Here is an 82,267-nt window from a genome sequence, read left to right as displayed (position 1 = left end):
TCCACAATATAATTCTCAAATGAATAAGCCCACACCTAAAATCTATCGTACAACCAATTGGTCTTCTTATAACAGTGCATTAATAAATCGAGGAAATCTCTCAATTTGGTTTGATCCCAAGACTCAATGGTACGCTCAACCCAAAGGTAAACATGGTCGAAATCAAACTTATTCAGATACAGCCATCCAATGCTGTTTAATGATCAAATCCTTATTTCATCTTTCTTTACGCATGGTCACTGGCTTTGTGCAAAGTCTCATTCATCTTTGTAGATTAGATTGGACAGCACCAGACTATTCCACCATCTGCAGAAGACAAAAGCATATTGATATTGCAATTAACTATCAAAAAAGCAGTAATGGCCTCCAGCTACTCGTCGATTCTACTGGCTTAAAGTTTCTAGGCGAAGGTGAATGGAAGCGTAAGAAACACCAACCTGAATATCGTCGCCAATGGCGTAAACTTCATATTGGTATAGATGCTGAAACCCTTCAAATACGCGCTATTCAACTCACTACAAATAATGTGAGTGATTCACAAGTGCTTGGTGATTTACTCGATCAGATTCCACAAGATGAGCAGATTGACTCTGTCTATACTGATGGGGCTTATGACACCAAGCAATGCCGTCAAGTAATTGCAGACCGACAAGCACATGCGGTGATTCCGCCAAGAAAAAATGCGAAACCTTGGAAAGATACAAAGACCAGCTCGCTAGAGCGAAATGAATTACTTCGAACAGTTAAACGTTTAGGAAGAACAATATGGAAAAATTGGTCAGGCTATCATCGCAGAAGTCTGATAGAAACCAAGATGCATTGCATCAAATTATTAGGCGATAAACTCCGTGCGAGAAACTTTCAAAGCCAAGTCAATGAGATTCATGCACGTGTGGCCGTATTAAATAAATTTACAGATTTAGGTCGACCTCACACCCAAGTTGCCACTTAAATTTAGATAACTTGGAAGAAGTTTAGCTTTTGAATGTTTGTGCAACAAAGCCTTTCCATTCTAAAAGCAAAATGGACGCTGCCATACAAACACATCAGGTAATTTCAGGATAATACAACTACACGCATCACCCGTATCCACTACTCAGTATTCGACTGATATTATTCAGCAGCTTCATTGGTCACACGTAATACTTCTTCCAGTGTGGTTTTCCCCGCCAACACTTTACGTAAACCATCATCACGAATAGAGCCTGAGTATTGTCGTGCATAACTTTCTAATTCATATTCAGCGGCATTGCCATGAACTAAACGGCGCATCTGATCATCCACAGCAACAATTTCATAAATTGCCGTCCTCCCCGTAAAACCCGTATGTGAACAACGTTCACAGCCATTCGGCTGAGGTAACTGAAGTTCTGATTTTGGGTTCAAATGCTGAAACAGTTGTGTTTCAAAAGTATCGGCTTCATGCCAAATGGAACAATGGCTACATAAGGTTCGCACTAAACGCTGTGCAATGACACCAATCAAAGAACTCGACAGTAAAAATGGCTCAATGCCCATGTCTTTTAAACGAGTGACCGCACCAATGGCCGTATTGGTATGCAGTGTAGATAAAACCAAATGCCCTGTGAGCGATGCTTGTACCGCAATTTCAGCCGTTTCCAAGTCACGTATTTCACCCACCATGACTACATCTGGGTCTTGACGCAGCATGGCCTTTAAGGCTCTCGCAAAAGTCATATCGACTTTGGTGTTGACTTGTGTCTGTCCAATCCCTTCCAGTTGATATTCAATCGGGTCTTCTGCGGTCAAAATATTTTTCGAACCATCATTAAGGTCTGAAAGCGCCGCATAAAGCGTTGTGGTTTTTCCCGAACCTGTCGGCCCTGTGACCAAAATAATGCCGTGTGGTCGATGCACCAATTGAGTCAAGCGTTCATAGTCAGGTTTCAATAAGCCCAAATGGGTCATGTTCAAACGACCTGCTTGTTTATCTAATAAACGCATCACCACACGTTCGCCATGTGATGATGGCAAAGTCGAAACACGCACATCGACTTCGCGCCCTGCTAAACGCAGTGAAATACGCCCATCTTGCGGAATCCGTTTTTCTGCAATATCCAATTTTGCCATGACTTTAATACGAGACACCAACAACGGTGCTAGTTCACGGCGTGGCTGCACAATTTCACGTAATTGCCCATCGACACGTAAACGCACCGATAGTTTCTTTTCAAAGGCTTCAATATGAATATCGGATGCGCCAACACGGATGGCTTCAGACAATAACGCATTAATCAAACGAACAATTGGAGCATCATCTTCTTGATCCATCAGATCTTCAGCTTCAGGCACTTGGTCAGCTAAACTGAGTAAATCGGGATGATCTTCTAAACCTGCGGCCACTTGTTGTGATTCGCCACTGTCCCCTGCATAGCTACTGCTTAAAAGCTGGTGAAATTCTTCATCACTACACAGTTGATGTTGTGCTGCCACACCTAAAAAACGACGTGCCTCTTGCAAAGCCAACAACGGCGTACTTTCACGGCGCACAATAAAGGCTTGATCGCCTTCGTAACGCAACAGCACGCCATGACGCTTCGCAAAACTATAGGGAATTTGTAATTGTTTAAGCACTTGCATCTTAAAATTATAATAATGATGAAAAATATTATTTTGAGTGTACTCTAAGCATATGACAGCGTGAAGTCTGTTTTTCACTGATTTGCAATATAAGGAAATGTGCTGTTGCCTAATATGAATGAACTGTTTGAATCGGATAGCCCCAATTTAAAATGGTGGGGGGAATACAACTTTGAGTTGAATCAAGCTCGTGCGTGGCAGTTCGGCTCATTACTTTTTCGCCTCACCCGCGGTCTACAAGAATGGCGTTTAGAGTTTCATCGTCCTCAAGTTCAGTATGACTATGAGCAAAAATGGCATGCGATAGAAGACCCACATTTCGCCTTTCCGCAACCCGTTGAAATTAAACGCTACATGTTTAAAAACACTCACCATACGATTCAACTGATGCCACGTTTGGCCGATCGTTCAGTGGTGATTAAACCTGTCGATCCGATTTATATTCCAGCCGGTCAGCGCGGGACGCTGTATATCAGCACCCCATTATGGATTTCGGGTTTTATTGAAGGTCAGCGCGATCCCCTATTTGATATTCCTGTGATTTTACCCAAAGAAACTTGGTTTGGGCCAAACCACCGTACAGGTGAAATTGCCTACGCTACGGCTGTCGATGGTCGAACTGAATTGCATCAACTCAAACCACGTGCATTTCGTGCAGTGACTCCCATTGAGTTCCACAATACCAGCCATTTACAACTGCGTTTTGACCGCATGAACGTGCCTGTTTCAGCCCTGCCTTTATTTTATAGTGAAAGTACGGATCGACTTTGGACATCACAAATTAAAGTCTTGCATGAAGGTGCCGATCGGCCACCGAGAATCCGTATCGAAAATCGTACGCCTCCGCATGCAGGCAAAGTGATTTATGTGCATCCACCTCGCTCTTCGGCGAGTGCGTTATTTAATATGTTTGATTCATTCTTCTAAGGGGGAAATATGCCAAACTCAAATATTCCCCAAGAAATTACCAGTAGCCTAAAAGGCATTTTTACCAACATCAACACAGAACGATTAACAGAGATCTTAATTGCCTTAGTGCTGTGTTTTGTTGGGTTTCTCTTGGCACGTCTGGTTTCAAATACCTTTATCCGAACCATTGGAACCAAGTTTAACGCCCACCAACGGCTGGTCTGGCGTCGTGGTATTTTTTACTTTATTTTCCTAATTTTTGTGATGGCCAGCCTCAAAGAAGCTGGTTTTAAACTGAGTGTATTTTTAGGCGCCGCAGGTATTTTGACGGTTGCTTTGGGTTTTGCCTCACAAACCTCAGCATCCAACTTAATTAGTGGATTGTTCCTGATTGGTGAAGGTTCTTTTGAAATTGGCGACACCATTTCAATCACCCTTATTCGTGGCAATACCATTGAAGGTGAAGTCATTTCAATTGACCTCCTCTCGGTTAAGTTACTCACTCAGGACAACATTTATGTACGACTGCCGAATGAACAACTGATTCGAGCGCCTGTTCATAACCTCTCTAAGTTCCCAATAAGGCGTATTCCCATCACCCTAGCGATCAACTTTCATGAGAACATCATTAAAGTACGTGAAGTGCTGATTGATGTCGCCAATAAATATCCTTTGGTGCTTGCAGACCCGAAACCTGCCGTCACCGTCACCGCCTTTCGCGAGTCTTCGATTGAATTATTGTTTGCCGTGTGGTGTCAGCAAGAACACTTTTTGCAAGTACGTGATGAAATGCAGGAACGTATTCGCAATGGTTTCTTAGATAACCAAATCGAAATTCCTGTGCCAAAAATGGGTTTTGTCGATCATCCGCTTTCACGTCCATTATCCAATGAAGAAATTGATCAATATGCCAATGCACAAGCCTTGAAACGAGAACCGAATATCAAATAAATTGCCTCAGCTCCTTATGATCCCTGTAGGCATAAGGAGCTGAACTTGTTTAATTGGTCTTTTCATCAAGTTCAGGCATCGGTGCAATATACGCAATCACCAACATCACCAAACCTGCACCTAAAAATGAAATCACGCGGGTGAGTGTCCCTATATGAGATAAGTCAAACAAGACCAATTTCAGTGTCACCAAGACCAAAATACAGCCGCCGAAAATCCACAATGAACGCAAGTTTCGTTTGGTTGCCGTCAGCATGCAAAAGAAGGCCAAACTGACCCAAAGCAAAGTAAAGCTCAGTTGCACCAAGGCGTTTTCCCACATTTCCCAGTCATTATAGGGTGTTAGGAAGTAGACATGCAGCGCACGTAGCACCACATAACTACTGAGCCAGAGTAGACTCGACATCATCAAAATGGCACCCAGGCTTTTCTCCAAACCCGCTTTCATTTGCAAATTCAGCATCCAAATAAAACCGATCAGCATCGCAATACTAACTAAGTCGAATGGATTGAAAATGGGTAACCAGTACCCTGCAAAAGCTTGTTGGCTAAAGATCTGAGAACACACGATCCAAAACAACATGAGCACTAAGGTATTGCGTGCTTGCCAAAACTGTCTCCATCGCGTTTGAGTCGATTGTGTGTAGCACCATGCAGCAAAGGCCAGCGGTAAAATGACCATGCTTAAATACGGCATACTTGGAATGAGGGTTAAGCTGGTCAGCGCTAAACTCAGTAAAGCACCCAAACTCACCCACTCCTGCTCATCCTCTACGCCCTGTAACGGGCGAAGCCACAGCAACGTGAGTAATCCACTCGTTAAAGCAAACAATAGGCGATCTAAACCAGTCGACCACATAATGATGCCATCATGGCTCAAGCCCACCAAGAAAATAAAGGCAACTGCATACAGCGGAATCAGGCCAATCCATTTGGGTAATAGCCATGACCAACTGGCTTTACGGTAGAGCAACCATTCATTCAGTACTGTATATAAAAGCATGATGATCAGCAGCGCCATCGTCACCTGACTTTTACTGTCGATTTCATCCAAAAGTAAAATAAACAACATGCTGGTTGCTGAAAGCAGTTGTAAGCAAAAAAAGGCAATGGTGGCAAAAGACAACTGTTGTCTAAAGCGCTCTACACTGTTGGCAACGGCAACCACAGCAAAATAACTCAGACACAGCGCCCAATAGACTTCCGTTGGAAAACGATTGAGCTCCACCACATAGTACAGGCTTGAGAGCCCTGCCACGGCCAGTAAGCCCATCGCCAAATAACGACTCAGTGCAGAATTTCGATATAAGGCATAGATAAAGATCAGTGCACCCTCAACACTCCACCCCACCACACCCCATTGATCAGGCAGTAAAATAGGGGGAATCAGCGCCAAGAAGACCAAAGTCAAACTGAGATAACTTTGCGCAATCAGATCAACGCTATGGGCTCTTTTTAGCAGTTGATAAAGCATGGCATAGAGCGCTGCAAAGCCTAGACTAAAGCCTGCCTGCCAAGTCGTTTCCTCAAAATACATCACATACAAAAAAGCAAAAGCAACAATGGGGGCAGCAAAAATCAAAGCCACATCCAAGATCGGTTTCAACTTAAACTGCGTTAAATCCTCACGCGCCAAAAGTTGGCTATAACGAAAACTCAACCAAATAAAGACCGCACTATGTGCCAAAACCAACACGGCCAGCATGTCTCGCTCAGGCGCTTTACCCTGATAAAAGGCATAAGCGCCGCCTACGACCACAGTCATTAAAAAAGCAATTTCGTTGAGGATTTTCCACGGTCTGAACGTGCTTAAAACCGCGACTGCAATATTGATGACCAAATAATAGGCTACCAACTCTATCGCAGTAGCATTCCGTACAGGCAAAGTAAAAGGCGCCAAATAAGCAATGATCATCGCCATCAACGCCAGCTCAATCGACTGTTGTTTTAAACTGAGCCAAAGTGTAACCGCCATCACCATCACGAAGCACAGGCTTGCAATCGCTAAACTTGCAATCACACCGTTGTAGTAAGCAAAAAACAAAGTCAAAAATAAGCCTGACAGTCCAAGCGCTTCCAAAGCCAAAGCAAAACTGCGGTTTTTGTGCCGAAGCACATAACCAAAGATCACAACGCCCACACTTACCGCAGCAACGAGGCTCAGCTTAACAGCGAGACTCAACTGCCAATGTTCGGTGGCAAAGCGTAATAATAAAATAAGCCCAATCAGTAGTATCACAATCGCAACTTTTAAGACAGGATTGCCCTGCCAAAGCCAGCGTTTCACTTGCTCACTGAGACTTAAATCATCTGTATTGTTTAGAGTAGTGGGTAAAGAGGGAGCGTTTTCAGATTCTGGGAATCGGTCAGATATCACCTGATGTGGCTGTGCTTGCACGGATAACAATAAATATTCTAGGCGACGCAACCAGCGAAAGAAAAAGAACAACCAACCACTGATACCCAATCCAATAAGTCCGCCCCATTGTCCCACCATGCCGATTAAAATAACAAAAGCGGCAAGGTAAAGCGGCACTTTTGACGTTGGCTGAAAAGCAATACCCCGTTGTTCTGCCAACCTCGCACTGGGGTGTTCAATGCTATCGATATAGTGCATGACACTCATGATCAAAGCGATTCCACACAATGCACTCAACAGCGGTACGGCCAGAAACCATGCTGCAATAGCAACAATCGTGAGCCCCATTAACCACATCATGCGAATTTCACGCTGTCCAGTTTGCATCCGTTCTCAATCTCATTTTCTCATCTTCAAATAATACATCAGCTTGTAGTACATCTTTAAGCGCATAACCGTAACCATCTATGCCAATCGGTACATCAATACACTTTGTTCTGCGTCAAAATCACGTACAATAAACGGGTTATTTGGATAAGGAATCTTGCAATGCCACCATTTGTCTTGGTCGATGGCTCATACTTTTTATTTCGTGCTTTTCATGCTTTGCCACCGCTCACCACGTCAACTGGCTTACATACCAATGCAATTCGTGGGGCAATTTCTGCCATCCAAAAACTGATGCGTCGTACCCAGCCAACACATATGGCAGTCATTTTTGATACACCAGAACCAACTTTTCGTCATGTGCTATCGCCGATTTATAAAGGTGACCGCCCAAGTATGCCTGAGGAGTTATCAGAGCAAATTCCGTACTTGCATGCCTTAATTCGTGCTTTGGGTATCCCCTTGTACATGCTCCCAGGTGCCGAAGCAGATGACATCATCGGGACATTGGCCAAACGTGCGGAAGCCGCGGGACAGCAAGTGCTGATTTCCACAGGCGATAAAGACATGGCACAGTTGGTGACCGATAAAGTCACTTTAGAAGACAGCTTTAAAGATAAGCCGATGGATGTAAATGGCGTGTTTGAAAAGTTTGGGGTGTGGCCAAACCAAATTATTGACTATCTGACTTTAATGGGCGATGCCTCTGACGGCATTATGGGTGTTCCGGGTGTCGGGGCTAAAACCGCAGCAAAACTATTAACAGAATATGGCTCGATTGGTGGCATTTTAGAAAATGTCGATAAAATTAAAGGCAAAGTCGGTCAAAACATCAAAGAACATGCCGATGGAATTGCTCTAGATCACCAATTGGCAAGTATTGTCTGTGACTTAGAGACAGGATTGACCTTTGACGATCTTAAACTCCAAGATCCGAATACCGAAGCCTTGCGTTCACTGTATACCGAGCTTGAATTCCGCCAGCAGTTACAATCGCTCGATCATCCAAACAATCCGAATAGCGCAACCTACAAACAAGCGACGCAACACATTGCCAAATCAGCGCAGTCTGAAACTGTCATCAATACAGAAGATCAGGCCGTTCAAAGCAGTGTCGATGACCAACTGGGTCAAGCGAATTACCATACTGTGCTCAGTGCAGAACAGTGGACTCAATTATTCAAACGTTTAAATACAGAAAAACGCTTTGCCTTTGATACCGAAACCACCAGTTTAGACTATCGCGTAGCGCAAATTGTTGGTTTCTCGGTCGCGTTCGATGCGCAAGATGCGTATTACGTTCCACTTGCGCATGATTATGAAAATGCACCTGCGCAGTTAGATCGTGAACAGATCTTGGCGCAAATTAAACCTATTTTAGAAGATGGGTCGGTTCAGAAAATCGGTCATCATTTGAAATACGATGCACATGTCTTAGAAAATCATGGCATTGAGCTAAAAGGCTGGTATTTCGATACCATGTTGGCATCTTATGTACTCAATGCTGTGGCGACTCGTCACGGGATGGATGATGTTTCACGCCTCTACCTCAGCCACTTAACCACCACTTTTGAACAGGTGGCGGGTAAAGGCGCAAAACAGAAAACCTTTAACCAAATTGAGATCGAAACCGCCGCACACTATGCGGCTGAAGATGCACACGTGACCTATCGCCTGTTTGAAGTGCTCGATGCCAAACTACAAAAGCATCCCGAACTGGTCAATATTTTGCACAATGTCGAAATGCCAGTTGCCCGCGTCCTGACCATCATGGAAGAAAACGGCATTGAGCTCGACTTAGGCTTCCTTGACCAACTCGGTGTTGAGTTTGCCAATACCATGGCCAATCTTGAAAGCCAAATTACCGAACTGGCAGGACAAAGTTTCAATGTCGGCTCGCCGAAGCAAGTCGGTGAAATTCTGTTTGATAAACTCGGACTTAAGGGCGGCAAAAAAACCGCAACGGGTCAGTACAGTACCTCTGAAAGTGTTTTAGAAAAGATTGACCACCCGATTACCGAGCTGATTTTGGACTATCGTGGATTATCCAAACTAAAAAGCACCTATACCGATGGCTTATTAAAACAAGCCAACAGTGATACCCATCGTGTGCATACCAGTTACCACCAAGCACTGACCGCAACTGGTCGTTTGTCTTCGACCGATCCCAACTTACAGAACATTCCTGTGCGCGAGGAAATTGGACGCCAAATTCGTAAAGCCTTTATTGCACCACAAGGTCGCGTGCTCTTGGCAGCCGATTATTCACAAATTGAACTGCGTTTAATGGCGCATTTCTCACAAGATGAAGCCTTGGTCGATGCTTTTAATCATGGACAAGATGTACACCGTCGTACAGCGGCTGAAGTCTTAGGGGTCGCACTTGAAGATGTCACCTCAGACCAACGTCGTCAGGCCAAAGCCGTCAACTTCGGTCTACTCTACGGCATGTCTGAGTTTGGCTTAACCCGTCAACTCGGTTTTAGCCGTGAAGAATCGCGTGGCTATATTGCAAAATACTTCCAACGTTATCCGGGCGTGCTCGACTATATGGAACGTACCCGCCAAATTGCACGTGAACAAGGTTTTGTCGAAACCATTTTAGGCCGTCGCTTGTATACGCCCGATATTATGGCAAGCAATAAAATGATCAAACAAGCGGCTGAACGTGCCGCAATTAATGCACCGCTGCAAGGTTCTGCTGCGGACATTATTAAAATGGCGATGATTGCTGTTGATCAAATGCTGCCTAAAGATCAAGCCAAAATGCTACTTCAAGTACACGATGAATTAGTCTTTGAAGTCGATGAAAGTATTGCAGATGAACTGGCTTCGAAACTGGCAGACGTGATGCAGTCCGTCTTGCAAATTTCTGTGCCATTGTTGGTTGAAGTCGGCAAAGGTCGAAACTGGGATGAAGCCCACTAAAACATTTGCGCCTTTCTCCTAGGAGAAAGGCTGGTATGGAGGTCATTTGCCTCCTAGAAGAAATATCAACGTCTTCACCTAAAAATTTCAACCACAAAAAAAGGACTCGCAATCGAGTCCTTTTTTTATTCGCTACAATCTTATAAACCAGTGAGCAGAACAATCGCCACTTCATTCATAATCATTTCAGCAATATACAGCGCCAAGAACGCTACGATTGGAGAAAGATCAATCATGCCCATATTGGGCAACAACCGGCGAAACGGTGCCAATAATGGTTCTGCAAGTTCTTGAATCACTTCGATATAAGGCGAGCGTGATTGCGTAAACATCACCACCCAACTTAAAATAATCGTTGCAAAAATCAGGTAACGACAGAAACGAATCAAGTCCTGAATCATGGTCACAAAAGTTAAAATGACCAAATGTACAGGACTATTCGGCATCGCTCCAGAGAGATACATGACGCCAAAAATTTTCAGTAAATACAATAAAACCAAAAGCACTAAAGCCGCTAAGTTAACGCGGCCTTTCGCTACATTTGGAAAAATACGACCAAACATATCCACAATTTTTGTGGCTTTTACGGTCGACATCACCACTGGGTTATAAAAGTTAACCGCTGCCAACTGCATGAGAAAGCGGAAGAACACCAGTAAAATTGCAACGTTAATAATGATGCCAAAAATTAGCGCAGAGTTTGCACCCATACTTGAACTTTCCTAAATAAAACGGTTATTTGCTACTTTCACTCAGCTCTTGAGCAAGTTCCTGACTGCGCTTTTGAGCAGCAGCCAATGCAGCTTGGATATTTTGTGAAATTTGTGCACGATCAAACACTTCAAGTGCCGCTTGGGTTGTGCCATTCGGCGAAGTGACATTTTTACGCAATTCAGCTGGTGTATTTGAGCTCGTGATTGCCATTTGTGCTGCACCCAAAGCAGTTTGCAACGTCAATGCCGTTGCCACTTTTTCATCTAGACCGAGGTTTTTACCTGCACGGATCATGCTTTCCATCATGTAGAAAAAATACGCAGGACCTGAACCAGACACCGCCGTCACAGCATCAATTTGCGCTTCCTCGCCTACCCATAAAGTCAAACCTGTCGCAGCAAGTACTTGACTCGCCAAATCACGGTCTTCTTTATTTACAGCCTCAGTGGCATATAAACCATGCGCACCTGTTTGTACTAAAGCAGGCGTATTTGGCATAACACGAACAATACGATTACTGCCAGCTAATGCAGCAATCGTGGCAATTTCAGCACCCGCAACAATCGAAATAATCAACTTACCGTCAAATAAACCGTTTAATGGCTTTAAAACATTGGCTAAAACTTGAGGTTTAACCGCTAAGACCACGACATCAGCTTCACGAATAGCAGATGCGTTGTCCTCAGTCACCACCAAGTCTTTTTCAGCCAATAAATGACGAACTTGTTCAACAGGATCAGAAACCGTAATGCGAGTTGAAGGTAAACCACGTGAAATCAAGCCACCAATGAGGGCTTGAGCCATGTTACCACCGCCGATAAAACAAATATTACGATTCAACACTGCGCTCATGATTATTTCTCTATCCTGAATTTTTTAACTAAGCGATTAAATTTGGTTGCCATCCACCCGCTTCACAATAAGCCGACTCGACCAACCAAAATCCTTTAGGCGTAAAAACACCAAGCATAACATTATCTATGCTTAATATTTGTATTGTATGACGTTGCCACGGAAAAATTTGTGCGCTCTGAATGGCTTTTTTCAACGGCCAAGCCCCAACACGCCCATACAAATGCAATTTTTCCCCACCTAAGCGCGGTTTTATCTGTAAAGGCTGCTCCAATAATGCAGAAGACAGTCCATATTTTTGTGTTTCAATCCGATATTGCCCTGAAGCCAATGCATAAGCTTGATCTAAACTAAAACGCTGCTCAATTGACTCAATCGTCTGGAATTGTTCCGCCAAATACTCTGCTTTACTGACACGAAAGAGCTGTTGTTGATAGCGCACATAATAATATTGGTTCCAGTGCAATGCGGCTTGGGCATCCACTTTGGATTCAATCACTTCATCAAACAAGCGTTGCACCATATCAAAAGCGGGGCGATATAAATCCTCACCTTTCATCCAAGCGGACAACAACTGTCGCTGTCTCGGTGCAGATAATTGACGAAATGGGGTTAAATTTAAAACCGCAGCATTCCCGCAACTGGCCCAATCTTGTGTCAACACATCAGCCAAAATCGTTTCGGCATCTTGCATCAAATAACTGGTGCGTGCCAAAGCTTGCTGCATTTTCGGAAAGCGTTTTTCTAAGATTGGCCACAATTCAGCTCGGCACCATGCCCGATCATAACTGGTATCAAAATTGGTTTGGTCTTGAATATTTCTTAGCTGCATCTCAGCGGCCCACAGCTCAATTTGCTGTCTGGACAAAGCCAATAGAGGGCGCCAAATTGTAAATTTCTCTCGTATATCGATGCTTTGCATGGCAGCAAGTCCATGAATCCCCGCACCAGAGAGTAATCGGAGTAAAACGGTTTCGGCTTGATCTTGTTGATGATGGGCGAGAACTAAAATTTCATTGGCAAGAAGATGCTTCTGAAAGGCCGCATAACGTGCACTACGCGCTTGGCTTTCTACATTGCCTGTATCAACATCCACCGCTTGAATCACACATGGGACATCCAAGACATAGCATTGTTCTTGAACAAAGCTGCCCCACTGCGGACTGACATCCTGCAATTGATGATCAATATAGATAGCGCGAATGCGCTTGGGAAATAAATGAGACATCAAATGGAGTAGCAGCATGGAATCCATGCCACCACTACATCCGATTAAAAAATGAGGCTGTTCAGGCGTATCCTGAAACTCAGTTAAGACACTAGCCCTAAATTGTCGCTGCCAAACTTCATTAAACGTTGGTAACGTGCTTCGCATCGTTCATTCGCATCCATTGGTTGCAACTCAGCCAATGCATCTTTTAAAACGGTTTTTAAAGCATGCATGACTTGTTCTGGGTTGAGATGAGCGCCTTCACCTTCATCGACCACATATTCAACAATACCAATTTTCTGTAATTTTTCAGCAGTCAAGGCCAAAGCTTCGCTGGCTTGCTCTGCTTTTTCAGCTGTTTTCCATAAAATAGATGCACAGCCTTCAGGCGAAATGACCGAATAAATACTATGGGATAACATCACCACACGGTCAGCCACACCAATACCCAGTGCACCACCTGAACCGCCTTCACCGAGTACGGTTGCAATGACAGGCACTTTCAAGCTTGAAAGTTGTGCCAAAGACGTTGCAATTGCTTCAGCCTGACCACGTTCTTCTGCACCCACACCTGGATATGCACCCATGGTGTCAATAAAGGTAAAGACGGGTAGATTAAAACGTTCAGCCATATCGAGTAAACGTTGTGATTTACGGTAACCTTCTGGGTTACTCATACCAAAGTTATGTTGTAACTTTTCACGCGTACTACGACCACGGTGTTGACCCACAATCATGACTGGCTGACCATCAAAGCGAGCTAATCCACCGATCATTGCACCATCATCACCAAATAAGCGATCACCATGCAAAGCATCAAATTCGGTAAAAATTTCACTCACATAATCTAAAAATTGCGGACGCTCAGGATGACGTGCAATTTGAACCGTCGTCCATGCTTTGGATTGCGCAGCTTTATTCTTCATAGCTCAACCATAAATCCCTAATTGACCAATTTATTCATCGACAAATTGTTCTGATTGGATATCCAGCTCAACATCCCAATGCTTAAATTGCGCTTGCTCATCATGCAAGTCTGCAACCAACAAAGGCCATTGCGCGGCATTACCAGAAACACTCAGCTGCCATTGTTGCGCATTGCCTACTGTTAATTCAATGGCAGGAAGCATCTGATCGCTACGACTATGATTGAGTAAAACAGCAAGGCGAAGTAATAAACACAGATAGACTAATTTGTTGCCGCCAACCTTCATCACATCGACACGCGCGTCACTGCGCAGCTTACGACGGTGATGGGCCACCAAATGCGACAGATGGTTTTGATCGATTTGCGAGAAACCCGCAATGTCAGAATGTTGCAATAAATATGCACCATGACGATGGTAGCCCGCATGACTAATCGCTAAACCAATTTCATGCAGATAAGCTGCACGACGCAGTAAATCACTGTCTTCTGTGGTTAATTTGAGTGAATCCGCCACACCATCAAACAAATGCTGAGCCATGTTCACGACCCGTTCAGCTTGTTTTGGATCGGCGTTATAACGGCCCATTAACGCTTGTACAGAACGATCTCGAATATCCTCATGTTGAAAACGTCCCAGCAAGTCATACATCACTCCTTCGCGTAGGGCACCATCTGAATACACCAGTTTATCCAGTTCAAGTACATCAAAAATGGCATACAAAATAGCGATTCCGGCTGGCAAAACTGCTCGACGGTCTTCTTTTAGGCCATCAAATTCCATCTCAGCGACATGTTTATATTTGAGCAATTTTTCTTTAAGCTTATCTAAACCGTCACGGGTGAGTTCTTCTTTTTCATTACTCCAACCCATATTCACGGTAATTTGACGACACGCTTTGATGGTTCCACTCGAACCGACCACCGTATCCCAACCCGCTTCTTTATAGGTATTAGCAATACCAGAAAGTTCCTTACGTGCTGCAACCACGGCTTTATCAAAACTTTTTTGGTTAATTTCACCATCAACAAAGAAAGCTTTGGTAAATGCTACACAGCCCATTTGTAAAGATTCGGTATGAATGGGCTCAAATTCTTCACCAATAATCAGCTCTGTTGACCCCCCACCGATATCAATCACAAGGCGGCGCCCACTGTTTACCATGGTATGCGATACACCCAAATAAATCAGACGAGCCTCTTCACGACCTGCAATAATTTCGATGTGCTTCGGCAAAATTTCTGCCGCTTTTTGAATAAATTCATGTCCATTTTTGGCTTGGCGTAGCGCATTGGTCGCCACAATTCTTAAACGATTCGGCTGAACCGAACCTAAGCGTCCGACAAAGCGAGATAAACAGGCCAAACCGCGCTGCTGTGCGGCTTCTGTTAAGTTTTTATTTTCATCTAAACCCGCGGCTAACTGTACTTTTTCTGACATTGACGCAACTTTTTTCACTTCGCCATGGTCCACTCGCGCAATCGCTAAGTGGAAGCTGTTCGACCCCATATCGATGGCAGCAAGTAACTCTTCATCAATCAAAAAATCAGACATGATTTAATATAAACCTATACAGAATTGTGCTTAGATTAATTCACCTCCATGCAATTTAAAAGCCATTTGTGGTCAGAAATTGACGAGCTTTTAAAATTTCGGCATATATGACAATTGTGTTACACGATCAGTAACATCGTGAGCTTCAATTAGACAAATTCAAACTAAAGGTTGAAAATTTAGTAATCCATCTACTCAGTGATAGCAGGCTATGACATACTATTAGCCATAAAACTATCCAAAAATTGAAACTGGAGCTATCCATGTCTGGCAATATCGTAAATACAACTGATACAAACTTCGACGCTGATGTACTTCAATCAGACGTTCCTGTGCTTGTTGACTTCTGGGCAGGCTGGTGCGCGCCATGTAAAGCAATTGCACCTGTATTAGAAGTATTGGCGAACGAATACGAAGGTAAAGTGAAAATTGTTAAAGTTGACGTGACTTCTTGCGAAGCAACGGCTGTGAACTATAACATCCGTAACATTCCTGCATTACTCATGTTCAAAAATGGTGAAGTTGTTGCTCAACAAGTGGGCGCTGCACCAAAATCGAAATTGACTGCTTTCATTGAAGAAAACATTTAAGCATCCGTTTAGATTGAAAATGAAATACGCTGTCTAAACAACAGCGTATTTTTTTCGGCTATAAATTGACAAGTCTGACTTTCTCTCTTATATTGCATGATCAAGAGATAAAGGATTATTCAATCCTGTCATTTTCTTAAAAGACACAACACATAAGATCGCCGCTCGGCAATACAAATTGTTTTGACACGTTTCTCTTCAAACAATGAATCAGTCCTCTGAATTGTTATAGTTCAAATACAATTGCGTTACTTCATTGCATGTCTGCGGCTAAATGTTGCTTCCTTTTCATCCTGTAATTTAGAATTTTTGATTCTTATCTGACCTCCTATGAATTTAACCGAACTCAAGAAAAAACCGATTGGCGAACTCATCAAAATTGCTGAATTTATGGGCCTCGAAGGAATGGCTCGTAACCGTAAGCAAGACATTATTTTTGCCATCTTAAAGCGCCATGCGATGAATGGCGAAGAGATCTTTGGTGATGGCGTTTTGGAAATTCTGTCAGATGGCTTCGGCTTCTTACGCTCTGCAGCCGGTTCTTACCTTGCAGGCCCAGATGACATTTATGTTAGCCCATCTCAAATTCGTCGTTTCAATCTACGTACTGGTGACACCATTACGGGAACCATTCGCCCACCCAAAGAAGGCGAACGTTATTTTGCACTGTTAAAAGTGAACCAAATTAACTACGACACGCCAGAAAACTCACGCAACAAAATCTTGTTTGAAAACTTAACACCTCTTTTCCCAACCGAACAATTGGTGATGGAACTTGGTAACGGGACGACAGAAGATTTAACTGCACGTGTAGTTGACTTGGTTGCACCTATCGGTAAAGGCCAACGTTCAATTATCGTAGCACCGCCAAAAGCGGGTAAAACCATGTTGTTACAAAACATCGCTCAGTCGATCGTGCGTAACAACCCTGAGTGTTTCCTGATCGTTCTTCTCATTGACGAACGCCCTGAAGAAGTGACCGAAATGGAACGTACTGTTCGTGGTGAAGTCATTGCGTCAACGTTTGATGAATCTCCTGCTCGTCACGTTCAAGTGGCTGAAATGGTGATTGAAAAAGCAAAACGTTTAGTTGAGCACAAGAAAGACGTTGTGATTCTGCTCGACTCCATTACCCGTTTAGCACGTGCTTATAACACGGTTGTGCCTTCATCTGGTAAGGTTTTAACTGGTGGTGTGGATGCACATGCGCTGGAACGCCCTAAGCGTTTCTTCGGTGCAGCACGTAATATTGAAGAAGGTGGCTCACTAACCATCATTTCTACAGCTCTGATTGAAACAGGCAGTAAAATGGATGAAGTGATCTACGAAGAATTTAAAGGTACTGGTAACCAAGAAATTACACTGGATCGCCGTATTGCAGAAAAACGTGTCTTCCCTGCGATGAATATCAAAAAGTCTGGCACCCGTCGCGAAGAGCGTCTAATGTCTGAAGACAATCTACGTAAGGTTTGGATTTTACGTAAACTACTTCATACCCAAGATGAACTTGCAGCAATGGAGTTCTTACTTGATCGTATGAAAGAAACTAAAACCAACGATGATTTCTTTGATCAAATGAAGCGTAAAGCAACCAGTTGATCCGACCTGCTTCACCTAAAAAGGCTGTCTTAACGACAGCCTTTTTATTTGGTTGACTTAGCTTACACAAAGCAACATTTCATCCGATTCTCTGTAAACTTATTTGCAAGTTTTTGATAAACAAAAATTTGAAATAAAAAACCTTCATCTTTTTAAATGTTTATTCAGCACTTCTCCAATACAAACCTCATCATTGATTGTTATTTTCTGTTAAAAAAGCCCTGTTTTTAGACCTTTTTTATCACTTTTTTCATCCCAGCTAGTAGCAATTCAAAATGCGCAGTGATAGCATATTTGCAGACCAGTTAGGCTGCTCCTGCATTGTTAGTCCCTAGCAAAATTAGGAACAATAAAAGCATACAACAGACTAACGTCGGTTTTTTTTAATCTCATATTTTAGAGAGTGATGCCATGTTATTCAAAAAAATCGCTATTGCTGCTGCAGTTGCTACTACTTTAGCTTTCGTTGGCTGTGCTAAGAAAGAAGAAGCTCCTGCTGCTGAAGCTGCATCTGAAGTTGCTGCTGCATCTGAAGCTGTTGAAGCTGCATCTGAAGTTGCTGTAGATGCTGCTGCTGCTGCTTCTGAAGCTACTGTTGCTGCTTCTGAAGCTACTGCTGCTGCTTCTGAAGTTGTTGAAGCTGCTGCTTCTGAAGCTGCTCACTAATCCTTTAGATTAGTCAGTAAAAAAGAGAGCCCTTGGCTCTCTTTTTTATGCTCAAAATTTAACAAAAAGCGACATTCCATGATTTTGCAAGAATTGAATCAGCCAAACGATCACCCAAAATTCTAAGCAAAAAAAAGCAGATCAATCGATCTGCTCATTTCCCACACGCTGGCGGAATTTCTGCCCTGCGCGGAAGGTCACTACACGGCGTGCAGAAATCGGAATTTCTTCACCCGTTTTCGGGTTACGACCTGGACGTTGGCGTTTATCACGCAACTCAAAGTTACCGAAACCAGAAAGTTTAACTTGCTCACCAGAGATTAGCGCTTGGCTAATCTCGTCAAAGAACAACTCGACCATTTGCTTAGCTTCACGACGGTTTAAACTCGTGAGCTCACTTAGATGGTCAGCCATTTCCGCTTTTGTTAATGCTGTCATGAAGCCCTCAATGTCGCCTGATAAGTGTTTTCCAACACTTGTAAAATATGATCCATACCGGATTTAATTTCAGCATCTTCAAGCGTACGTGATGGGTGTTGCCAAAGAAGTGCAAATGCCAATGAGCGCTTACCGTCTTCAACGCCTTGCCCAGTGTACACATCGAACAACCAAGTCGAGTCCAAAAGCTCACCACCTGTTTTTTCGATAAGTTGCTGAATTTCACTTACATTTATCTTATCACTAATTAAAAGCGCAATATCACGTCTAACCGACGGAAAACGTGATAATTCTGTAAAATTAGATACATAAGTTTGCAAAACAGCCGATTGATCAAGTTCAGCCACCCAAGTCGTGCTCAAATCCAATGCATCTTCTAAAGATGGATGTAATCGACCAAAGTAACCAATAGATTGGCCATCGACTAAAACCTCAGCAGACTGTCCTGGATGCAACCAGCTACGTTCAGAGCGAACATATTCAACCTGCACACGACCTGCTGCCAATACTTCTTCAATTTCACCTTTGAAATCAAAGAAATCCATAGCTTGAGGTTTAGCATGCCAAGTTTCTGACGTTTTTGCACCTGTTGCAATCACTGCAAGGGTAGGAATTTGTTTCAAATCATGAATAGATTCAGCGTCTTGATAGTCAAAACGTAAGCCTAGTTCAAAGAAACGTACACGGCTTTGTTGGCGGTTTACGTTGTATTGCACGCACGGAATCAAACTAGAGAGCAATGTTGAACGCATCACTGCTAAATCGCTTGAAATCGGGTTAGCCAAAGCCAAAGGATTCACAGCCGTATTGAGTTGCTTCTCAAGCTTTAAGTCTGCAAAGCTAAAGCTAATCGCCTCTTGATAACCCAAAGTCACGAGGGTTTGACGAAGCTGAGCCACTTCAAATTGGTCTTGATATTGAGCCAATTTCGCTTCAATTTTTGGCAAACTGATTTGAATATTGTCATAACCATGAATACGTGCGACTTCTTCAATCAGGTCTTGGTAGATTGCCATGTCATAACGGTGTGAAGGTGGTACTACAGACCACTGACCTTCTGCTTTAACCGTCACAGCACAACCTAAACGGGTTAATGCATCCTCAATAAATGCAGCATCTACGCGATAACCAAGCAATTGGTCCACTTGTGCTTGTTCTAGCTCAATCGCTTCACGCTTCGGTAAAACAGCCGCTTGTTCCGCAGTCGTAATCGGACCGAACTCGCCACCCGCCAATTCAGCAATCAATTGTGATGCGCGGTGCATCGCGAGCATTGGGAGTTCAAAATCCACGCCACGCTCATAACGCTGTGATGCATCGGTATGTAAACCAAAGCTACGGGCACGACCTGCAATGGCTAATGGAGCAAAGAATGCAGACTCTAAGAAAATCTCTTGGGTTTCATCGGTAACAGATGAAGACAAGCCACCCATGATGCCTGCAATCGCTAATGCTTTTTCATCATCAGCAATCACCATGACTTTTTCATTGAGCTCAACTTCTTGTTCATTCAGTAGAACCAATTTCTCCGCCGTATTCGCTTGACGAACTTGGACCGAACCTTGAATTTTTGCTGCATCAAAAGCATGGAGCGGTTGACCCAACTCCATCAGTACATAATTGGTAATATCAACCAAAATACTATGCTGGCGAATCCCTGAGCGAACCAAAGCGCGTTCCATCCATTCTGGTGTTGCTGCTTTGGTATTCACGTTTTTAATCACACGACCTAGATAGCGTGGGCAGCCTTCAGTGCTCACCACGACTTTTTTCTCATCAGCAATGGTCGCAGCAACGGCATTAATTTCAGGTGCAGTCACGGTCAGTTGGTTAATCACCCCAATTTCACGGGCAATACCACGAATACTGAAACAGTCACCACGGTTTGGCGTGATGCTGATATCAATGACATGATCATCTAAATTTAAATATTCACGAATATCCACACCTACGGGCGCATCAACGGGTAACTCTAAAAGACCATCAATTTTATCTTCTAGATCAATTTCAGACGCACCACATAGCATACCTTGTGATTCAATGCCACGAAGTTTGCCTTTCTTGATTTTGAAATCGCCTGGAAGCACAGCACCAATGGTCGCCACAGGGGCTTTCATACCGACACGTACGTTTGGCGCACCACAAACAATTTGTAAAGAATCGCCTGAACCAATATTCACCGTGGTCACACGTAAACGGTCTGCATCGGGATGTTGCTCTACAGTCAACACTTCACCAACAACCACGCCAGTGAACGGTTTTGCCGCAGGTGATAGATCATCGACCTCCAAACCTAGCATGGTCAGTTGGTCAGATAAAGTATTGCTATCAACGGCTGGATTCACCCATGTACGCAACCAATTTTCGCTAATTTTCATAAATTCAATGTCCTTAATCTCCCCTAACCCCTCTTTTAAAGAGAGGAAAACACACCACCGTTTTAGGTAGACCAGTCCCCCTTTATAAAGGGGGATTTAGGGGGGATTTCAATAATTCTAAAATAACTGTTTAAACTATTAAGCAAATTGGCGTAAGAAACGCACATCGTTTTGGTAGAACATACGTAAGTCATTGATGCCATAACGAAGCATCGCAAAACGTTCCACACCTAGACCGAAAGCAAAGCCTTTGTATTTTTCAGGATCAATCCCCGCTGCCTGCAAGACATTTGGATGTACCATGCCACAACCAAGCACTTCTAACCATTTACCACGCTCATCCATAATATCCACTTCAGCACTTGGCTCTGTGAATGGGAAATAAGATGGGCGGAAACGCACTTTTAAGTCTTTTTCAAAGAATTCGTTTAATAGATTGACCAATAAACCTTTCAGTTCTGCAAAGCTAGTATTTTCAGCTACATACAAACCTTCAATTTGATGGAACATTGGCGAATGCGTTTGGTCAGAGTCACAGCGGTATACACGGCCCGGGCACACAATACGAATCGGGGGTTGCTGGGCTTCCATGGTACGAATCTGCACACCCGAAGTATGGGTACGTAACAAATGTGTCGCATCGAAATAGAATGTATCGTGCATTGCACGCGCAGGGTGATGCCCTGGAATATTTAAAGCTTCAAAGTTGTGATAGTCATCTTCAACTTCTGGTCCAGTTTCAATCACAAAACCCGCTTTGGTAAAGAACTGACAAATACGCTCTTGCACTTGAGTAACGGGGTGAATACTACCAATCGTTTGACCACGACCCGGTAAAGTAATATCCACCGTTTCACTTGCAAGTTTTTGCGCCAACGCTGCTTGTTGTAATTGTGTTTGGCGTTCAGTTAAAGCACCGGTAATCGCTTCGCGGACTGCATGAATTTGCGCACCAAAATTTTTACGCTCTTCAGGGTCCATTTTACCTAAAGCTTTGGATTGCTCAGCGAGCTGGCTTTTCTTACCCGTAAACTGCACTCGTACTTGATCGAGTGTAGCAAGGTCCTCTGCTGCTGCAATCGCAGCAAGCGCTTCAGTGGTCAGGGCTTCCAGTGACATAGTAACTCTCAAAGCAACAATTTATAAAATTAATAAAACCCCATATTCTATCAGTTTTTAAGCACGTTGATGAAGCTCTACGATCAGGAAAATTTGTTTAGTACATGGTTTTATAAACAGGTTAAGATAGTGTCATCACAGAAGAGAACAACAAACGATGTCGCTTGATCCTATTTGGCAACAACAACTTACTTTAGTTACTTATGGCAATGAATATTTGCGCCACAACCTAAGTTTCCAACGTTGGTTAGAACATGCCATTTTTGACCGACATTGCTTTCAGTTTCGTGATCTGAATAGCCAACATTTACTGGCTCAGCATTTTCAGGTCTGGCTTGAAGCCTTAAAAAAACAAGGGACCAAACAGCTCAGTCTGCATAGCTCAACATTGCTAGCAGATGAAAAGAACCCTAACCCAAATATTGAACTCCTCGCTACACCACATATTATTGTGAGCCATCAAGCACAGCAAAAAACTGCTTGGATTTTTGGTAAAGAACTGGCGGAGTGGTACAGCGCTGAACACGATTTTATAATTCCAAAAACACAACAAAGCTCAATCCGTAGTGAAAATTTATGGCATTTTGAACTGAATCACAAACTCAGCAAACGCATTGAAGCAGACTTACAAACGCCGAAATGGGATGAAATCGAAAACTTTACCGAACAAGAACTGTTTAGTGCGCCATTTGCACAAGGTTTAGTAGAGCCTGAGACGGTAAACTTACCTTACTATGGACAACAAGATGCCTCAGATGAAGCCCATCATCTCGCTCTTTTACCAACAGACTACGCTGCTGATTATGCACACCAAACGCTGTATCGTTTAGATGCACTATCAGCATTGATCCAGACTAAGATTCAACATCCTTACAATGCAGAAGGCCAAGTGCTCACGCCAGATGAGCAATTGAATCTACGTCATTTTGAACAAAAGATTGATGATTTAAGTACCAAGTTCATTGTGAAAGTGGCCAATCACTATCAAACCGCGCAGCTCACACCCAAAGATACGACCACACCACTGGATGCACGTAATCATCCAACACCTAAATTAAGTGCGATAGAGAGCAAGCCTCATGAAATACACCATAAATCGGGGAAAACTGGGGTGTTTGCTTTAATCATAATTACGATTTTGATCTGCGTAGTTGGCTATTATTTTGGCTTATAAGTTATTAGCGAGATATCAAAGCGCTCCTCTCAAAGAGCGCTTTTTTACGGGCTCAACTTCTTCAGGCGGTAATTAGAAGATTGAAGGGCCGGATTTTGATTTGTACCTTATGCTGATTGGCATGTTGATTAATATAATGATTAACCGAAACAACCTCGCCCTCTAGCTCCGCATCAGGTCCATACATAATTTTGACTGACTCACCTTTTCTAGGAATCATTTGTAATTCCACCGTGATACTTCCCTGTCCCATCCCAGTAATTTCTGCAAGCATATCCTACTCCTTTTCTTTTTAATCTTTTTATTTATTAGGCATCGGCCACCTTTGAGATTAAAGCAGATTTATGTAACTAAAACTTAACGGTTCACCTTAATCGCTGAGTAGGCACTGAGCTTTTTAATTTAAACGTTATGCTTTTCAACAGCCAACTGGTCTAAAAAACGACTCACCTGTTTTGGTGTCTTTAAATGAATCCACTGTATATGTTGATATTCAGGCATCTGCATCATTTTTAAGTATTTCTGTCGGTTTTTAGCATGTGTTTTAATCATCCACCAAATAATCGAATCCCGACCAAACATACGCAGCAAGCTTTCCCGATTATTCGAGTTTTCCCATAAATCCTGTTGTGCCCATGCCCGCTGAACCGCACGCTTCACAGAACGGTAAAGGTTGATTGGAAACGGTAAGTCCAACCAAATGACAGTATCGATTTCCGCCCATTTTACAGGAATGGCGCGGGTATAGTTACCATCGATCACATAGCCCTGTGTCGCCTTTTGTACTTCTGACTCAATCTTGGCAAAGAACACCTCATCAGGACATTCTTGCCAGTCATCAAGCCAAAATAGATTATCCAACTCGATATAATGCAAATCTAACTTTTCGGCCAAAGCTCTGGAAAATGTAGATTTGCCTGTAGCAGAAGTTCCTACAACATTGATTCTTTTCATTGTACTGGCCTAACGCTGACGTGGTCTTTCTTATCATACCTAATTATGGTTGTATCACAGTCTCACCTTTGACCCATAAAAAATTTGATTCAAAAAATAATCGACCATAAAAAAGACCGCTAAAAAGCGGTCTTTTTTTAAGTCTTAAAGACTTATGCAGCTAATGCATCTTTAGCTTTAGAAGCTAAAGCAGCAAATGCAACTGCGTCATGCATAGCGATGTCAGCAAGTACGCGACGGTCGATAATCACTTGAGCTTTTTTCAAGCCAGCGATCATACGGCTGTACGATAAACCATTTAGACGAGCACCAGCATTAATACGCGCAATCCATAGAGCACGGAATTGACGTTTTTTCTGACGACGGTCACGGTAAGCGTATTGACCCGCTTTGATTACTGCTTGGAACGCTACGCGATATACGCGTGAACGAGCGCCGTAGTAACCTTTAGCACGAGCAAGAATTTTTTTATGACGGCGATGAGCCTGTACACCACGTTTTACACGAGCCATTTATAATCTCCTTAGATGTATGGGCACATACGACGAACTGAAGCAACGTCACTCACGTGAACCATTACACAGCCGCGTAATTGACGAATACGCTTAGCAGATTTTTTGGTCAAAATGTGGCGTTTGAACGCTTGTTTACGCTTGAAACCGTTAGCAGTAGCTTTAAAACGCTTAGCTGCACCACGGCGAGTTTTCATCTTAGGCATAACAACCTCTTTTGAACACCTGTTCGGAACGTTTGCACCATTGCAAAACGACCTGCAGGTAAGGGAGCGAATATTCTAATCGAACTTTGTCTAAAACAAAAGCAAATAATCAACAATAAAAGCAAGCTTAGTTTATTTCCCGATAAGCTTTAAGCGATGAATTTATAACCGAGGTTTAGTCCAAGTCGTATAATGCCTCATCCATTCCATACTGTACCCTTATGAACGCTACACAGGATGCTTTTGCCGCACTCCGATACCGAGATTTCTCTATTGTTACGCTCAATCAATTTTGCCTGACACTTGCCATTTTGATTCAGGAAATTATTGTGGCGTATTCTTTGTATAAAATCACCAAAGATCCTCTCACTCTAGGCTTGATTGGTCTGGCAGAAGCAATCCCCTTTATTGCGCTCTCCTTATGGGGCGGCTATTTTGCAGATCGCTTTAATAAGCAAACCATCATGAAAATCTGCTTATTCTTTGCCATTCCTCTGCCCTTGGTTTTATGGAGGTTGTTTCATGCTTATGGCTTAAAGCAAATTGAACTCTCCACCCTGTCATGGGGTGTCTATGCCGTGATCTTTGGCCTAGGAACAATTCGAGGTTTCTATAATCCATCCGCAACATCTCTCAAACCCTTTTTAATTCCTCGGGAAATTTATGCCAATGGTGCCACATGGACCACAATTGGTTGGCAAAGCGGGGTGATTATTGGCCCGATGCTCGGTGGATTTATGCTGGCGTTTTTAGGCCGTGAAACCAGTTTCATCAGTGTGACGGTACTGCTCAGCCTATGTTTCTTACTCGTCAACCTTTTAAGCAAACGTACTTTTCCTAAAATAGAAACGGAACGTGTACTACAAAGTTTAGGTGAAGGTTTTCGCTTTATTGCTAAAACTAAAATCGTCCTCTGGGCCATCTCACTCGACTTAGTCTCGGTGCTGTTCGGCGGTGTGATCGCTTTACTCCCGATCTTTGCTGAAGATATTTTGAAAATTGGGCCTGAAGGATTGGGCTATTTACGGGCAGCACCTTCGATTGGTGCACTCATCACCATGATTGCGCTGACACGTTTTCCACCCACCCGACATGCATGGCGCAATATGCTGCTTGCTGTTGCAGGTTTTGGCCTATTCACCTTATTGTTCGCATACTCAAACTATCTCTGGCTATCTTTATTTGCTCTTGCTATGACGGGCGCATGTGACAGTATTTCAGTGGTAATTCGTCAGACTATTTTACAAATTTATCCTCCTGAAAATATGCGAGGCCGTGTTGCAGCTGTAAATGGCATGTTTGTGTCGAGTAGTAATGAACTGGGGGCATTTGAGTCAGGTCTTGCAGCAAAATATTTAGGCCCTGTGATTGCAACGGTTTTTGGCGGCGGCATGACACTCTTGGTGGTCGCACTGAGTTGGGCTAAAACCAAAGACATATTTGGTGTAGACATCACCCAAGCCGAGCAAAAATAGTTTTAATTTAACAATATAACTTGCGAGTCTTTCTAATTCAGGAAATACTCGCAACAATTATTTAAGTCATGCGCACTGGATGCGTTATAAAAGAAATCGATCATATGAAACCACTCTTCTTGCTCGCATTATCGACACTGCCCTTTCATCTCAGTCATGCAGCTCAGCCACCATTAGAACTCACCATTCAAAAAAGTTCAGCTCAATCGGCGCATTTGACCACGCGTATTCAATGGCTAGATTTTCCCAAACCCCAATATAAAAATAGTGATTTAAACCAACAAAACCGTGCAGCAATTATTCGTGTGTATGCAGATGAAACAGGTGAAGTAACCAAAGCGACAGTCCAAGAAACGACTGGACTCAAAGCTTTGGATGAAAAGCTGGTAAATGCCGTGCTTCAAGCCAAAGTAAAACCGTTTATGGAGAACGACACCGCTTTAGCTGTCATTGGTTATCAAGTTTTTAATTTAAACCTAACCCCAGATGATGCCGAAGCATGTAACTATAGCTTTGACTCGAAGAACTGGCGCGCGCAGCAACAGCAGCAAAAAGTGCCTTTTCAATATCAGGTTCAACCTAAGCTTGCGCTAGATTCTACGCAGTTAAATGATCATGACCGTCAAATTAAATTTAGCTTTAAAGCCGATAAACACGGCAACATCAAGAAGCCTAAAATTATCAAAGGTTCAGGCATTTACGCGCTTGATCAACAAGTTTTACAAGCCGTTGCAAACAGCAAAGTCAGTGTTAAACGCACAGCAAGCACACTATGGCTCTATAAAAAATCTAAATTTAAAGATGCGATTGAATTCGATCTAAATGCTTGTCGTTAAAATTTAGCATGACACGAGTTTTCACTCACTCGTGTCATCTCTCTATATAAACTTTAAACCCATTCAGCCAATATAAGCATGTGGCCAGTTGGTCTCTGAAAATAATTAGAACTGACTAAACATCCAATACACAAAAAGATAGCGTCCGATTTTCGCAATACTCACCATCACGACAAAACGAACAAAGTTTTCTTTGAGTAATCCTGCAATGAGGGTAATCGGATCACCAATGATGGGCACCCAACTAAGTAATAAAGACCAAAAACCATATTTTTGATAAATGCCCTGCGCCTGCAACATCTTTTGCTCTGAGACGGGAAACCATTTTTTATTTTTGTATTGCTCAACTTTCAGGCCGAGCCACCAATTCACACAGCTACCTAAAATATTGCCTAGGCTTGCAACAGCTACCAATAACCACACTGGATACTGCGTCTGAGCCAACAATCCCACCAAGACGGCCTCTGACTGCAAGGGTAGCAGTGTCGCCGCCCCAAAGGCAGAAAGGAAAAGCAATCCTAAGGCCCACATCATTTTATGATTTTAAACCCAGCTTTTTCTTGGTTGAGCTGTAAGCAAAACTTGACCAGATCAATGCCAGAATCAACAAAAACCAACGTGACCATGAATATTTATCGGCAATGGGTTCAATTGCAGCTCGAAGTACCACCTGATCTTTGGTATTCAGCAGTTCAATGATTTTTTGAATATGTACCGCTTCAGCTACAAATAGCACCAAACACCCGGCAATTCCCACAATAATACTGAGATAGATTTTAGGATTAGCTTCAATAATACGGGTTAAATTGAGAAAAAACTCTTTTTTCATTACGCTGATGTCCAAACAACCTTTCAACAAAAAAGCCACCCATCGGTGGCTTTAAAGAATGGTTTATACCTTGAAGGCGCTAAGCTTAACACAGTTCAAGTCACCGCTTCTGTAACTAATTAACTTGAAGCGCCAACGCACGCTGAACTGCAGGACGCGCTTGAATACGCTCCATATAAGCCTTCACATTTGGATAGTCATTTATATCAATTTGCTGCCACTCATAACGCAAAATCCATGGAAAAATTGCCATATCCGCTATCGAGTACTCGCCAGCCACATAGTTTTGACCAAAAAGCTGCTTGTCTAGTACAGCATACAAGCGCTTGGTTTCATTGACATAGCGTTCAGTTGCATATGCAATACGTTCGGGAGCAAATTTACTAAAGTGATGGTTCTGTCCAAGCATTGGACCAAAACCACCCATTTGCCACATCAACCACTGCTCAACTTCAACACGAGACTGTTCATCGCTTGGGTAAAACTGTTCTGTTTTACGCCCTAAATACTGCAAAATCGCCCCTGACTCAAACACAGAAATGGCTTCACCTTTAGGACCATCTTGATCCACAATCGCAGGGATTTTATTGTTGGGTGAAATGCGCAGAAAGTCGGGTTGAAACTGATCATTTTCTAAAATATTGATGGGAAAGACCCGATACTCCAAACCCATCTCTTCTAATGCAATGCTAATTTTATGTCCGTTGGGTGTTCCCCAATAGTACAAATCGATCATTCTTATTTCCTGAGTTTATTCACTTATTTTGGATACACGATATCATAATTAAACATGACTATTTTTATGTAATTTTATATATTATTTAGCGCTTATTCGAATAAAAAGATGACTTAACAACATGAATAAAATCATTGATATTCCAAGCCCAATCGATCTTAAAGATCCGCTACATGCGACACAGTGGGCAAAGGAAGCAAACATTAAACGACCGTACCGAATAGAGTTCTTCGAACACTATATTTCTCAAATTTTAAATCATCCAAAGCCAGATGTCCGTATTTTAGAATTAGGCTCAGGCCCTGGTTTCTTTGCATATGAGCTCTTAAGTAGACGAGCTAATATTCATTATACAGCCGTCGATTTTTCAGCGGCTATGCATAACTTAGCCAAACAACGCTTAGCTGCTATTCCCCATACATCTGTAGATTTTATCATCGCTGATTTTAAACAGCAGGATTGGTATACAGTTCTGAATGGTCAACGCTTTGACTATGTCGTGATTCATCAAGCTTTACATGAACTTCGACATAAAGCATATACCTATGATTTTCACAAGAATATTGCACAGAAAGTTATCCAGCCCCATGGCTCTTACTTCATGACCGATCACTTGGCCCAACCTGATGGAAATATGAAGAATCTCGAACTGTATATGACCAAAGATGAACACATGCAAAGCTTAAGTAACGCTAACTTTAGGAATATTCGGATTGGACCTGAGATAGACGGCTTATGCACTTTGCAGGCAACTTTATAAGATCATAATCAAATTGGTTAGTAGCCTTCTCTTCATATTGCAATAAAAAAAGCACTGCATAAGCAGTGCTTTTTTTAAGATCAATGGATCATTACTTTTTCTTTTTAGGACCAAGCAACATACCCATTTGACGACCTTCCATTTTTGGTGATTGCTCAACAACACCAATTTCAGCCACATCTGCTTCAACTTTTTGAAGTTGAGCCAAACCAAGCTGTTGGTGCGCCATTTCACGACCACGGAAACGAAGAGTAATTTTTACTTTGTTGCCTTCTTCAAGGAACTTAGTGATTGCACGTAGTTTTACGTTGTAATCACCAACATCAGTACCCGGGCGGAGTTTGATTTCTTTCACCTGTACTTGATGCTGTTTTTTCTTCGCTTCTTTCTGCTTTTGCTTTAGATCAAACAAATGCTTGTTGAAGTCCATGATTTTACAAACAGGCGGTTCAGCGTTTGCTACGATCTCAACAAGATCAAGCTCAACACTTTCAGCAGCGCGTAATGCTTCTGCCAAGCTAACAATACCTTTTTGCTCACCATTTTCGTCTACAAGACGGACTTCTTTCGCACGAATTTCATCATTCAAAGCAGGACGGTTTGATTTGTTACCGCCCTGTTGATTACGGTCAGGCTGTTTAATCGCTGTTACTCCACAATGTACCGGCCGCGTTCGGCAACGGCTGCTTTTACTAGGTCAACGAAAGCGTCGATTGACATAGTACCCAAATTTGTTCCAGAGCGGGTACGCACGTTCACTGTACCTTCCTCTACCTCACGGTCCCCAAGTACCAGTAAGTAAGGAATACGCTCTAATGTACGTTCACGAATCTTAAAGCCGATTTTCTCATTTCTCAAGTCTGAAATCGCACGGAGACCGTTTTCTTTAAGTTTAGCGACGACTGACTCACATGCTTCCGCTTGTGAATCGGTAATGTTCATCACACATGCTTGAATTGGTGTTAACCAAGGTGGCATAAAGCCCGCATAGTGTTCGATTAGTATACCAATAAAACGTTCAAAACTGCCAAGTATTGCACGGTGCAACATTACAGGTTGATCACGATCATTGTCTTCAGTGACATATGACGCATCTAAACGTTCTGGCAAATTGAAGTCACATTGAATTGTACCACATTGCCATACACGGCCTAAGCAGTCTTTCAGTGAGAATTCAATTTTCGGACCATAGAATGCGCCTTCACCCGGTTGAAGTTCCCACTCCAAACCAGCAGCATCTAAAGCATCTGCTAAAGATTTTTCAGCCATATCCCAAAGTGCATCATCACCCACACGTTTCTCTGGACGTGTAGACAACTTCATTTGCACGTCTTCGAAACCGAAGTCTTTATATACATCTAAAGTCAGTTGAATGAAGTCAGCCACTTCTTGACCAATTTGCTCTTTGGTACAGAAAATGTGTGCATCATCTTGAGTAAAGCCACGAACACGCATAATGCCGTGCAATGAACCCGATGGTTCGTTACGGTGACACGAACCGAACTCAGCCAAACGAATTGGCAAATCACGGTATGATTTTAAACCTTGGTTGAACACTTGTACGTGACAAGGACAGTTCATCGGCTTAATTGCATAGTTACGGCTTTCTGAATGTGTCGTGAACATACCATCTGCATAGTTTGCAGCATGGCCTGATTTTTCCCAAAGCGTGAAATCAACCACTTGCGGGGTACGAATTTCGAGGTAGCCATTGTCTTGCTGAACTTTACGCATGTATTGTTCAAGTACTTGATAAATGGTCCAACCGTTTGGATGCCAGAACACCATACCTGGTGCTTCTTCTTGCATATGGAACAGGTCTAAAGCTTTACCAATTTTACGGTGGTCACGCTTTTCAGCTTCTTCAATACGTTTGATATACGCTGCAAGCTGTTTTTTGTCTGCCCACGCTGTACCATAAATACGTTGTAACTGTTCATTCTTCGCATCGCCACGCCAATAAGCGCCCGACATTTTAGTCAACTTGAATGCTTTTAAAAATTTAGTATTTGGCACGTGTGGACCACGGCACATATCCAAATAATCTTGATGGTAGTACAAGCCCATTTCTGTTTCTTCAGGCATGTCTGCAATCAAGCGTAATTTATAATCTTCACCACGCGCTGTGAATTCTGCAATCACCTCATCACGTGGTGTCATTTTTTTGATGACATCATAGTCTTGATCGATGAGCTTTTTCATGCGCTCTTCAATGGCTACCATGTCTTCTGGCGTAAATGGCTTTGCGCTAAAAATATCGTAATAGAAGCCATCTTCAATGACAGGACCAATCACCATTTTCGCTTCAGGGAACAATTGCTTCACCGCATGTCCCACCAAGTGAGCGCAAGAGTGACGAATGATTTCGACACCTTCTTCGTCTTTAGGCGTAATAATTTGAAGGCTGGCATCCGTGGTAATCAAGTCAGATGCATCGACTAAACGACCATCGACTTTTCCTGCAACTGTATTTTTCGCAAGACCCGGACCGATGCTCAGTGCAACGTCCATCACAGATACAGCTTGATCAAATTGTTTTTGATCGCCATTTGGCAAAGTGATAATTGGCATAAAAAATCCTTAAGGAGTGATGCCCCGTACCATGGAGCATGTCACCGCGAGATTATGATCGAGGTAAAACCTCAAAAGATAAAAACGGTGGATAAATAAAATCAGTCGAATTTTACACGTGTTATCCACAGGATTAAACCTTTTCCCCTAGAAAATTCACGTTTCGGCGCATTTTGAATTCATTTGCCAATCCATCAGCCTCCCTAGAATGAGGGAATTGATGTGCCTCAATCCTCATCGCTACATTTTAGAATGACTTTATCGGTCACTTTTTATTGAACAATGCTGCAACACAAGCATATACATATTGCTCACAAAACAAGCTAGAATCGACCTAAAAGCGCTTATATCGCACAGAATCCATAGATTCAGTTTAGATAAACTAAACAAAAAAGTTCAATAAATTCATCTAAAAAGCGCAACTCGACTAAAGCATAAATGCAAGATGGCTGAAAAATGCATATCTTTTAAGCAATGGAAAAATAATACTGAATTTGGAGTGATAAACATGGTCAGCGCTTATGACGAACTACCAAGAACCCCCGCAAACTTTGTGGCTTTGTCACCGCTGCGTTATTTAGAACGAGCTGCCTATATTTATCCCCATCAAGATGCCATCATTCATGGACACCGTCATATTTCATGGCGTGAAACTTATCAACGTTGTCGCCAATTTGCTTCTCAGCTGCAAAAACTAGGGATCACTAAGAATGATACCGTCTCGGTACTATTGCCCAACATCCCTGCAATGATTGAGGCACATTTTGCAGTACCCATGACAGGTGCGGTACTAAATACGCTGAATACACGCCTAGATGCAAAAACCATTGCGTTCATGTTGGAACATGCCGAAACCAAAGTCCTTTTGGTCGATCCTGAGTTTGCATCGGTTGCACAAGAGGCTTTGGCTTTAGTCAAGCGTGACATTTTTGTGATTGATGTAGATGATGCTGAGTACGAAAACTGTTTTGCAGCTCCGATTGGTCAGATTGAATATGAAGACTGGTTAACCGAAGGCGATGAAAACTTTGAGTGGCATTTACCTCAAGATGAATGGGATGCCATTAGCCTAAATTACACCTCGGGAACGACAGGTAACCCGAAAGGGGTGGTCTATCATCACCGCGGGGCTTATATCAATGCAGCCAGTAACATCATTGCTTGTGGCATGACACCTCGTGCGACCTACTTGTGGACCCTCCCCCTGTTTCACTGTAACGGCTGGTGCTTTGCATGGACTATGGCAGCCAATGGGGGCACCAACATCTGTTTACGTAAAATTGACCCTGAACTCATTTTCAAACTCATCGCTGAACACAAAGTCGATTATTTCTGCGGTGCGCCGATTGTGTTATCAATGCTGATCAATACCCCTGAAGAGCAACGGGCTCACTTTGAACACCGCGTCGAAGTAATGGTGGCAGGTGCTGCGCCTCCTGCTGCAATTATTGAGGGCATGCGTCATATTGGCATCAATGTCACCCATGTCTACGGTCTCACTGAAACCTATGGTCCTTCTGCGCTTTGTGCCTCTCAAGCGGGTTGGTCTGACTTATCAATTCAAGAACAAGCGCAGCTGCACTCACGCCAAGGTGTACCGTACCCACTGCAAGATGGCATGAAAGTCCTTGATCCAGATACCATGCAACCTGTACCGCATGACGGTCAGACCATGGGCGAAATTATGTTCCGTGGCAACATTGTGATGAAAGGTTATCTCAAAAACCCTGAAGCGACCGCAGAAGCCTTTGCAGGTGGTTGGTTTCATACAGGCGATCTTGCAGTCTGCCAACCCGATGGCTATGCCAAAATTACTGACCGCTCTAAAGATGTGATCATTTCTGGCGGTGAGAATATTTCATCACTAGAAGTTGAAGAAATTCTCTATCAACATCCTGCTATTTTAACGGCTGCGGTGGTCGCGAAGCCCGATCCTCGCTGGCAAGAAGTGCCCTGTGCATTTATTGAACTCAAAGCAGGCAAAGAAACCACACCTGAGGAAATCATTGAATTCTGTAAGCAACATCTGGCAGGTTTTAAAGTCCCGAAAGATGTGGTGATTACAGAAATTCCAAAAACGTCGACAGGCAAGTTACAGAAATTTGTCCTACGCGATTGGGCCAAAGAGCGTGCAACGGGCGAGTTTAGCTAAACATTCAGCAGTCTATTCAAGCAAATATTCTCACATAAAAAAGCGACCTTGAAGGTCGCTTTTTTATGTCTAAATGACTTAATTATCTGAAATTAAAGCCACTTGCTGAATGTAGTTAAACAACTTCAAACGCGAAGCTTTAAGTTGTTCTTCATCAGCCTGCTGTTTCATATCACGGTGAATACGCAATACATGCTGACGAATGGTATGACGTTCCGCGGCATTATAGGTTTTGGAAAACTCATTAATGACCACATCACCATCTTTGATCATACGGTCAACCCAACGCTGCAATTGAGCGGTTTTTTTCGCGCCTTGTTGCGGTGTCAAATAAGACAAAATCACCGTTTCATCTTCATTACGCAACAACTTCCCAATGCGTAAAAATTGGCGACGACGAGCTTCATTTGATGTAATCAGTTTCACATCCAAAAGGGCTTCAATCAAACGCTCTTCAACAGGTAAGTTTTGAATTTGTTTAGTGTTCAACTCTGCAAGTTGAGAACCCAAAGATGCCATACGTTGTACGGCTTTTTTCTGTTCAGTTTTACTTGCACGTCCTTCTAAAGATTCAAAGTCTTCTTCAGTAAAACTATGCGGTCGACGTGCCACGATTAATCTGCCTCGTAAAATTTTGCTGCAAATAGTGCCTGAATCTCAGATAAAGCTTGTTCTTCATCTGCGCCTTCAAGCACCAAGCGTAAAGTGGTGCCCTTTCCTGCGCCTAGCATCAGGAGGGACATAATATTTTTGGCATCCACCAATTTGTCTCCTTTTCCAATTTGGATTGAAGAACGGAATTTGGTGGTCACTTCAATGAGCTTGCCAGATGCACGCGCATGTAACCCTAGTTTATTAATTACGTCAACAGTTGTGTCAATCATGCCCAGTGCTTCATTTCTCGATGGAGGACCTGAATAGACCATTTTGCCTCAAGGGCTTTTTTTAGTCTATCCACAATATATACAGAGCGATGCTGCCCACCCGTACAACCAATTGACACGGTCATATAGTGACGATGCCCTTCAGCAAAAGCTGGTAACCATTTATCTAAAAATTTATAAATATCTTGGAACATTTCGTGGGTTTGCTCACTTTGTTCCAAAAATTTTTGCACAGGGGCATCCAGTCCAGAATACTTCCGCAGTTCTAAATCCCAATGAGGATTGGGTAAATGTCGAACATCAAACACATAGTCAGCATCTAACGGAATACCATGTTTAAAGCCGAAAGACTGCAAAATCAAAATCAGGTTATCTGACTGCCCCAACTTTGACAGCAAGGTATGCTTTAAATCGTGCACACTTTTATCGGTGGTATCAATATGCACAGTTGAGCGCAAATTAATCGGCAACAAAAGGGTTTTCTCTTCTTGAATACACTGGTTCAAACTTTGAAAGCGTGTCGCCAACGGATGTGGACGACGTGAAGCACTAAAGCGCGCAATCAACTCTTGGTCACGCGTGGTCAAATAAATAATATCGACCGTACCATGTCTTTGCAATTGTTCAAACACCAAGTCAAACTCTTGCAAATCTGCACGTGTACTGCGTACATCCACACCAAGCGCCAACTGCTCAAGGTTATTTTCCCGATCCAGTTTAGCCACAATCTCTGGGAGTAAGGCCAAAGGCAAATTATCAATACAGTAATAACCGAGGTCTTCCAATACTTGTAATGCAGAGGATTTACCCGAACCAGACTGTCCTGTAACAATTAAAATGCGCTTCATCTTAATCCTTTGAGAGGTGAGCTTGCCTAAATATGTTTCACTTTCAAGTTATCAATTAAACGAGTTGCCCCGAGTTTTGCCGCAACAAAAAGCACCACATCTTGGTCAAACGCATCCAATTTCTGCAATGCAGGTGTGCGTGCTTCCACATAATCCACAACAAAACCAGCCTGTGTCAATGTCGCCTTTATATTTGCTAACACATCAGCTAAATCAGTACCAGTTTGTAGCGACTGTTCTGCAGCTTTTAAACTTTGATAAATGGTCGGTGCTTTTTGACGGTTTTCTTCGCTTAAATAACCATTACGTGAACTTAAAGCCAAACCATCTTCTGCACGTGCAATTGCCACACCCATCACTTCAAGCGGCATATTCAAATCACGAACAAACTGACGAATCACAGCCAACTGTTGATAGTCTTTTTCACCAAAGAAAGCAAAATTAGGTTGCACAATATTGAACAGTTTCGTCACCACAACGGCGACACCATCAAAATGACCTGGGCGTTGTAGACCACACAAATCATTGGTGATATCTGAAACAGTAATATTGGTCAAACGTGGGCTGTTGCCATACATTTGCTCAACCGATGGTGCAAACACGATGTCACAACCAACCTCGGCCAACAAGCGCTGATCTTGTTCCAAGGTGCGTGGGTAACTGTCAAAATCTTCATTGGGTCCAAATTGAATAGGATTCACAAAAATGCTGACTACAACCACATCACAGAGTTTTTTCGCTTCGCGCACAAGGTTCAAATGCCCCTGATGCAAATTCCCCATGGTCGGGACGAAACCAATACTTTTTCGAGCCGTTCGCGCAGGGTTCAATGATGCTGATAGGCCTTGGATCGTGGTTTCAGTTTTCATGTTTTACAGCTCGACTTGGAATGTTTGTTCTTTCGCAGGGAATGAGCTATCAAGCACCGCTGCATGGTATGCCTTGAACGCATCCAAAATCGCCGTTTCCCCTGCTTGTTCTTTCATAAAGTTACGCACAAATTTTGCAACACGACCAAAAGTCAGTCCAAGCATGTCTTGTACCACCAAGACTTGACCATCGGTATCCACACCTGCGCCAATGCCAATGACAGGTACATGTGGGAACAACTCACTAATTTCTTTGCCGAGCTGCGCAGGCACACACTCTAATAACAACACCGCAGCGCCCGCATCAACCACCGCTTGGCAGTCCGCAATCAGTTGGTCTGCTGCTTCACGTGTGCGTGCTTGTAATTTATAGCCACCAAACACATGTACAGACTGTGGGGTTAAACCTAAGTGTACACATACAGGAATACCGTTGCGTGTCAAAACCTGAACCGTTTCAGCCAGCCATGCTCCACCTTCGACTTTGACCATTTGTGCACCCGCTTGCATCACTACTTTTGAGCTCTGCAAAGCATCATTTAAGGTTGCATAGCTCATAAACGGTAAGTCGGTCATGATCAAGGCATGCTGGTTACCACGGCGTACAGCTGCTGTATGGTAGGCCATATCTTCAACCGTAACCGGCAAAGTGGAATCACGACCTTGAATGGCCATACCTAGTGAATCACCAATTAAAATGGTATCAATTTCAGCAAGTTCCATTGCCTTTGCCATACTTGCATCATAGCAAGTCAGGCAGGAAAATTTGCGACCTTCTGCTTTAAATTTTCTTAAGTCATTTAAACTAATCATCAAACTATTCCTTTCAACATCTTTAGCTCGGCTAAATTAAATCTCTGCCCAATTGCCTGCATCCAGTACGCTCAACGTGGGTTGTTGTACAACAGGCAACTGTTTCAACGCAATACCATCAATGTGTAAATTGGGGTCTAAATCCAGCAATGGAATCAACACAAAATCACGCTCCATCACACCGACATGTGGCACGGTTAAGCGTTCATGCTGAATTTTCTCTTCTGCATAGATCAGTAAATCTAAATCTAAAGTGCGCTCACCCCAATGGCGTAAACGCACACGTCCCGACTCTTGCTCAAAACGTTGCAGCTCATCTAGCAAAGCCAACGGTGCCAAGTTTGTGCTGAGTTGCACCACGGCATTTAAATAATTAGGCTGGTCTTGCGGCCCCATCGGTGGGCTTTGATACAGCTTGGAGATCTTTACACCGCCAAGACTAGCCAACTTGTGCACCGCTTCAGTCAAAATCACTTTAGAGTCGCCTAAGTTGCTACCTAGACCAATGTACGTAACGATGCTCATTGTGTCGGTCCAAAAATCACACTGCTTAAATCACGCTGAACACGTTTACGTTTTAAAATTGGGTGATCTGCACCAATCTCGGTCGAGCTATGACCTGCTCCCGTACCAATCTGGGTACGAGCTTCAGCGTGTTGCTTCGGTTTACGTGCACGACGACTACGCGACTCTTGCTCTTGTACCAAAGGCTCAATTTCATGACTTACCGTTTTAGCAATCGCCGCTTCTTCAGCACTTGCTTTACCGCTGCGACGTGATTTTGCACGTTGGCGGTTATATTGGCTGATAGCACGTTCTTTTTCATCGGTGCTCATCAACTGATACGCGTCCCACCATTGTCCCATGCCGAGCGTACCCTCATCACCGGATTTTTCGCGAAGCAACAAGAAGTCAAAGCCTGCACGGAAACGTGCATGGCTAGATAAGGCTTGAATTTGCTGTGCTTTCGGATTAAGTAACCGAGTTTGCATTTCCCACACTTCACGAATGAAGGTTTCGGCAAAGCGCGGAATAATAGTCCGAGTGGCTTGGCGTTTTAATACATCAAGTCCTGCTTGTGCACGCGCTTCAGCTGCAACCACACCTTTACTGCTATAAAACTCACAACGCTCTAAGAACGGTTGCCATAACAATACCGCATAGAAAAATGCAGGGTTGATGGTTTTGCCCACTTGAATACGTTGATCGGTATTTTTAGCAGCACGTTCAATAAATGGAGTGATATTCGGTTTGATATCTGCAAATAACTGCTTCCAAATACCGAAATCGATCAACATTGGCAGCACCCGATTTAAATGCCCCATCGTGAACAGCTTCTGAGATTCATCATATAAACGGTGCGGTGAAACATCGCGTAGCAACTGCGTCATTTCCAAGGTGAAAACATCAAGAATCTGCTGATCAATTGAGAAACCTAATTTTGCAGAAAAACGTAAAGTCCGCAGCATTCGCACAGGATCTTCTTCAAAACGCGTTTGTGCATCGCCCAGTAGACGTAAGGTTTTATTTTTAATGTCATCCACAGCATGACAGAAATCTAAGACAACGCCCTTACGTGGCTGATAGTACATTGCATTAATTGAAAAATCGCGGCGGGCAAAGTCTTGCTCAATGGTGCCCCAATTGTTATCACGCAAAATCATGCCTTGTGCAGAGGTGACTTCTTTCTTCGGCGGTGCACGGAAAGTTGCCACTTCAACCAACTCACGACCTGAATAGACATGAGCCAGCTCAAAACGGCGCCCGATAATACGGCAACGTCGTCCGAAAACTTCTTTTACCTGTGACGGTGTTGCATTGGTCACTGCATCAAAATCTTTGGGATTTAGGCCAAGCATCATGTCGCGGACACCGCCACCGACGATATACGCTTCATAGCCTGCCTTAGTTAATGCATCGATCACATCTAAAATGTAAGAAGGTAATTGAGCGGTTGATAAACCACATTTTGACGCGCGCAAAGTTTGCAAAAGCCGCTGTCTCCTACGCCTAAACGTAAAATTCTAAGATGACGCTAATCATATATCTAACACAATCAAAGGGCAATTTGATTATCGAAAGCAAAGCAGGATTCTGATCAATTCACCAATAAATGACACTGCTTTTTTCACAAGCCTAAACGGGCTTTATTTTTTGCAAAAATCGCTGGTCCAATACCGCGCACCTGTTGTAACTCATCTATGGTCTTAAATGGCCCTTGTTTCTGGCGATAGGCCACGATTGCCTGGGCCTTTTTTAAACCCACACCCTGAAGTTGCTGCAATTGATCAACACTGGCTTGATTTAAACTAATTTTATTTGCGTTCGACACAGGTTGGGCCTGAACAGGCGACACAGCACGTTTCACGCTCTTGGGGGCTTGAGTACGATCATCCCACGCCTGCTGCTCTGCTTTCCAGTTCAGATAGTTCTGATCAAAAGACTGTGCATAACCACTAGGCACCCAAGCCAATAAACTCAGCAATAACAACGCAATGATCAACAAACTTACTTTTATTTTTATCAATTCAAGCCACCATTTTTATTATTTCAGTTGTAATTTGGCTTGCTCCCACAGTTGATCCATTTCTTCTAAAGACATCTGCTCAATCTTTTTTTGTTGTTGCAAAGCCTGATCTTCAATGAAAGCAAAACGAGTGCGAAATTTATGAATCGTACTCAAAAGCGACATTTCGCTTGAGACGCCCAGTTTACGTCCAACATTGATCATTGAAAATAAACAATCGCCAAATTCATCTGCTATTTCATCGGAATTTTGCTGTTGAACCGCATGTTTCAATTCAGCTAATTCTTCTTCAAGCTTGGTATAAGCACCTGCTACATCTGGAAAGTCAAAACCGATCCGTGCTGCATTTTTTTGAATCTGTTCCGCTTGTTGTAAGGCTGGGCCATGCTTGATGCTGTCTAATCGTGACTGTGCCTTACCTTGTTTTTCCTGTTGTTTAATTTGCTTCCAAAGCTCGCCTACATCTTCGGCAGACAAAGCTGAAAACTGCTGTGCTTGAAAAACATGGGGATGACGACGAATCAGTTTTTCTGTGATGGCATGGACCACATCTTGAAAATTAAAAGCCCCTTGCTCGGTATACATCTGTGACTGGAACACCACCTGTAGCAGTAAATCACCCAACTCATCACGCACCTCATCAGCTTTACCTGAACGCACGGCTGCTTCAACTTCATAAGCCTCCTCAATGGCATAGCGGGTTAAACTTTCTGGGGTTTGCTGTTGATCCCATGGACACTTTTCACGTAATTCACGCATCACGTTAAGCAATTGTTCCATGTTTATCTCTCTTCAAAAATCAAATTGATAAAAATTACATTATGACGGCATTCATTTGTTATGCTCAATCCAATCACAACAATAACATCAAGAAAAAGAGCAACAAGGAGCAGTTTCAATGCGCAGTATTTTGATTAGCGGTGCAGCCCAAGGTATTGGTGCGGCCATCGCCCGCTTATTTTATGCACATCACTACAAAGTCGGGATTTATGACATCAATAGCGCTCAAGCCGAACAGCTGGCAGCTAGCCTCGGCCCAAATGCCAAAGCAGGACAGCTCGATGTTTCCAACTATCAAGATTGGCAAACTGCTTTAGCCGAGTTTGTCGCATGGGCGGGCGAGCTCAATGTTTTGGTCAATAATGCAGGAATTCTATTCTCAGGGCCTTTTGAACACACAGAGATCAGCGCACATCACAAAACCATCTCGATCAATGTTAATGGTGTACTGAATGGCTGCCATGCTGCATTGCCCTATCTCAAACAAGCGAATTTTGCCCGCATCATCAACCTTTCATCGGCTTCAGCCATCTATGGTCAAGCTGATTTGGTCTCGTACTCTGCCAGTAAGTTTGCAGTACGCGGTATCACCGAAGGCTTAGATACCGAATGGCAGAAATATGGCATTCGCGTATTAGATGTTATGCCGCTATTTGTACAAACTGCCATGGTGCAAGATATGCAAGCGAAGAGTATTCAAAACATGGGGGTACACTTAACTGCAGAAGATGTAGCGCAACACGTTTTTCAACGTGCTGTTGCAAAAGATACGGCACTCACTGCAACCCATCAAGCCGTGGGTGCCAAAGCCAAGCTTTTATTTCAACTGAGTAAAATCAGTCCCCAATTTCTGAATCGCCTAACCAACTTGTACCTTTCTAAATAAAAAAAGAGCCTGCAATTGCAGGCTTTTTTTTTCAATTCGCTTAGTTACCTTGTACCAAACGACGCGCACTAATAATGCCAGGTTGTTGCTCCAATCGTGCCAACAGTTTTGATAGTTGCGATAAACCTTTAACTTCAATCAACAATTTCATATTGGCAATACCGTCTGCTTCAGAGATGGTGTTGACCTGACGAATATTGATTTGATCGGAGAAAATCACTTGGGTCAAATCTTTGAGCAAACCACGACGATCATAAGCTTCCACCACAATTTGCACACTCTGACCACGTGTTGGCTGCATTTCCCAATCGGCTTCTACTGCACGTTCAGGTTCATTTTGAATCATCCGTAAGTAGTCTGGACATGCCACTTTATGGATGCTCACCCCACGGTTCAAGGTGATATAACCCGCAATTGACTCACCATGTACAGGCTGACAACACTGCGCCACATGCAGCTCAACGTTATCTAAACCATCAATCAGAATGCCATGTGCTGACAAGGTATGACTAGCACGTGGATTCAACGTCGGCTTCAGCACCAGTTCAGGTTCATCCTGATCCAAATGCATATGGCGGTTCACCTGATTGATCAAGGCATGCAGACTAATGTCACCATTGACCAGTGCAATCAGAATATCTTCACCCGCTTTAACATTGAAATGATTGCAGTAATCATTCAAATCAATACTTTTTGGGTGAATTGCTAAACGTGAAAGTTCTTTGTTGAGCAGGTCACGACCCACTTCCAAGTTTTTACTGCGGTCTTGTTGTCTAAACCAATGGCGCAGCTTGTCACGCGCACGTGCCGTCTTGATATAACCTAAAGAGTTCACCAACCAATCACGGTTTGGCTCACGGTCTTTCTTGGTTAAAATCTCAACTTGCTCACCCGTTTTTAAGGTATAAGTCAGCGGAACATAGCGCTGATTCACTCGCGCGGCATAACACTTATTACCGACTTGAGTATGCACATGATAAGCAAAGTCGAGTACGGTCGAACCACGTGGGAGCTCTTTAATATCGCCATCACGGCTAAAGACATAAATCTTTTCAAAGTCTTCAAAATCCTGAATTTGCTCAAAATTTTCAGAGTCTTCATCCGACTTATGTACATTCGCATCATTGCGTTCTTGATAGTGTTCAAGTACTGCACGCAATGAATGTAAACGATGGTTAAAAGAGCGATCGGTATTCTTACCGCCCTCTTTATAGTTAAAGTGCGAACACACCCCGAGCTCTGCTTCTTCATGCATGCTCTTGGTACGAATCTGAACTTCCAGTGATTTGTTTTCCGCAATCACCGCCGTATGCAGTGAGCGGTAACCATTGGCTTTCGGATTGGTAATATAGTCATCAAACTGATGTGGAATATGTCGCCAAATTTGATGCACGATCCCCAATGAGTGATAGCACTCAGGTACAGTTTTAACCAAGACTCGAACGGCACGAATGTCATAGAGCTGATCGAAGCTCAGGTTCTTACTTTTCATTTTTCGATAAATCGAATAAATGTGTTTTACCCTACCGCTAATTTCAGCTTCAATGCCATGCTCATTCAAAGATGCACGCAATGTATCAATCACAAACTGAATATATTGCTCACGCTCCAGTCGCTTTTCATTCAGCAGCGTCGCAATTTCTTTATAGCGATCGGGTGCTAAATAGCGAAAGGCTAAATCTTCCAGCTCCCACTTTAACTGTGCAATCCCTAAACGGTGTGCCAGAGGTGAGTAAATGGTTAAGATTTCTCGTGCTACACGCTCTTGACGTTCTTTAGATGAAGTCGCCAATTCACGCAGTGCATAAGTTCGCTCAGCCAATTTGATCAGTACTACGCGCACATCTTCCGTCACCGAAATCAACATTTTATAAATGCCGTTTAAGTGCTCGCGCTGATTGTTATTAAAGTGATCTTCGAGGCGTTTATTCTGCTCAATGAGGTCAGATAACTTACCCATGGCCAAAGTGCCTTTGACCAGTGCATGCACTTGTTCGCCAAAATGCTCTTGTACTTCCGCCAAAGGAATCACGCCTTCGCGTACACCACGATAGAGCATCGCAGCAGCCAAGGTGTCTTCATCGACATGTAGATGGGCCAGAATATCCGCCATTTCAATACCGGTATAAAAGGTATTGGAACGATGATTAACCGTAGTTTCTAACTCTTTTTGTAAAGTCAAATTGGCAACTTCTTCGAGTTGCTCAAGCTTCGCATCATCTAATATGCTTCGAACACGATCTAACCATTCAGCCAAATCATGTTGAGCTTGTTCGGCATGCTCTACAGTCGCCTCCTGAGACAACTCATTGAGTCGCCCAGGTAGTTGCTCACGTACTGTGACCATACCCTTCTCCTACACTTTTACGCTTCATATTCTTTAATCGTTTATCTCATTATCTTTTTCAAACAATGCTATCGACTCAACGTGACCTGTGTGGGTAAACATGTCCATCACACCGGCTTTGACTAATCGATAACCCTGTTGTACCAACAGCCCCGCATCCCTTGCGAGTGTCGCTGGATTACACGACACGTAAACGATTCTTTTTGCACCAAAGTTAGGCATATAATGCATTATTTCCTCTGCGCCTGCACGTGGAGGATCTATCAATAATGCATCAAATCCTTGATTTGCCCAAGAATGATGCGAGAAATCTTTTGTTAAATCTTGTGAAAAGAACTTCAATTGGCGAAGAGCATTACGTTCCGCATTTTCTGCACCACGTTGAACCATTTCTTCACTGCCTTCTACACCAACCACTTGTCCTGTTGCTCCCACACATCGAGCCAAAGGCAAAGAGAAATTTCCTAGACCACAGAACAAATCGAGAACACGCTCTCCTTGTTTTAAATCTAGCAAGTCACATGCCAATTTCACCATTTGCGGGTTAATGGTTGAGTTTACTTGAGTAAAGTCATGTGGGTTAAATCCAAATTCCACATCAAAATCATTTAAACGATAATGTAAACGCATCTCTGCATGTTCATCATCCATACGCTTTAGACTGTCTGGGCCTGCAGCTTGTAAATACAATTGCCACCCTCTGTCTAACGCAAATTGTTTTAATCGGTTGACATCCTCTGTGTTTAATTTTTCAGTATGTCGCACCGTGAGGGCGATGTCACTATCCCCCATGGCCAATTCTATATGACCAATGGCCGCTTTGGCTGTTAGACTTTGGAGTAACTGCTTCAAGCGTGTGATTGAACCAAACGCTTGATCTAACACCAAACAACGATCAATTGAAGTTAGTTTATTGGTTTGACGCTCTCGAAAACCCACGACCAATTGGTCTTTGTGCGGCAAATAACGCACCCCAATGCGTGCTTTACGGCGGTAGTCTTCACGTAAAGAGCGCAAAGGCGGCAACCACTCTTCAGGTTGAATCCCCGCAAAATGCTGCAAATGCGATTTAAGCACATCTTGCTTTAAACGAATTTGTTCATCGGGATGAATGTGCTGCATATTACAGCCACCACAGCTTTTAAAATGCGGGCACTTCGGCTCAACCCGAAAAGCAGAGGCTTCACTGAGGAGTTGAACAGCATCGGCTTCCTCTAAACGCTTTACCGCATGGGTAATCTGCGCTTTAACCATTTCACCCGGCAACGCATAGCTAATAAAGACTTTTTTACCCTGCTTGTCCGCAGGATGGTCTGGATGCGAACCATAGTGCGCAATGCCGCGTCCTTCATGCGAAAGTGACTCAACCTGAAAAATATAACTGGGCTGTTGAGTTGGACGAGGTTTGGCTCTATGTTTCATGTGTACCTAAAGATGGGAAGGAGAAAAATCGGCAGCGGTAAAAGCCGTCTGCTGTGAGGTCTCACGCCACACCGACAAAAAGTCTTGATGCTGCGGTTGAGCCTGTAAAAACTGGATGGTTTGATCGATAAAATGACGGTGGTCTTGAGCGAGCAATTGCCCTTTGAGCAAGAGCCAACGCAAATACACCAACCATGTATTTAGCACATCACCTTCACAATAACTGGTGAGTTTGAGCCATTCCTGAGCCCGAACATATTCAGGTACATGATAAGCCCCATCGCCTCGTTTACCGGGATACCCCAATAAATGGGCAACATCATCTAGCTTTTGGAAATGACGTCCATTAAACATTGCCATCACATCCATCAGGTCGATGTGACGCTGATGATAACGGTTCTGATAGTTATTATAGCGCTTTTGTGTGTTAATTTCGCCTTGATCGAACAAAGCAGGTGCAGTTAAACCATGATACATAGCTCGAAGCATGATTACTGGCAAGTCAAACTGAGCGCCATTCCAACTCACTAAAGTTGGTAAGCGCTTATCAAATATGGATAAAAACTTACTAAGAATTTCTGCTTCCGAATATTGTTCACGGCTAAAAGAAAAGAGTTTCATCTGGCCTTGGTCGTCTAGCCACAAGCCTGAAATACACACAATTTCATGCAAAGCCAAACGCTGAAAATCCATGCCTGATTCTTGGCGACGCAATTTGGTCAGTGCCGCCTCCAAATCAGCCTCAGGCAAATCTAAACCATATAAATGCGCCCCCGATCTCAAATCAGTCATGGTTTCAATATCAAAGGTGAGAACAGGTAAGCGCATATCTAAGACTCTATTTTTTGTTTTATTCAGGATCAACCACAGAGAAAAGACCCGTCGATAAATAACGGTCACCACGGTCACAAATAATGCACGCAATGACAGCACCGGGGTTTTCTTCAGCAATTTTAATTGATGCCCACACCGCACCACCTGAAGAAGTTCCTGCGCTAATCCCTTCTTTTTGCGCCAATTTACGCATGGTTCTTTCCGCTTCAATTTGCGGAATATCAATAATTTGATCAATCCGACTGCGGTCAAAAATGGTTGGTAAATATTCTTCAGGCCAACGGCGAATCCCAGCGATACTTGAACCATCTGATGGCTGTAGGCCAATAATTTGAATGTCGGGGTTCATCTCTTTGAGATATTTAGAGACTCCCATAATGGTGCCTGTAGTGCCCATTGAGCTCACAAAGTGAGTAATTTTGCCACCCGTTTGCTGCCAAAGTTCAGGCCCAGTCGTTAAATAATGCGCTTCAACATTATCAGGATTACCAAACTGGTTGAGTACATGCCCTTTGCCTTCTTCTTGCATTTGCAAAGCCAAATCACGTGCACCTTCCATGCCCTGTTCTTTGGTCACTTCAATCAGTTCCGCGCCATAAGCACGCATTGCATCTTTACGTTCTTGGCTCATGTTGTTGGGCATAATCAGTTTCATCTGATAGCCACGCATCGCAGCAACCATCGCCAGTGCAATGCCGGTATTTCCACTGGTCGCTTCAATCAAGGTATCGCCCGGCTGGATTTGCCCTCGCTTTTCCGCTTGCATAATCATGTTATACGCGGGACGGTCCTTGACAGAACCTGCAGGGTTGTTGCCTTCTAACTTTGCCAATACTGTTGCTTGAGTTTGACTTGCCAGACGCTGTAAACGCACCAGTGGAGTTTTTCCAACATAGTGATCTAACAAAAATTCGTCTGCTTGAAAATCAGTGGATGTAGTACTCATTCTTTGCACCTTGATCGAGGTGCGCCTATTGTATGGAAAAATGCCTGTCCCTGCACCCATTTAGCGTGCTTTTTCGTGAAAGTGATTAAAGCACCATCGATTTTTTATAAAGCGTGCTACACTTCAAAGCATAGGGAATAAATCACTTGCACCATGTCAAATATCAATAAAAAGTTATTTAATCGTCTGCACTTAAACCATGCTTATGGACAGCTCATTGCACTTATTTTCGTGCCGATTATGATTTTGGCCTGTGTAGGTGCATTACTGGTTATTACCGAAACTTCAAATGCGGCCAAAGCCCAGCAGCGACAAATGGCGATAGCGATTTTAACGCGCTATCAGCTGGATGCAGAAGCGGCGATCAATTTGGTGAATGCCTCCCCTTGGCAGTATGAAAATGCACGTTATTTGATGCAAAAGATGTTAGATGAAAAACATCTGATTCGTGCCGCAATTATTGATGACAAAGGCAATAACAAACTCAGCATTGGCTACCAAGACCAAGCGCCATGGCCCGCGCTGAAAAAAAATACTGATTTTTTTGGCCCGATGAATTTTAAAGGCAATACGGTATATGGTTTGCCCATCAACCAATTTACAGGCACACCTGCGCAGTTGGTGGTTGAATTAGATAACCAGCCCTTACAAATTGCCCGTTATCGCGTGTTGATTGTGTTGATTGCGACGGGTCTGTTGACACTCTTATTGCTTTTACTCTGTTTAAATTTCTACTCGCGTCGCTGGATTGCGCCGATGTATGAAATTCGCATGCAGCTGCAACGTTTAAATGCCGACACTCTTGATCAACACATGCTGATTAACAGTACTGGTGAATTACGCTTACTACAGCGCGATATTGCCAATGTGGTGAAACGCCTGCATTTTAGTTTTTTAGAATTGAAAGAACACACTGAGCAGACGGAAGACGATTTACGTCGAACCCTTGACACTTTAGAAGTGCAAAACATTACCTATCGTCAAGCGCGTGACCAAGCCATTTCAGCCAGTCAGTCCAAGTCAGTGTTCTTGGCCAATATCAGCCATGAACTGCGCACGCCACTGAACAGTATTGATGGTTTTATTCATCTCTTACTGCGTCAAGACAACCTCAACAATGATCAAAATCTGTATTTACAAACCATCCGAAAATCATCTGCACACTTACTGGCACTGATTAACGATGTTTTAGATTTTTCAAAAATTGATGCAGGTAAACTAGAACTCGATACTGCCACTTTTGATCTAGAAGAAGCAATTTTTGATGTTATGGATATGCTATCTCCTCTTGCTGCACAAAAGCATATCGATATGGCCTTTTACTATGCCGACAATGTGCCAAAGCATGTGGTTGGAGATGCCCTACGCTTCAAACAAATTTTAACCAACCTGATTTCCAATGCCATTAAGTTTACTCCTGATGGCGAGATCATCGTCCGCGCAAGAATGGAACAAGATGATATTGGACAGTGCCTATTGCACTTTAGTGTACAAGACAGCGGCATCGGACTCAGTGGAACCGACCGCAAAAAACTGTTTGAGTCTTTCTCGCAAGGTGATGCTTCAGTCACGCGCCAATTTGGCGGTACAGGTCTAGGCCTAGCGATTTCCAAACAGCTGGTGCATTTGATGCAGGGGCAAATTGGATTTGAGGACAACCAAGAACGCGCGCCAACCGAAAAAGGTTCCACTTTCTGGTTTACAGCCATGTTTATGGTCAATGAAGAAGATGAGTACGTTGAGCATCCTCAGTTTAGCGATATGCAAGTGGTCTCGTATTTGGCACATCCTGCAACGGCCAATATTCTGCGTCATTATCTTGAAGACTATGCTGTGGAGCACATCGAATCGAGTTCAATTTTAGACTTGTTCAGTCACCTCAACAGACTGCCTCAAGATGTGGAAAACACATGGTTGATTGTTGACCACAGTGGTGATACCGAAGCCTTATTAAAAGAAATTCGTCAGCGTTATAGCGGTAACCTTGCGGTTTATGGCTACCAGATGTCACTTGATTTGACCACACTAAATGAGTATCGCGCACGACCATTATACCAACCACTCAGTCGGAGTGCTTTGATTCAACTGCTCAGCAATCAACCGCTATTTGAAGAAGACGAAATGGAGTCCTTCAATGGTCAAGGCTTACATATTTTAGCGGTGGATGACCATCTCCCTAACCTGATTGTCCTTGAAGCACTACTAGGCGAATTGAATGTCACGACAACAAAAGCTTTAAGCGGCCAACAAGCCTTAGAGATTTTACAAGAGCGCGCTGAACACGACAGCAAAGCTTTTGATTTGGTATTTATGGATATTCAAATGCCTGTCATGTCGGGGGTCGATACCACACGTGCCATTCGTGCGCTGGAGTCAACCATTGAAAACCATAAGCGTTTGCCCATCATTGCCCTCACCGCACATGCATTGGCCGATGAAAAACAAAAACTACTGCAAGTCGGCATGGATGACTATGTCACCAAACCGATTCAAATTGATCAGATTATCCAAATCCTGACCCATTGGACCACTGATCGTTTCAACAAAGGCTCACCCGTTGAAAAGGCCATCGTGATTGAAGCACTTGATCCGAAGGTACTCGACTGGCAGCAAAGCTTACAGTTAGCCGCCAACAAAGAAGACTTAGCAGTCGACTTACTGCGTATGTTAATGGATAGTTTTGATACTGAGCTGCATGAAATGAAGCAGTTGATTGAAATGGAAGATTTCCCACAATTGGAGCATGTGCTACACCGTCTGTATGGTGCAACACGCTATGTCGGTGTACCCAACTTACAAGAAGCAACAGGGACATTTGAACAGTTTGTTTCAACCTTACGTAAAGAGCGTCGTAAAGCAGATGAACAGTTTGTTCAAGAAACCATCAAGCGTTTCAATGAACTCAAAGTTGTGATTGAACAAGTACAACATGCGGCACAGCAAATTTTAATCAAACATAGCCCATAAAACATTCAAAAGAGCATGGCACCAAAGACAAGTTTCGACGTGACTCTTGGTGTCATTTATCCGCACGAGAGCTATGCTATGCTCCATGCGAGCAAAAAATAAGAGTTCTCATCATGGCTTTACTTCGCATTGAAAACAAAAACGGCATTGCCACAGTTTCACTAAACCGTCCAGACAAACGCAATGCGATGAGTTTCGACCTGTTGCGCCAATTGGTTAAAACTGCTGAAAAAATTAAAAAAGACCGCAGCATTCGCTGTGTCATCCTCACTGGTGAAGCGCAAGTCTTTAGTGCAGGCATTGATCTTGCCGATTTGAACAATCCGAAGAATCGCGCCTATGCCGCATGGGAGCTGATTAAACCGGGACAAAGTCTATTTCAAAAAGCTTTCCTGATTTGGCAAGAACTGCCTGTTCCTGTGATTGCCGCGATTGAAGGGTTTTGCTTTGGCGCTGGTATGCAATTGGCTTTAGCGGCAGACATTCGTGTCGCACACCCTGCAACCCAAATGTCGATTATGGAAAGCCGTTGGGGACTGGTTCCGGATATGGGACTGACGCGTTCTTTGAAAGGTCTAATCGGACTAGATCTTGCCAAAGAATTAACACTTACGGCACGTATTTTCGATGCAACTTATGCCAAAGAAATCGGCTTAGTCACACATCTTGATGAATCACCGCTTGCTAAAGCCCAAGCCATTGCAGAAGAAATGTTACAACGCTCACCAGATGCGCTCATGGCCTCAAAATATGTGCTGGATGCCATGCAGCATGAGCCTAAAAAATCCTTACGTTTGGAAAAAATTTGGCAGCTCAAATTACTGTTAGGTAAAAATAGCCAAATCGCACGTAAAAAAGATAAACAACCCGACGTGCAGTATCTACCACGCCAATATAAATAACAGTATTTAAGCACTGACAATCAAAGAGGGTCCCATGAATTTCGATCGACACACTAAAATTGCATTTCTCGGCATGGGACTCATGGGAAGCCGGATGGCCACCCGCTTACTTCAAGCGGGTTTCGAAGTCGCTGTATGGAACCGTACCCGCAGTGCCTGCGATGCACTCATTGATTTGGGGGCGACAGACTTAGCACTACAGAATATTGCTGAATATCCTATAGTCCTAACATGTTTAGCCGACGACAAAGCTGCACTCAGCGTTTATGAACAAATCGAACCGTTTTTGACGGCGAAGCAAGTAATCATCGACTTTTCCAGTCTTTCGGTGGAGCAAACCCTGAGTCTTGCAGCACGTGCCGAACAAAAACAGGTGCAATGGATCGACTCACCTGTTTCAGGGGGGACTGTCGGTGCGGAACAAGGTACGCTGGTCATCTTTGCTGGTGGCGATGCACAGACGATTCAAGACTTGTCTTTGATTTATAATATCTTGTCGCAACGTGTCACCTGTATGGGCAACACAGGAACAGGACAAGCCACCAAAATTTGTAATCAACTGATTGTGGCAGCCAATAGCACGCTGATTGCAGAAGCGGTTGCTTTAGCATCCAAAGCTGGCGTGGACACTCGCTTACTCGCACCTGCGCTTGCAGGCGGTTTTGCCGATTCGAAACCCTTCCAAATTTTAAGTCCACGTATGGCGACTCATCTGTTTGAGCCCGTACAGTGGAAAGTTCAAACCCTATCCAAAGACTTGAACAACGCCGTGCAGCTTGCTGCGCAGCACCAACTCGACATTCCTGTTGCAGCGCGAGCACTTCAGCAATTGCAAGTACACCAACAACAAGGCTATGCTGAAGCTGATCTTGCCTCAGTCATATTACAAGTAGAACAACAAGCCAAATAAAATCAGGAGAAAATCATGACCAAACTTGCTGTAAATTTATCCATGATTTTTACCGAAGTACCGTTGCTTGAGCGTTTTGCTTTAGCGCAAGCTACTGGCTTCAAGCATGTGGAAATCCAATTTCCCTATGAACTCAGCATTGAACAAATTCAAACTCAGCTTACGCTTTATGACCTAAGTCTCTGCCTCATTAACGTTCCTGCGGGCGACTTAATGACTGGTGGAAATGGGCTCACAGGTGTCCCCGGCAAAGAGTTAGAGTTTCATCACGCTCTTCAGTTAGCAGTACAATATGCCAGCGCACTCAAAGTGCCAAGTGTGAATATCCTTGCGGGTAAACAACCCCTAGATGCCGACCTACTGCCCTGTTTAAATACCTTGTCCAAAAACCTGAAACTGGCCTGCCATATGTTCAGTGAACATGACATTCAGCCTGTCTTTGAAATGATCAACGGCACCGATATGCCGCGCTTCTTAGTGCAAAATATTGCCCAAGCACAGGAAATGTTAGAAGCAGTACAACACCCCGCACTTAAAATGCAATACGACTGCTATCACATGGCCATGATGGGTGAAGATGTGTTGCAAGGGCTACAAGAAAATATTCAAGCTATTGGTCACATCCAATTTGCAGACTGTCCGGGGCGGCATGAACCAGATACTGCACAAATTATGTATGCAAATATTTTTGAATGGCTACAACACAGCAGTTATGACGGTTTTATTGCGGCGGAATATCGACCAAAAACTGTTTCAACTCAGTCCTTTGCATGGAAGGCAAAATACTTTGCTGCGCATCCTCAAAGTTGAACCATTGCGGATTTGAAATTTTCGCCTAAAAACGCTATATTATAAGATGAGTTATTGTCCGGAAAAATTCCCTTTATGAATTTAGAACCATCGCCCAGCGCTTCTAATTCTCACGATTTCGCAATGAATACCCAAGCTGCCGACGTACAAGCTTGCTTAAAAGTTGTACATGAAGCCCTTGAAGATGTAAAAGCAAAAGATATTTTAGCAATTGATGTCAGCCTAATCAGCAACGTCGCTGATGCAATTGTGATTGCAAGCGGTACATCAACGCGTCACATCAAAGCACTTGCTGATAACGTTGCTGAAGAAGCACGTAAAGCAGGTTTTCGCCCTCTCGGTGTCGAAGGCGAACGTGATGCAGAATGGATCTTGATTGATCTTGGCTTTGTTGTTGTGCACGTGATGTTGCCAACAGCGCGTCGTTTCTACGATCTAGAAAGCCTTTGGCGTGCAGCCCCAGAAGAAACTGTAGCCTAATATGAAAAGAGCGACCTGAAGGTCGCTTTTTTTATGTCTAATTTTATTTAAATTAAGCGATGCATATCGACCATTGGGTAGCGCTCTTTCACTTGGCGCTTCACATGGGCATAGAGTTGATCTGCTTTTGCTGGACCATAAAATTCACAATAATTTTCATAAAAAACCGTCAAGACCTGCGCATATTGAGTCATGGGCAAAGCTTCAAGTACTGCTCGATCATCCAAGGCCTGATATCTATCAATCACAATGGATAAAGCATCTAGCTGCGTTTTCACCTCACGCTCAAACTCCTGCACATCAACGGCTTTGACTGCTTGACAGATATTTTGCATAAAAAACGTCAATGCATCGAGTAACACTGCTCCCCCTTGTTCGCTTTTCGATGCTTTTGCAGATGGGTTCAACAACACTTGTTTTTCAACTTGGGCCATCTCTGCCAAGACATTTTTGAGCATGTCTTTTCGGAAGTAACGTAATTCCTCTGTGGTGCAAATTTCACTCAAAAAACGATTCAGGACAAAGGAGGGTTGATCACCATATTTCGCTTCCCAGTGATTTAATACTTGCTCTAAAAGTGTTCCTTGTAAGTACCGACTCAGTCCACGCTCGATCGCTTGGCGTTTTTGTAAAATAGTTAATGTTTCAGTCGACATGAGCTATCCTCTTTCATTAATGACGTTTGGTCATATCATCAGTTTCAAACGTCACATCACGCTGAAACTCGGGATAAGACAGTTCTGCATGTTCGGTATAGTCTAAGCCACGTTGTTCATGTTGTTTACTCACCCGCAAACCACCAAGAACGAGGTCCAAGACTTTAAAGACGATCAATGCCACACCAAAACCCCAAGCAAAGGCCGTTAAAATCCCCAAGCCTTGTACCGCAATGATCCCCGCATTAAACATATTGTTTTCAAAAAACAAACCCGCTGCCAATGTGCCCCATGCCCCACAAAAACCATGCACAGTCACCGCATCGACCACATCATCCAAGCGGAGTTTTTCCATCACCAGCGGTAAAATACTGACCAACACACCTGCAACCGCCCCACTGATGATGGCATACAGTGGACTCATGGTTGCACAGCCCGCCGTAATTGCAACCAGCCCACCCAAGGAGGCATTAATGGTGCCGCGCATTAAAATTGCTTTACCACGTATTAGGGTATAAACCATATAGGCAACTGCCGAAGCACACGCCGCCAAATGTGTATTCAAGGCAATCCGCCCAATACACACATCTGCCTTCACAGTAGAGGCCGCATTAAAACCAAACCATGCCAGCCATAGAACAAAACCGCCTAGCGCCACCAACGGTAAATTATGTCCTGCCAAATAATGGACTTGTCCATTGCGCCCAAACCGCCCTAAACGAGGCCCCAACACAATAATTCCGGCTAAAGCCACCCATCCACCAATCGAATGCACCACCGTTGAACCTGCAAAGTCAATGAAACCCATGGCTTTTAACCAACCTTCACCATCAAATAAGCTCCCCCAAGCCCATGCACCAAAAATCGGGTAGATCAAACCACTGACCACCGCAGCACTCACGATATACGCCACAAAGTGAATCCGCTCAGCCATCGCCCCACTGGCAATCGTCGTGGCGGTGGCCGCAAACATCATTTGAAAGAACAAGAGGTTCCAGTGCCAGTCATCCATGGCATTGGGAGCAAAATGTGAGGTTCCTATCCAGCCACTCGAATTGACACCAAACATCAAACCAAAGCCAATCAACCAAAAGACCAGGCCTCCTAAACAGGCATCCATATAGTTTTTCATGAGTACATTAATGGTGTTTTTAGAGCGCACCGAACCACTTTCAATCAGGGCAAAACCTGCTTGCATGAAAAACACTAAAATGCCACCGAGCACCACCCAGACACTGTCGAGCGAGAGACGAATTTCTTGAATATTTTGAGCCTGTGTTGGCAGGGGCTCTGCAGCAAAACTGGGTAAAGCAATACAGCACACAAAGAAGAGTAAGTATTTTATTTTTTTCATGAATAATCCCCCAAAGATTATTCATCTCAATTGCAAAATCAATGCCAGTGTTTCAACACCTTACAGATATTTAATCATGACCCATGCCCACCAATATAAATGGACAATTCAAACAAGGCGAAAAAGCGATACACCATACAAGAGGTCAAAATGAATTTATCAGCTGATTGATAAAACATAGCTTTTAGTTTTTATAGTACTCATCCACAGCATAATAGTGAACCCTCTCTACCCATCGACCACGATTCAGCGTTCGCTCCGTCACTTTAACCTTTCCCGCTTGAACTGTTGCATCTTCAATAAACTCTTTGACTAAACTCAAGCCGTGTTTAGGAATCACGATATATTCCGAACGAATATGATAACAACACCCACTTTTATTGAAGGTTAAGATTCTTTTCTGTTTTGGATCGACCTCAAACATGCCCAAATTTTCATGAGTTAAGGCCGATAACTCCTGACTCAGCACAAATTTATTTTTAGTCCGATGAAAGACATAAACATCGTAAGTTGGCCCGCCATAAGCACCATAGTTACCATTACGGATGGCGACATCCTCACTGCCGTCAAAATTAAAGTCGGCAAAAATCACGGCACTTTGCTCACCATAAAGCTGCACCACATTGACAGATGGTTTGTCAGTTTCGTCCAGATCCATCGTCAATTCAGCCGAGGAAATACGCTGAAAGCGCTGTACTGTCCCTTTTAGGTAAAGATCAATATTGGCTTGTCCATCGCAGCTCCTGTCCGTACAGCTCGTCGTTATTTTTACATCATAGCGTTTCGATGCATTTTTTATTTCGAAGACTTGAGCCTGAGTAGTTTGACTCAAAACGAACCCACTAAAGATCAGCAACACCTGAAACGAAATCTGATTTATGTTCATCTTGTTTTCTTATTGAAAAGATACACATCATCTTAGCAAAAGCTGCAAACATAAAAAAACCACCCGAAGGTGGTCTCTATACACTCTAGGAGGAGGATTAGTGTCCACCACCATTGATTGCTTTGGTCATATCTTCAACCACTTTCTTCGCATCACCAAAGATCATCATGGTTTTTTCGTTATAGAACAAATCGTTGTCTAGACCTGCATAACCTGTCGCCATAGAGCGTTTGATGACCATAATGGTACGTGCTTTATGTGCTTCAAGAATTGGCATGCCATAGATTGGAGATGTTGGATCGTCTTTCGCCGCAGGGTTGACCACGTCATTCGCACCAATCACAAGCACCACATCTGTTGCAGGGAAGTCTGAGTTAATCTCATCCATCTCTAAGATGTCTTCATACGCCACGTCAGCTTCAGCCAAAAGTACGTTCATGTGACCCGGCATACGACCAGCCACTGGATGAATCGCGAAGCGCACTTTTACACCTTGTTCTTTCAAGATCTCACACAGTTCTTTCACCGCATTTTGTGCACGGCCTTGTGCCATACCATAACCCGGTACGATCACAACGCTGTCTGCATTTGACATCAAGAAGCCTGCGTCATCTGCTGAACCAGAACGATGGTTACGCTGTGCTTGTTCGCCTTTGTCCGCAGAAGCTACCGCAGTTCCACCCATTGCACCACCAAACAAAACGTTGATGATTGAACGGTTCATGGCTTTACACATGATGTAAGACAGAATCGCACCTGAAGAACCCACCAGTGAACCCGCAACGATCAACATATTGTTTTCAAGTGTGAAACCAATACCTGCTGCTGCCCAACCAGAGAAGGAGTTCAATAGCGATACCACCACTGGCATATCACCGCCGCCAACTGGTGCAATCCACACCCAACCGAATGCAAGTGCAAGTACAGTCATGGCCCAGAATGCATTCATGTTGCCTGTCGTGAAGAAGTACACACCACATGCCAACATTGCAAGGAAAATCAGCGCTTGTACAGGTTTAACCCATGCACCAGAAATAGTTTTTGCCCATTTTTTCGCAGCCAATTTACCATAAGCGAATACAGACGCTGTAAAGGTAATCGCACCGACGAAACACCCCACGAACAATTCAAATAAATGAACCTTGCTCATGTGTGCATGTTGTACACCCGCAGCAGTTAATGCAGCTTCATTTTGTGCAAATAATGCAGTCAGTTGGTTGTTATGTAGAATTGCCGCAATCGCAATCAATACCGCAGCCAGACCCACCAAAGAGTGCATCAATGCGACCGTTTCAGGCATCTGCGTCATAGGTACAGTACGTGCGCGGGCAATACCCACAATCGCACCCAGCACCATCGCACCGCCAATCATCCAAATCACAGGATGATCTGCCACAAAGAAGGTGGTCACTACAGCAATCGCCATTGCAATCATGCCGTAACGGTTACCTTGAATAGCCGTCTTCGGGCCAGACAAACCACGTAAAGTTAAGATAAAGAGGACAGCACCAATCAGGTAGAACCAATCCGCATAGTCTCGAATGAATTCCATATATTAGCCCTCTTTTTTCTTTTGCTTTGGCTTGAACATTTCAAGCATACGCGCTGTTACTGCGAAGCCACCGAAAATATTGATACTTGCTAAGAACACCGCAATTGCACCCAAGATGCTCACCACATTCACACTTTGGAATGCAACATTCGCATCAACACCAATTGCAGGAATTCCTACAGTTTGAATCATTGCACCCACCACGATGATCGATGACAACGCATTGGTTACTGCCATAAGTGGTGTATGTAGTGCTGGCGTAACGCCCCACACGACGTAGTAGCCTACAAAGATGGCAAGGACGAAAATTGTAATTGTTTCAACCATGATCTATCTCCTTAACCACGCTTCAGCAGTACTTGACCGCCATGAGTTACTAGAAGGGCTTTTTGAATTTCTTCTTCAGGATTGATGGCAAAGTTTTTCTCTGCATCAAATAAAGTATCTAAGAAGTTCAAGACATTTCGTGCATACAAAGCAGAAGCTTCAGTTGAAACCGTAGACGGAATGTTTGGAATACCTAGAATGGTCACACCGTTGTCAGTCACAACATTTTCACCATTCTTAGAACCTTCAACGTTACCGCCTGTTTCAACCGCCATATCAAGGATGATTGAACCTGGTTTCATTTTGGCAACCGTTTCCGCCTTAATCAGACGTGGCGCATTACGACCTGGTAAAAGTGCAGTAGTAATCACGATGTCAGCATTCGATACAGCTTTATCCACAATAATGGCTTGATCGCGAATATAGTCTTCACCCGGCATCCAACCATAACCATTTTTCGCAGCATCGGCTGCTTTTTGCTGTTCTTCCGCTGACATAGGTACGTCTAACCATTTGCCACCCAAAGATTCCACCTGATCTTTCGCCGTCGGACGTAAATCCGTTGCTTCAACCACAGCACCCAAACGTTTTGCTGTCGCAATCGCTTGTAGACCCGCAACACCGACCCCCATGATCACGACACGTGCAGGTTTTACAGTACCCGCAGCCGTCATCAACATTGGGAACATGCGCTGGTACTCTGCCGCAGCAAGAAGCACTGACTTGTAACCCGACAAATTGGCTTGTGAAGATAATACGTCCATGTTCTGCGCACGAGATAAAGTCCGTGGCAGTAGCTCCAAAGCAAATGCAGACACGTGTTGTGATGCAAATTGATCAAGCTCCGTATTACGGTACGGGTCAAACATGGCAATAACCGATGTATTTGGCGCAAGCTTTTGAATTTCAGCACCCTGAGGGGCACGTACTTTTAAAATCATTTGGCTACCGGTATAGGCATCATCTGTCAGCGTAGCACCGACTTGCTCATAGGCACTGTCGATATAAGCAGCTTTCACACCCGCTCTACGTTCAATCACTACACTATGACCAGCACTGATCAACTTTTTTACCGTTTCTGGCGTTGCGGCTACACGATTTTCACCGACGACAGTTTCGGCTGGAATTCCGATCTGCATGAGCGTCCCTCAAGCTAGTTTTTCTTAAAGTAAACATCACCCATTAGGCAATGTTTTCTCACAGGATGTTCTTATGAATTTTTGGATTCTAATGAAACTTTTTTAAAATACCACCCACTATTTATTTAATAAATACCCATATACTGAACTGGTGATTCATAAAAAATATTGGGTGATATTGCGTTTATTTGCTTTGAATCCGCTTAAAAATTGATTTATTTCTATTCAAATTCTGAACCACAGATCTTTACACACTAAAATCTGCACTTTTTTTGCACAAAACCAAGTCCTTTAATTCCGCAGTATTGATCTTTTTGACCAATCCAAGAATATGAACCACCACATTGACATTAACCCGAACCCGTCATTCATCGAGCTTTACCATCTGCTGTCAAGCAAACTTTGCAGACATTGACTTAAATGACAGTTTTGCCCCATTTGCAAAAGCTTCGAATTGGCCTGTCCCTATTTTTCATCGATCAAGAATGCCAATGCTCAAAATTTAGCTCAACTAAAACGCGTATTTGGAATGGATCATCTAAAAATACAGGGAGGGGTTGATCGCGTTTAACTAGATCTGAAACGAGGAATGACCAACAAAAATGTTTTTTTCATATTTTATCGGATGATAATGGCGCGCATTTACATACTAGCCCCAAGCAGAAATGCACCATAATTGAGCAAAAACACCCTAAATAGATGAATATTTCAGTAATTTGTCCCAAATCTTTGATGTGCATGATGAGTAAAAATGATCGAATGCAACAATTTCATACAAAATAGATGGGTGCGTTCAGAATTTTTTAAAGATTTTTATGATTTTTTGACAGGAAATTCGAAACATCATCATTTTTTGATTGTATTGGACGAAAACACCTTCCTAAGAACAGGTCATGCTATTTTCTGTGTCTTCATCTTCGACTCATTTTTTATGCAGTCTTTTCTCGCTTGTTTTAGGCTTTTGAATCAGCTTCGTATACAATTTCTGAAACGATGCATCTATTTAGCTCAAGCACGATGTAAACGTCATTCTAAAAAATACTCCCTCATCAAAGGCTCATTATGAATACTTCTTTCGACATCAGTCGAGACAAATCTCTGCTCTGGCTGATGGCAATTGTCTGCGGCTTATGTGCAGGGGCAAACTATTATTGCCAGCCTTTGATTTCCTCTATTCAGCAAAGCTTTCAAGCGCCAGAAGAACAAGTGGCTTTGACCGTAACCTTTGCGCAAGTTTCCTATGCTTTGGGTTTACTGTTCATTGTGCCCTTAGGCGACATGTTGAACAAAGCCAAACTGATTCCATTCCTGATGTTTGGCGCATCTGCTGGACTGTTTATCTGTGCGACATCCACCAACTTATCGATGCTCTGGCTAGGCACCATTATTACAGGACTCTTTTCTGTCGCAGCACAAGTGCTGATTCCTCTGGCCACGATGGCAGTCAAACCTGAAAAAACGGGAGAAGTGGTCGGTTTTCTCATGAGTGGCTTATTGGTCGGGATCTTACTGTCGACCAGTGTGGCGGGATTACTCTCAGACTTATGGCACTGGAAAATGATTTATGTGCTGAGTGGCATTGCCATGTTTGCTTTGGCTCTTCTGATGAAAGGAAAACTGCCGCAACTACCAAAACTCAAAATCACCTATTTCGACATTTTTAAGTCCATGGGGAGTCTGCTACAACAAGAGCCTCGTTTGGTGTTTCGCTCAATCACGGGTGGATTTGCTTTTGCTGCCATGAGTATGCTGTTTTCAACCATTGCCTTACTTTTAACCTCTGAGCCATTTCAACTTTCGGATGTTTTAGTCGGCGTAGTGACTTTGGTCGGCGTATTTGGCGCACTCTCCACCCAGTGGATTGGTAAATGGGCTGATCGCGGTTATACCCTACTTTTGACGTGGGTCGGCTGTGGGACGTTAGCCCTCAGTTGGGTGTTCCTATATTTAGGCGGGAGTTCACTCATCAGCTACATCATCGGTTATGCACTGATTAACTTAGGGCTTGCAACCACACACAGTTGTAACCAAAACGTGATTTTCCGTTTACGCCCCGATGCGAAGTCTCGGGTGAACTCCATCTATATGACCTTATATTTTATTGGTGGTGCGTGTGGCTCGGCGCTAGGTGTCTATGCATGGCATCACGGCGGCTGGAGCAGTACGTGTTTGGTCGGTATTACACTGGTGATGATGGCAGGTGTCTTTGCTCTGCTGGATACCCTGTATAGCAAAAAACAGGGTATTGCTTAACCCTCAAAAAGACAGTTTACTCAGTAAACTGTCTTTTTGTTTGGGCACTTCATTTTGAACGCTAACTGACCTGAGCCACGGGGTAAAAGGGTTTACCCAAATCGAGACTATCTGCATTCTCCAAAGCAATGTACAAAAATGCGGGCAGCAAAGCCGATAAAATTTGACAGCCATCTTGTAGCTGCTTGCGGTTCAATGAACTCTTATAGGTTGAACCGCCATGCATCAGCTGATTTCTCAAGGTATATAAACGGTTAAACAGTACCAGTAAAATATCGACCGAATGCTTCTGCTGTAGCGCTTTCGCCACTTTCTTCTTTTCTTGTTCAAGCTGAGCCTTACAGACCTCTAAAGCAATTTTCTTATTTTGATAGTCCCAATACCCTTGATAGGTGTATTGGTTGTCTAAGAGCATACGAATAGGCTGACTAAATTTGTCCCATAAAATGCTATAAATTCTATGATCGACATCATGTTGGCAAATTAAATGTAAGAACTGACGTAAACTCTGTTTGTCCTGACTTTGCCCCAAGTCTTGTGCATATATCGCATTGAAGGAAATCCACAGGCTGATAAATTGTAAATCGGGATCATGATCGAGCAGTAATGCCTGCTTTAACCAACTCAGCCCACGATGTATTCTCAGATTAAACTCATCACTCTGTTGTACTTTTTTAGTTTTAAAAATTTCTTCTAAAAGCAACATCGGCTTTTCCTATACTTTATTCTTCTATGTATTCAACATACTGAATGATTAAGCTAAATTAAATCCTGCTAAGATATAGTGATTGATCAATCCCACAAGTTCAGTATGAATGTTCTTTTGAAAATAGAACTATTCAATTTTTTCCATGCTTTGGTCGCCCTAGAAATCACTCATCAAACGATTCTAGCAAGCACCTAAAACAGCCATTCCAAAGAATGGAAATCCTGCTGTTTTTATTTCCATTCTTTTCTACAGCGATATATAACGCTAAGTTAAATGGCATCAATCAGGAAGCATTGATGCCACTTAAACTAGGATAAAAAGATCATGGAAACATTTAACTCAAAGATGTTTGAAAATAAAATCGCCGTCGTGACAGGTGGCACATCTGGTATTGGTCAAGCCGTTGCAGTCGCATTTGCTGAACGTGGTGCAAAAGTATGGGCGCTTGGCTTACAAGCAGCCAAGGCAGTTTTCCCAACTGGTTTGGATATTGAAGCTGTCGAAATGGATGTCACCGATAAAGCCGCTGTCGATGCTTTTTTCGCAAAAGTAGATCGCATTGATACTTTATTCAACGGCGCAGGTATGGGTTCTGTCTCAGAGCACGAATTAGACACCTATAAAAAAGTGCTAGAAGTTAACCTCACCTCTGTTTTTTATATCAGTGAAGTCGCTGCTAAAGCCTTAGCTAAATCGGACAATCCATCGATCATTAACGTGTCTTCACTGTACGCGCAATTTGGTTCAGGTATTGCACCAGCATACTCTTGTTCTAAAGGTGCCATTGATCAACTTACCTTCTCACATGCACTGAGCATGGCCCAAGCCAAAATTCGCGTAAATGCTGTTGCTCCGGGTTGGATCGATACGCCGCTTATCCAACCATTGAAAGATATGCCTGAAGTATTCAATGGCATTATGCAACGTTCTCCAATGCAGCGTTTAGGTAAGCCTGAAGAAATTGCTAACGTGGTAGTCTTCCTCGCGTCTGATGCAGCAAGCTTTGTAAATGGTGCGATAGTGAAAGTTGATGGTGCCTATTCAATTAACTAATACTTTATTGCTAAGGCTGATAAGGGCTTAAGTCATAAGCCCTTTGCTTTTATAACGCTTAGCTATTGATGCTGAAATTTATCGTTTTCTTCGGATCAATCTTTTATATACTCTTTACGATGAGATAGTTTTTGGTCATCTTCTGGTCATTGACTCAGACGCTGCTCCATTAAAAATACATCCTCATAAGCAATTCAGAGCTTTACGATATTTCGCATAAGTATTCCTGTTAATTACGCCTATTTAAATAATCAAAAGCCGTCAGTTCTATTGCTGTTATATTGAAACGAGAGCAAAGCATAGGAGATGGATTGAAACAGTATGAATACATCCATCAAAACCCGATGTGCGTACACTTCGCCGAGCATATGCTTCACATTGATACGCAAACTGTCGATTCGAGACCCACACACGTCCTACATGCGCCTCAATTTGGTCAAGTACCGACCCTATATTTACCATCTCAAATGCGCATGGAAATTTATTACTTGAAGGCTGTGGTGCTAGGCACACAACATTAAATAAAAAATAGACAGAAATATCTTTAGCATAAATACCGAACCAAGACATCCTTATTTTCTGGCTTTATCTCAACTGAATTTAGAGCAAGGCTTTCTCTCGTTGGATATTCATCCTCAATTCTGAAGTATCCAAAGTTGATTCATATTTCAGCCAGCAACAGAAAGTCTTGAAATGAGCCAATGATCAGCTTGAATTTTAGCTAGATCAACTTCGAACTACTTATTTTAAATATCCAGTTGCTCTTGAGCATGACGAGCCTCATTAAGAAAGCGACCAAACCATTAGACGTTTCACATGATATTCTCTCTTATTCAGATTGTTATGATGCACTAGAGTTTTTTATTTCACGAAGCCGAGGCCAGAGATGACTTCGCCCCGACTTTTTAGTTATTTTGGAGAGCAGAATTTATTCTGCTCTTGTTGTACAAGTTCTTTTTAATGTCGTTGTAAGCGTTTTGCAATATCATGCTTTGATGTTGTTGCCGTATGGAAAAATTGCTTTAACCCCGAACAGAGATAATGCAAACCAACCTCTCCATCTGGAGTTTTTAAGAAGCGGTCTTTCGGGCAATTCCCCCAGCAATATTGTAAATAAGCGCATTTACGGCAATATTCAGGCAAGGTATTTGACTTTGCATAGGCAAATTGCTTTTGACGCTCAGAAAAAACCAAATCACCTTGATGCGTCTCTTGAATATTGCCTAACTTATATTCTGGGTAAACAAAATGATCACAGGAAAATAAGTCACCATTATGTTCAATTGCCAATGCTTTGCCACAAATTTGTCCAGATACACATTTTTGTGAACCATAGCCAAACATCATCGACACCATATTTTCAAATTGATCCACAAAGACTTTGCCATAATCCTTATTCAACCATTCTCCCCAAACACGAGAAAGGAAATAGCCCCAGTCATCTGCTGCAATAGACCAGTCTGTCACGACTGAATCAGGTGTACCCGGTTGGGTCGCAGAGCTTCCCAGCATTGGTAAATCATCAGGATTCCACTGCCCTGGCGCAGTTTGTTGGAATTGCGCACTTTCCATGCCCGGAATGAATTGAATCATTCGTGGTCGAACATGATCTCTCAAGAAGCGATACACATCAATCGGTCTTTTGGCATTATCACGGTTCACAACACACAGGGCATTGAACGGAATTTGGTAATGATGCAAAAGTGCTGCCGCCTGCATGACTTTGGCATGAGTTGGCTTTCCACCTTTGTTATAGCGATGTTTATCGTGAAATTCAGCAGGACCATCAATAGATAATCCGATAAAAAAATGATGGCGTTTAAGAAAGGCGCACCACTCTTCATCCAGTAAAATGCCGTTGGTTTGCAAGTCATTTTCAATACGTTGGTTTGGCTTTTTATATTTTTGTTGTAGCTCAACCACGCGCTCAAAAAACTCCAAGCCCATCAGGGTCGGTTCCCCCCCCTGCCAGCTAAAGATAATTTCATCACCAGTCTGTGCTTCAATATATTGCTTAATATGCAATTCAAGCATCGACGCTTGCATGCGCGGCGTTTTTGGTTGATGTAAAAGGTCTTGTTTATGTAGGTAAAAACAATAACTACAATCCAAATTACACTGTGCCCCAGAAGGTTTAATCATCACATGGTAACGATAGGTTTGCCCCTGAATTTGCATAGTTTTTAATGGTGGGGTTGGATCCTGTGTGGGTATTATGCGCATCTTGTATCGATTCCCCAAGTTGTTATGATCTTATCGGTAAATGGTTATTTTCATCTTCGATACTAAACAATCAAAAAAATGCGAGCAAGGGTTTATTTGTACCAATCTCTGCTATCAATCACTTAATTTATGATAAAAAATATTTATTTTTCAATAACTAAATAAAAATTATTTTGTTTGTTCTTTTTTTCCTCTCCTACGAAAGTTCGCCCAACTGATTAAATAACAAACACATTGATTTTTATTACTTTTTTTTGAATTCTGCACCGCACGTTAACTCCAATAAAATCACCTCACCTTTTTATAGGGCTGTCACCATAATAAAAATAAAACCCACGCCTGAAACCAGACGTGGGTTTTATTTATTAGATTAAAATCTTATTTTAAATCAATGACAACTTGCTCAATTTTACCGTTAAATTTAAAAGGTGGTTTATAGGCAAAACTAACCGGCTGACCCGTGTCTTCGCCAATGCCAAAAGTATCCGTACCAAAACGACCTGAAATTGTTTTCGGTACATTTCCTTCAGCTACTTTTTCGCCATTAACCAGTAAGGTGACTTTGCCACCTTGACCAGGCTCTTTTCCTTCGTAATCAAAGTTCATAGTCACTTTAGATTTACCATTTGGTAATGCTTTGTTGGATTTAATGACGCTATGATTATCAAAATAATTGTAATCAAAAACAGGCTGACCTTGTTCATTCACATACAGCACTACACCCGCTGCAACACCACCAAATGCCATGATTACCCCTTTGGTTTGACTACCTTGAGTTTCCACGTCTGCATTTAAGCTCCAAGAACGGTTTTTAATGGCAGGGGCAGAAGATTCTGCTAAACGTGTAACACCCTCATGGTACACAAAATGAGTGGCATTTGGATCGGCTCCAGGTGGTGTAGGTTTCTTAATCATTAAGCGAGCTGCGCCACGATCATCAAATGGATAAACACTATATTTTTGTGCTTCTTTATCGAAGAGTTTCTTCATCTCTTCAACTTTTTCAGGCATTTTTGCAGCTAAATCCGTTGACTGGGTGAAGTCTTCGTTGAGGTTATACAGCTCCCATTTGTCCTTATCCCAGTTGCCTGGTGCAAGGTCTTGACGCCAAGGTAACGTATGTTGAGCGCTTGCTAACCAACCATCATTATAGATCGCACGGTTACTAAAGACTTCGTAGTACTGCGTGGTTCTTCCTGTTGCATTCACATTGCTAAAACTGGACATAAACGACTTTCCAGCCAGTGGCTTTTGCGCATAACCATCCACTGTTTTTGGCATAGGAATATGACTGGCTTCCAAGATGGTTGGAACGACATCGACTAAATGTAAATATTGGCTTCTAACTTGCTCGTCATGCTTAATTTTGGCAGGCCAGCTAATCACCATTGGGTTTCTGGTTCCACCTAAGTGAGATGCCACTTGTTTTACCCATGGGAATGGCGTGTTACCTGCCCAAGCCCATCCAATAGGATAGTGTGCTTCCGTTTTCACACCCCCAATTTCATCATACATTTTTAATGAATCATCAATCGTGGATGGAATACCACTGAGCGCTTTAATTTCATTGACCGTACCATCGGGTCCACCTTCGGCAGATGCACCATTATCACCAACAATATAAATAATCATGGTGTTATCAGCATCTGGAAGTTTTTTCACTTCATCTAGCAATCGCCCAACTTCCATATCAGTATAAGCAAGATAGCCTGCAAAATTTTCCATTAAACGGGTATAAACTTTTTTCTGTTTATCATTCAGCTTATCCCAAGGTTGCACCCAATCTGGACGTTTTGTCAGCTTCGCATCTTGAGGAATAACGCCTAATTTTTTCTGGTTTGCAAATACGGTTTCACGGTATTTCTCCCATCCCATATCAAATTTGCCTTGGAACTTCTCTCTCCACTCTTTAGGGGGTTGATGTGGTGCATGTGCGGCACCCGGTGCAAAGTACATAAAGAATGGCTTGTTGGGTGCAATCGATTTCGAGTATTGCATGCGTGCAATCGCTCGATCTGTCATATCTTCCAACAGATGATAGCCTTCTTCAGGCGTCTTATTGGGTTCTACAGGTACTGTGTTTTCAAAAATGGTCGGATAAAATTGATTGGTCTCGCCCGAGTTAAAACCATAGAAATAATCAAAACCTGAACCTGTTGGCCAACGATCAAAAGGACCCGCAACCGAAGTTTCCCAATCTGGCGTGTTATGGTTTTTACCAAACCACCACGTATTATAACCATTGCCTTGTAAGACTCGTCCAATGGTTGCTGTATCTCGTTGCATCATTGTGCTGTAGTTTGGAAGTCCCGTCGCCCACTCCATTAAGAAACCATTTCCGGTATCGTGATGATTTCGTCCGGTGAGCAATGCCGCGCGAGAAGGTCCAGAAATAGCAGTGGTATGGAACTCGTTATATTTTAAGCCTTGAGCAGCAAGCTTATCGAGATTTGGAGTTGGTACTAGACCACCAAAAGTAGAAGTTTGACCAAATCCGACATCGTCGAGCAAAATCACCACTACATTTGGCGCACCAGCAGGTGCTTCAGCGTTGTGCTGCCAATCATAGGTTGTATCTTTATATGTTTTCCCAATTTTGCCTTTAAATGTTGAAAGTGGAATCGGTAAAGAGCTTCTATCCACTTTTTCTTCGGCATGTGAAGTGGTAGCAATGAGTGATGGACAGATTAAACTGAGCGCAAGGGCTAAGGGCTAAGGGCTAAGGGCTTTACTACAAATTTCATCGTATGACTCCCAAAATAATGTAATAAAAAATTGTTATACGTCGTTCTAAATTTTCATTGTTAATCACAGCAACTACAGTGCTCAATTATTTGAATTGTAGTCCATTGTGATTATTATTCTGCTCACTAAGCGAACCGCTTAGACGCATATTTATCAAGTCTATTTTCAATAGCATTAAACCAACTCAAAACTGATTTAAACCAGATAATGATTTAATTGTGCTACAAATTATGATTCCTACTAGGGTCTCAGCCATTGTAAGAGATCACCCCATCCATAGCAATTGTATAATTACTAGACAATAGGCTAAAGCGTCCGAAGTCACATAAAGATTACCCTTTATAAAACCCAAGTTGCGATGAGACTATGTTTCACAAGTGAATGGTCGTGGCATATCCATGTCTTCGAGTCACTGCAAATATTGCTCATCTTCATTATTAGGAGTAGATGAAAAATATCAAAAACTTCCTTCAGTGCCACTCAAGTACCTTGATATTTATAGGTAAAATGTATGCCATCTCCCCCTTCCATTCAATCTTGCAACGACAACTGAAAACTGACGCTATATTCGCAGTGGTTCATGTAACTAAAGACCTTTTGGTTATAAGCTTTAATTCCAGATCAGAAGTTCCCTTTACTTGCTCTAGTGTTCAGCAAAATGTACTGACTTTATTTTTATGGTAGTATTGCGCGCGATTGGCCAAGATTGAATTAAGCCTAAAGTAGCAGCGTACTCTCCCATATTCGCATCGAATTTGATTCAGATATTGATCAATAGCAACTCGTTAAAGTCAGTTCAAGCTCTCGCTCTTTCTCCAACGAGCTATCTGATTTCCTGTATGTTGATTGCACTTTTCTAATTCAATTTTTAGCTCCCACAAGACACTTATGTAGTTTCAGAACGGTTAGGACAGCTCTTAACTCGTCCATATGGGTTTACATAATCTTTGACAGATTGCATAGCACAGATTAAAGGTATGATTTTTCATGACGATGAACAAAAATATTGAAAACACTCAATCTCCGAGAATCAGTGTTGCCCCGATGATGGATTGGACCACCAGGGACTATCGTTTTTTTGCCCGTTTATTTAACCCAAATGTGATTCTCTATACCGAAATGGTGACCACAGGTGCCATTTTATTTGGCGATGCCAAACGTCATCTCGACTTTAACCATCAAGAACATCCACTTGTCTTGCAACTGGGTGGCTCGAATCCAAAGGACCTTGCCATTTGTAGCAAAATGGCGCAGGACTGGGGCTATGATGAAATTAATTTAAATGTCGGCTGCCCGAGTGACCGTGTACAGAACAATAAAATTGGCGCATGTTTAATGGCAGAGCCAGACTTGGTCGCAGAATGTATTGCAGCAATGCGTCAAGCAGTCGACATTCCTGTGACCGTGAAACACCGTATTGGCATTGATGACATGCATTCTTATGAAGAAATGCTGCATTTTGTTGATACCGTGGCGAAAACAGGTTGTGATAATTTTATTGTGCATGCCCGTATTGCTTTACTTCAAGGTTTATCGCCGAAAGAGAACCGTGAAGTTCCACCTCTGCGTTATGAAGATGTTTATCGCCTCAAACAAGAACGTCCAGAGCTGCTGATTGAAATTAACGGCGGGATTAAAACCTTTGCCGAAACCGAACAACATTTACAGCATGTGGATGGCGTAATGATTGGTCGTGAAGCCTATCACAACCCGTATTTACTGGCAGAATTAGGACAACTTTGGCAACTGGATGCGCCAGATCGTTTTGAGATTATGGAACAAATGCTGCCTTATATTTCTCAGCGTATGGCTGAAGGTGCACCTTTGTCGATTTTAACCCGTCATATTCTGGGCTTATTTCAAAACTTGCCAGGTGCACGAAAATGGCGTCAAGCTTTAAGTGGTGGCAATGCCAAAACATTTGCTGATGTTGAAAATGCCATTCGAAATATTCAAGAAGCTCTGAAACGTACCGAAGATTATTTACTTGAACATCAAGTTCAGCCTTAAAGAGTTAGAATAAAAAAAGCCCAATTGTAAATTGGGCTTTTTTTATTCTCAATGTTTCGTCTTTAAGACTTACATCACGGAACCAACGGTGGTCGATAAGGCTTTATTTTCAAACTCGCAAGAAGCCGGATCAGGCACATGACCTTTACGCTGTGCAGTCTGATATTCTTTCTGCGCTTTAGCTAAATCTTTTAAGAATTGCTTTTGCGTATGTAGCTGAGCCACGGTCATGGCTGCCATATTTTTGCCTTCAATAATGTCACTTTGCCAATGAACATTACACACCAAACGACTTTCTGCGAAAGCTCGTCCACGCAAGAAAATATGATTAGCACGTTGTGGTGCAATTTCGCTCATGATGAGTGCCCACCCCCAACCAATTGCAGAATGTCCCGAAGGGTAAGAACCGTCGGTCGCTAATTTATCTTTATTTTCAATATAGCTAATGCCGTACTTTTCACGGTCTTCTGCAGAGATTTCACAGATACCCTGACCATTGCTCATAAATGGGCGAGTACGTTGGTATTTATTTTTTGCAGAATACGAGGATAAGCCTAAATCAACCAAAGATAACTCTAACATTTTATAAATGGTTGGCGTTTTTTCTTGACTAATATCGACATTGGCTGCGCAAGAAAAGGCTTTTGCCGCACTTGGAAAATATAAATTACTGTCATAGCCCGCTTGCACCCAACGGTCTGATCGATACAACATTAAGGCATTTTTATTGATAAAATCATCATTGGCTTTGGTTACAGAACCTTCCTCTGGCGGCGGAGGCAAAATTAAAGCACTGTCCACAGTGGTCTGGGTTAAATATCCTTTATGTTGTTCTCTCAACTCTTTTTCATAGGCATTCGGCTCTGCGTGCGTCACTGCTGTTGCCAATGCAAAAAGTATGATCCCAATAGGTTTTATCATTGTCATCTCTACCTCTGTTCTCAGTTTTTTATATCATTCTTTATAGTTTTCAACATGTAGATTCTGATTCGAATCAATTTTTAATCAACATAACATAATTCGGGGGACATGCGAGATGTCCCCCTTAGGACAGCACTTTTTTTATGTAAATTTTTTCGGTGGTAAGCTCAATGACAATTAACGTTTGGCTTGAAGTGCTTCTAATTTTTTCAGAACTTCAGCCACTGCAATCATGGCAAAACTAGAGGTCACCACCACTGCCGAGCCATAGCCGCCACAGCGTAGACCTGCACTTGGGCAAACATCGGCACTGGAGAATGGATTATCAATAGAATAGACACAAGTAATCCCGAATTTTTCTTTTGGTTTTTTACAAATGCCTTTAGAACGCAGTTGCGCACGTAACTTGGCTAACATCGGGTCTTGTTCAGTTTTCGATAAATCTGCGACTCGGATTTTCAATGGGTCGAGCTTACCACCCGCTCCCCCTGAAACAATCAATGGAATCTTATTAAAACGACAGTGCAACATCAGTGCTAATTTAGCTTTGACGTCATCAATACAATCTAAAATTAAATCTGGTCGATGTTCTAAAATTTCTTTGACATTTTCTGGGGTCAAATAGTCATCGATCAAATTGATTTTGATCCGTGGATTGATGGAACGACAACGCTCGGCCATCACTTCAATTTTTTCACAGCCCAATGTCGAAGTCATCGCTGGCAGTTGACGGTTAACATTCGAAGCCGCAATCGAGTCCATATCAACCAGTGTTAATTCGCCAACGCCTGTACGCGCTAAAGCCTCGACTGCCCATGAACCTACACCACCAATTCCAATCACCATCACATGACTTTTTTCATAATATGAAAAGGCCTCGTCTCCATAAATTTTGGCTACACCAGCAAAACGGCGGTCATATTCATCATATTGCAGATCAGTCATGCGTACATCTATATCGGTAAAATCGTGCTCATTTTACCTGAATACGACCTTGGATTGAATGTATCACTACAAACAATAAAGCCCTGCTACTGACAGGACTTTATTCCATTGAGATTAGGCCGCAATTAAATTACGCAGTACATAATGCAAAATGCCGCCAGCTTTAAAGTATTCCACCTCATTCAAGGTATCAATACGGCACAACACTGTAAATTGGTCTTGGTTGCCATCTTCTCGAAGCACCTGAACTTCCAAGTTTTGATGCGGCTGGATATCATCCGATAATCCATGAATCGAAAGCACTTCACGACCTGTCAAATTTAAGGATTGGCGTGTTTGTCCATCGACAAATTGCAATGGCAATACTCCCATACCAACCAGATTCGAACGGTGAATTCGTTCAAAACTTTCGGCAATCACCGCTTTAACCCCCAATAAATTCGTGCCTTTGGCAGCCCAGTCACGTGATGAACCTGTGCCATACTCTTTCCCAGCAATAATGATTAATGGCGTATGCTGCTGCTGATAAAACATAGAGGCATCATAAATCGGCAAGGTTTCTCCTGTTGGAATATAGATCGTGTTCCCACCTTCTTCTCCACCGAGCATTTCATTCTTAATGCGGATATTGGCAAAAGTGCCTCGCATCATCACCTCATGGTTCCCACGTCGAGACCCGTAAGAGTTAAAGTCTTTGGGTTCAACCCCTTGTTCTTGCAAATAGCGTCCTGCGGGGCTGTCTTTCTTGATATTACCCGCTGGGGAAATATGATCGGTGGTGACCGAGTCTCCAAGCACAGCCAAAATACGTGCCTGTTCAATATTGGTAATCGGTTTCGGTGGCTGACCAATCTCTTCAAAAAATGGCGGATGGCGAATATAGGTTGAATTCTCTTGCCAAGCATAGGTCTGACTTTGAGGAATCTGAATCGCCTGCCATGCTGCATCACCATCAAATACTGCGGCATATTCTTTATGGAACATCGCGGTATTTACGCTTTGTAGCGCCTGATCAATTTCCGCCTGACTCGGCCAAATATCTTTCAAATAAACCGCCTGCCCATCTTTGCCGAGACCAATCGGTTGTGTGGTCAGGTCTGTACGGATATTGCCCGTCAAACCATAAGCCACCACTAAAGGCGGTGAAGCCAACCAGTTGGTTTTCACTAGCGGATGCACACGCCCTTCAAAATTACGGTTGCCTGAAAGTACTGAAGCAACATTGAGATCATGGCACTGTATGGCTTCTTCAATCGGTTCAGGCAGTGGTCCAGAGTTGCCGATACACGTAGTACAGCCATAGCCGACCAGGTTATAACCCAATTCATCCAAATACGGTGTTAAACCTGCCGCAGCCAAATAGTCGGTCACTACTTTAGAACCAGGTGCAAGCGAACTTTTCACCCACGGTTTACGCTGTAGGCCTTTTTCAATGGCTTTTTTGGCAAGAAGTCCCGCGGCTAACATCACGCTGGGATTGGAAGTATTGGTACATGAGGTAATGGCTGAAATGACCACATCACCATGGTTCAATGGGTAAGATTTTCCATCAATAGTGCAAAATGGCTCCTCATGCGGTAGATTGGCTTTTTTAGCTTCAACAGCTGTGCCACCGCCTTCATTTTCTAAACGCTCTTTGGCTTCTTTCGCTGGCTTGAGATTTAGTTCCATCAAATCATGAAAAGTTTTAGGTACATCAGCTAGCAAGACACGATCTTGCGGACGTTTAGGGCCTGCCAAACTGGCCTGCACTGTACTCATGTCCAAGCTCAAAGTATCGGTAAAAACGGGTTCATCACCTGCATTTCGCCATAAGCCCTGCGCTTTACTATACGCTTCAACCAAATCAATCCGTTGTTGCTCACGACCAGTCAACGCTAAATAGGCCAAGGTCACATCATCAATCGGGAAGAAACCACAAGTTGCACCATATTCAGGCGCCATATTGGCAATAGTCGCGCGGTCAGCCAAAGGCAAGTCGGCCAAACCATCGCCATAGAATTCAACAAATTTACCAACCACGCCTTTTTGGCGTAGCATTTGTGTGATGGTTAAAACCAAATCTGTTGCGGTAATGCCTTCATTGAGTTTCCCTGTGAGTTTGAAACCGATGACTTCAGGAATCAACATGGATACTGGCTGCCCGAGCATCGCCGCTTCAGCTTCGATCCCGCCAACACCCCAGCCCAGCACGCCTAAGCCATTGATCATGGTGGTATGTGAATCTGTTCCCACCAAGGTATCAGGGAATGCAAAAGTTTGTCCCTCATCCTCTCCTAGCCATACAGCTTGAGCCAGATACTCTAAATTGACTTGGTGGCAAATTCCTGTACCGGGCGGGACAACGCTAAAGTTATTAAAGGCCGATTGTCCCCAGCGTAGGAATTGATAACGCTCACCATTGCGTTGCATTTCAATTTCGACATTTTCAGCAAAGGCATCTTTATCCGCAAAATGATCAACCATCACGGAATGGTCAATCACCAAATCGACAGGGGACAAGGGATTAATCAAATTCGGATCGCCACCCGCTTGTGCCATTGCGGCACGCATGGCAGCCAAGTCAACCACGGCGGGAACCCCAGTAAAATCCTGCATCAGCACACGTGCAGGCCGATATTGAATTTCCTGATCAGAGCTTCTGTTTTTTTGCCAATCGACTAGGGCTTGAATATGCTCTACTTTTACACTTTTTTGATCTTCAAAACGGAGTAAATTTTCGAGTAAGACCTTTAAAGACTTGGGTAATTGATCAATATTACCCAATGTTTGGGCGGCTTGAGGGAGGTTAAAAATTTGATAGAATTTTTCACCCACCGTGAGTGTTTGTAATGCATTGAAACTATTGATTTTGCTATATCTGGCCATTCGGTTGCCCTCCCAGTATTGGCGCATTTATTTATTATGATATTCTTTCTTTAATGTAAGCCTGTTTAGAAAAGAATGTGTTCCCTTTTGGTTATCTTATTTTTATCGAGATTATTGTCTTATTCTTCTAAAATTTTAAATGCAACGCAGCCAATGAGTTCTGCCAGAGTTGAGTTGCTAGCGCCCACTCAGACTGATCCAATGTCTGTGCGAGACTCTCCAAAACATAAGGTAAATTCACCGGTGTATTGCGGGTGCGATGCTCGGTCGATGTTTGACAACACAACGGCGTCATATCTGGACAGTCCGTTTCAATCACCAAATGTTCACTACCAAGTGCTTGCACCACTTGATGCAATTTTTTTGCGTTTGGATTGGTGATTTGCCCTGTCACCCCAATTTTAAAACCGAGTTTGACCAAGGCCTTGGCTTCTTCCACCCCGCCACTAAAGGCATGAGCGATACCACCGAATTTAAATTTTTGGGCTTTTAAAAGGGCAATGCTTTCTGCATGTGCTTTGCGAATATGCAATAACACAGGTTTTTGATATTGCTTAGCAAGTTCCAGTTGTTCAGAAAAATAAGATTGCTGCTTGGCGAAAAGTGCAGGCTGTTTATGCTCTTTTAAAAAGGTGTCTAAACCAATTTCACCCACAGCTACGCAGTCCTGCTGCTGCAGGACCTGCTCTAAACGCTGTAAATGTTCAATCTGATGCTGTTCGATATAAAACGGATGTAAACCTGGGGCAAGATAAGAGCACGGAACATTCTTCCAGCTTTTGAGTTGCTGATGGGTCTGAATCAGTGCATCAAATCGCGATTCAAGAAAACCAATAAGGACCAGTGCCTCTACCCCAACACATTTTGCTTGCTCAGCCAAATGCTGCCGATCAGTATCAAAATCGGCAACATCAAAGTGAGTATGGGTATCAAACAGAGGCAAGCTCATGTTTGATTAGCTCTTGGCTTCTGAAGCAGCCTGTGCGCTCTGTTTGGCTTTGGGTAAATACTCAGGCTTTAAAATTTCCTGGAGTTGATCATAACCTATAGTTAAGCGTGGTAAACCCACCACATAAGGACCAATTTCATACTCGCCATATTGCAAAATTAGACCTTCAGTGCCCAAGTAATAATTGTTACTCAAGCTAAACTTCCACGCTTGCTCATATTCATCGACATTGGTCGCTAACTTAGAGTCGACGACCCAAGTACGAAAGGCTTCATGCGCTACTCTATTTAACGCCGCCTTCTGATTCGGCAACAATAGATCATCCAAACTCACCAGCTTTTGCTGCTTCAAGTCAAAATTATAATAATGCTGTGATGATGAACCATGTGCGCCGCCTAAGTAGCTGCTAGTGTTCAACACCACCGTGGCCAAAGGATCTTTGGCATTTAGAATTTTCGGCTTAATCATCAAACTAATTTGATGATTCGAACTTAAGGCTTTCAACTCTTGGTCTAAACCCAGAAATGCAGCCAAATAAGGTTGAACTTGTTTCTCTAGTTTCAGTTTAGGGGTGAGGACTTGGCCCACTACCGCAGGTTCAGAACTTGCCGCCACAGCACTTGATGCCTCGGTAGCAGAACTGCTATGCATAGGCGAAATATCAATAATCTGCGATAAATCTTTCACAATTTGTTGATCAATAAAATCATCAATAAACGCTTGATTACTTTGCAAACGATCAATGTTTAATTCTGGGCAAGCATTGCCATCACATTCAGGTAATTCGAATTGTAATTTTTCGGTGTCACCGACCAGTTTTAAAGTGGTGTCTACCTCTGAAGCCGCTGTGGTTTGCGTTGCAGGAGTTTGAGGCTCTTTATCTTTTGGTTGGCAGGCTGTCAAACTGATTGCAGCTGCAAGTACGCTGATTGTAAATATTGTTTTGCTTTTTAACATATATAACCTATTACCTTGTGAAGCCAGCTCTTGCTTTGGCCAATGCACTAAAACAACTGGGTATAGACCTCGGCTTTTAATACCTGTTGAGTTTGTGCTTTCGTCAAATAGATATCAAGCTGGGTCCCATCTTTTACAATCTCATGAGTCCGATAATGTAAACCGATGCCCTCTTGGTCAAAAAACCAATCTGCTTGCCCCCAGTACAACTTCGCTGGTGCAGATTTTCGCACTTCAGGTTCTTGTTTCTTCAGCCAGTCTTGATATGCTTTTTGCACCAACACATTCATCGCCAGTTGCTGTTTCGGATGAATTAACTCTAATAATGCCACCGCTTTTTGGTTTTTACGATCTGCAACAAAGAAATAATAACGTTCCTTAACATTTACATTCTCTTGATTGGTATCAACCCCAATTTGCATGAGCACAAACTGATTGCGCTGATACGGTATACGCGTATACATCGCCAAGCTATAAGCCTTGTTACCCTTGAATTCAGCTTGCCATGTATCCGACTTTTTCACATAGGCATTAATAGCTTGCTGTAAGCTCATGTCTTGTTTTAAGCCAATTTGATCTTGAATCACTCGGGCCTGACTTTTGGCAATCCATTGGTTTAACCACGGATCTGCCGTTGTTAAACTTTGCAGATCCAACTCAATACAATTCTTGGTTTCACAAAATGGCTGTGCAATATCAGCCGCTTGTTGCTGAATACTTAAATATGGTAACACTTCAGCCTGCTCTGTTTTAAATACCGAGCTTTTGGCATCTGCGTCTGTTTCAGATTGTTTAGAGGAGTCACATGCCGTCAATAAGACAGTCAAACTCACCAATATTGTATAAATAGCCTGTTTCTGCAACATGCGTCTTCCATGAAATTCATGATTAAAATAAAGTATCTTGCATAATAAAACAGCTTCACGAAGAAGCTGTTTTATTTTTTAACATCCCGATTAGTGTTCGCGGGTATTGCGGAACACGATGTCTGGATAACGCTCTTGCATCAATTGTAAGTTCACACGACTCGGTGCCAAGTAGGTCAAGTGACCACCGCCATCTACCGATAGTTGGTCATGTGCTTTTTTCTTAAATTCATTGAATTTTTTGTCATCATCACATGACACCCAGCGCACAGTGTTAATGCTCACAGGCTCGTAGACGCAGTCGACTTTGTATTCTTCTTTCAAACGGTATGCCACCACTTCAAACTGAAGCACACCTACCGCACCGACAATCAAGTCATTGCTATTTTGCGGCATAAAGACCTGTGTTGCACCTTCTTCTGAAAGTTCTTTTAAGCCTTTTTGTAACTGTTTCGATTTCAATGGATCTTTCAAACGTACACGGCGGAACATTTCAGGGGCGAAGTGCGGGATACCCGTAAATTGTAGTTTTTCACCTGAGGTAAAAGTATCGCCAATTTGAATCGTACCGTGGTTATGTAAACCAATAATGTCGCCCGGCCATGCTTCTTCTAGATGCTGACGATCACCAGCTAAGAAAGTCAAAGCATCACTAATACGCACATCTTTATCTAGACGCACATGCTTCATTTTCAAACCTTTTTCATATTTGCCTGAACAAATACGCATAAAGGCAATACGGTCACGGTGTTTCGGGTCCATATTGGCTTGAATTTTAAAGACAAAGCCAGTAAAACCCTCTTCAGTTGCTTCAACCAAACGATTTTCTGTTGGGTGCGCTTTAGGTTCAGGCGCATAGTTGCTAAATGCATCTAACACATGGTCTACACCAAAGTTACCTAATGCTGTACCAAACAATACAGGCGTTTGACGACCCGCAAGGAACTCTGTGCGGTCTAAAGGCTCATTGGCCATTTGCACCAACTCTAGAGACTCTTCAAATGCCGCCCAAGCCAGCTCACCGACTTTTTCACGTAAGTCTGGATAGTCATAACCATCACGGACTTCGATTTCGGTAATGGTTGAACCAAAACCTGCTTTATACACATAAAACTTTTCTTCGATCAGGTTAAACACCCCAGCGAAGTCACGACCTGTACCAAGCGGCCAAGTGATCGGCACACATTTGATTTTGAGAACGTTTTCAATTTCATCCAACAGCTCTAAAGGCTCACGGATTTCACGGTCCATTTTGTTCACAAACGAAATGATCGGTGTGTCACGCATACGACACACTTCCATCAGTTTCACAGTACGATCTTCGACACCTTTTGCACCATCGATCACCATCAAAGCTGAATCGACCGCCGTTAAGGTACGATACGTATCTTCAGAGAAGTCTTCGTGTCCCGGCGTATCGAGTAGGTTGATCATCTTGTCTTTAAATGGAAACTGCATCACAGAGGTGGTGATCGAAATACCACGTTCTTTTTCCATTTCCATCCAGTCCGAAGTGGCTGCACGGTCCGATTTACGGCTTTTCACCATACCAGCAATCTGAATAGCTTGTCCCCACAACAGCAATTTTTCTGTCATGGTGGTTTTACCAGCATCGGGGTGAGAAATAATCGCAAAAGTCCTACGAGCCGCGACTTCTTTCGCCAATTGATCTTTAAACATAAGAGAAATCTTCAATAGGTACACGGTGTTGTACACAACTTATGGATGTGTATCCAACCCGTAAAGTGATAACTTAAAATTGGCGCAATTGTAGCAGATTTATGAATGAGATTTTATTGATAATTTTCCCTTAACCCATCAGCTTAGTACATCGCATTCGTCGTCAATTCGAATGCTTTTTAGCTCTGGTAGCGGGTAAGAATAGAAAACTAAATGCTATCAGCTATAACTTAGATGTACAGAAACATTGTTTGATCCGATCTGAACTTACACTTAATCACGCTGTACCCAATGACAACTCGAAGCAAAACTTCCGTTACCCATACATCAGGCATTATTTTATCTTGTTTAAGCCTAATCTGAGGTCATTTTATAAACTTCATTCAAACTCTGGATATACGAAACTATATTTCCCTGTTTTTATACGTTCTACTATAGCCAAAGGGGGCATAACCACACCTATTTCTGCTTTACGGTTTTCTCCCTCTAGATTTCCAACATAAGTAAATTAATCGTCATTAATGTGCCATACAAACCAATTGTGAGAAATTTTTATTGGTTCTTCCCCTACCATAACACCATAATCATCTGTGTCTCTGAATAATATTGTAGAAGTTCCACCCACATCAGATATGTTTCCAACTTTCTCCCAAAGATGCATTTTTATGCCAAACTTAGTGACACAATGCGCATAAAAATCGATATCATCATTAACGATATCCGATAACGTAGGAGTTGCATGGATCGGGTACACTTTTTTAAATGCTCTGATCACATCACTATTTAATTGTCTTAAATCAAAAGCAATAAGCTGGAAATATTTTTTTCCCTCATTATCCAATTCTACAGAAAAAACATCACCAATCTTAGTCACGACTCTAACCATAATTATTTAATTCCAAATTGTTCCCAATGTTTTGAACTGATTGAATTGAACGGCTTGGTATACGGACAACAGGACACTAAAACGAATAGATTCTAAAGAATGCATACAAAGCCGATATCACTAGATAGAGGATTTTGCGAACACTGCTTATTTTTTATTAGACTCTCAACTAAATTACATCACCATAAAAGCGATCAGCCATCAGCACAAATTGTAGATATCGCTTAATTGAAATAAGTTGACGATGTGTACTCAAACTCTTCCAAGCGCTTAACATCCATAGGCATACCCAACAAATAGCCTTGTAATTGCTGACAGCCTAACCGTGATAAAATTTCCATTTGCAGAGGACTTTCTACACCTTCTGCTGTCACGACCAAACCCAAGCGAATCGCCAGATGAACAATACTTTCTAAGATCATTTCATCTTTTGAGCCAACGGTCAGCTCATGAATAAAGCCACGATCAATCTTTAGCTCATCCACAGGAAGATTTTTTAAATATAAAAAGCTGGAATGTCCTGTCCCAAAGTCATCAATCGCCAAACGAATCCCCATTTCACGTAAACGCTGTAAGGTACGAATGCTGCCTTCGATATGGTGCATGGCCGTACTTTCAGTGATTTCAATAATTAAATGATTAGGGTTGACTTTATATTTATCAAAAAGATGCTCAAGATTATTAAATAAATGCTTATGCTCAAACTGCACCGCCGATAAATTCACAGCAATTGGATACAGTTCAATTTTCTCTCGTTCCCAGATTTGTAGTTGTTTACATGCTTGCTCCAAAGCCCAATACCCCATTTGGATGATCAGCCCCGTTTTCTCCGCGCCTTTAATAAACATATTGGGGGTCAGCAAGCCTAAAGTCGGATGCTTCCAGCGAATCAGCGCCTCGACTCCACAAATCCGTTGATCTTGGATGGTAAATTTAGGCTGGTAATACAAAACAAACTGTTGCTCTTCTACGGCTTTATATAAGTCATTAATCAGCTTAGTTTGGCTTTTCGCTTCTTGTTGGTCAAAACTGTAGTTAAAAATAGAATAGGTATTTCGTCCCTGATATTTTGAGGTCAGCATCGCTGCATCGGCATTAATCAGTAAATCCTGCAAATTACTACCATGCTCAGGATACATCGCAATACCGATACTGGCCGACACATTGATTTCTTTGCCCGCGATCAAAAAACTATCTTGAATCAACTCAAGTACGTGCTCCGCCATTTGGCACGCTTGCTTAGGAGTTGCCTGTTCCAACACCATCAGGAATTCGTCCCCACCAATTCTGAGAATTTTTTCATTTTTACTTAAGTTACGATGAATCCGAGTGGTCAGTTGAACCAATAATTGATCCCCAACATGATGCCCAAAGACATCATTCACAGCTTTAAAGCGATCTAAATCGATATATAGAAAAGCAATACTTTCATTGCGGAAGCGGTGATCTGTAAACAGAAAATGGGCGTATTCCGCCAAATACAAACGATTTGGCAGCTTGGTCAGATTGTCCTGTACCGCCTGATTTGCCAACTCTTTATTGGCAAGAGAAAGTTGAATATTGCGCTCTTCTAAACGTTGCTCCAGCACCGCAACAACAAAAGCTGCAACCAGAATCAAACTGGTAATAAATATAACAACAAATAAAACGATGCTTTGCCCTGCTTCAAGGGTCATG

General features: G+C 42.9%; 71 protein-coding genes and 1 pseudogene (1 of these 72 running past the window's edge). 22 read left to right on the top strand and 50 right to left on the bottom strand.

Annotation, left to right across the window (positions count from 1 at the left end; all coding sequences use genetic code 11):
- The first annotated feature begins 19 nt into the window (after positions 1 to 19).
- Positions 20 to 952, top strand: coding sequence for an IS5-like element ISAha1 family transposase (locus PTT44_RS03900; RefSeq protein ID WP_195728735.1), 933 nt, complete (start codon positions 20 to 22; stop codon positions 950 to 952).
- A 161-nt stretch (positions 953 to 1,113) separates the two neighbouring features.
- Here the strand turns inward: PTT44_RS03900 and gspE are convergent, their stop codons facing one another.
- The gene (gspE, locus tag PTT44_RS03895) at positions 1,114 to 2,601 is read right to left on the bottom strand and encodes a type II secretion system ATPase GspE (protein WP_168157937.1); all 1,488 of its coding nucleotides are present in this window, start codon (positions 2,599 to 2,601) and stop codon (positions 1,114 to 1,116) included.
- A gap of 114 nt (positions 2,602 to 2,715) precedes the next feature.
- Here gspE and PTT44_RS03890 point away from each other — a divergent pair, with 114 nt between their 5' ends.
- Together PTT44_RS03890 and PTT44_RS03885 are read left to right on the top strand one after the other, a co-directional pair.
- Positions 2,716 to 3,528: a hypothetical protein gene (locus PTT44_RS03890; RefSeq protein WP_017396988.1), complete on the top strand. Its 813-nt coding sequence runs from the start codon at positions 2,716 to 2,718 to the stop codon at positions 3,526 to 3,528.
- 9 nt (positions 3,529 to 3,537) lie between these two features.
- Complete coding sequence (locus PTT44_RS03885; protein WP_004692251.1) at positions 3,538 to 4,461, top strand: mechanosensitive ion channel family protein; 924 nt, start codon at positions 3,538 to 3,540, stop codon at positions 4,459 to 4,461.
- A gap of 49 nt (positions 4,462 to 4,510) precedes the next feature.
- Here PTT44_RS03885 and PTT44_RS03880 read toward each other — a convergent pair whose 3' ends face one another.
- On the bottom strand, positions 4,511 to 7,207 hold the full coding sequence (locus PTT44_RS03880; protein WP_168157938.1) for a DUF2339 domain-containing protein: 2,697 nt from the start codon (positions 7,205 to 7,207) through the stop codon (positions 4,511 to 4,513).
- 162 nt (positions 7,208 to 7,369) lie between these two features.
- Here PTT44_RS03880 and polA point away from each other — a divergent pair, with 162 nt between their 5' ends.
- Positions 7,370 to 10,135 carry a DNA polymerase I gene (gene polA / locus PTT44_RS03875; RefSeq protein WP_168157939.1) on the top strand — a complete coding sequence of 922 codons (2,766 nt, stop codon included), beginning with the start codon at positions 7,370 to 7,372 and terminating at the stop codon, positions 10,133 to 10,135.
- A gap of 140 nt (positions 10,136 to 10,275) precedes the next feature.
- Here the strand turns inward: polA and PTT44_RS03870 are convergent, their stop codons facing one another.
- Genes PTT44_RS03870 through ppx form a run of 5 tightly spaced genes read right to left on the bottom strand, consistent with a single transcriptional unit; the run spans position 10,276 to position 15,391 of the window.
- Entirely contained in the window at positions 10,276 to 10,845 is a 570-nt protein-coding gene (locus tag PTT44_RS03870) for a YggT family protein (RefSeq protein WP_004979206.1), read from the bottom strand.
- 25 nt (positions 10,846 to 10,870) lie between these two features.
- A complete protein-coding gene (gene proC, locus PTT44_RS03865) occupies positions 10,871 to 11,701 on the bottom strand; it encodes a pyrroline-5-carboxylate reductase (RefSeq protein WP_168157940.1) in 831 nt (276 codons plus the stop codon).
- A 28-nt stretch (positions 11,702 to 11,729) separates the two neighbouring features.
- Entirely contained in the window at positions 11,730 to 13,076 is a 1,347-nt protein-coding gene (gene tilS, locus PTT44_RS03860) for a tRNA lysidine(34) synthetase TilS (protein ID WP_168157941.1), read from the bottom strand.
- Positions 13,013 to 13,837 carry an acetyl-CoA carboxylase carboxyltransferase subunit alpha gene (locus tag PTT44_RS03855; RefSeq protein ID WP_078388708.1) on the bottom strand — a complete coding sequence of 275 codons (825 nt, stop codon included), beginning with the start codon at positions 13,835 to 13,837 and terminating at the stop codon, positions 13,013 to 13,015. Before PTT44_RS03855 ends, tilS begins: the two co-directional genes overlap by 64 nt.
- Before the next feature lie 30 nt (positions 13,838 to 13,867).
- Positions 13,868 to 15,391, bottom strand: a complete 1,524-nt coding sequence (gene ppx, locus PTT44_RS03850; protein ID WP_004692262.1) for an exopolyphosphatase — start codon at positions 15,389 to 15,391, stop codon at positions 13,868 to 13,870.
- A gap of 263 nt (positions 15,392 to 15,654) precedes the next feature.
- Here ppx and trxA point away from each other — a divergent pair, with 263 nt between their 5' ends.
- The 3 genes from trxA to PTT44_RS03835 all read left to right on the top strand — a co-directional run bounded on the left by trxA (position 15,655) and on the right by PTT44_RS03835 (position 18,246).
- A complete protein-coding gene (trxA, locus tag PTT44_RS03845) occupies positions 15,655 to 15,981 on the top strand; it encodes a thioredoxin (RefSeq protein WP_004692264.1) in 327 nt (108 codons plus the stop codon).
- Positions 15,982 to 16,311: 330 nt separating this feature from the next.
- The gene (gene rho / locus PTT44_RS03840) at positions 16,312 to 17,580 is read left to right on the top strand and encodes a transcription termination factor Rho (protein WP_004692266.1); all 1,269 of its coding nucleotides are present in this window, start codon (positions 16,312 to 16,314) and stop codon (positions 17,578 to 17,580) included.
- 411 nt (positions 17,581 to 17,991) lie between these two features.
- Positions 17,992 to 18,246, top strand: a complete 255-nt coding sequence (locus PTT44_RS03835; protein WP_010325948.1) for a hypothetical protein — start codon at positions 17,992 to 17,994, stop codon at positions 18,244 to 18,246.
- Between the two features lie 141 nt (positions 18,247 to 18,387).
- Here the strand turns inward: PTT44_RS03835 and PTT44_RS03830 are convergent, their stop codons facing one another.
- From PTT44_RS03830 to pheS, 3 genes are all read right to left on the bottom strand, one after another.
- Positions 18,388 to 18,684, bottom strand: coding sequence for an integration host factor subunit alpha (locus PTT44_RS03830; protein WP_004649746.1), 297 nt, complete (start codon positions 18,682 to 18,684; stop codon positions 18,388 to 18,390).
- Positions 18,681 to 21,062 (bottom strand): phenylalanine--tRNA ligase subunit beta, encoded by a 2,382-nt coding sequence (gene pheT, locus PTT44_RS03825; RefSeq protein WP_168157942.1) that lies wholly within the window; start codon positions 21,060 to 21,062, stop codon positions 18,681 to 18,683. The genes PTT44_RS03830 and pheT overlap by 4 nt, the downstream gene beginning before the upstream one ends.
- Before the next feature lie 138 nt (positions 21,063 to 21,200).
- Positions 21,201 to 22,181, bottom strand: coding sequence for a phenylalanine--tRNA ligase subunit alpha (gene pheS, locus PTT44_RS03820; protein ID WP_168157943.1), 981 nt, complete (start codon positions 22,179 to 22,181; stop codon positions 21,201 to 21,203).
- A gap of 157 nt (positions 22,182 to 22,338) precedes the next feature.
- Between pheS and PTT44_RS03815 the strand changes: the two genes are divergently transcribed.
- Entirely contained in the window at positions 22,339 to 23,355 is a 1,017-nt protein-coding gene (locus tag PTT44_RS03815) for a hypothetical protein (RefSeq protein WP_168157944.1), read from the top strand.
- A gap of 61 nt (positions 23,356 to 23,416) precedes the next feature.
- Here PTT44_RS03815 and PTT44_RS03810 read toward each other — a convergent pair whose 3' ends face one another.
- The 4 genes from PTT44_RS03810 to rpmI all read right to left on the bottom strand — a co-directional run bounded on the left by PTT44_RS03810 (position 23,417) and on the right by rpmI (position 25,027).
- Entirely contained in the window at positions 23,417 to 23,629 is a 213-nt protein-coding gene (locus PTT44_RS03810; protein ID WP_004692273.1) for a hypothetical protein, read from the bottom strand.
- A gap of 128 nt (positions 23,630 to 23,757) precedes the next feature.
- Positions 23,758 to 24,309 (bottom strand): adenylate kinase, encoded by a 552-nt coding sequence (locus PTT44_RS03805; protein ID WP_168157945.1) that lies wholly within the window; start codon positions 24,307 to 24,309, stop codon positions 23,758 to 23,760.
- Positions 24,310 to 24,461: 152 nt separating this feature from the next.
- On the bottom strand, positions 24,462 to 24,821 hold the full coding sequence (rplT, locus tag PTT44_RS03800) for a 50S ribosomal protein L20 (RefSeq protein ID WP_004692276.1): 360 nt from the start codon (positions 24,819 to 24,821) through the stop codon (positions 24,462 to 24,464).
- 11 nt (positions 24,822 to 24,832) lie between these two features.
- On the bottom strand, positions 24,833 to 25,027 hold the full coding sequence (gene rpmI / locus PTT44_RS03795) for a 50S ribosomal protein L35 (protein ID WP_004278281.1): 195 nt from the start codon (positions 25,025 to 25,027) through the stop codon (positions 24,833 to 24,835).
- Between the two features lie 221 nt (positions 25,028 to 25,248).
- On the opposite strand from rpmI, the gene PTT44_RS03790 reads away from it, so the two are divergent.
- Both PTT44_RS03790 and PTT44_RS03785 read left to right on the top strand, forming a co-directional pair.
- Positions 25,249 to 26,502, top strand: coding sequence for an MFS transporter (locus PTT44_RS03790; RefSeq protein WP_168157946.1), 1,254 nt, complete (start codon positions 25,249 to 25,251; stop codon positions 26,500 to 26,502).
- A gap of 104 nt (positions 26,503 to 26,606) precedes the next feature.
- Positions 26,607 to 27,338: an energy transducer TonB gene (locus PTT44_RS03785; RefSeq protein ID WP_168157947.1), complete on the top strand. Its 732-nt coding sequence runs from the start codon at positions 26,607 to 26,609 to the stop codon at positions 27,336 to 27,338.
- A 105-nt stretch (positions 27,339 to 27,443) separates the two neighbouring features.
- Here PTT44_RS03785 and PTT44_RS03780 read toward each other — a convergent pair whose 3' ends face one another.
- The 3 genes from PTT44_RS03780 to PTT44_RS03770 form a co-directional block, all read right to left on the bottom strand.
- Complete coding sequence (locus PTT44_RS03780; RefSeq protein WP_168157948.1) at positions 27,444 to 27,872, bottom strand: YqaA family protein; 429 nt, start codon at positions 27,870 to 27,872, stop codon at positions 27,444 to 27,446.
- A 1-nt stretch (position 27,873) separates the two neighbouring features.
- Positions 27,874 to 28,167 (bottom strand): hypothetical protein, encoded by a 294-nt coding sequence (locus tag PTT44_RS03775; protein WP_004979180.1) that lies wholly within the window; start codon positions 28,165 to 28,167, stop codon positions 27,874 to 27,876.
- Between the two features lie 115 nt (positions 28,168 to 28,282).
- Complete coding sequence (locus tag PTT44_RS03770; protein WP_168157949.1) at positions 28,283 to 28,903, bottom strand: glutathione binding-like protein; 621 nt, start codon at positions 28,901 to 28,903, stop codon at positions 28,283 to 28,285.
- A 121-nt stretch (positions 28,904 to 29,024) separates the two neighbouring features.
- Here PTT44_RS03770 and PTT44_RS03765 point away from each other — a divergent pair, with 121 nt between their 5' ends.
- A complete protein-coding gene (locus PTT44_RS03765; RefSeq protein ID WP_168157950.1) occupies positions 29,025 to 29,663 on the top strand; it encodes a class I SAM-dependent methyltransferase in 639 nt (212 codons plus the stop codon).
- Positions 29,664 to 29,754: 91 nt separating this feature from the next.
- On the opposite strand, the gene infC is transcribed toward PTT44_RS03765, so the two are convergent.
- Positions 29,755 to 30,306, bottom strand: coding sequence for a translation initiation factor IF-3 (gene infC / locus PTT44_RS03760; protein ID WP_050796974.1), 552 nt, complete (start codon positions 30,304 to 30,306; stop codon positions 29,755 to 29,757).
- Between the two features lie 5 nt (positions 30,307 to 30,311).
- Positions 30,312 to 32,234 carry a threonine--tRNA ligase gene (gene thrS, locus PTT44_RS03755; RefSeq protein ID WP_010325937.1) on the bottom strand — a complete coding sequence of 641 codons (1,923 nt, stop codon included), beginning with the start codon at positions 32,232 to 32,234 and terminating at the stop codon, positions 30,312 to 30,314.
- Between the two features lie 508 nt (positions 32,235 to 32,742).
- On the opposite strand from thrS, the gene PTT44_RS03750 reads away from it, so the two are divergent.
- On the top strand, positions 32,743 to 34,386 hold the full coding sequence (locus PTT44_RS03750) for an acyl-CoA synthetase (RefSeq protein WP_168157951.1): 1,644 nt from the start codon (positions 32,743 to 32,745) through the stop codon (positions 34,384 to 34,386).
- Between the two features lie 78 nt (positions 34,387 to 34,464).
- Here the strand turns inward: PTT44_RS03750 and yjgA are convergent, their stop codons facing one another.
- The 9 genes from yjgA to mazG all read right to left on the bottom strand — a co-directional run bounded on the left by yjgA (position 34,465) and on the right by mazG (position 41,107).
- Positions 34,465 to 34,998: a ribosome biogenesis factor YjgA gene (yjgA, locus tag PTT44_RS03745; protein WP_005400753.1), complete on the bottom strand. Its 534-nt coding sequence runs from the start codon at positions 34,996 to 34,998 to the stop codon at positions 34,465 to 34,467.
- Between the two features lie 2 nt (positions 34,999 to 35,000).
- A complete protein-coding gene (locus PTT44_RS03740; protein WP_010325935.1) occupies positions 35,001 to 35,270 on the bottom strand; it encodes an HPr family phosphocarrier protein in 270 nt (89 codons plus the stop codon).
- On the bottom strand, positions 35,267 to 36,118 hold the full coding sequence (rapZ, locus tag PTT44_RS03735) for an RNase adapter RapZ (RefSeq protein ID WP_004692298.1): 852 nt from the start codon (positions 36,116 to 36,118) through the stop codon (positions 35,267 to 35,269). The genes PTT44_RS03740 and rapZ overlap by 4 nt, the downstream gene beginning before the upstream one ends.
- Positions 36,119 to 36,144: 26 nt before the next feature.
- Positions 36,145 to 36,987 (bottom strand): pantoate--beta-alanine ligase, encoded by an 843-nt coding sequence (panC, locus tag PTT44_RS03730; RefSeq protein ID WP_168157952.1) that lies wholly within the window; start codon positions 36,985 to 36,987, stop codon positions 36,145 to 36,147.
- A gap of 3 nt (positions 36,988 to 36,990) precedes the next feature.
- On the bottom strand, positions 36,991 to 37,800 hold the full coding sequence (gene panB, locus PTT44_RS03725) for a 3-methyl-2-oxobutanoate hydroxymethyltransferase (RefSeq protein ID WP_004692301.1): 810 nt from the start codon (positions 37,798 to 37,800) through the stop codon (positions 36,991 to 36,993).
- A gap of 36 nt (positions 37,801 to 37,836) precedes the next feature.
- Positions 37,837 to 38,325 carry a 2-amino-4-hydroxy-6-hydroxymethyldihydropteridine diphosphokinase gene (gene folK, locus PTT44_RS03720; protein ID WP_148826703.1) on the bottom strand — a complete coding sequence of 163 codons (489 nt, stop codon included), beginning with the start codon at positions 38,323 to 38,325 and terminating at the stop codon, positions 37,837 to 37,839.
- Complete coding sequence (gene pcnB / locus PTT44_RS03715; protein ID WP_168157953.1) at positions 38,322 to 39,791, bottom strand: polynucleotide adenylyltransferase PcnB; 1,470 nt, start codon at positions 39,789 to 39,791, stop codon at positions 38,322 to 38,324. The genes folK and pcnB overlap by 4 nt, the downstream gene beginning before the upstream one ends.
- A gap of 137 nt (positions 39,792 to 39,928) precedes the next feature.
- The gene (locus PTT44_RS03710; RefSeq protein WP_062033382.1) at positions 39,929 to 40,327 is read right to left on the bottom strand and encodes a ComEA family DNA-binding protein; all 399 of its coding nucleotides are present in this window, start codon (positions 40,325 to 40,327) and stop codon (positions 39,929 to 39,931) included.
- An 18-nt stretch (positions 40,328 to 40,345) separates the two neighbouring features.
- A complete protein-coding gene (gene mazG / locus PTT44_RS03705; protein ID WP_062033385.1) occupies positions 40,346 to 41,107 on the bottom strand; it encodes a nucleoside triphosphate pyrophosphohydrolase in 762 nt (253 codons plus the stop codon).
- A 118-nt stretch (positions 41,108 to 41,225) separates the two neighbouring features.
- On the opposite strand from mazG, the gene PTT44_RS03700 reads away from it, so the two are divergent.
- On the top strand, positions 41,226 to 41,993 hold the full coding sequence (locus PTT44_RS03700; RefSeq protein WP_062033388.1) for an SDR family oxidoreductase: 768 nt from the start codon (positions 41,226 to 41,228) through the stop codon (positions 41,991 to 41,993).
- Between the two features lie 40 nt (positions 41,994 to 42,033).
- Here PTT44_RS03700 and PTT44_RS03695 read toward each other — a convergent pair whose 3' ends face one another.
- From PTT44_RS03695 to cysM, 4 genes are read right to left on the bottom strand one after another with little or no spacing between them, the layout of a single operon-like run.
- Positions 42,034 to 44,340 carry a RelA/SpoT family protein gene (locus PTT44_RS03695; protein WP_004979149.1) on the bottom strand — a complete coding sequence of 769 codons (2,307 nt, stop codon included), beginning with the start codon at positions 44,338 to 44,340 and terminating at the stop codon, positions 42,034 to 42,036.
- A 33-nt stretch (positions 44,341 to 44,373) separates the two neighbouring features.
- Positions 44,374 to 45,762: a 23S rRNA (uracil(1939)-C(5))-methyltransferase RlmD gene (gene rlmD / locus PTT44_RS03690; RefSeq protein WP_168157954.1), complete on the bottom strand. Its 1,389-nt coding sequence runs from the start codon at positions 45,760 to 45,762 to the stop codon at positions 44,374 to 44,376.
- A 6-nt stretch (positions 45,763 to 45,768) separates the two neighbouring features.
- Complete coding sequence (locus tag PTT44_RS03685) at positions 45,769 to 46,590, bottom strand: 3'-5' exonuclease (protein ID WP_273795537.1); 822 nt, start codon at positions 46,588 to 46,590, stop codon at positions 45,769 to 45,771.
- Positions 46,591 to 46,612: 22 nt separating this feature from the next.
- Complete coding sequence (gene cysM, locus PTT44_RS03680; protein WP_168157955.1) at positions 46,613 to 47,542, bottom strand: cysteine synthase CysM; 930 nt, start codon at positions 47,540 to 47,542, stop codon at positions 46,613 to 46,615.
- Positions 47,543 to 47,695: 153 nt separating this feature from the next.
- On the opposite strand from cysM, the gene PTT44_RS03675 reads away from it, so the two are divergent.
- From PTT44_RS03675 to rsfS, 5 genes are all read left to right on the top strand, one after another.
- Entirely contained in the window at positions 47,696 to 50,509 is a 2,814-nt protein-coding gene (locus PTT44_RS03675) for a GacS-like sensor histidine kinase (RefSeq protein WP_078388730.1), read from the top strand.
- Between the two features lie 113 nt (positions 50,510 to 50,622).
- Positions 50,623 to 51,411 carry a crotonase/enoyl-CoA hydratase family protein gene (locus PTT44_RS03670; protein ID WP_168157957.1) on the top strand — a complete coding sequence of 263 codons (789 nt, stop codon included), beginning with the start codon at positions 50,623 to 50,625 and terminating at the stop codon, positions 51,409 to 51,411.
- Between the two features lie 34 nt (positions 51,412 to 51,445).
- Positions 51,446 to 52,321, top strand: coding sequence for an NAD(P)-dependent oxidoreductase (locus tag PTT44_RS03665; RefSeq protein ID WP_168157958.1), 876 nt, complete (start codon positions 51,446 to 51,448; stop codon positions 52,319 to 52,321).
- Between the two features lie 15 nt (positions 52,322 to 52,336).
- Positions 52,337 to 53,131, top strand: a complete 795-nt coding sequence (locus tag PTT44_RS03660; RefSeq protein ID WP_168157959.1) for a hydroxypyruvate isomerase family protein — start codon at positions 52,337 to 52,339, stop codon at positions 53,129 to 53,131.
- Positions 53,132 to 53,206: 75 nt separating this feature from the next.
- Positions 53,207 to 53,611, top strand: a complete 405-nt coding sequence (gene rsfS, locus PTT44_RS03655; RefSeq protein ID WP_004692321.1) for a ribosome silencing factor — start codon at positions 53,207 to 53,209, stop codon at positions 53,609 to 53,611.
- Between the two features lie 47 nt (positions 53,612 to 53,658).
- Here rsfS and PTT44_RS03650 read toward each other — a convergent pair whose 3' ends face one another.
- From PTT44_RS03650 to PTT44_RS03625, 6 genes are all read right to left on the bottom strand, one after another.
- Positions 53,659 to 54,267 carry a hypothetical protein gene (locus tag PTT44_RS03650; RefSeq protein WP_168157960.1) on the bottom strand — a complete coding sequence of 203 codons (609 nt, stop codon included), beginning with the start codon at positions 54,265 to 54,267 and terminating at the stop codon, positions 53,659 to 53,661.
- A 16-nt stretch (positions 54,268 to 54,283) separates the two neighbouring features.
- The gene (locus PTT44_RS03645) at positions 54,284 to 55,621 is read right to left on the bottom strand and encodes an ammonium transporter (protein ID WP_168157961.1); all 1,338 of its coding nucleotides are present in this window, start codon (positions 55,619 to 55,621) and stop codon (positions 54,284 to 54,286) included.
- A 184-nt stretch (positions 55,622 to 55,805) separates the two neighbouring features.
- Positions 55,806 to 56,507 carry an FG-GAP repeat protein gene (locus tag PTT44_RS03640; protein WP_005400770.1) on the bottom strand — a complete coding sequence of 234 codons (702 nt, stop codon included), beginning with the start codon at positions 56,505 to 56,507 and terminating at the stop codon, positions 55,806 to 55,808.
- A 97-nt stretch (positions 56,508 to 56,604) separates the two neighbouring features.
- Positions 56,605 to 58,059, bottom strand: coding sequence for an NAD(P)(+) transhydrogenase (Re/Si-specific) subunit beta (locus tag PTT44_RS03635; RefSeq protein ID WP_148826712.1), 1,455 nt, complete (start codon positions 58,057 to 58,059; stop codon positions 56,605 to 56,607).
- Between the two features lie 3 nt (positions 58,060 to 58,062).
- Positions 58,063 to 58,386 carry a proton-translocating transhydrogenase family protein gene (locus tag PTT44_RS03630; protein ID WP_004692331.1) on the bottom strand — a complete coding sequence of 108 codons (324 nt, stop codon included), beginning with the start codon at positions 58,384 to 58,386 and terminating at the stop codon, positions 58,063 to 58,065.
- A gap of 11 nt (positions 58,387 to 58,397) precedes the next feature.
- Positions 58,398 to 59,525 carry an NAD(P) transhydrogenase subunit alpha gene (locus PTT44_RS03625; RefSeq protein ID WP_005400772.1) on the bottom strand — a complete coding sequence of 376 codons (1,128 nt, stop codon included), beginning with the start codon at positions 59,523 to 59,525 and terminating at the stop codon, positions 58,398 to 58,400.
- 1,062 nt (positions 59,526 to 60,587) lie between these two features.
- Between PTT44_RS03625 and PTT44_RS03620 the strand changes: the two genes are divergently transcribed.
- Positions 60,588 to 61,778 (top strand): MFS transporter, encoded by a 1,191-nt coding sequence (locus tag PTT44_RS03620; RefSeq protein ID WP_058868944.1) that lies wholly within the window; start codon positions 60,588 to 60,590, stop codon positions 61,776 to 61,778.
- A 61-nt stretch (positions 61,779 to 61,839) separates the two neighbouring features.
- Here PTT44_RS03620 and PTT44_RS03615 read toward each other — a convergent pair whose 3' ends face one another.
- The gene (locus PTT44_RS03615; protein ID WP_058868943.1) at positions 61,840 to 62,484 is read right to left on the bottom strand and encodes a HEPN domain-containing protein; all 645 of its coding nucleotides are present in this window, start codon (positions 62,482 to 62,484) and stop codon (positions 61,840 to 61,842) included.
- Between the two features lie 327 nt (positions 62,485 to 62,811).
- Here PTT44_RS03615 and PTT44_RS03610 point away from each other — a divergent pair, with 327 nt between their 5' ends.
- Positions 62,812 to 63,540 (top strand): SDR family NAD(P)-dependent oxidoreductase, encoded by a 729-nt coding sequence (locus PTT44_RS03610; RefSeq protein WP_168157962.1) that lies wholly within the window; start codon positions 62,812 to 62,814, stop codon positions 63,538 to 63,540.
- A gap of 311 nt (positions 63,541 to 63,851) precedes the next feature.
- The gene (locus PTT44_RS03605) at positions 63,852 to 64,061 is read left to right on the top strand and encodes a hypothetical protein (RefSeq protein WP_168157963.1); all 210 of its coding nucleotides are present in this window, start codon (positions 63,852 to 63,854) and stop codon (positions 64,059 to 64,061) included.
- Between the two features lie 436 nt (positions 64,062 to 64,497).
- Here PTT44_RS03605 and PTT44_RS03600 read toward each other — a convergent pair whose 3' ends face one another.
- Together PTT44_RS03600 and PTT44_RS03595 are read right to left on the bottom strand one after the other, a co-directional pair.
- A complete protein-coding gene (locus PTT44_RS03600) occupies positions 64,498 to 65,763 on the bottom strand; it encodes an anaerobic sulfatase maturase (protein WP_168157964.1) in 1,266 nt (421 codons plus the stop codon).
- Between the two features lie 378 nt (positions 65,764 to 66,141).
- A complete protein-coding gene (locus PTT44_RS03595; protein ID WP_234950689.1) occupies positions 66,142 to 68,406 on the bottom strand; it encodes an arylsulfatase in 2,265 nt (754 codons plus the stop codon).
- A gap of 1,089 nt (positions 68,407 to 69,495) precedes the next feature.
- Here PTT44_RS03595 and dusA point away from each other — a divergent pair.
- Positions 69,496 to 70,518 carry a tRNA dihydrouridine(20/20a) synthase DusA gene (gene dusA, locus PTT44_RS03590; RefSeq protein WP_216076683.1) on the top strand — a complete coding sequence of 341 codons (1,023 nt, stop codon included), beginning with the start codon at positions 69,496 to 69,498 and terminating at the stop codon, positions 70,516 to 70,518.
- A 69-nt stretch (positions 70,519 to 70,587) separates the two neighbouring features.
- Here the strand turns inward: dusA and PTT44_RS03585 are convergent, their stop codons facing one another.
- The 9 genes and pseudogenes from PTT44_RS03585 to PTT44_RS03545 form a co-directional block, all read right to left on the bottom strand.
- A complete protein-coding gene (locus tag PTT44_RS03585; RefSeq protein ID WP_168157965.1) occupies positions 70,588 to 71,439 on the bottom strand; it encodes an acid phosphatase in 852 nt (283 codons plus the stop codon).
- 177 nt (positions 71,440 to 71,616) lie between these two features.
- Positions 71,617 to 72,384 carry a tRNA threonylcarbamoyladenosine dehydratase gene (locus PTT44_RS03580; protein WP_168157966.1) on the bottom strand — a complete coding sequence of 256 codons (768 nt, stop codon included), beginning with the start codon at positions 72,382 to 72,384 and terminating at the stop codon, positions 71,617 to 71,619.
- 114 nt (positions 72,385 to 72,498) lie between these two features.
- Positions 72,499 to 75,252, bottom strand: coding sequence for an aconitate hydratase AcnA (gene acnA / locus PTT44_RS03575; RefSeq protein ID WP_168157967.1), 2,754 nt, complete (start codon positions 75,250 to 75,252; stop codon positions 72,499 to 72,501).
- 127 nt (positions 75,253 to 75,379) lie between these two features.
- Positions 75,380 to 76,195 carry a TatD family hydrolase gene (locus PTT44_RS03570; protein ID WP_168158290.1) on the bottom strand — a complete coding sequence of 272 codons (816 nt, stop codon included), beginning with the start codon at positions 76,193 to 76,195 and terminating at the stop codon, positions 75,380 to 75,382.
- 12 nt (positions 76,196 to 76,207) lie between these two features.
- Complete coding sequence (locus PTT44_RS03565; RefSeq protein ID WP_168157968.1) at positions 76,208 to 77,158, bottom strand: RsiV family protein; 951 nt, start codon at positions 77,156 to 77,158, stop codon at positions 76,208 to 76,210.
- A gap of 47 nt (positions 77,159 to 77,205) precedes the next feature.
- Entirely contained in the window at positions 77,206 to 78,024 is an 819-nt protein-coding gene (locus PTT44_RS03560) for a hypothetical protein (RefSeq protein WP_168157969.1), read from the bottom strand.
- 90 nt (positions 78,025 to 78,114) lie between these two features.
- Entirely contained in the window at positions 78,115 to 79,704 is a 1,590-nt protein-coding gene (locus PTT44_RS03555) for a peptide chain release factor 3 (RefSeq protein ID WP_004979098.1), read from the bottom strand.
- A 379-nt stretch (positions 79,705 to 80,083) separates the two neighbouring features.
- Positions 80,084 to 80,590, bottom strand: a pseudogene (locus PTT44_RS03550) (hypothetical protein).
- 224 nt (positions 80,591 to 80,814) lie between these two features.
- Positions 80,815 to 82,267: the 3' portion of a bifunctional diguanylate cyclase/phosphodiesterase gene (locus PTT44_RS03545; RefSeq protein WP_168157970.1), read on the bottom strand. Its footprint extends 626 nt past the window's final position; only the last 1,453 of its 2,079 coding nucleotides appear in the window; its start codon lies off the right edge, out of view; the stop codon is at positions 80,815 to 80,817.

Source organism: Acinetobacter sp. Gutcm_16, assembly GCF_028649355.1.
Classification (GTDB): Bacteria; Pseudomonadota; Gammaproteobacteria; order Pseudomonadales; family Moraxellaceae; genus Acinetobacter; species Acinetobacter johnsonii.
The sequence above is the reverse complement of the archived record's forward strand: the minus strand, read 5'-3'. Positions and strand labels throughout refer to the sequence as shown.

Coding starts and splice junctions, on each gene's coding strand:
- PTT44_RS03560 (WP_168157969.1), bottom strand. CDS start 78,024: ATGTTGCAGAAACAGGCTATTTATACAATATTGGTGAGTTTGACTGTC.
- PTT44_RS03785 (WP_168157947.1), top strand. CDS start 26,607: ATGAAACCACTCTTCTTGCTCGCATTATCGACACTGCCCTTTCATCTC.
- ppx (WP_004692262.1), bottom strand. CDS start 15,391: ATGTCTGATTTTTTGATTGATGAAGAGTTACTTGCTGCCATCGATATG.
- tilS (WP_168157941.1), bottom strand. CDS start 13,076: ATGCGAAGCACGTTACCAACGTTTAATGAAGTTTGGCAGCGACAATTT.
- PTT44_RS03740 (WP_010325935.1), bottom strand. CDS start 35,270: ATGATTGACACAACTGTTGACGTAATTAATAAACTAGGGTTACATGCG.
- PTT44_RS03635 (WP_148826712.1), bottom strand. CDS start 58,059: ATGGAATTCATTCGAGACTATGCGGATTGGTTCTACCTGATTGGTGCT.
- PTT44_RS03695 (WP_004979149.1), bottom strand. CDS start 44,340: ATGGTCACAGTACGTGAGCAACTACCTGGGCGACTCAATGAGTTGTCT.
- PTT44_RS03780 (WP_168157948.1), bottom strand. CDS start 27,872: ATGATGTGGGCCTTAGGATTGCTTTTCCTTTCTGCCTTTGGGGCGGCG.
- proC (WP_168157940.1), bottom strand. CDS start 11,701: ATGAGCGCAGTGTTGAATCGTAATATTTGTTTTATCGGCGGTGGTAAC.
- trxA (WP_004692264.1), top strand. CDS start 15,655: ATGTCTGGCAATATCGTAAATACAACTGATACAAACTTCGACGCTGAT.
- PTT44_RS03620 (WP_058868944.1), top strand. CDS start 60,588: ATGAATACTTCTTTCGACATCAGTCGAGACAAATCTCTGCTCTGGCTG.
- panC (WP_168157952.1), bottom strand. CDS start 36,987: ATGAAAACTGAAACCACGATCCAAGGCCTATCAGCATCATTGAACCCT.
- PTT44_RS03675 (WP_078388730.1), top strand. CDS start 47,696: ATGTCAAATATCAATAAAAAGTTATTTAATCGTCTGCACTTAAACCAT.
- PTT44_RS03645 (WP_168157961.1), bottom strand. CDS start 55,621: ATGAAAAAAATAAAATACTTACTCTTCTTTGTGTGCTGTATTGCTTTA.
- PTT44_RS03775 (WP_004979180.1), bottom strand. CDS start 28,167: ATGAAAAAAGAGTTTTTTCTCAATTTAACCCGTATTATTGAAGCTAAT.
- acnA (WP_168157967.1), bottom strand. CDS start 75,252: ATGGCCAGATATAGCAAAATCAATAGTTTCAATGCATTACAAACACTC.
- dusA (WP_216076683.1), top strand. CDS start 69,496: ATGACGATGAACAAAAATATTGAAAACACTCAATCTCCGAGAATCAGT.
- PTT44_RS03815 (WP_168157944.1), top strand. CDS start 22,339: ATGTCGCTTGATCCTATTTGGCAACAACAACTTACTTTAGTTACTTAT.
- rsfS (WP_004692321.1), top strand. CDS start 53,207: ATGAATTTAGAACCATCGCCCAGCGCTTCTAATTCTCACGATTTCGCA.
- polA (WP_168157939.1), top strand. CDS start 7,370: ATGCCACCATTTGTCTTGGTCGATGGCTCATACTTTTTATTTCGTGCT.
- PTT44_RS03870 (WP_004979206.1), bottom strand. CDS start 10,845: ATGGGTGCAAACTCTGCGCTAATTTTTGGCATCATTATTAACGTTGCA.
- PTT44_RS03555 (WP_004979098.1), bottom strand. CDS start 79,704: ATGTTTAAAGATCAATTGGCGAAAGAAGTCGCGGCTCGTAGGACTTTT.
- PTT44_RS03640 (WP_005400770.1), bottom strand. CDS start 56,507: ATGAACATAAATCAGATTTCGTTTCAGGTGTTGCTGATCTTTAGTGGG.
- PTT44_RS03885 (WP_004692251.1), top strand. CDS start 3,538: ATGCCAAACTCAAATATTCCCCAAGAAATTACCAGTAGCCTAAAAGGC.
- gspE (WP_168157937.1), bottom strand. CDS start 2,601: ATGCAAGTGCTTAAACAATTACAAATTCCCTATAGTTTTGCGAAGCGT.
- rapZ (WP_004692298.1), bottom strand. CDS start 36,118: ATGAAGCGCATTTTAATTGTTACAGGACAGTCTGGTTCGGGTAAATCC.
- PTT44_RS03625 (WP_005400772.1), bottom strand. CDS start 59,525: ATGCAGATCGGAATTCCAGCCGAAACTGTCGTCGGTGAAAATCGTGTA.
- rplT (WP_004692276.1), bottom strand. CDS start 24,821: ATGGCTCGTGTAAAACGTGGTGTACAGGCTCATCGCCGTCATAAAAAA.
- PTT44_RS03600 (WP_168157964.1), bottom strand. CDS start 65,763: ATGCGCATAATACCCACACAGGATCCAACCCCACCATTAAAAACTATG.
- PTT44_RS03610 (WP_168157962.1), top strand. CDS start 62,812: ATGGAAACATTTAACTCAAAGATGTTTGAAAATAAAATCGCCGTCGTG.
- PTT44_RS03855 (WP_078388708.1), bottom strand. CDS start 13,837: ATGAAGAATAAAGCTGCGCAATCCAAAGCATGGACGACGGTTCAAATT.
- pheT (WP_168157942.1), bottom strand. CDS start 21,062: ATGAAAATTAGCGAAAATTGGTTGCGTACATGGGTGAATCCAGCCGTT.
- PTT44_RS03835 (WP_010325948.1), top strand. CDS start 17,992: ATGTTATTCAAAAAAATCGCTATTGCTGCTGCAGTTGCTACTACTTTA.
- PTT44_RS03685 (WP_273795537.1), bottom strand. CDS start 46,590: ATGCGCTTACCTGTTCTCACCTTTGATATTGAAACCATGACTGATTTG.
- PTT44_RS03630 (WP_004692331.1), bottom strand. CDS start 58,386: ATGGTTGAAACAATTACAATTTTCGTCCTTGCCATCTTTGTAGGCTAC.
- PTT44_RS03650 (WP_168157960.1), bottom strand. CDS start 54,267: ATGTCGACTGAAACATTAACTATTTTACAAAAACGCCAAGCGATCGAG.
- PTT44_RS03580 (WP_168157966.1), bottom strand. CDS start 72,384: ATGACTGATCTGCAATATGATGAATATGACCGCCGTTTTGCTGGTGTA.
- PTT44_RS03665 (WP_168157958.1), top strand. CDS start 51,446: ATGAATTTCGATCGACACACTAAAATTGCATTTCTCGGCATGGGACTC.
- PTT44_RS03750 (WP_168157951.1), top strand. CDS start 32,743: ATGGTCAGCGCTTATGACGAACTACCAAGAACCCCCGCAAACTTTGTG.
- pheS (WP_168157943.1), bottom strand. CDS start 22,181: ATGTCACTGGAAGCCCTGACCACTGAAGCGCTTGCTGCGATTGCAGCA.
- PTT44_RS03790 (WP_168157946.1), top strand. CDS start 25,249: ATGAACGCTACACAGGATGCTTTTGCCGCACTCCGATACCGAGATTTC.
- PTT44_RS03830 (WP_004649746.1), bottom strand. CDS start 18,684: ATGACAGCATTAACAAAAGCGGAAATGGCTGACCATCTAAGTGAGCTC.
- PTT44_RS03810 (WP_004692273.1), bottom strand. CDS start 23,629: ATGCTTGCAGAAATTACTGGGATGGGACAGGGAAGTATCACGGTGGAA.
- PTT44_RS03670 (WP_168157957.1), top strand. CDS start 50,623: ATGGCTTTACTTCGCATTGAAAACAAAAACGGCATTGCCACAGTTTCA.
- PTT44_RS03585 (WP_168157965.1), bottom strand. CDS start 71,439: ATGATAAAACCTATTGGGATCATACTTTTTGCATTGGCAACAGCAGTG.
- folK (WP_148826703.1), bottom strand. CDS start 38,325: ATGAGCATCGTTACGTACATTGGTCTAGGTAGCAACTTAGGCGACTCT.
- thrS (WP_010325937.1), bottom strand. CDS start 32,234: ATGCCAATTATCACTTTGCCAAATGGCGATCAAAAACAATTTGATCAA.
- PTT44_RS03765 (WP_168157950.1), top strand. CDS start 29,025: ATGAATAAAATCATTGATATTCCAAGCCCAATCGATCTTAAAGATCCG.
- rpmI (WP_004278281.1), bottom strand. CDS start 25,027: ATGCCTAAGATGAAAACTCGCCGTGGTGCAGCTAAGCGTTTTAAAGCT.
- PTT44_RS03880 (WP_168157938.1), bottom strand. CDS start 7,207: ATGCAAACTGGACAGCGTGAAATTCGCATGATGTGGTTAATGGGGCTC.
- PTT44_RS03805 (WP_168157945.1), bottom strand. CDS start 24,309: ATGAAAAGAATCAATGTTGTAGGAACTTCTGCTACAGGCAAATCTACA.
- PTT44_RS03900 (WP_195728735.1), top strand. CDS start 20: ATGAATAAGCCCACACCTAAAATCTATCGTACAACCAATTGGTCTTCT.
- mazG (WP_062033385.1), bottom strand. CDS start 41,107: ATGGAACAATTGCTTAACGTGATGCGTGAATTACGTGAAAAGTGTCCA.
- cysM (WP_168157955.1), bottom strand. CDS start 47,542: ATGAGTACTACATCCACTGATTTTCAAGCAGACGAATTTTTGTTAGAT.
- PTT44_RS03890 (WP_017396988.1), top strand. CDS start 2,716: ATGAATGAACTGTTTGAATCGGATAGCCCCAATTTAAAATGGTGGGGG.
- PTT44_RS03700 (WP_062033388.1), top strand. CDS start 41,226: ATGCGCAGTATTTTGATTAGCGGTGCAGCCCAAGGTATTGGTGCGGCC.
- PTT44_RS03615 (WP_058868943.1), bottom strand. CDS start 62,484: ATGTTGCTTTTAGAAGAAATTTTTAAAACTAAAAAAGTACAACAGAGT.
- PTT44_RS03565 (WP_168157968.1), bottom strand. CDS start 77,158: ATGTTAAAAAGCAAAACAATATTTACAATCAGCGTACTTGCAGCTGCA.
- panB (WP_004692301.1), bottom strand. CDS start 37,800: ATGATTAGTTTAAATGACTTAAGAAAATTTAAAGCAGAAGGTCGCAAA.
- PTT44_RS03660 (WP_168157959.1), top strand. CDS start 52,337: ATGACCAAACTTGCTGTAAATTTATCCATGATTTTTACCGAAGTACCG.
- PTT44_RS03770 (WP_168157949.1), bottom strand. CDS start 28,903: ATGATCGATTTGTACTATTGGGGAACACCCAACGGACATAAAATTAGC.
- rho (WP_004692266.1), top strand. CDS start 16,312: ATGAATTTAACCGAACTCAAGAAAAAACCGATTGGCGAACTCATCAAA.
- rlmD (WP_168157954.1), bottom strand. CDS start 45,762: ATGAAACATAGAGCCAAACCTCGTCCAACTCAACAGCCCAGTTATATT.